The 112,949-nt window shown below is 55.9% G+C and carries 109 protein-coding genes and 1 pseudogene (2 of these 110 running past the window's edge); 61 read left to right on the top strand and 49 right to left on the bottom strand.

Annotated features, from left to right (window positions below; genetic code table 11):
- From srlB to gutQ, 5 genes are all read left to right on the top strand, one after another.
- Positions 1-87: the 3' end of a PTS glucitol/sorbitol transporter subunit IIA gene (gene srlB, locus AWR26_RS05515; protein WP_007370542.1), read on the top strand. It extends 276 nt beyond the left edge of the window; 87 of the gene's 363 nt are visible here — the last part of the coding sequence; its start codon lies off the left edge, out of view; it ends in the stop codon at positions 85-87.
- A 17-nt stretch (positions 88-104) separates the two neighbouring features.
- Positions 105-884: a sorbitol-6-phosphate dehydrogenase gene (srlD, locus tag AWR26_RS05510; RefSeq protein ID WP_043952496.1), complete on the top strand. Its 780-nt coding sequence runs from the start codon at positions 105-107 to the stop codon at positions 882-884.
- A 118-nt stretch (positions 885-1,002) separates the two neighbouring features.
- Positions 1,003-1,359 (top strand): transcriptional regulator GutM, encoded by a 357-nt coding sequence (gene gutM / locus AWR26_RS05505; protein WP_064564190.1) that lies wholly within the window; start codon positions 1,003-1,005, stop codon positions 1,357-1,359.
- A 70-nt stretch (positions 1,360-1,429) separates the two neighbouring features.
- The gene (srlR, locus tag AWR26_RS05500) at positions 1,430-2,203 is read left to right on the top strand and encodes a glucitol operon DNA-binding transcriptional repressor SrlR (protein WP_064564188.1); all 774 of its coding nucleotides are present in this window, start codon (positions 1,430-1,432) and stop codon (positions 2,201-2,203) included.
- Positions 2,196-3,161 (top strand): arabinose-5-phosphate isomerase GutQ, encoded by a 966-nt coding sequence (gutQ, locus tag AWR26_RS05495; protein ID WP_064564186.1) that lies wholly within the window; start codon positions 2,196-2,198, stop codon positions 3,159-3,161. Before srlR ends, gutQ begins: the two co-directional genes overlap by 8 nt.
- On the opposite strand, the gene norR is transcribed toward gutQ, so the two are convergent.
- Positions 3,158-4,672, bottom strand: a complete 1,515-nt coding sequence (gene norR, locus AWR26_RS05490) for a nitric oxide reductase transcriptional regulator NorR (RefSeq protein ID WP_064564184.1) — start codon at positions 4,670-4,672, stop codon at positions 3,158-3,160. The genes gutQ and norR overlap by 4 nt on opposite strands.
- Before the next feature lie 181 nt (positions 4,673-4,853).
- On the opposite strand from norR, the gene norV reads away from it, so the two are divergent.
- Together norV and norW are read left to right on the top strand one after the other, a co-directional pair.
- Complete coding sequence (gene norV / locus AWR26_RS05485; protein WP_064564182.1) at positions 4,854-6,305, top strand: anaerobic nitric oxide reductase flavorubredoxin; 1,452 nt, start codon at positions 4,854-4,856, stop codon at positions 6,303-6,305.
- Complete coding sequence (norW, locus tag AWR26_RS05480; protein ID WP_064564180.1) at positions 6,302-7,435, top strand: NADH:flavorubredoxin reductase NorW; 1,134 nt, start codon at positions 6,302-6,304, stop codon at positions 7,433-7,435. The genes norV and norW overlap by 4 nt, the downstream gene beginning before the upstream one ends.
- Here norW and hypF read toward each other — a convergent pair.
- From hypF to AWR26_RS05460, 4 genes are all read right to left on the bottom strand, one after another.
- Positions 7,416-9,653, bottom strand: coding sequence for a carbamoyltransferase HypF (gene hypF / locus AWR26_RS05475; protein ID WP_064564178.1), 2,238 nt, complete (start codon positions 9,651-9,653; stop codon positions 7,416-7,418). The two genes, norW and hypF, sit on opposite strands and share 20 nt — an antisense overlap.
- A 4-nt stretch (positions 9,654-9,657) precedes the next feature.
- Entirely contained in the window at positions 9,658-11,808 is a 2,151-nt protein-coding gene (gene fdhF / locus AWR26_RS05470) for a formate dehydrogenase subunit alpha (protein ID WP_064564176.1), read from the bottom strand.
- A 36-nt stretch (positions 11,809-11,844) separates the two neighbouring features.
- On the bottom strand, positions 11,845-12,390 hold the full coding sequence (gene hydN / locus AWR26_RS05465) for an electron transport protein HydN (RefSeq protein WP_043952487.1): 546 nt from the start codon (positions 12,388-12,390) through the stop codon (positions 11,845-11,847).
- A gap of 144 nt (positions 12,391-12,534) precedes the next feature.
- Positions 12,535-13,548 carry a LacI family DNA-binding transcriptional regulator gene (locus tag AWR26_RS05460; protein ID WP_064564174.1) on the bottom strand — a complete coding sequence of 338 codons (1,014 nt, stop codon included), beginning with the start codon at positions 13,546-13,548 and terminating at the stop codon, positions 12,535-12,537.
- A 263-nt stretch (positions 13,549-13,811) separates the two neighbouring features.
- Between AWR26_RS05460 and ascF the strand changes: the two genes are divergently transcribed.
- Complete coding sequence (gene ascF / locus AWR26_RS05455; RefSeq protein WP_064564172.1) at positions 13,812-15,254, top strand: PTS cellobiose/arbutin/salicin transporter subunit IIBC; 1,443 nt, start codon at positions 13,812-13,814, stop codon at positions 15,252-15,254.
- Between the two features lie 20 nt (positions 15,255-15,274).
- A complete protein-coding gene (locus tag AWR26_RS05450) occupies positions 15,275-16,699 on the top strand; it encodes a 6-phospho-beta-glucosidase (RefSeq protein ID WP_064564170.1) in 1,425 nt (474 codons plus the stop codon).
- A 45-nt stretch (positions 16,700-16,744) separates the two neighbouring features.
- On the opposite strand, the pseudogene AWR26_RS05445 reads toward AWR26_RS05450, so the two are convergent.
- The 6 genes and pseudogenes from AWR26_RS05445 to AWR26_RS05420 form a co-directional block, all read right to left on the bottom strand.
- Positions 16,745-16,882: pseudogene (locus tag AWR26_RS05445) on the bottom strand (methylated-DNA--[protein]-cysteine S-methyltransferase); the annotation flags it as partial.
- Between the two features lie 53 nt (positions 16,883-16,935).
- Complete coding sequence (locus tag AWR26_RS05440) at positions 16,936-17,643, bottom strand: ArsR/SmtB family transcription factor (protein WP_064564168.1); 708 nt, start codon at positions 17,641-17,643, stop codon at positions 16,936-16,938.
- Positions 17,640-18,029: a hypothetical protein gene (locus tag AWR26_RS05435; protein WP_064564166.1), complete on the bottom strand. Its 390-nt coding sequence runs from the start codon at positions 18,027-18,029 to the stop codon at positions 17,640-17,642. Before AWR26_RS05435 ends, AWR26_RS05440 begins: the two co-directional genes overlap by 4 nt.
- Positions 18,022-18,345: an antibiotic biosynthesis monooxygenase family protein gene (locus AWR26_RS05430; RefSeq protein WP_064564164.1), complete on the bottom strand. Its 324-nt coding sequence runs from the start codon at positions 18,343-18,345 to the stop codon at positions 18,022-18,024. Before AWR26_RS05430 ends, AWR26_RS05435 begins: the two co-directional genes overlap by 8 nt.
- Positions 18,346-18,526: 181 nt before the next feature.
- Complete coding sequence (locus AWR26_RS05425) at positions 18,527-18,826, bottom strand: helix-turn-helix domain-containing protein (RefSeq protein ID WP_064564162.1); 300 nt, start codon at positions 18,824-18,826, stop codon at positions 18,527-18,529.
- Positions 18,814-19,176 (bottom strand): type II toxin-antitoxin system RelE/ParE family toxin, encoded by a 363-nt coding sequence (locus AWR26_RS05420; protein ID WP_064564160.1) that lies wholly within the window; start codon positions 19,174-19,176, stop codon positions 18,814-18,816. The genes AWR26_RS05425 and AWR26_RS05420 overlap by 13 nt, the downstream gene beginning before the upstream one ends.
- 266 nt (positions 19,177-19,442) lie before the next feature.
- On the opposite strand from AWR26_RS05420, the gene AWR26_RS05415 reads away from it, so the two are divergent.
- The gene (locus AWR26_RS05415) at positions 19,443-21,308 is read left to right on the top strand and encodes a beta-glucoside-specific PTS transporter subunit IIABC (protein WP_064564158.1); all 1,866 of its coding nucleotides are present in this window, start codon (positions 19,443-19,445) and stop codon (positions 21,306-21,308) included.
- A gap of 21 nt (positions 21,309-21,329) precedes the next feature.
- Complete coding sequence (locus AWR26_RS05410; RefSeq protein WP_064564156.1) at positions 21,330-22,325, top strand: LacI family DNA-binding transcriptional regulator; 996 nt, start codon at positions 21,330-21,332, stop codon at positions 22,323-22,325.
- A 103-nt stretch (positions 22,326-22,428) separates the two neighbouring features.
- Here the strand turns inward: AWR26_RS05410 and AWR26_RS05405 are convergent, their stop codons facing one another.
- Positions 22,429-23,289, bottom strand: a complete 861-nt coding sequence (locus AWR26_RS05405) for an aldo/keto reductase family oxidoreductase (RefSeq protein ID WP_064564154.1) — start codon at positions 23,287-23,289, stop codon at positions 22,429-22,431.
- Between the two features lie 97 nt (positions 23,290-23,386).
- On the opposite strand from AWR26_RS05405, the gene AWR26_RS05400 reads away from it, so the two are divergent.
- The gene (locus AWR26_RS05400; RefSeq protein ID WP_064564152.1) at positions 23,387-24,301 is read left to right on the top strand and encodes a LysR substrate-binding domain-containing protein; all 915 of its coding nucleotides are present in this window, start codon (positions 23,387-23,389) and stop codon (positions 24,299-24,301) included.
- 58 nt (positions 24,302-24,359) lie between these two features.
- Entirely contained in the window at positions 24,360-25,316 is a 957-nt protein-coding gene (locus tag AWR26_RS05395) for a GGDEF domain-containing protein (RefSeq protein ID WP_064564150.1), read from the top strand.
- Between the two features lie 25 nt (positions 25,317-25,341).
- Here the strand turns inward: AWR26_RS05395 and hycI are convergent, their stop codons facing one another.
- From hycI to hycA, 9 genes are all read right to left on the bottom strand, one after another.
- A complete protein-coding gene (hycI, locus tag AWR26_RS05390; protein WP_064564148.1) occupies positions 25,342-25,797 on the bottom strand; it encodes a hydrogenase maturation peptidase HycI in 456 nt (151 codons plus the stop codon).
- Complete coding sequence (locus AWR26_RS05385; RefSeq protein ID WP_007370516.1) at positions 25,790-26,200, bottom strand: formate hydrogenlyase maturation HycH family protein; 411 nt, start codon at positions 26,198-26,200, stop codon at positions 25,790-25,792. Before AWR26_RS05385 ends, hycI begins: the two co-directional genes overlap by 8 nt.
- Positions 26,200-26,964: an NADH-quinone oxidoreductase subunit B family protein gene (locus AWR26_RS05380; RefSeq protein ID WP_064564146.1), complete on the bottom strand. Its 765-nt coding sequence runs from the start codon at positions 26,962-26,964 to the stop codon at positions 26,200-26,202. The genes AWR26_RS05385 and AWR26_RS05380 overlap by 1 nt, the downstream gene beginning before the upstream one ends.
- The gene (locus tag AWR26_RS05375) at positions 26,964-27,506 is read right to left on the bottom strand and encodes a formate hydrogenlyase complex iron-sulfur subunit (RefSeq protein ID WP_043952472.1); all 543 of its coding nucleotides are present in this window, start codon (positions 27,504-27,506) and stop codon (positions 26,964-26,966) included. Before AWR26_RS05375 ends, AWR26_RS05380 begins: the two co-directional genes overlap by 1 nt.
- 16 nt (positions 27,507-27,522) lie before the next feature.
- Positions 27,523-29,232, bottom strand: coding sequence for a formate hydrogenlyase subunit HycE (gene hycE / locus AWR26_RS05370; RefSeq protein ID WP_064564144.1), 1,710 nt, complete (start codon positions 29,230-29,232; stop codon positions 27,523-27,525).
- Positions 29,233-29,244: 12 nt separating this feature from the next.
- Entirely contained in the window at positions 29,245-30,171 is a 927-nt protein-coding gene (locus tag AWR26_RS05365; protein ID WP_043952470.1) for a respiratory chain complex I subunit 1 family protein, read from the bottom strand.
- Positions 30,172-30,173: 2 nt separating this feature from the next.
- A complete protein-coding gene (gene hycC / locus AWR26_RS05360; protein WP_064564142.1) occupies positions 30,174-31,988 on the bottom strand; it encodes a formate hydrogenlyase subunit 3 in 1,815 nt (604 codons plus the stop codon).
- Positions 31,985-32,593 (bottom strand): 4Fe-4S dicluster domain-containing protein, encoded by a 609-nt coding sequence (locus tag AWR26_RS05355; protein WP_035890220.1) that lies wholly within the window; start codon positions 32,591-32,593, stop codon positions 31,985-31,987. Before AWR26_RS05355 ends, hycC begins: the two co-directional genes overlap by 4 nt.
- A gap of 95 nt (positions 32,594-32,688) precedes the next feature.
- Entirely contained in the window at positions 32,689-33,156 is a 468-nt protein-coding gene (gene hycA, locus AWR26_RS05350) for a formate hydrogenlyase regulator HycA (protein ID WP_064564140.1), read from the bottom strand.
- 198 nt (positions 33,157-33,354) lie between these two features.
- Here hycA and hypA point away from each other — a divergent pair, with 198 nt between their 5' ends.
- From hypA to AWR26_RS05315, 7 genes are read left to right on the top strand one after another with little or no spacing between them, the layout of a single operon-like run.
- Positions 33,355-33,702 (top strand): hydrogenase maturation nickel metallochaperone HypA, encoded by a 348-nt coding sequence (gene hypA / locus AWR26_RS05345; RefSeq protein ID WP_043952466.1) that lies wholly within the window; start codon positions 33,355-33,357, stop codon positions 33,700-33,702.
- Between the two features lie 3 nt (positions 33,703-33,705).
- Positions 33,706-34,578, top strand: a complete 873-nt coding sequence (gene hypB / locus AWR26_RS05340; RefSeq protein WP_007370507.1) for a hydrogenase nickel incorporation protein HypB — start codon at positions 33,706-33,708, stop codon at positions 34,576-34,578.
- Positions 34,569-34,841: a HypC/HybG/HupF family hydrogenase formation chaperone gene (locus AWR26_RS05335; protein WP_007370506.1), complete on the top strand. Its 273-nt coding sequence runs from the start codon at positions 34,569-34,571 to the stop codon at positions 34,839-34,841. The genes hypB and AWR26_RS05335 overlap by 10 nt, the downstream gene beginning before the upstream one ends.
- A complete protein-coding gene (hypD, locus tag AWR26_RS05330) occupies positions 34,841-35,962 on the top strand; it encodes a hydrogenase formation protein HypD (protein WP_007370505.1) in 1,122 nt (373 codons plus the stop codon). The genes AWR26_RS05335 and hypD overlap by 1 nt, the downstream gene beginning before the upstream one ends.
- The gene (hypE, locus tag AWR26_RS05325; protein ID WP_064564138.1) at positions 35,959-36,969 is read left to right on the top strand and encodes a hydrogenase expression/formation protein HypE; all 1,011 of its coding nucleotides are present in this window, start codon (positions 35,959-35,961) and stop codon (positions 36,967-36,969) included. The genes hypD and hypE overlap by 4 nt, the downstream gene beginning before the upstream one ends.
- 56 nt (positions 36,970-37,025) lie before the next feature.
- Complete coding sequence (gene flhA / locus AWR26_RS05320; protein WP_064564136.1) at positions 37,026-39,101, top strand: formate hydrogenlyase transcriptional activator FlhA; 2,076 nt, start codon at positions 37,026-37,028, stop codon at positions 39,099-39,101.
- Between the two features lie 42 nt (positions 39,102-39,143).
- Complete coding sequence (locus tag AWR26_RS05315) at positions 39,144-39,572, top strand: TOBE domain-containing protein (protein WP_064564134.1); 429 nt, start codon at positions 39,144-39,146, stop codon at positions 39,570-39,572.
- A 105-nt stretch (positions 39,573-39,677) separates the two neighbouring features.
- Here AWR26_RS05315 and AWR26_RS05310 read toward each other — a convergent pair whose 3' ends face one another.
- Positions 39,678-40,019 (bottom strand): nitrous oxide-stimulated promoter family protein, encoded by a 342-nt coding sequence (locus AWR26_RS05310; RefSeq protein WP_064564132.1) that lies wholly within the window; start codon positions 40,017-40,019, stop codon positions 39,678-39,680.
- 214 nt (positions 40,020-40,233) lie between these two features.
- Here AWR26_RS05310 and AWR26_RS05305 point away from each other — a divergent pair, with 214 nt between their 5' ends.
- The 8 genes from AWR26_RS05305 to AWR26_RS05270 all read left to right on the top strand — a co-directional run bounded on the left by AWR26_RS05305 (position 40,234) and on the right by AWR26_RS05270 (position 49,305).
- Positions 40,234-41,148 carry a LysR family transcriptional regulator gene (locus AWR26_RS05305; RefSeq protein ID WP_007370499.1) on the top strand — a complete coding sequence of 305 codons (915 nt, stop codon included), beginning with the start codon at positions 40,234-40,236 and terminating at the stop codon, positions 41,146-41,148.
- Positions 41,149-41,284: 136 nt separating this feature from the next.
- The gene (locus AWR26_RS05300) at positions 41,285-42,712 is read left to right on the top strand and encodes a M20 family metallopeptidase (RefSeq protein WP_007370498.1); all 1,428 of its coding nucleotides are present in this window, start codon (positions 41,285-41,287) and stop codon (positions 42,710-42,712) included.
- An 11-nt stretch (positions 42,713-42,723) separates the two neighbouring features.
- Positions 42,724-44,316: an ABC transporter substrate-binding protein gene (locus AWR26_RS05295; protein WP_064564130.1), complete on the top strand. Its 1,593-nt coding sequence runs from the start codon at positions 42,724-42,726 to the stop codon at positions 44,314-44,316.
- A gap of 12 nt (positions 44,317-44,328) precedes the next feature.
- Positions 44,329-45,402, top strand: a complete 1,074-nt coding sequence (locus AWR26_RS05290; RefSeq protein WP_064564128.1) for an ABC transporter permease — start codon at positions 44,329-44,331, stop codon at positions 45,400-45,402.
- Positions 45,399-46,331 (top strand): ABC transporter permease, encoded by a 933-nt coding sequence (locus AWR26_RS05285; protein WP_064564127.1) that lies wholly within the window; start codon positions 45,399-45,401, stop codon positions 46,329-46,331. Before AWR26_RS05290 ends, AWR26_RS05285 begins: the two co-directional genes overlap by 4 nt.
- Positions 46,324-47,190 carry an ABC transporter ATP-binding protein gene (locus AWR26_RS05280; RefSeq protein ID WP_035890205.1) on the top strand — a complete coding sequence of 289 codons (867 nt, stop codon included), beginning with the start codon at positions 46,324-46,326 and terminating at the stop codon, positions 47,188-47,190. Before AWR26_RS05285 ends, AWR26_RS05280 begins: the two co-directional genes overlap by 8 nt.
- On the top strand, positions 47,187-47,951 hold the full coding sequence (locus tag AWR26_RS05275) for an ABC transporter ATP-binding protein (RefSeq protein WP_064564125.1): 765 nt from the start codon (positions 47,187-47,189) through the stop codon (positions 47,949-47,951). Before AWR26_RS05280 ends, AWR26_RS05275 begins: the two co-directional genes overlap by 4 nt.
- A gap of 31 nt (positions 47,952-47,982) precedes the next feature.
- Positions 47,983-49,305: an MmgE/PrpD family protein gene (locus AWR26_RS05270; RefSeq protein WP_064564123.1), complete on the top strand. Its 1,323-nt coding sequence runs from the start codon at positions 47,983-47,985 to the stop codon at positions 49,303-49,305.
- Between the two features lie 79 nt (positions 49,306-49,384).
- Here AWR26_RS05270 and AWR26_RS05265 read toward each other — a convergent pair whose 3' ends face one another.
- From AWR26_RS05265 to AWR26_RS05235, 7 genes are all read right to left on the bottom strand, one after another.
- Entirely contained in the window at positions 49,385-53,125 is a 3,741-nt protein-coding gene (locus AWR26_RS05265) for a bifunctional nitrate reductase/sulfite reductase flavoprotein subunit alpha (protein ID WP_064564121.1), read from the bottom strand.
- 18 nt (positions 53,126-53,143) lie between these two features.
- Positions 53,144-56,056 (bottom strand): nitrite reductase large subunit NirB, encoded by a 2,913-nt coding sequence (gene nirB / locus AWR26_RS05260; RefSeq protein WP_064564119.1) that lies wholly within the window; start codon positions 56,054-56,056, stop codon positions 53,144-53,146.
- Between the two features lie 32 nt (positions 56,057-56,088).
- The gene (locus AWR26_RS05255; RefSeq protein ID WP_064564117.1) at positions 56,089-56,883 is read right to left on the bottom strand and encodes an ABC transporter ATP-binding protein; all 795 of its coding nucleotides are present in this window, start codon (positions 56,881-56,883) and stop codon (positions 56,089-56,091) included.
- Between the two features lie 10 nt (positions 56,884-56,893).
- Positions 56,894-57,778 (bottom strand): nitrate ABC transporter permease, encoded by an 885-nt coding sequence (gene ntrB / locus AWR26_RS05250; RefSeq protein WP_064564115.1) that lies wholly within the window; start codon positions 57,776-57,778, stop codon positions 56,894-56,896.
- 10 nt (positions 57,779-57,788) lie between these two features.
- On the bottom strand, positions 57,789-59,045 hold the full coding sequence (locus tag AWR26_RS05245) for a CmpA/NrtA family ABC transporter substrate-binding protein (RefSeq protein ID WP_064564113.1): 1,257 nt from the start codon (positions 59,043-59,045) through the stop codon (positions 57,789-57,791).
- Between the two features lie 282 nt (positions 59,046-59,327).
- Positions 59,328-60,590 carry a nitrate regulatory protein gene (locus AWR26_RS05240; RefSeq protein WP_043952446.1) on the bottom strand — a complete coding sequence of 421 codons (1,263 nt, stop codon included), beginning with the start codon at positions 60,588-60,590 and terminating at the stop codon, positions 59,328-59,330.
- 64 nt (positions 60,591-60,654) lie between these two features.
- On the bottom strand, positions 60,655-61,242 hold the full coding sequence (locus AWR26_RS05235; RefSeq protein ID WP_007370484.1) for a TetR/AcrR family transcriptional regulator: 588 nt from the start codon (positions 61,240-61,242) through the stop codon (positions 60,655-60,657).
- Positions 61,243-61,355: 113 nt separating this feature from the next.
- On the opposite strand from AWR26_RS05235, the gene AWR26_RS05230 reads away from it, so the two are divergent.
- The 11 genes from AWR26_RS05230 (at position 61,356) to AWR26_RS05180 (ending at position 75,330) form a co-directional block, all read left to right on the top strand.
- Positions 61,356-61,943 (top strand): NAD(P)H-dependent oxidoreductase, encoded by a 588-nt coding sequence (locus AWR26_RS05230; RefSeq protein ID WP_064564111.1) that lies wholly within the window; start codon positions 61,356-61,358, stop codon positions 61,941-61,943.
- Between the two features lie 454 nt (positions 61,944-62,397).
- On the top strand, positions 62,398-63,543 hold the full coding sequence (locus AWR26_RS05225; RefSeq protein WP_064564109.1) for a porin: 1,146 nt from the start codon (positions 62,398-62,400) through the stop codon (positions 63,541-63,543).
- Between the two features lie 317 nt (positions 63,544-63,860).
- Positions 63,861-64,184 (top strand): PTS sugar transporter subunit IIB, encoded by a 324-nt coding sequence (locus AWR26_RS05220; protein WP_064564107.1) that lies wholly within the window; start codon positions 63,861-63,863, stop codon positions 64,182-64,184.
- 73 nt (positions 64,185-64,257) lie between these two features.
- Complete coding sequence (gene chbC / locus AWR26_RS05215) at positions 64,258-65,616, top strand: PTS N,N'-diacetylchitobiose transporter subunit IIC (protein WP_064564105.1); 1,359 nt, start codon at positions 64,258-64,260, stop codon at positions 65,614-65,616.
- Between the two features lie 76 nt (positions 65,617-65,692).
- The gene (gene chbR, locus AWR26_RS05210; RefSeq protein ID WP_064564103.1) at positions 65,693-66,532 is read left to right on the top strand and encodes a transcriptional regulator ChbR; all 840 of its coding nucleotides are present in this window, start codon (positions 65,693-65,695) and stop codon (positions 66,530-66,532) included.
- 59 nt (positions 66,533-66,591) lie between these two features.
- Positions 66,592-67,947, top strand: coding sequence for a 6-phospho-beta-glucosidase (locus AWR26_RS05205; protein ID WP_064564101.1), 1,356 nt, complete (start codon positions 66,592-66,594; stop codon positions 67,945-67,947).
- A gap of 9 nt (positions 67,948-67,956) precedes the next feature.
- Positions 67,957-68,718: a chitin disaccharide deacetylase gene (gene chbG, locus AWR26_RS05200; RefSeq protein WP_064564099.1), complete on the top strand. Its 762-nt coding sequence runs from the start codon at positions 67,957-67,959 to the stop codon at positions 68,716-68,718.
- A gap of 223 nt (positions 68,719-68,941) precedes the next feature.
- Entirely contained in the window at positions 68,942-70,081 is a 1,140-nt protein-coding gene (locus tag AWR26_RS05195) for an efflux RND transporter periplasmic adaptor subunit (protein ID WP_064564097.1), read from the top strand.
- Between the two features lie 2 nt (positions 70,082-70,083).
- Positions 70,084-73,248, top strand: coding sequence for an efflux RND transporter permease subunit (locus AWR26_RS05190; protein WP_064564095.1), 3,165 nt, complete (start codon positions 70,084-70,086; stop codon positions 73,246-73,248).
- A gap of 1 nt (position 73,249) precedes the next feature.
- Positions 73,250-74,689, top strand: coding sequence for an efflux transporter outer membrane subunit (locus AWR26_RS05185; protein WP_064564093.1), 1,440 nt, complete (start codon positions 73,250-73,252; stop codon positions 74,687-74,689).
- A gap of 56 nt (positions 74,690-74,745) precedes the next feature.
- Positions 74,746-75,330 (top strand): TetR/AcrR family transcriptional regulator, encoded by a 585-nt coding sequence (locus AWR26_RS05180; RefSeq protein ID WP_064564091.1) that lies wholly within the window; start codon positions 74,746-74,748, stop codon positions 75,328-75,330.
- Between the two features lie 11 nt (positions 75,331-75,341).
- On the opposite strand, the gene AWR26_RS05175 is transcribed toward AWR26_RS05180, so the two are convergent.
- Both AWR26_RS05175 and hxlB read right to left on the bottom strand, forming a co-directional pair.
- Positions 75,342-75,896 (bottom strand): TetR/AcrR family transcriptional regulator, encoded by a 555-nt coding sequence (locus tag AWR26_RS05175; protein WP_082934076.1) that lies wholly within the window; start codon positions 75,894-75,896, stop codon positions 75,342-75,344.
- A 149-nt stretch (positions 75,897-76,045) separates the two neighbouring features.
- On the bottom strand, positions 76,046-76,606 hold the full coding sequence (gene hxlB / locus AWR26_RS05170) for a 6-phospho-3-hexuloisomerase (protein ID WP_064564087.1): 561 nt from the start codon (positions 76,604-76,606) through the stop codon (positions 76,046-76,048).
- A 493-nt stretch (positions 76,607-77,099) separates the two neighbouring features.
- Here hxlB and AWR26_RS05165 point away from each other — a divergent pair, with 493 nt between their 5' ends.
- The 4 genes from AWR26_RS05165 to AWR26_RS05150 all read left to right on the top strand — a co-directional run bounded on the left by AWR26_RS05165 (position 77,100) and on the right by AWR26_RS05150 (position 83,204).
- A complete protein-coding gene (locus AWR26_RS05165) occupies positions 77,100-79,853 on the top strand; it encodes an inverse autotransporter beta domain-containing protein (protein ID WP_064564085.1) in 2,754 nt (917 codons plus the stop codon).
- Between the two features lie 210 nt (positions 79,854-80,063).
- The gene (locus AWR26_RS05160; RefSeq protein WP_064564083.1) at positions 80,064-80,693 is read left to right on the top strand and encodes a YbhB/YbcL family Raf kinase inhibitor-like protein; all 630 of its coding nucleotides are present in this window, start codon (positions 80,064-80,066) and stop codon (positions 80,691-80,693) included.
- 13 nt (positions 80,694-80,706) lie between these two features.
- Positions 80,707-81,585 (top strand): helix-turn-helix transcriptional regulator, encoded by an 879-nt coding sequence (locus tag AWR26_RS05155; protein ID WP_082934074.1) that lies wholly within the window; start codon positions 80,707-80,709, stop codon positions 81,583-81,585.
- A 347-nt stretch (positions 81,586-81,932) separates the two neighbouring features.
- Positions 81,933-83,204, top strand: a complete 1,272-nt coding sequence (locus AWR26_RS05150; RefSeq protein WP_227122436.1) for a carbohydrate porin — start codon at positions 81,933-81,935, stop codon at positions 83,202-83,204.
- A 47-nt stretch (positions 83,205-83,251) separates the two neighbouring features.
- Here AWR26_RS05150 and AWR26_RS05145 read toward each other — a convergent pair whose 3' ends face one another.
- Positions 83,252-83,695 (bottom strand): ester cyclase, encoded by a 444-nt coding sequence (locus AWR26_RS05145; protein ID WP_064564079.1) that lies wholly within the window; start codon positions 83,693-83,695, stop codon positions 83,252-83,254.
- A 118-nt stretch (positions 83,696-83,813) separates the two neighbouring features.
- On the opposite strand from AWR26_RS05145, the gene AWR26_RS05140 reads away from it, so the two are divergent.
- The 3 genes from AWR26_RS05140 to AWR26_RS05130 all read left to right on the top strand — a co-directional run bounded on the left by AWR26_RS05140 (position 83,814) and on the right by AWR26_RS05130 (position 86,197).
- The gene (locus AWR26_RS05140; protein ID WP_064564077.1) at positions 83,814-84,731 is read left to right on the top strand and encodes a LysR family transcriptional regulator; all 918 of its coding nucleotides are present in this window, start codon (positions 83,814-83,816) and stop codon (positions 84,729-84,731) included.
- 338 nt (positions 84,732-85,069) lie between these two features.
- Positions 85,070-85,267, top strand: coding sequence for a hypothetical protein (locus AWR26_RS05135; protein ID WP_064564075.1), 198 nt, complete (start codon positions 85,070-85,072; stop codon positions 85,265-85,267).
- A 3-nt stretch (positions 85,268-85,270) separates the two neighbouring features.
- Positions 85,271-86,197 (top strand): AEC family transporter, encoded by a 927-nt coding sequence (locus tag AWR26_RS05130; RefSeq protein WP_064564073.1) that lies wholly within the window; start codon positions 85,271-85,273, stop codon positions 86,195-86,197.
- Here AWR26_RS05130 and AWR26_RS05125 read toward each other — a convergent pair.
- Complete coding sequence (locus AWR26_RS05125; protein WP_064564071.1) at positions 86,163-86,783, bottom strand: HD domain-containing protein; 621 nt, start codon at positions 86,781-86,783, stop codon at positions 86,163-86,165. The genes AWR26_RS05130 and AWR26_RS05125 overlap by 35 nt on opposite strands.
- 275 nt (positions 86,784-87,058) lie before the next feature.
- Here AWR26_RS05125 and AWR26_RS05120 point away from each other — a divergent pair, with 275 nt between their 5' ends.
- Positions 87,059-88,315: an MFS transporter gene (locus AWR26_RS05120; RefSeq protein WP_064564069.1), complete on the top strand. Its 1,257-nt coding sequence runs from the start codon at positions 87,059-87,061 to the stop codon at positions 88,313-88,315.
- Positions 88,316-88,383: 68 nt separating this feature from the next.
- Here the strand turns inward: AWR26_RS05120 and AWR26_RS05115 are convergent, their stop codons facing one another.
- The 8 genes from AWR26_RS05115 to AWR26_RS05080 form a co-directional block, all read right to left on the bottom strand.
- A complete protein-coding gene (locus tag AWR26_RS05115; protein WP_064564067.1) occupies positions 88,384-89,214 on the bottom strand; it encodes an MBL fold metallo-hydrolase in 831 nt (276 codons plus the stop codon).
- A gap of 15 nt (positions 89,215-89,229) precedes the next feature.
- The gene (locus tag AWR26_RS05110; protein WP_064564065.1) at positions 89,230-90,021 is read right to left on the bottom strand and encodes an OBAP family protein; all 792 of its coding nucleotides are present in this window, start codon (positions 90,019-90,021) and stop codon (positions 89,230-89,232) included.
- Positions 90,022-90,166: 145 nt separating this feature from the next.
- The gene (locus AWR26_RS05105; RefSeq protein WP_064564063.1) at positions 90,167-90,679 is read right to left on the bottom strand and encodes a GNAT family N-acetyltransferase; all 513 of its coding nucleotides are present in this window, start codon (positions 90,677-90,679) and stop codon (positions 90,167-90,169) included.
- A 214-nt stretch (positions 90,680-90,893) separates the two neighbouring features.
- Positions 90,894-91,205: a hypothetical protein gene (locus tag AWR26_RS05100; protein WP_043952416.1), complete on the bottom strand. Its 312-nt coding sequence runs from the start codon at positions 91,203-91,205 to the stop codon at positions 90,894-90,896.
- Between the two features lie 123 nt (positions 91,206-91,328).
- Positions 91,329-91,871 carry a GNAT family N-acetyltransferase gene (locus AWR26_RS05095; RefSeq protein ID WP_064564061.1) on the bottom strand — a complete coding sequence of 181 codons (543 nt, stop codon included), beginning with the start codon at positions 91,869-91,871 and terminating at the stop codon, positions 91,329-91,331.
- Between the two features lie 152 nt (positions 91,872-92,023).
- On the bottom strand, positions 92,024-92,779 hold the full coding sequence (locus AWR26_RS05090; protein ID WP_064564059.1) for a class I SAM-dependent methyltransferase: 756 nt from the start codon (positions 92,777-92,779) through the stop codon (positions 92,024-92,026).
- Between the two features lie 246 nt (positions 92,780-93,025).
- On the bottom strand, positions 93,026-93,553 hold the full coding sequence (locus AWR26_RS05085; protein ID WP_064564057.1) for a GNAT family N-acetyltransferase: 528 nt from the start codon (positions 93,551-93,553) through the stop codon (positions 93,026-93,028).
- A complete protein-coding gene (locus AWR26_RS05080) occupies positions 93,550-94,113 on the bottom strand; it encodes a helix-turn-helix domain-containing protein (RefSeq protein WP_064564055.1) in 564 nt (187 codons plus the stop codon). Before AWR26_RS05080 ends, AWR26_RS05085 begins: the two co-directional genes overlap by 4 nt.
- Positions 94,114-94,408: 295 nt before the next feature.
- On the opposite strand from AWR26_RS05080, the gene AWR26_RS05075 reads away from it, so the two are divergent.
- From AWR26_RS05075 to AWR26_RS05060, 4 genes are all read left to right on the top strand, one after another.
- Positions 94,409-94,969 (top strand): cupin domain-containing protein, encoded by a 561-nt coding sequence (locus AWR26_RS05075; RefSeq protein WP_206062523.1) that lies wholly within the window; start codon positions 94,409-94,411, stop codon positions 94,967-94,969.
- A 137-nt stretch (positions 94,970-95,106) separates the two neighbouring features.
- Positions 95,107-95,535: a RidA family protein gene (locus tag AWR26_RS05070; protein WP_064564051.1), complete on the top strand. Its 429-nt coding sequence runs from the start codon at positions 95,107-95,109 to the stop codon at positions 95,533-95,535.
- Positions 95,536-95,655: 120 nt separating this feature from the next.
- Entirely contained in the window at positions 95,656-96,144 is a 489-nt protein-coding gene (locus AWR26_RS05065) for a PaaI family thioesterase (RefSeq protein ID WP_244256229.1), read from the top strand.
- Between the two features lie 168 nt (positions 96,145-96,312).
- Complete coding sequence (locus tag AWR26_RS05060) at positions 96,313-96,780, top strand: NUDIX hydrolase (RefSeq protein ID WP_064564049.1); 468 nt, start codon at positions 96,313-96,315, stop codon at positions 96,778-96,780.
- 46 nt (positions 96,781-96,826) lie between these two features.
- Here the strand turns inward: AWR26_RS05060 and AWR26_RS05055 are convergent, their stop codons facing one another.
- Both AWR26_RS05055 and AWR26_RS05050 read right to left on the bottom strand, forming a co-directional pair.
- Complete coding sequence (locus tag AWR26_RS05055) at positions 96,827-97,261, bottom strand: carboxymuconolactone decarboxylase family protein (protein WP_064564047.1); 435 nt, start codon at positions 97,259-97,261, stop codon at positions 96,827-96,829.
- Between the two features lie 27 nt (positions 97,262-97,288).
- Entirely contained in the window at positions 97,289-97,723 is a 435-nt protein-coding gene (locus AWR26_RS05050; RefSeq protein WP_064564045.1) for a GNAT family N-acetyltransferase, read from the bottom strand.
- Between the two features lie 89 nt (positions 97,724-97,812).
- Between AWR26_RS05050 and pdxR the strand changes: the two genes are divergently transcribed.
- Positions 97,813-99,234, top strand: a complete 1,422-nt coding sequence (gene pdxR / locus AWR26_RS05045) for a MocR-like pyridoxine biosynthesis transcription factor PdxR (protein WP_064564043.1) — start codon at positions 97,813-97,815, stop codon at positions 99,232-99,234.
- Between the two features lie 61 nt (positions 99,235-99,295).
- On the opposite strand, the gene AWR26_RS05040 is transcribed toward pdxR, so the two are convergent.
- Positions 99,296-100,171 carry a LysR family transcriptional regulator gene (locus tag AWR26_RS05040; RefSeq protein ID WP_082934073.1) on the bottom strand — a complete coding sequence of 292 codons (876 nt, stop codon included), beginning with the start codon at positions 100,169-100,171 and terminating at the stop codon, positions 99,296-99,298.
- 131 nt (positions 100,172-100,302) lie between these two features.
- On the opposite strand from AWR26_RS05040, the gene gstA reads away from it, so the two are divergent.
- On the top strand, positions 100,303-100,908 hold the full coding sequence (gene gstA, locus AWR26_RS05035) for a glutathione transferase GstA (RefSeq protein ID WP_064564041.1): 606 nt from the start codon (positions 100,303-100,305) through the stop codon (positions 100,906-100,908).
- A gap of 37 nt (positions 100,909-100,945) precedes the next feature.
- Here gstA and AWR26_RS05030 read toward each other — a convergent pair whose 3' ends face one another.
- Together AWR26_RS05030 and AWR26_RS05025 are read right to left on the bottom strand one after the other, a co-directional pair.
- Positions 100,946-101,851 (bottom strand): NADP-dependent oxidoreductase, encoded by a 906-nt coding sequence (locus AWR26_RS05030; protein WP_064568959.1) that lies wholly within the window; start codon positions 101,849-101,851, stop codon positions 100,946-100,948.
- A gap of 707 nt (positions 101,852-102,558) precedes the next feature.
- Positions 102,559-103,425 (bottom strand): NmrA family NAD(P)-binding protein, encoded by an 867-nt coding sequence (locus AWR26_RS05025; RefSeq protein WP_064564039.1) that lies wholly within the window; start codon positions 103,423-103,425, stop codon positions 102,559-102,561.
- 145 nt (positions 103,426-103,570) lie between these two features.
- Here AWR26_RS05025 and AWR26_RS05020 point away from each other — a divergent pair, with 145 nt between their 5' ends.
- On the top strand, positions 103,571-104,479 hold the full coding sequence (locus AWR26_RS05020) for a LysR family transcriptional regulator (RefSeq protein ID WP_064564037.1): 909 nt from the start codon (positions 103,571-103,573) through the stop codon (positions 104,477-104,479).
- A gap of 236 nt (positions 104,480-104,715) precedes the next feature.
- Here the strand turns inward: AWR26_RS05020 and AWR26_RS05015 are convergent, their stop codons facing one another.
- Positions 104,716-105,603, bottom strand: coding sequence for an AraC family transcriptional regulator (locus tag AWR26_RS05015; RefSeq protein ID WP_064564035.1), 888 nt, complete (start codon positions 105,601-105,603; stop codon positions 104,716-104,718).
- Between the two features lie 137 nt (positions 105,604-105,740).
- Here AWR26_RS05015 and AWR26_RS05010 point away from each other — a divergent pair, with 137 nt between their 5' ends.
- The 4 genes from AWR26_RS05010 to AWR26_RS04995 all read left to right on the top strand — a co-directional run bounded on the left by AWR26_RS05010 (position 105,741) and on the right by AWR26_RS04995 (position 108,513).
- A complete protein-coding gene (locus AWR26_RS05010; RefSeq protein WP_017460051.1) occupies positions 105,741-106,484 on the top strand; it encodes an SDR family NAD(P)-dependent oxidoreductase in 744 nt (247 codons plus the stop codon).
- A 13-nt stretch (positions 106,485-106,497) separates the two neighbouring features.
- Entirely contained in the window at positions 106,498-106,899 is a 402-nt protein-coding gene (locus AWR26_RS05005; RefSeq protein WP_017460052.1) for a VOC family protein, read from the top strand.
- Positions 106,900-106,981: 82 nt separating this feature from the next.
- Positions 106,982-107,977: a saccharopine dehydrogenase family protein gene (locus AWR26_RS05000; protein ID WP_064564033.1), complete on the top strand. Its 996-nt coding sequence runs from the start codon at positions 106,982-106,984 to the stop codon at positions 107,975-107,977.
- Positions 107,978-108,117: 140 nt separating this feature from the next.
- Entirely contained in the window at positions 108,118-108,513 is a 396-nt protein-coding gene (locus AWR26_RS04995; RefSeq protein ID WP_017460054.1) for a VOC family protein, read from the top strand.
- Between the two features lie 192 nt (positions 108,514-108,705).
- On the opposite strand, the gene AWR26_RS04990 is transcribed toward AWR26_RS04995, so the two are convergent.
- Positions 108,706-110,130, bottom strand: coding sequence for an MFS transporter (locus AWR26_RS04990; protein WP_244256227.1), 1,425 nt, complete (start codon positions 110,128-110,130; stop codon positions 108,706-108,708).
- Between the two features lie 202 nt (positions 110,131-110,332).
- On the opposite strand from AWR26_RS04990, the gene AWR26_RS04985 reads away from it, so the two are divergent.
- Positions 110,333-110,734 (top strand): MarR family winged helix-turn-helix transcriptional regulator, encoded by a 402-nt coding sequence (locus AWR26_RS04985; RefSeq protein ID WP_064564031.1) that lies wholly within the window; start codon positions 110,333-110,335, stop codon positions 110,732-110,734.
- A gap of 110 nt (positions 110,735-110,844) precedes the next feature.
- Positions 110,845-111,855: an aldo/keto reductase gene (locus AWR26_RS04980; protein WP_064564029.1), complete on the top strand. Its 1,011-nt coding sequence runs from the start codon at positions 110,845-110,847 to the stop codon at positions 111,853-111,855.
- A 99-nt stretch (positions 111,856-111,954) separates the two neighbouring features.
- Here the strand turns inward: AWR26_RS04980 and eamB are convergent, their stop codons facing one another.
- A complete protein-coding gene (eamB, locus tag AWR26_RS04975; protein WP_024906929.1) occupies positions 111,955-112,542 on the bottom strand; it encodes a cysteine/O-acetylserine transporter in 588 nt (195 codons plus the stop codon).
- Between the two features lie 104 nt (positions 112,543-112,646).
- On the opposite strand from eamB, the gene AWR26_RS04970 reads away from it, so the two are divergent.
- On the top strand, positions 112,647-112,949 hold the 5' portion of the coding sequence (locus AWR26_RS04970; RefSeq protein ID WP_064568957.1) for a LysR family transcriptional regulator. Its footprint extends 576 nt past the window's final position; only the first 303 of its 879 coding nucleotides appear in the window; the start codon lies at positions 112,647-112,649; its stop codon lies off the right edge, out of view.

Genomic DNA, 112,949 nt, shown 5'->3' with positions numbered 1-112,949 from the left:
CAGGCGGAATACCCCGGAACGGTACATGTCGCAGGCCCGGTGCCAGACACTATCGCCCCCGGCTGCATTTTGAAATTTGTCGCTTAAGTCGTAAGGAGAAGAGTATGAAACAGGTTGCCGTTGTCATTGGCGGAGGACAAACCCTCGGGGCGTTCCTGTGCCGTGGGCTTGCCGCAGAAGGATACCGCGTGGCGGTAGTGGATATTCAGAGTGATAAAGCGGCGAATGTCGCCCGGGAGATTAACAGCGAGTTTGGCGAAGGGATGGCCTACGGCTTTGGCGCGGATGCCACCAGCGAGCATAGTGTGCTGGCGCTGGCGCGCGGCGTGGACGAAATTTTTGGCCGTGCGGATCTGCTGGTCTACAGCGCCGGCATCGCCAAGGCCGCGTTTATCAGCGATTTTGCGCTGGGGGATTTTGACCGCTCGCTACAGGTCAACCTGGTCGGCTATTTCCTCTGCGCGCGTGAGTTCGCCAAGTTGATGATTCGTGACGGTATTCAGGGGCGCATTATCCAGATCAACTCAAAGTCCGGCAAAGTGGGCAGCAAACACAATTCCGGTTACAGCGCAGCAAAATTCGGCGGCGTCGGCCTGACCCAGTCGCTGGCGCTGGACCTGGCGGAATATGGCATTACGGTGCATTCGCTGATGCTGGGCAACCTGTTGAAATCACCGATGTTCCAGTCACTTATCCCGCAATATGCCAGCAAACTGGGCATTGCGGCTGACGAGGTCGAGCAGTACTACATCGACAAAGTGCCGCTAAAACGCGGCTGCGACTATCAGGACGTGCTGAATGTGCTGATGTTTTACGCCAGCCCAAAAGCCTCTTACTGCACCGGGCAGTCGATTAACGTGACCGGCGGCCAGGTGATGTTCTGATAGTGCATGCGCCATCACCTGATGGCGCTTTGCTTATTGGCCTGAGCGTACTGTCTGAAAGCGGAACGTCACAGGCCGGATAAGGCGTTAGCCTGACGCAACAATAAAGGAGAAGAGGATGGTTTCAGCCCTGATCACCGTCGCCGCCATCGCCTGGCTCAGCCAGCTAGCGCTTGGCGGCTGGCAAATCCGCCAGTTCAACCAGGCGTTCGACGCGCTATGCCAGCGCGGACGCGTCGGCGTTGGCCGCTCCGGCGGGCGTTTTAAACCCCGCGTCGTTCTGGCTGTCGCTTTTGATAAGCAGGACTGTGTTTGCGATACCCTGCTGATGCGCGGCATTACGGTTTTCGCCCGCCCGGCAAAAATCAACCATTTAATCGGTGTGAAAAGAGAGGAATTAGAGCCTGATGTGATCTTTCCCCATGATCCGGCCTGTCAGAATGCTCTATCATTAGCGCTTAAAATGAAACATTGATAATTTCGTTGTGAACGCTATTAGCTTGCGAAATTATCATTTCGCAACGTAACGCAGGATATCAGCGCCTATGAAACCACGTCAGCGTCAGGCGGCTATTCTTGAGCATCTGCAAAAGCAGGGAAAGTGTTCTGTTGAAGAGCTGGCAGCATACTTCGACACCACAGGGACGACCATACGTAAGGATTTGGTCGCGCTGGAGCATTCCGGCGCGGTGATCCGCACCTATGGCGGCGTGGTGCTCAATAAAGACGAAGCCGATCCCCCTATCGATCACAAAACGCTGATCAACACCGTACAAAAGGGGCTGATTGCCGAAAAAGCGGTCACCTATATTCATGACGGCGACTCGATCATCCTCGACGCGGGCAGCACCGTTTTGCAGATGGTGCCGCTGCTCAGCCACTTCAATAACATCACGGTGATGACCAACAGCCTGCACATCGTCAACGCGTTATCGGAACTGGATAACGAGCAGACCATCCTGATGCCCGGCGGCACCTTCCGCAAAAAATCCGCCTCGTTTCACGGCCAACTGGCGGAAAACGCCTTTGACCATTTCAGCTTCGACAAGCTGTTTATGGGCACGGACGGCATCGATCTGAACGCGGGCGTCACCACCTTCAACGAAGTGTTCACCGTCAGCAAAGCGATGTGCAACGCCGCGCGGGAAGTGATTCTGATGGCCGACTCATCGAAGTTTGGCCGCAAAAGCCCGAACGTGGTGTGCAGTCTGGAAAGCGTCAATAAATTGATCACCGACGCCGGGATCCCGGCAGACGTTCGCGCCGCGCTGGAAACCAAAGGCGTCGAGGTGATCATTGCCGGAGAAGATCATGAGTGAGTCGTTAATTAATGCCGGGCGCCAGACCCTGCTACTGGAGCTTCAGGAAGCAAGCCGCCTGCCGGAGCGGCTCGGTGAGGCTTTCGTGCGTGCCGCCGAAACAGTGCTGAAGTGCGAAGGTAAAGTCATTGTTTCCGGCATCGGCAAATCGGGGCATATCGGCAAAAAGATCGCCGCCACCTTTGCCAGTACCGGCACTCCGGCCTTTTTCGTGCATCCGGCGGAAGCGCTGCACGGCGATCTGGGCATGATTGAAAGCCGCGATGTGATGCTGTTTATCTCCTACTCCGGTTCGGCAAAAGAGTTGGATCTGATCCTGCCGCGGCTGGCGGAGAAATCCGTCGCCCTGCTGGCGATGACCGGTAAACCGCGCTCGCCGTTGGCGCTCGCCGCCGACGCAGTACTGGATATCTCCGTTGAACGTGAAGCCTGCCCGATGCACCTTGCGCCGACCTCCAGTACCGTCACGACGCTGATGATGGGCGATGCGCTGGCGATGTCGGTGATGCAGGCGCGCGGCTTTGACGAAGAGGATTTTGCCCGCTCGCATCCGGCAGGCGCGCTCGGCGCGCGGCTGCTGAATAAAGTGCATCATCTGATGCGCAAAGAGGAGCAGATCCCGCAGGTGCAACTGACGACCAGCGTGATGGAGGCGATGCTGGAGCTAAGCCGCACCGGTTTAGGTCTGGTGGCCGTTTGCGATGCGCAGCGTCAGGTTAAAGGCGTCTTTACCGATGGCGATCTGCGCCGCTGGCTGGTGGCAGGCGGCGCGTTAACCACCGCCGTCAGCGAAGCGATGACGCGCGGCGGCATCACCCTGGACGCCAACAGCCGCGCAGTGGATGCCAAAGAGCGCCTGATGCAGCGTAAAATCGCCGCCGCGCCGGTGGTGGATGACGCGGGAATTCTGGTGGGTGCCATCAACCTGCAGGATTTCTATCAGGCCGGTATTCTTTAACGCTTCAGTCCCAGACGTTTCGCCAGCCGGTGCAGGTTGGCGACGTCCAGTTCCAGCGCCCGGGCGCAGGCCGCCCAGTTTCTCCCACACTCTTCCAGTGTTCTGGTAATCAGCGCCCGCTGGAAATCCTCGGTGGCATCACGCAGATTTTGTCCCGCCGGTAACGCCGAAGCGGTTTGTACCACCGGCGTCTGTTCATCGCTGAGGGCAAAATGTCGCGCCTCCAGTACCACATCGTCGCTGTTGCGCGTCCCGCGCGCCAGAATCACCGCGCGGTGAATGGCATGTTCCAGCTCGCGCACATTGCCCGGCCAGCCGTAGCTGAGTAAATGCGCACGCGCGCCGGGGCTGAGCGCCACCCGGCCAAGCCCCAGACGCAGACGGCACTGCTCGCAGAAGTAACCCGCCAGCAGCACCACATCGTCGCCCCGTTCACGCAGCGGCGGTACCGACAACGGAAACACGCTAAGACGATGATAGAGATCGGCGCGAAAACGGCCAGCCAGCACCTCTTCTCGCAGATCGCGGTTCGTCGCCGCCAGCACGCGCACATCCACGCGCAGGCTGCGATCGTCGCCGACACGTTGCAGATCGCCATACTGCAAGACCCGCAGCAGCTTGGCCTGCAATGAGAGGGACAATTCACCGATCTCATCAAGAAACAGCGTGCCATTATCTGCCATCTCAAACTTGCCGCTGCGATTGCTGATGGCTCCGGTAAAAGCCCCTTTCACGTGGCCGAACAGTTCACTCTCGGCCACACTTTCCGGCAGCGCTGCACAGTTGAGATAAACCAGCGGGCTGGCTGCCCGCGCGGAACCTTCATGAATCGCCTTAGCCACCAGCTCTTTCCCGGTGCCGGTTTCGCCGCTGATCAGCACGTTAAGATCGGACGCGGCAACAATATCGATCTCTTTTTTCAGCGCCACCATGCCCGGCGATAGCCCAATCATTTCGCTGCGCGCCACCGGCTCAAACGCAGCGGGCGCGCCGGGCAGTATATTCTGGCTCTCCAGCTGCTCAATCAGCAGCGCATTGTTCAACGCTCCTGCCGCCAGCGCCGCAATCAGCCGCAGCTCTTCGTCGCTGAAGGTGTCGAACTGATCCGGAGACATACCATCCAGCGTCAGCGCGCCAATCAGGTTCTGCCCGGCAAACAGCGGCAGCCCGACGCAAGCGTGCACTTTCAGGCTCTCCTGGCCGGGGATCAGCCCATCATAAGGATCGGGCAAACCGCTGTCGGCCGGAAAACGCACCACATCCCCCGCGCGGGCAATCGCTTCCAGCCTTGGGTGCCCTTCCAGCGTAAAACGCCTGCCGAGCACGTCCTGCGCCAGCCCGTCGATGGCCAGCGGAATAAACTGCCGCGCCTCGTAGCGCAGCAGCGCAGAGGCATCGCAGGCCAGCACCTGGCGCAGCGTGGTAATCAGCCGCTGGAAGCGATCCGCATGGCCGATACCGCTCTGCAATTCAATGGCGATTCCCGCCAGCACATTCAGTGAAAAACTCATGCTTACCTCACTGTCTTTTTGACAATGCATAGTGTCATATTGACTGTAAATATCATAGTCATAATGACAACTATCTTTTCAGTTAACCCATTAAAAAATATAGAAATCAATTAATTAAAAAGTTGGCACAGCCTTTGATATTAGCCATACATCGAACTGAAAAAAGTACAGGACATTTGATATGGCTATTCATGTAAAAAACAACATTCACTGGGTTGGGCAACGTGACTGGGAAGTGCGCGATTTTCACGGTACTGAATACAAAACGCTGAAAGGCAGCAGCTACAACAGCTATTTGATCCGCGAAGGCAAAAACGTGCTGATCGATACCGTCGATCACAAATTCAGCCGCGAGTTTGTGCAGAACCTGAGCGCAGAGATCGATCTGCAACGCATCGACTACATCGTGATTAACCATGCCGAAGAAGATCACGCCGGTGCGCTGACCGAGTTGATGTCGCACATCCCGCATACGCCGATCTACTGCACGGCGAATGCGATCGACTCGATCACCGGTCATCATCATCACCCGGAGTGGAACTTTAACGTGGTGAAAACCGGCGACACGCTGGATATCGGCAACGGCAAACAGTTGATCTTCGTTGAAACGCCGATGCTGCACTGGCCGGACAGCATGATGACCTACCTGACCGGCGACGCCGTACTGTTCAGCAATGACGCTTTCGGCCAGCACTACTGCGACGAACGCCTGTTTAATGATGAAGTGGATCAGGCGGAGCTGTTCGAACAGTGCCAGCGCTATTACGCGAATATTCTGACGCCGTTCAGCCGCCTGGTGACGCCGAAAATCACCGAGATCCTCGGCTTTAACCTGCCGGTAGATATGATTGCTACCTCGCACGGCGTGGTGTGGCGCGATAACCCAACGCAAATTGTCGAGCTGTACCTGAAATGGGCGGCCGATTATCAGGAGGATCGCATCACCCTTTTCTACGACACCATGTCCAACAACACCCGTATGATGGCCGACGCCATTGCGCAGGGTATTAACGAAGTTGACCCGCGCGTGGCGGTGAAAATCTTTAACGTCGCCCGCAGCGATAAAAACGACATCCTGACCAATGTGTTCCGCTCGAAAGGCGTGCTGGTTGGCACCTCGACCATGAATAACGTGATGATGCCGAAAATTGCCGGGCTGGTCGAAGAGATCACCGGCCTGCGTTTTCGCAACAAACGCGCCAGCGCGTTTGGCTCCCACGGCTGGAGCGGCGGCGCGGTAGACCGTCTCTCCACCCGCTTACAGGATGCCGGGTTTGAAATGTCCGTCAGCCTGAAAGCTAAATGGCGGCCGGATATCGACGCGCTGGAAGTGTGCCGCCAGCACGGGCGCGATATCGCTCGCCAGTGGGCACTCTCTCCTTTGCCGGAAGCGGTAAAAGCGGCCTCCACAACAGCTCAGGAAGCCTGCGCCTGTGCCGCAGCCGCCGCTGCGGAACTCGGCCCGCGCATGCAGTGCAGCGTCTGCCAGTGGATCTATGATCCCGTAAAAGGCGAGCCGCTGCAGGATGTTGCGCCAGGTACGCCGTGGAGTGAGGTTCCGGACAATTTCCTCTGCCCGGAATGTTCCTTAGGCAAAGAGGTGTTTGACGAACTGGCAACGGAGGCAAAATGAGCGCCGGTATTGTGATTATCGGATCGGGCTTCGCCGCCCGGTCGCTGGTGAAAAACATCCGAAAACTCGACGGCACCGTACCGCTGACATTGATTGCCGCCGACAGCATCGATGAGTACAACAAACCGGATCTCAGCCATGTCATCAGCAAAGCGCAAAGTGCCGATGATTTGCTGCGCCAACCGGCGGGGGAATTTGCCGAGCAATTTAACCTGCGGCTGTTCCCGCACACGGTTATCACCGCCATTGATGCTGAAGCGCAGGTGGTGAAAAGCGTCGATAAACAGTGGCAGTACGACAAACTGGTGCTGGCGACGGGGGCAAAAGCCTTCGTTCCGCCACTGCCGGGGCGCGAGCACATGCTGACGCTCAACAGCCTGCAAGAGTATCGCGCCTGTGAAAACAGGCTGCGCGATGCCGCCAGCGTGCTGATTGTCGGTGCCGGGTTGATTGGCTGCGAGCTGGCAATGGATTTTCGCCGTACCGGGAAAACCGTCACGCTGCTGGATAACGCCGCCAGTATTCTGCCTTCGCTGATGCCGCCGGAAGTCAGTAGCCGCCTGCAACATAGCCTGACGTCGCTGGGTGTTCGCCTGCTGCTCACCTCCCGTTTGCAACACCTGACGGCGAGCGCGAATGGCATTTGTGCGCAGCTTGATGACGAACGCTGCGTAGAGGCGGATGTGGTGATTGCCGCCACGGGCCTGTCGCCGGAAGTGTCGCTGGCACAAGCCGCCGGGGTGGAAACCCGCCGTGGCATTGTGGTTAATGCGGCGCTGCAAACCAGCAACCCACAGATCTATGCGCTCGGCGACTGCGCCGAGATCAACGGCAAGGTGCTGCCTTTCCTGCAACCCGCCCAGCTCAGCGCCATTACGCTTGCGAAAAACCTGCTCGGCAACAACGCGCAACTGGTGCTGCCTGCCATGCTGGTGAAGGTAAAAACGCCGCTGATGCCGCTGCATCTGGCCGGAGAAACCGCCCGCCGCGATCTGAACTGGCAGATTACAACCCATCCCCAGGGGATGGTGGCGAAAGGGCTTGATGCCGATGAAAAACTGCGCGCTTTCGTGGTCAGCGAAGAGCGCATGAAGGAGGCTTTCGCGCTGCTTAAAGCGCTGGCGCTATAGTCCGCGCAGCGGCAACCAGCCCCTGGCCGAAGGCAATTCCGCCATCGCCGGCCGGGAGCTGGTGCGGGAACAGCAAGGTGAAATCAGAAAGCCAGGCTTGCAGGCGCGCCTTCAGCAGGCGGTTATGCAGTACGCCACCGCTGAATACCAGCGTCTGAATACCGCGTCGCTCGGCCTGTTCGCGGGCAAGGCTTGCCAGCCCTTGCGCCAGCGCGTCGTGAAACGCCCACGCACGCTGCGCGGGTGATGCCTGCCAGCCCAGCCACTGCCGCCAGAAGGTGGCGAGATCAAGCTGGTTTCCGCGTAGCGGCAGCGTGACGGGATGATCAACCGCAGAGACGGACGCTGCCAGCGCTTCAAGCCGGCAGGCGGCTTCGCCTTCATAACTCAGTTGCTGCGGTGCACAGCCCAGCGCGCAGGCCACCGCATCAAATAAACGTCCGCAAGAAGAAGCCAGCGGCGTGTTGATGCCGCGCTCAATGGCGCGTGCCAGCAACGGCCAGTTTTGCTGCCGAAGCACGGCGGTTTCCGGGTAATGTTGCCAATCAGGCACAAACGCCAGCATCTGCGCCAGCAGGTTGCGCCACGGCTGCCGCGCAGCCAGATCGCCGCCCGGTAACGCCACCGCCGGTAAGCCGCCAAGGTGCTCGCATTCGCGATAATTGACGCGTAAACATTCGCCGCCCCACAGTGCGCCGCCCTCACCCATGCCAATCCCATCCAGCGTCAGCGCAATCACATCACCGCCGTCAAGCGGCCAGCCATGTTCGCCGAGACATGCTGCGGCATGCGCATGGTGATGCAGCACCGTTTGCAGTGGCAATCCGCTGCGATGAGCCCACTGGCTGGTGCGATAACCGGGATGCGCATCGATGACCAGTTGCTGCGGAGTGAAATCGTAAATCGTCTGCATCAGGCGCAGCGCATTGCGCCACTGCGTTTCCACACCTTCATCAGTGAGATCGCCAAAGTGCTGACCCGGCACCGCGGCTTCACCGCGCAGCAGGCAAAAAGTGTTTTTCATATCCGCGCCAAGACACAGCAGCGGCGGTATGGCGGTGAACCCTTCCGGCAGGCTCAGCGCATCCGGCACGTAGCCGCGCGAACGGCGCAGCATCTCGCCATTTGCCCGCAGCACGGAGTCATCCATACGTTGCACAATGTCGCGATTGTGCAGTAAAAAACCACCGGCAATTCCCGCCAGATCGACCAGCGCCTGTTCATTCGTGAGGGCGGGCGGTTTGCCGCTGAGGTTGCCGGAGGTCATCACCAGCGGGCGCTGCAACCCCTGCGCCAGCAGATGCTGCAACGGATTGGACGGTAACATAACGCCCACTTCATCCAGGCCCGGCGCCACGGCGTCGCATAAACCGTCAACGGTGGATTTCGCTACCAGCACAATCGGTGCGGCTGGCGTGGCGAGTAAACGCTGCGCATCGGCGGGTAACCCAACCGCATCCGGCAACATCACCGCCAGCGGTTTCGCCGGGCGGCGTTTACAGGCGCGCAGATGCTGCACCGCCGCCTGGTTATGCGCATCGCAGGCGAGGTGAAAACCGCCCACGCCTTTGACAGCCACCACGCCGCCGCTTTTCAGAAGTGAAATCGCGGCCTGTAATGCTGCTTCGCCAGTGGTTTGCCAGACATCGCTGCGCCACTCAAGCTGCGGGCCGCACTGCGGGCAGGCGACGGGCTGCGCGTGGAAACGGCGATCGTAGGGGTTGCGATACTCCGCTTCGCAGGCCGCGCAGAGCGGGAACGCCGCCATCACCGTATAAGGCCGGTCATAAGGCATGGCGTTGATAATGGTAAAGCGCGGCCCGCAATGGGTGCAGTTGATAAACGGGTAACGGTAGCGGCGCTCGCGGGGATCGTTCATCTCCGCAAGGCAGGCGGGGCATGTCGCCGCATCGGGAACAATTTGCGTATTCATGGCACCACCCGCGCTCTGGCGGATGGTGAAATCTTGTGGTGGCGATGGCCAGTGGAACGGAGCGCTGACAACGCGATCGATGCGCGCCAGTGGCGGGCAATGTTGCTGCAACAGGGTGACGAAATCACCGGCATCGCCGAGCAGGCGAACTTCGACACCCTGTGCATCATTACAGACATCACCTTTGCAACGGTGCTGCTGCGCCAGTTGCCAGACAAAGGGGCGAAAACCTACCCCCTGAACTTTACCGTATACGCGTAAGCAAACACCGTTGCTGGTTGTCATCGCATCATTGCATCGCCGCGTTAAGCAAGCGATTCTTCATCTGTTGATAAGAGCTCTGAGTGTACTCCTCGGCCCAGCGCTGATCGTTGATCGCACTCACCCGAACGGCGCAGTATTTAGTTTCCGGCGTTTTGGAAATCGGATCCAGATTATCCTGCGTCAGTTCGTTACAGGCGCCAATCCACCACTGGTACGTCATATAAACGCTGCCGTTGTTGACGCGTTCGTTGACATCCGCGCGGGTGATCACCTTGCCACGGCGTGATTCCACCCACACCAGTTGACGGTCTTTTATACCCAGCGCTTCGGCGTCGGCCGGGTTGATCTGCACAAAGCCCGGTTCATCGGCAAGGGTTTGCAACGCGGCACAGTTGCCGGTCATCGAACGGCAAGAGTAGTGGCCCACCTCACGCACGGTACAGAGCACCAGCGGGAATTCAGCATCCGGGCGCTCTGCGGGCGCGCGCCACGGCGCGGCAAAAAGATGGCCTTTGCCGTCCGGGGTATCAAACTTGTTGTTCTGATACAGGTACGGCGTGCCCGGATGATCGAGGGTCGGGCACGGCCACTGAACGTGTCCCATGTCGCCCATTTTCTCGTAGGTGACGCCGTAGAACAGCGGGCACAACTCGCGCAGTTCGTCCCAGATCTGCTGATTGTTGTCATAGTGCATCGGGTAGCCCATCTCGGTGGCGATCAGGCTGATGATCTCCCAGTCACGTTTGACGTTGTACTTCGGTTCGATGGCTTTTTCGAAACGCTGGAAGCCGCGATCGGCACAGGTAAAGACACCGCCGTGCTCGCCCCAGGACGTGGCGGGCAGCAGCACATCGGCTTGTTCGGCGGTTTTGGTCATAAAGATATCCTGCACCACCACAAAATCGAGCGCTTCGAAGCCTTTACGCACCAGCCCCAGATCCGCTTCAGTCTGCAACGGATCTTCGCCCATGATGTAATAGGCTTTCACCTTGCCTTCCAGCGCCAGATGCGGCACTTCGGTAATGCGTACGCCGACTTTGTCATCCATCACTGCCGGATCGATGCCCCAGGCTTTGGCAAATTTTGCCCGCACCTCCGGGTTCACCACATCCTGATAACCCGGGAACTGGTTGGGGATTACGCCCATATCGCACGCGCCCTGCACGTTGTTCTGGCCGCGCACCGGGCCAACGCCGACATTTTCACGCCCAAGATTCCCGGTCAGCAGCGCCAGGCTGGAGAGCCCTTTCACCACATCCACTGCCTGGCCGAACTGCGTCACGCCCATGCCCCACATAATGGTGGCGGATGGCGCTGCTGCGTAGGTGCGCATCGCCTGGCGAACCTGTTTCGCCGGCACGCCGGTCAGATGCTCCACCGCTTCCGGCGCATAGTCTTTAACCGTTTCACGATAGGCATCCAGCCCGGTAGTAAAGCTGGCGACATAATCTTTGTCGTACAGCTCCTCTTCCAGCAGCACATAGCCGAAAGCGTTGACCAGCGCCATATTGCAACCGTTTTTGAGTTGCAGATGCTGATCGGCAATACGCGCGGTCTCAATGCGCCGCGGATCGCAAACAATGATTTTGGCCCCTTTCTGTTTGGCTTTGATCACCCGGCGCGCGACGATCGGGTGCGAATCGGCGCAGTTATAACCAAATACCAGCAGGCAACTGGAGTTTTCGATATCGCCGATAGAGTTACTCATCGCACCGTTGCCAAGGGTTTCCTGCAAACCGGCCACCGACGGGCCGTGGCAGACGCGGGCGCAACAGTCGACGTTATTGGTGTTAAGCACGCCACGGGCAAATTTCTGCATCACATAGTTGGTTTCATTGCCCGTACCGCGTGATGAACCGGTGGTCATAATGGCGCGCGGGCCATATTTGGCTTTGATTTCGCTGAGGCGTTTCGCGGTATAACGGATCGCTTCATCCCAACTGACGGGGGTGAATTTGCCGCCTTTTTCGTAACGGATCATCGGCTGCGTAAGACGCGGTGTCAGCAGTTTGGTGTCGTTAAGGAAATCCCAGCCGTAGTAGCCTTTCAGGCAGAGTTCATTCTGGTTGGTGTGGCCGTCGGCCGCTTCTGCGCGGATGATTTTTCCATCATCAACAACCAGTTTCAGTTTGCAGCCCGCGCCGCAGTATGGGCATACACTTGTGATTTTTTTCATCAGTAACAGACCTGTTAAAAGTGAAAGTCAGATGGTTTAGAACACCAGGGAAACAGCGCTGTCCAGCGCGGCGCGACGACGTTTCTCCGCGCTCATCTGTTCCAGTAAATTGCGATCGACACAGACCAGCGCTTTCGTCGGACATGCCTGCATACAGGCGGGACCGCTTTCACTGTGGTGGCACAAATCGCATTTGTTGGCTTCGGCTTTTTCTGCGCGAATATTCAGCCCTGCGCCGCTATGGCGAATAACCGGACGCACAACCACTTCCATCGCACCGTACGGGCAGGCCACGACGCAGGTTTTACAGCCAATGCAGCGTTCCTGCATCACATGCACAAACCCTTCGTCACGGCTGATGGCACCGTTCGGGCAGACGTTGGCGCACGGCGCGTCTTCGCACTGACGACAAAGTGTCGCTGTCGAGACGTTGACGCCTTTGACGACATGGATACGCGGTAAAAAGCTCTCAGGGGTGAGCGCCGCGCAGTCCTGGTTTTCCTGATGAGACACCACGCAGGCGACCTCGCAGGTGCGGCAGCCAATGCATTTTGCAGCGTCCGCCATGATAAATCGGTTCATTATCTTCTCCGGCAATGTGCTTTATCCCGCCGGAATATTCATAAACCGTGCCAGTTTTTAATTTGCTGTTATTTAAGGAAATTTAAAGAAGCATTCGGTAAGGATGGCTGTCATCGACACTTCTGTCGATGACAGATGTCGAGGTCAGGCGTGCGGGCCGGAAATCAGTGAGTCACGTAACATTAATTCGCCGGGAAAGGTTTGCTGATAAGTAAAGTCGCCGCCATCGAGCATAAAGATTAAGCGGTTAATGGTCTCTTTGATCATTTCGGTGACCGGTATTTTCACGCTGGAAAGTGCCGGAACGGTAAATGGTGCCATCGCAATATCATCGAAGCCAATCACCGAGACCTGCTGCGGCACCGTTATTTTGCTGTCGTGTAACTGTTTAATTGCGCCAATCGCCATGTCGTCATTACTGGCTACCAGTGCGCTAAATTCAACGTTTCGGGATAAGAGTGTCTGTACGCCCTGTGCGCCGCTGGCTGGTGTCCATTTCCCTTCAACAATCAACTCATTACGCAGCGCAATACCCTGCTGCGCCAGCGCATCTTTATACCCGGATAAACGCTCAATACCGGTAGGAGAATCGAGTGAACCGGTAATAAACGCAATATCACGATGACCGTGAGAAATTAATTGCGACACCGCGCTAAAACTTGAGGCTTTTTGATCGGAATAAACACAATGGCTGCTGTTTTTACGTAAACGGCGGTTCAGTACCATTATTGGCTGTGAATGACTGTCGATAATTTTATCCATTTCATCAACGCTTAAAAAACGCGGATAAATAATGATCGCGTCACAGCGTAAATCGAGCAGATATTGAATCGCCTGGCGTTCTTCTTCCGCGCTGTGTTTTCCGTCGGCCAGCAGTAACTGGCGGCCTTTGTCCTCTGTCATTCGGGCGGCGTGGAACAGCAATTCGCTAAAATAGACACCGTGGTAGAGGGTGTTGGTTACCACCAGCCCCAGCGTCTGGGTTTTACTGCTCGCCAGGCTACGGGCCAGTAAATTCGGGCGATAGCCACTCTCGGCAATGGCCTGAAATACCCGGTCTTTCGTCTCTTCGCTGACATATCCTTTGCCCGTCAGGACACGCGAAACGGTCGCTTTTGACACGCCTGCCCGCTTCGCCACCTCCAGCATTGTCGCCATCTTTTCCCCCTGAAAATGTTATGAGCCGAAGTGTACTTCAGGCGTTGCGTTTAATGGAACTCTTTACGCCGCACAAGGATTTCACACCCCGCAATCTTATAAGTGATCGTTATCACGATTTCAAAAATTGGCGCTTTTTAGGCCTTGTTAACCACAAATAAACTCTTCATGATTTTGTGGAACCGGTTACCTATTTCATGTTTCACAGCCGCCAGGCGCGACTGTGAGCCAGTACCTTATTGATAAAACAGGATAATAACTCCATGGCAAAGAATTATGCGGCGCTGGCCCACTCGGTGGTCGATGCACTGGGCGGCGCGGAAAATATCGCGGCCGTCACGCACTGCATGACGCGCCTGCGTTTTGTGGTGAAAGATGAGACGCGCGTGGACAGCCCGACGCTGAAAAGCATCAGCGGCGTGATGGGCGTGGTGCGTAACGATAAACAGTGCCAGGTGATTATCGGTAATACCGTCTCCCAGGCCTTCCGCGAAGTGGTCAGCCTGCTGCCGCAAAACATGCAGCCGGCTGAAGAACCTTCCACGCAAAAACTGACGCTGAAGCGCATTGGCGCGGGCATTCTCGATGCGCTGATCGGTACTATGTCGCCGCTTATTCCGGCGATCATCGGCGGCTCAATGGTGAAACTGCTGGCCATGGTGCTGGAGATGACCGGCGCACTGCCGAAAGGCTCCTCGACGCTGACCATTTTGACGGTAATCGGCGATGGCGCCTTCTTCTTCCTGCCGCTGATGGTTGCGGCGTCTGCGGCGGTGAAATTCAAAACCAATATGTCGCTGGCGATTGCCATTGCGGGCGTGCTGGTGCATCCGAGCTTTATTGAATTGATGGCGAAAGCCGCGCAGGGCGAGCATGTTGAGTTCGCACTGGTGCCAGTGACAGCGGTGAAATACACCTACACAGTGATCCCGGCGCTGGTGATGACCTGGTGTCTGTCGTATATCGAGCGCTGGGTCGATCGCATCACCCCGGCGGTAACGAAAAACTTCCTTAAACCGATGCTGATTGTGCTGATTGCCGCGCCGCTGGCGATTGTGCTGATTGGCCCGCTGGGCATCTGGATCGGTAGTGCTATCTCCGCGCTGGTATATACCATTCACGGTTACCTCGGCTGGCTCTCCGTCGCCATCATGGGTGCGCTATGGCCGCTGCTGGTGATGACCGGGATGCACCGCGTCTTTACGCCGACCATCATTCAGACCATTGCCGAAACCGGCAAAGAGGGCATGGTCATGCCGTCTGAAATTGGCGCGAACCTGTCGCTTGGCGGCTCTTCGCTCGCCGTGGCGTGGAAAACGAAAAACCCGGAACTGCGCCAGACTGCAATGGCGGCAGCGGCTTCCGCCATTCTGGCGGGGATTTCCGAACCGGCGCTCTACGGTGTGGCTGTTCGCCTGAAACGTCCGCTGATCGCCAGCCTGATTAGCGGCTTTATCTGCGGCGCAGTTGCCGGTATTGCCGGGCTGGCCAGCCACTCGATGGCCGCGCCGGGCTTATTTACCAGCGTGCAGTTCTTCGACCCGGCCAATCCGATGTCCATCGTCTGGGTGTTTGGTGTGATGGCGCTGGCCGTGGTGCTGTCGTTTGTGCTGACGTTACTGTTGGGCTTTGAAGATATTCCGGTGGAAGCCGCGAATACACCGCAGGCAGCACAGCCGGCTAATGTTAAAGAAGCACGCGCCTGATTAACGAAAAGAGGTTACGCATGTCAGTATTTCCGCAAGGATTTTTATGGGGCGGCGCACTTGCCGCCAACCAGTCGGAAGGGGGTTATCTGGAGGGCGGTAAGGGGCTGACTACTGTCGATATGATCCCGCACGGCGTCAACCGCCTGCCAGTGAAACTGGGCCTGGAAAAGCGCTTTGAACTGCGTGACGATGAGTATTACCCGAGCCATCAGGCGATCGATTTTTACCATCGTTATAAAGAAGATATCGCGCTGATGGCGGAGATGGGCTTCACAGTATTCCGCACCTCTATCGCGTGGAGCCGTTTATACCCGAAAGGGGATGAGCTGACGCCAAACCCGGAAGGCATCGCTTTCTATCGCGCGGTGTTTGAAGAGTGCAAAAAGTACAATATCGAGCCACTGGTGACGCTTTGCCACTTTGATGTGCCGATGCATCTGGTGATTGAGTACGGCTCCTGGCGCAACCGTAAAATGGTGGAGTTTTTCGCTCGCTACGCGCGCACCTGTTTTGAGGCGTTCGACGGGCTGGTGAAATACTGGCTGACCTTCAACGAGATCAACATCATGCTGCACAGCCCGTTCTCCGGCGCGGGCCTGGTGTTCGAAGAGGGTGAAAATCAGGATCAGGTGAAGTACCAGGCGGCGCATCATGAGCTGATTGCCAGCGCGCTGGCGACCAAAATTGCTCATGAAGTGAACCCGCAAAACCAGGTGGGCTGCATGCTGGCGGGCGGTAATTTCTACCCTTACTCCTGTAAACCGGCCGATGTGTGGACCGCGCTGGAAAAAGATCGCGAAAACCTGTTCTTTATTGATGTACAGGCGCGCGGCAGCTACCCGGCCTACTCTGCTCGCGTATTCCGCGAAAAAGGCGTCAGCATTGTCAAAGAAGCAGGCGATGACGAAATACTGAAGAATACCGTCGATTTTGTCTCCTTCAGCTACTACGCCTCACGCTGCGCCTCGGCGGATATGAACGCCAACAATACCAGTGCCGCTAATATCGTGAAATCTCTGCGTAACCCGCATATTGAAGTGAGCGAATGGGGTTGGGGCATCGATCCGCTGGGTCTGCGCATCACCATGAATATGATGTACGACCGTTACCAGAAACCGCTGTTCCTGGTGGAAAACGGCCTCGGCGCGAAAGATGAGTTTAATGCCGACGGCGAAATCGCTGACGATTACCGCATCAGCTATCTGCGCGAGCATATCCGCGCAATGGGCGACGCCATTGAAGACGGCATTCCGGTTATCGGTTACACCACCTGGGGCTGTATCGATCTGGTGGCGGCTTCCACCGGCGAGATGAGCAAGCGCTACGGTTTTGTCTATGTCGATCGTGACGATGCAGGCAACGGCACGCTGGCGCGCAGCCGGAAAAAGTCGTTCTGGTGGTATAAAAAAGTGATCGCCAGTAACGGCGAAGATCTCGATTAAGTCTGTCACGCAACCGGCCTGCGGATTCTGCAGGCCGGCTAAACGTCATCTTTCCCGCTTCTCATAGGCGATCAGCCACGCTTTACGCGCAATGCTGCCGCTGTAGCCTGTCATTGAACCATTTTTGCCAATGATCCGGTGACACGGGATCCCAATAGCCACCCGGTTCGCGCCGTTTGCCGCCTCTCCCTCACAACCGAAAATCGAACAACCATTTGTTACAGCCAAAGGCAGCATTACAGCCCGACGGCAAATAAGCGTAAAAACGCCGTCTTGCCTTCCCCGGTAATGGTCACTTCACGGTAACCGGGCGTTCTGCGCAGCCAGCCCTGCTGTTCGAAAGCGATAAGCAGCGCGGCGCCCGCATCGCCGCCAAGATGGAAACGCCTTTCGCTCCAGTCCAGGCATGCGCAACAGGGTTTGCGGCGAGTATGTGGATCGAGCGTCACGCCGATCTTTTCCAGTTGCCGTTTACCGACATTCGTTACCGAGCTGCCATCGTCAGTGATCCAGCCTTCACGCTGCAAAAACGTGTAGATATCCACCGCGATTTCACCGGCAAGATGATCGTAACAGGTACGTGCCTGCCGCAGTTCCGGCGGCGTTCGGCTGGTCAGCGTACGCCCTGTGCGCATCGACACGCCCATCATATTTTCCAGCAGCGCTGCGACATCGCTGCCCGCCAGCCGGTAGTAGCGGTGCCGCCCCTGCGAAACGCAGACCAGCAGGCCATGATTTAACAGCCGGTTAAGGTGAGCGCTGGCGGTCGAAGGGGCAATATCCGCCACGCTGCTTAGCTCCGTCGCCGTCCACGCCCGTCCATCCATCAGCGCGCAAAGCATCCGCGAGCGTGAAGGATCGGCCATGGCACTGGCGATACCGGCAAGCGCCTCTTCCAGCGCCAGCGTGTTGCCGTGTGCCGCAGGTAAACCGGGTAAACTCATGTCGCCCCCTTCCAGGGTTGCGTGACCTCGCGGGTCAGCGAATCGTTGTCGGTCAGCAGAATCAGGCGATTATCATGATCGCTGTACTGCACAAGAATATTGATACCATGTTGCGCGATCGTGCGGGCAATAGCGCCTAACTCACCGGGTTTTTCCTGCTTTAGTTTGCGGATCACCGGCTGCGCTACATTGCACACTGTAAATCCGGCAGCCTCCAGAACCTGACGGGCGTGTTCGCCGTCGGCCACCAGAAAATGGGCATGGCTTTCATTTCCAGTGCTGAAAACACCGCCGCCTTCCAGACCAATGCCGTTTTTACCCAGCACTTCACCCAGTTGCGCCAGCCCGCCGGGCGCGTTATTAAGCATAACGTGAATATCATACATGGTCGGTCTTCCCGGCTGCGGATGAATAGTCGCGCAATACCTGTGCGACACGGATACGGTAATACGAGAAAATCGAGCGCTGCCCTTCCGCCTGCGCTGCCTGGTGCAGGACGTTGCCCTTCCATGCCAGTACCGCCTCTTCATCCCGCCACCAGGATAATGACAAAATCTTCCCCTCCGTGCTCAGGCTCTGAAAGCGTTCAATGGCGATAAAACCCTCGATTTCTGCCAGTTGCGGCTTGAGCTCCGCGGCTAATTGCAGGTAGCGATCCTGCTTGCCAGCGGCGACATCGGCTTCAAACAGTACAGCGATCATAAGCGCTCTCCATCAGTGAATGTGCCGCCAGTTTACGTAGCCCGGCACACCATGCTTCGGCCTGCAACGAAATATGCGTGACGGGAGAGGAACAGATCAGTACGAAAAGACGATGAGCGTGATGATGCCAGCCTGCGGATTTTGCAGACTGGCGCAGCGAAATTGACGAAAGAGGATTTGTTCAGATTTGAAACGCGATCTTTTTACCGCCCGGCAAAGTGACATCAATGCTCAATTCGCCGCCCAAGGCCGCGACATAACGTTTAAGCGTCGATAAGCGCGGATCATTGCCCGGTTGCTCAATTTTGGCCAGCGTAGGTTGCTTCACGCCCATTGCCGCTGCCAGTTCGGTTTGAGAAAGATTCAATGCTTCCCGTAACTGACTTAATACGATATCGCGGCGAAGTTCATCGACACGAGATTCAATGCGCGCAAGGCTCTCCGGGCTTCGTTTGGCTAGCATCTCATCTAAGGTTGCCATGTTAACTCCTTTTTCTTCAGGTGATGACTTAACTCGGTTTCAGCAAGTTTGATCATATCTTGATAAAACCGCTTCTGATTTTTTCCTGTTTTATCGCCTGCGCATAACACAATGGCCTGGCGGGTTGGATCAAAAGCAAAAAATGCACGAACAGGATGGCCAGCAAATTGAATGCGTAATTCCTTCAAATTCAAAAATATTGATCCCTTCACCGTATCCACATACGGCCGACCGAGGTGGGGACCGTATTCACTCAATATTTTGAGGATCGCCAGGACTTCATCCTGTAAAGGTTCAGTTTGTTTATTAAACCATTCATCAAAACGCTCCGTCGTTATTACGTTCCACATTGCCGTTCCCTCATAGCCTAAATGCTATGACATAACTTTATAGCCTTAAGGCTATGGCTGCAAGAACCTATGTTTACTATCCAATGGGCCGCACCTTAATAGTTCTTTTAAATCCCGGCCTGTTAAACCTCCGGCCAAATATTGTGGCGTGATTTCCTTCGCAGTTTTCCATGAAACCGGTTGCACGGCGATCTGACCAGGTTAGCATGAAACCGGTTTCACCTAGATACACCTACTCAGTCACCGATAATAAAAGGTAAACAAAAATGGCCGTTATCAGGGATTACAATAAGTTAGCGAGTGATATCCTGCGCGAGGTGGGTGGCGAAGAGAACATCAACAACTTCTCCCGCTGCGCGACCCGCCTGCGTCTGGTATTAAACGAAACGCCCGCCACGGCGAAAACCAGCATCCAGAGCCTGCCCGGCGTTATCGCCGTGGTGGAGAGCGGCGGTCAGTTCCAGGTGGTTATCGGCACTCATGTCGCTGATGTATTTAACGCCCTGAGCGGCATGGTGAAAGAGAAAGACAGTGGTGCAGCGCAGCCGAAAACACGCTGGCTGGATGCGGTCATCGCCACCATGTCGGCGGTGTTTGCCCCGATTGTCTATATTCTTGCCGCCGCCGGGATTCTGCAGGGGCTGCTGATTCTGTTGGGCCTTGCGGACGCGGATATCAAAACCACTGGCACCTTCGCCATTCTTAACTTTATGTCCTGGACGCCGTTTGCCTTTCTGCCGGTGTTTATCGCCATTACCGCAGCGCGCCATTTTAAATGTAATCCGTTTATTGCCGTGCTCTGCTGCTGTGCGCTGATCAACCCGGAGTGGACGGCTCTGGCCGGAAAAATCGCCGCCGGTAGCGAAGTGAAATTCCTCTTCTTCCCGCTGGCAGAAACGGTCTATACCTCATCGGTGCTGCCGCCGCTGTTCCTGGTCTGGGCGCTCTCCTGGTTTGAACGCCGCGTCGAAAAATGGCTGCCGGAAGTGATAAGCCCGCTGTTTACGCCGCTTCTCTGTTTTGTGGTGATCGTGCCGCTGACGCTGGTGGTGATTGGGCCGATTACCAGTTGGGCCGCGCTGGGCGTTGCTCATGGCTATAACACACTATTCCATGCCGCTCCGGCCGTTGCCGCGGCAATCATTGGCGGCGTATGGCAGGTGATCGTCATTTTTGGCGTTCACTGGGGGATCACACCGGTGATCATGGCGAACTTCGATACCCAGGGTTATGACTCATTCCAGGCTTACCAGACCATCGCGGTGATTGGCCAGATGGCCGCCGTGTTTGGCGTGTTTATCAAAAGCCGCAATAAAGCGCTAAAAGCCACCTCGCTTTCTGCGGGTGTTACCGCCATTTTCGGCATCACTGAACCGGCCATTTACGGCGTGACGCTGCGCTTTAAAAAACCGTTTATCTGCGGCTGTATTGGCGGAGCAATTGGTGCAGTGGTCGCCAGCCTGTTTGGCAGCCTCTACTACGCTTATGCGGCGCTGCCCGGCCTGTTCACGCTGGTGAATGCCATTAGCCCGGATGCGCCAATGTCGTTTATTGGCGAACTGGTTGGCGCAGGCACCGCGATTGTGCTGACTATTGTGATGGTGCAGTTTGTCGGTTTTGAAGATCGGCAGGAAAGCGCTGAACCGGCACCGCTGAAGGTCGGTTCATTACAGATGCTCAGCCCGATTAAAGGCGAAGTGATCGCACTGGAAAACGTGCCCGATGAAGCCTTCGCCGGGAAAGTGCTCGGCGACGGTGTGGCGATCGTTCCTCACGAAGGCAAAGTGGTCGCTCCGTGTGACGCGCAGGTCGCCACATTAATTGACACGCATCACGCTATCGGCCTGATATGTGATAATGGCGCAGAATTACTGATCCATGTTGGTCTGAATACCGTTAACCTTCAGGGTCAATACTTTACGCCGCTGGTGAAAGAGGGCGACAGAGTCACCGCTGGCACGCCGCTGTTGGAGTTCGATAAAGCGCGCATTGAGCAGGCGGGTTACGATCTGACCACGCCGGTGCTGGTGGTGAACAGTGATGAATTTACGCTGACTCGCCATCAGTCGCAGGGCGCCGTCAGCCCCGGCATGCCGCTGATGTCACTGGAGACAGGAGCGCAGCCAGCATAATAACAAGAGTGAGGTCGAAAAATGGTAACGATACTGGATGTCGCCAGGCTGGCTGGCGTGTCGAAAGCGACGGTATCGCGCGCGCTGAATGGCAAAGTTTTTGTCCGTGAGGAAGTGAAGGAACGCATTTTCCAGGCCATTGCCGAAACGGGCTATCGCCCCAACCAGCTGGCGCGCAATCTTGCCAATAATAAGACCAACTCAGTGGGGCTGGTGATCACCAACGGGCTGTATAACGGCCCGTTTTTCGCCAGCCTGACTTACCACGCGGCGACCAACAGTGAAATACATGGCCGACAACTGGTGCTGGCAGACGGTAAACACAGCGCACAGGAAGAGCGCGACGCTATCGATCTGCTGATGTCGCTGCGCTGTGAAGCAATCATGATTTACCCCAAATACCTGACGGTCGATGAGCTGGACGCAATTATCGATAACAGCCAGACGCCCATCGTTGTCATCAACCGTGAACTCTCCCGCCACCTCAACCAGTGCGTGTTTGTCGATCATCAACAAAGCTGTGAAACGATGATGGCTCACCTGTTAGCGCAGGGGCATACGCGTATTGCTTTTGTTGCCGGTGCTGAAGGTTCGCCAACCGGGGAAAAACGCCTGGCGGGCTACCAGCAGGCGCTGCGCCGCGCCGGTATTGAGCCAGACCCGCAACTGCTGGTACATGGCGCATGGTCTACCGACAGCGGTTATGCCGCAGGGCGTGAACTGTTAGCGCGTAAGGTGCCGTTTACCTGCATCCTCGCGGGCAATGACGATATGGCGATTGGCGTGGCGAAAGCCTGTCTGGAAGCGGGGCTGCGCCTGCCGCAGGATGTGTCGCTGGCCGGGTTTGACGATTCGGTGCTCGGCAAGTATTACAACCCGTCACTCACCACCATTCATGTGCCGATGGAGGCGATGATCCGTCACGCCATCGACATTCTGTTGACGCCAGGTGAGCACGCGGCCCGTTCACACGAAGGTGAACTGGTGTGCCGCGAGTCGGTGGCGCCCCCCAAATAATGGCTCTGCGGCGGCTGATTGCCGGATGGCGGCGATGCTTTATCGGGCCGATGAACCGACGCGATCTCACAGGCCCGATCGGGGCAACCATCCGGCGCAGAAGCTACGCGCCAATGCCGTTGAGTTTTTCCAGCGCTTCCGGCGGCAGCACGAGGTTCGCGCTCGCCATGTTCTCCTGTAAATGCTGCGGCGATGACGTGCCTGGGATCAGCAGGATATTCGGCGAACGCTGCAACAGCCACGCCAGCGCCACCTGCATCGGCGTGGCATTAAGCGATTGCGCCACCTCGTTCAGCTCACCAGATTGCAACGGCGTGAAACCGCCCAGCGGGAAGAACGGCACGAAAGCAATGCCCTGCGCATTCAGGCTATCCACCAGCGCATCATCCTGACGGTTAGCGACGTTATACAGGTTCTGTACGCAGACAATCGGCGTCATTTTCTGCGCGTCGGCCACCTGTTTCGCCGTAACGTTGCTCAGCCCGATATGGCGGATCAGCCCGCGCTCTTTCAGTTTGATCAACGCCTCCAGTGGCGCTTCCAGCGGCCCCTCTTCCGGCCCGTGTACGCCAAACATCGAACGCAGATTGACCACCTCTATCGTCTCCAGACCGAGATGACGCAGGTTATCTTCCACCGCACTGGTCAACTCTTCGGCGCTGAAGGCGGGCAGCCAGTTGGCTTTATCATCACGACGCGCGCCGACTTTGGTGACGATGCATAAATCGTCCGGATAGGGGTGCAGCGCCTGTTTAATCAATTTATTGGTGACATGCGGACCATAAAAATCACTGGTGTCGATATGATTCACCCCGGCAGCAACGGCATCGCGCAATACCGCCAGCGCCTTTGCTTCGTCCGCAGGCGGACCAAACACGCCAGGGCCAGCCAGTTGCATCGCACCATAACCCAGACGACCAACCTGACGATCGCCAAGACGATAAGTAAGCGTGGATTGAGACATGGAAAACCTCCTGTGCGTTAAGTAACCCGATTGTAGGAGCTGTATAGCTGTGCAACAATCCAGCAAAATTAATACACACTGTACGGTGAACCGAACAATGAAGCTGGATTTCGCCCTGTTAAATGCCATTGTCGCGGTCGCCAACGCCGGAGGTTTCCGTGAAGCCGCGCGCGTGACCGGTTCCAACCCCTCCCGCCTGAGCGACGCAGTGCGCCGCGCCGAGCAGCAACTCGGCGTACGGCTGTTTAACCGTACCACCCGCACCGTGGCGCTGACCGAGGCAGGCAGAGCGCTGATGGAGCGTCTGCAACCGGCAATGAGCGAAGTGGATGCTGCGCTGGATGCCATCAACCGCTATCGCACCACGCCGAGCGGCACGCTGCGTTTGAATGTCCCGGTCAGTGCGGCGCGGCTGGTTCTGCCCGCCATCATCCCCCCTTTTCTGGCGCAATACCCGGACATTCGGCTGGAGATCGTCGCTGAGAGCAATGTACAGGATGTGTTTCGCGACAATTGCGATGCAGGGATCCGTTACGACGAAAGCCTGGAACAGGATATGGTGGCGCTGCCCATCGGCCCGCGCCGTCAGCGTTTTGCCGCTGCGGCGGCACCGGCCTATTTGCAGCGTTACGGCTTGCCGCAGCACCCGCGCGATCTGATTAGCCACAACTGCATTCGCGGGCGCTACGCCAGCGGCGTAATGCCGGAGTGGGAATTTACCCGCGAGGGTGAAACCCTGCGCATTCAGGTGAATGGTTCACTAGTGGTCAGCGTCGGCAGCGCGGTGGAGCTGGCGGTGCAGGCGGCGATTGCCGGTAGCGGCATCATCTATCTGTTTGAAGAGTGGCTGCGCCCGTCGTTCGAAAGCGGCGCGTTGACGCCGTTGCTGGAACCCTGGTGGCAATCATTTAGCGGCCCGTGGCTCTATTACAATTCGCGGCGCTTAATCCCTGCGCCATTACAGGCATTTATCAATTTTATCCGCGCGCAGGGGCAAGCCACGGATATATAACGCAACGATGGGAAGATCTGTCTACACTTTAAAAAACAAAGAAAATTGAGGATGCCCTATGATCTTCCCGGCCATGCCAGTTAATGAAAGAGAGCGGCTTAAATCTTTGTATATGATGGATCTTTTGGACAAAAAGGATGATGAACGTTTTGACCGGCTCACCCGCACGGCCAAGACCACCTTTGACGTCCCCATCGCGGTGATAAGCCTGCTCGATCGCGATCGTCAGTGGCTGCTGTCACGCAGCGGCGTCGATACCTACGAAACGCCACGCAATCTGTCGTTCTGTGCGCACGCGATCCTCGAAGAGGGCGTGTTTATTGTCAAAGATACCCTTGCCGATCCGCGCTTTGCCGAAAACCCGTTTGTTGTTGGCGAGCCGTGGGTGCGATTTTATGCGGGTTGCCCGGTGCGGCTGCCGGACGGCGCAATTGCCGGAACCATCTGCGTCATCGATACCTATCCGCGCCCGTTTTCCAGTGCGGAAATCAATACTCTGCTCGATTTCGCCGCCATTGTAGAAGATGAGTTTCTGATCCTCAGCATGGCAATGACCGATTTGCTGACCGGCATGCCCAACAGCCGCGGCTTTTACCGCTCCGGCGAGAAACGTTTTGCCTGGCTCAAAGAGCATAAAAAAGATCTCAGCCTGCTCTATTTCAGCATCGACAATCTGAAATCGATCAATGAATTGCTGGGGAATAAAGAGGGTGATGAGGTGGTAAAAACCTTCGCCAGTAATCTAACCAAATGCCTGAAAGATCAGGATATCGCCGCCCGGCTTGGCGGCGGTGAGTTTGCGGTGTTACTGGCGAATACGCCGACTCACAACGCTGATGCGTTTCTCTTCGATCTGCAATCACGCATCGATGCCATCGACCATCTATCCGGCAAGAATTATCACATCAACTACTCGTACGGCATGATTGAAAACGGCGGCGATAAGTACACCACGCTGCGCAGTATGCTGGAAGATTGCGATAAGGTGATGTACTCAGAAAAACGCCGTCGTTAATGCAGCGCCGGAAACCCGGCGCTGTTTATAGCGGCTCGAACCCGCCGTTGCCTTCCCAGCCAGCCAGCCGCTGGTAAATGGTCTCTACCGCCGCTTTCACCGGCGGCGTCATCGGGTAGTAAAAACCGACAATATCGGGCTGAATGCCAAGAAAAATCACTTCGCCAATATCCTCTTTCAACTGATCGATCAGATAGTTGAGCGGCATATTGTGGGTGGTCATCAGGAACATTTCCGCAATGTCATCGGGATCGACAATGCGCGTCTCGCCGGGGTTCAGCCCCATATCGGTGGCATCCACAATCAGCAGCCGCGTTGGTCGCAGCTCGCGGATCGCCACCACGTCATTTTCCGGTGCACTGCCGCCGTCGATCACGCGCCAGTTTCCCTGCGGGTTTTCCGCACACATCTGCGCCAGCAACGGGCCTGCGCCATCGTCGCCCATCATGCTGTTGCCCACGCAAAGTAATACGTCAGTCACGTAATCTCCTTACCATCAAATAGATAGCGCTTTCCTGGTGAATGTCGTGCAGCATCGACAGCAGCGCCCTGCTCCAGGCCTGCTGCTGTTCGTTCTGCCCGGCCAGCGCCCGGTCAAAGGCGTTGGCCAGCATCATTACGTGCGTACTGTCGATAACAATTTCGCCATAACGCGGCACGCCTTCCATTTTTCGCCGCGCTTCACTGCCGCTCTCCAGCGTGCCGATCCACGCCAGATAAGCCTCCCACGGGCAGGAAAGCGCCGTTTCCAGGCAATCGATCACGCCAAGATGGTGACCAATCGCCAGAGAGTAATAGACCACCTGCTGCGCCTGCGGCGGCGTGGCATCGTTCTCATCGACAAATTTCCGCCGCAACTGGCTAAAGGCCACCGTCTCGCTCATCAGATTTTCGCCTCCTGCACCACCTGATTAAGGTGGGTGACAATTTCGGTCAGACGCGGATCGTTCTCCTGCGCTAACCAGCGCACCACTTCATGTTCGCCGATGCTGCGCAAACGCAGGTAATCATCGGCGATCTGGCGGCCATAGCGGTAACCCGCGAGGCGACGCGCAGTGCGATCCACCTTCACCCGCAGCGGCTGCACCATAGTCGAATGCAGGATCTCTGCCGGTTGATCGTCCTGCTCGCCAGGCAGACGGGCATGAATTTTCTGCTCCAGCAGCCCCAGCGCCATGGCAAAACCATACAGCGTGGCGGCAGGCGTCGGCGGGCAGCCGGGAATATAGACATCCACCGGAACGATTTTATCCGTGCCGCCCCAGACACAGTACAGGTCGTGGAAGATACCACCGCTGTTACCGCACGCGCCGTAGGAGATACAGATTTTGGGATCCGGCGCAGATTGCCAGGCGCGCAGCGCCGGTGAACGCATCGCACGGGTGACAGCGCCGGTAAACAGCAGAATGTCGGCGTGGCGCGGCGAAGGCACCACTTTAATGCCGAAGCGTTCTGCATCGAACAGCGGCGAAAGCGTCGCGAAAATCTCGATCTCACAGCCATTGCAGCCGCCGCAATCCACACGGTAAACGTAAGCGGAGCGTTTGATTTTATTCAGCAGCGAGGCTTTCATGCTGGCGATGGATTCCTCCACCGTCATCGGCAGCGGAATACCGTCCGCATCGCGCGGACCTAATAGCTGGCTCATTAGCTGGCCTCTTTCATATGACGGGTCAATTCGATGCGGTCGGACGACACCAGGCATTTCTGGCGTTTGCAATCCGGGCAGGTCTCAAAGCTGGCGCGGTGCTGCTCGGCGCGGGTATCGCCGTTATGCGCCAGCAGCGCAATGGCATAATCGATCTCTTTCTGCACCGCGAAAGGCCGTGCGCATTCGCGGCACTGGCACAGCTCGTAGCGCGACTGTTGCAGAAAATCGGCTTTGCTCCACACCGCCAGTTCGTACTCCTGAGAGAGCGTAATCGCCGCCGTTGGGCACACTTCTTCGCAGCGGGCGCAGAAAATGCAGCGCCCGAGATTAAACTGCCAGGCCAGTTCGCCAGTCGCCAGATCGGTTTCCACCGTCAGCGCGTTTGACGGGCAGGCGTTGACGCACGCCGCGCAGCCGATGCACTGCTGCGGATTGTGCTGCGGTTTGCCGCGGAAGTTTTTATCTACCGGCATCGGCGCAAGCGGATACGCGCTGGTTGCCGTCCCGGTTTTGATCACTTTTTTGATAAAGGTAAACATCGCTAGCGTTCTCCCACTATTTCAACGGCGAGTTTTTACGCTCGATCCCGTAACGCTCCAGCTCTTTGTACGGCACGACCTTGCTTCTCTTCTTGCGCACATCCACCACCGTCATGCGGTCGGTACAGGAGTAGCAAGGATCAAGGCTGCCGATAATCAGCGGCGCATCGGAAACGGTGTTGCCGCGCAGCATATAGCGCAGCGTTGGCCAGTTGGCGTAGGTCGCCGCACGGCAGCGCCAGCGATAGAGCTTCTGGTTGTCGCCGGTCATACTCCAGTGGATATCATCCCCGCGCGGCGCTTCGGCAAAACCAAGGGCAAAGCGGTGCGGAATATAGGTAAAGCCTTCGACCATCAGCGGGCCGCCGGGCAGGTTATCCAGACCGAAATCGATCATGTTCAGCGCGGTCAGCACTTCATTGATACGCACTTTCAGGCGGGAAATCACATCGCAGCCCTGCTCGCTGTGCACAGTCATTGGCAGCAGGCCGTAACCGGCAAATGGATGATCGGCGCGGGTATCGCGAGCGTGGCCGCTGGCGCGCACCATCGGGCCGACGTTACTGAAATCGCGGGCGATTTGCGGATCAAGACGACCAATACCCACGGTGCGCTGCTCGATATTCGGCGTGCTCATCAGCACATCAACCAGCTCCATCACATCGCGGCGCATCTGCTGCGCCAGTGCGCGCGTCTGCACCATATCGTCTTTCAGCATGTCGCGGCGAATACCGCCAATCAGGTTCAGACCGTAGGTTTTACGCGCCCCGGTGAGAATTTCCGCCATCTTCATTGACGTTTCACGCACGCGGAAAAACTGCATAAACCCGGAATCAAAACCAACAAAGTGGCAAGCCAGACCGAGGTTTAACAGGTGTGAGTGCAGACGTTCCACTTCCAGCAGAATGGCGCGGATCATCTGCGCGCGTTCCGGCACCACGATGCCCATCGCGTTCTCTACCGAGGTGGTGTAAGCGGTACTGTGGGCAAAACCACAGATGCCGCACACGCGATCCGAGAGAAAGGTGACTTCGTTGTAACCCATGCGGGTTTCCGCCAGTTTCTCCATCCCGCGATGCACATAGAACATGCGGTAGTCGGCATCGACAATGTTCTCGCCATCCACAAACAGGCGGAAGTGGCCCGGTTCATCCGACGTAACGTGCAGCGGGCCAATCGGCACCACGTTGTTTTTCTTGTCACCCAGCTCGTTGATGAATTCATAAGTTTCCGCGTCGGTGGTCGGCGCGGGACGCTGGCGATAATCCATGCTGTCTTTACGCAACGGATAGAGTTCATCCGGCCAGTCATCCGGCAGCACCAGGCGGCGCTCATCCGGTAAACCGACCGGCACCAGGCCATACATATCGCGCACTTCGCGCTCGCCCCACACGGCCGCAGGCACGCGCGGCGTCACCGACGGATACTCCGGTTTCAGGGCATCGACTTCAACGCGCACCGTTATCCAGCACTTGACGCCCTGCTCCATCGACAGAACGTAGTAAACGGCAAAGTGGCCGTTCAGCTTGCGCTCGTCGTTACCAAACAGCACCGACAGCCAGCCGCCCTGCTGGTAGTAAAGAAACTCCACCACCTCCGGCAGATAGTTCACTTTCACGGTAAGGGTGATTTGGTCTTTGGTCTGCCACGCTTCATCCAGCACTACGCCGGGAAATTTCTCGTGCAGCGCAGCCAGATAGTGTTGACCGATTTTTTCTTCAGACATGCATAAACTCTCTTAATACGTCGCCAGTAAGGAGACGAACGCTAAAAAGGCAACGCCGAACCCGGCCCAGGTGACACGTGACGTGGCAGCAAAACGCAAGCGCGCCATGCTGTTTTCAAACAGGGCAATCACCAGTACGCCAACGATTAATTTCACTACCGCCACCACCAGCGCCAGCAGCAGACCCGCCGCGCTGAAGCTGCTCATCTGCCCCCACGGCAGAAAGACGCCGACAAACATTTGCAGCACCACCAGCTGTTTTAAGCTGATGCCCCACTTCAGCAGCGCAAAGCCGCTGCCGCTGTACTCCGACAGCGGCCCTTCCTGCAACTCCTGCTCCGCTTCCGCAAGGTCAAACGGCAGTTTGCCCATCTCGATAAAGGTGGCGAACGCGCAGGCGCAGAGCGCCAGAAACAGCGGGATTGAAGCCTCGCGCGGCCAGTGGTAAACGGTGTCGGTGATATGGCTGATATGGGTGGAACCCGCGACCAGCGCCGCCACCCACAAACCGAGCAGCAAAATCGGCTCGACCAGCACGCCCAGCATCGCTTCGCGGCTGGCACCGATGCCGGTAAACGGGCTACCGGTATCCAGCCCGGCAATGGCAAAGAAAAAGCGGGCAATGGCGAACAGATAGATCAGGGTGATCAAATCGCCCAGCAAAGGCAGCGGCGAGTTAATGGTGATCACCGGCAAAGCCGTCGCAATGGTCAGCATCACGCCCACCATCACAAACGGCATCAGGCGAAATACCCAGCCGGACGCCGCAGGCGCAATACTCTGGCGGCCCAGCAATTTGAACAGGTCGCGGTACTCTTGCAGCACGCCAGGCCCACGGCGATTGTGCAACCGGGCGCGCGCCACGCGGCTGATACCGGACAGTAGCGGCGCAAAGGCGAACAGCACCAGCGCCTGCAATAACGCATATAGAAAACTCATCATCAGGCTCCTCGGGAAATCACCACAACCACCAGCACCGCCAGCTCAATCAGCGCCAGCCGACGAAACAGCAGCTGCGCCGCGTCGGTACGCCAGCCGGGCAGAATCAGCGTGGGCTCCAGCCATTTGCGCAGCTTCAACACCGGGGCAAATGCGGTTTTTACCGGCATGGCAAAACCGTGGGCGGTGATCACCATTGAGCCTTCATGGTCGTAGCCGCAGACCCAGGCGCTGCCACGGCTGCGGGAAGGAAGACGATCGCCTTTAAACAGCACCATCAACAGCACTGGCAGCAGTGGCATGGCAATCAGCAGCAGCGTGATCATCGGTTGTGACACCACCGTGTTCGCGGTATGCAGCGGCAGCGGTACGGCGGCATACAGACGCGGCAATAGCCACGGCGCAGCAACGCCGCCAATAACGCAGCAGAGCGCCAGCACGGCCACGCTTGCGGTCATCAACCAGGGAATAGATTGCGGGTTTTCCGCCTGCGGGGTGCGCGGCGCGCCAAGGAAGGTGACGCCATAGACTTTCGCCATACACATCACCGCCAGCGCACCGGTTATCGCCAGGCCAACGGCCAGCAGCGGCCCAATCAGTTGCAGAACAAAGTGACCACTACCGCTCAGGCTGAAGAAGGATTGATAAATCACCCACTCACCGGCAAAGCCATTGAGCGGCGGCAGCGCTGCCATCGCCATCAGCCCGACCAGCATCGCCAGCGAGATAAGCGGCATTTTTTTGCCGATACCGCCCAGTTTTTCGATATCGCGATAGCCGGTGCCAAACCACAGCGCGCCTGCGCCAAGAAACAGCGTGCTCTTAAACAGGCTGTGGTTGAAAAGGTGATACAGACCGCCAACCAGCCCCAGCGCCATCAGCGCCGGCTGCTGCAATGCCAGCCCGGTTACGCCCGCGCCAAGGCCGAGCAAAATGATGCCGATGTTTTCCAGCGTGTGATACGCCAGCAGGCGCTGGATATTGTGCTCCATCAGCGCATACAGACCGCCGACAAAGGCGGTGATCATGCCGAACACCAGCAGTACAACGCCCCACCACAGCGGCGGCTGGCCGCCCAGCAAGGAGAAACTGAGAATGCCGAACAGCCCGACTTTCATCACCACGGTAGAAAAGAGCGCGGCGGCCGGTGCTTGCGCGCTGGCGTGCGCCTGCGGCGCCCAGGCGTGCAGCGGAATAATCCCCGCCAGCAGACCAAAACCAATTACCCCCAGCAGCCAGACACCGCTGCTCAGCGGTTGTCCGCTAAGCTGAACAAAATCGAGCGTGTGATAACGCTGCCAGATAAACCAGCAGGCCAGCGCCAGCAGCACCGTGCCAAGACGCCCCATGGCGAACCACAATTTGCCAGAGGCGCTGCACCCGGTAAGAAACACCGCGCTCAGCGCCATGATTTCGCTCATCACGACCAGCTCGCCGAGATTCGCGGAACAGACGGCGCACAGCGCGGCGGCCAGCAGCAAATTGATCAACAACCCGTTGGCTTTCACCGCGTCATGGCGGTGCCAGTGGATGTTATAGAGGCTGATAAGCAGGCCGCAAAGGCCGAAAGTGATCACCCACACGGCACGCAGCGGCGTGACCAGTAACGGATACTGCAACAGCGTCAGGCTGCCAGAAACGGCATCGGCGCCCAGCAGCGACAATAACCCGGCAGCGGTCGCCATGGCACTGCCGATTGCGCCGCCAAGACCGGCCAGCCAGCCGCTGAGAATTTTCGCCCGCGTAAACAGGTACGCCAGCGCAGCAGCGCAGGTAAACACCGCCACCGCGCCGTTGAGCAACGAGAGAATCGTCATTTTGCACTCCGGTTAAGCTGGGTAAATAGCGACAAATCGCCGTAGTCCGTATTCAGGGTCTGCTCGCGTTTGCGACGGCTGGCGCGGGCGATATCGAGGTTATTGACCAGATGCAGCGCCTTGGTCGGGCACATCCGCACGCAGGCCGGGCCTTGATCATCGAAATGGCAAAGATCGCACTTCACGGCGATAGCCCGCACGCCGGGCACCCAGTCCAGCAGCGTGCTGACGCGCGCAGGTGCAGGCGGCGCGGCGGGCGCGAGCGGCGAGTTAACGTTGGCCGGAATATCCAGCGGACGGCTACCGGCAAATTCGATAGCGCCAAACGGGCAGGCAATCGCGCACAGTTTGCAGCTTACGCACAGGCTTTCATTTAACTGCACCGCGCCATCGACGCGATTAATGGCGTTTACCGGACAAACGCCCGCACAGGGCGCGTCTTCGCAGTGGTGGCACTGCTGCGGCGCGGATTCATGTTCATTACGCATCACACGCAGCCGCGGCATCGACTGCAAGCCATACGCGCGGTGCGTCTCCGCGCAGGCCGCCTCGCAGGTGTGGCAGCCGATACAGAGCGCCGGGTCGGCAATTACAAAACGGTTCACCAGCTAATCCTCAGGTGATTCACCCAGTCCGGGCGGTCATTTTTGACGAAATCAGTCGCACGACGTGTCACTTCGACACATCTCGACACCCAAACTCAGGCCAGCGCAGACGCGTGCGCGCTGCTGGCAAGAAGAGAGAGATTGATGGGGGTATCGTTTTCCATCGCCGCGTACAGGCTGTCGTAAACCGTGGCGATTTTTTCCAGATAGTGTTCCAGCACTTTTTCACGATCGTGGGTGCTGATAACGCCGTCCACTTTGCCGTCGCTGGTGAGCTGTGCCTTTGCTATCAAGCGTTTATCGCTGCCATCTTTATTGGCAATCGCATATTCGATGGTATGGCCATTAAAGCCGCCGGTCAGAGAGACGGTGACCGTGAAGTGACCGAACAGCTCAAAACTGAGCTGCTGCTCTGGCGCGCAACCTATGGCATGGTGCAGGCGCGCTTTTGACAGCGTGATCCCCTGAACCAGCGCGTTACAGTAACTGCGCCACTCCTCCTGCAGGAGATGGTGTCGCCCGGCAATGTAATCTGCCTTTTCGCTAATTTCCCAAATCGTCATGTCTGCTTACCTGATTAATTGAAACAACGGCGGTAAAGCATCATCCATGCCAACATTTAATTTGTTGATTATTAAAGGAATAAATAAAAATATTCGCTAATTTCGACGTGTCATCTCGACAGGTTCGACATCGTCACAGTGTCAACATCACTCATGGCACTCTTATTGCATTAACGCGGCAACTCATAAGGAGGGATTATGCATGAGATCACTTTGTGCCAGCGGGCGCTGGAAATTATTGAACAACAGGCCACCGCGAACGGTGCGCGTCGGGTTACCGGCGTCTGGTTAAAAGTGGGCGCATTTTCCTGTGTCGAAACCGAAGCTTTAACGTTTTGTTTTGATCTGGTGTGCCGTGGCAGCCTGGCTGAAGGTTGTACACTGCACATCGAACAACAGCAAGCGGAGTGCTGGTGCGAGTCTTGTCGGCAGTACGTCACGCTGCTCACCCAGCGTGTTCGCCGCTGCCCACAATGCCACAGCGACCAGTTGCAGATCGTTGCCGACGATGGAATGCAAATTCAGCGCCTGGAAATTGAGGAGTAAACAATGTGTACAACATGTGGTTGTCAGGACGGTAACCTTTATATCGAGGGTGACGAACATAACCCGCACTCTGCGTTTCGCAGCGCACCGTTCGCCCCTGCTGCGCGCCCTGCGCTAACTATAACCCGCGTCAATACCCGAGAGTTCACCCCCACCCAATCGGGTAACGGCGATTTGCATTACGGTCACGGCGAAGCCGGCACCCACGCGCCGGGCATGAGCCAGCGCCGGATGCTGGAAGTGGAGATCGACGTACTGGATAAAAATAACCAGATCGCCGCCCGCAACCGCGCCCGCTTTGCCGCCCGCCAGCAACTGGTGTTGAACCTGGTCTCCAGCCCTGGCTCCGGCAAAACGACTCTGCTCACCGAAACCCTGCAGCGCCTGAATGCGCGCGTCCCCTGCGCGGTGATCGAAGGGGATCAGCAAACCGTCAATGACGCCGCGCGTATTCGCGCCACCGGTACCCCGGCGATTCAGGTGAACACCGGCAAGGGTTGCCACCTGGATGCGCAGATGATTGCCGATGCTGCGCCGCGTCTACCGCTCGACGATCGCGGCATTCTGTTTATTGAAAACGTCGGCAACCTGGTATGCCCGGCGGGCTTCGATCTGGGCGAACGCCATAAAGTGGCGGTGCTGTCAGTGACCGAAGGGGAAGACAAGCCACTGAAATATCCACACATGTTCGCCGCCGCCTCACTGATGCTGCTGAATAAAGTGGATCTGCTGCCGTACCTCAATTTTGATGTCGAGCGCTGCATCGCCTACGCCCGTGAAGTGAACCCGCAGATTGAGATCCTGCTGGTTTCCGCCACCAAAGGCGACGGGATGGACGCCTGGCTCGACTGGCTGGAGACGCAACGATGTGCATAGGCGTACCGGGGCAAATTTGCGCCATTGATGGCCTGCAAGCCAAAGTGGACGTCTGCGGCATTCAGCGCGACGTGGATTTAACCCTGGTCGGCAGCCACGATGAACACGGCCAGCCGCGTCTCGGCCAGTGGGTGCTGGTGCACGTCGGTTTTGCCATGAGCGTGATTAACGAAGCGGAGGCGCTGGATACGCTGGCGGCGCTGCAAAACATGTTCGATGTCGAGCCGGATGTCGGCGCGCTGCTCTACGGCGAGGAGAAATAATGCGTTTTGTCGATGAATATCGCGCCCCGGAACAGGTGATGCAACTGATTGCCCATCTGCGCGAACGGGCCTCTCATCTTAGCTATACCGCCGCGCGTCCGCTGCGCATTATGGAAGTATGCGGCGGCCATACGCACGCCATCTTTAAATTCGGCCTCGATCAGCTGCTGCCGGAAAACATCGAGTTTATCCACGGGCCTGGCTGTCCGGTGTGCGTGTTACCAATGGGACGCATCGATACCTGCGTGGAGATCGCCAGCCATCCGGAAGTGATCTTCTGCACTTTCGGCGACGCCATTCGCGTGCCGGGGAAAAAGGGCTCGCTGTTACAGGCAAAAGCGCGCGGTGCCGATGTGCGCATCGTCTATTCACCGATGGATGCGCTGGCGCTGGCGGAAAAAAATCCGCAGCGCAAAGTGGTGTTCTTCGGCCTCGGTTTTGAAACCACCATGCCCGCTACGGCGATCACGCTTCAGCAGGCGAAAGCCCGCAACATCAATAACTTCTGGTTCTTCTGCCAGCATATTACGCTGATCCCAACGCTGCGCAGTCTGCTGGAACAGCCGGATAACGGCATCGACGCATTCCTTGCACCCGGCCATGTCAGCATGGTGATCGGTACCGACGCGTACACCTTTATTGCCGAAGAATTTCGCCGCCCGCTGGTGGTTGCCGGGTTTGAACCACTGGATCTGTTGCAGGGCGTGGTAATGCTGGTGGAACAGAAAATCGCTGCGCAAAGCCGGGTGGAAAACCAGTACCGCCGCGTCGTGCCGGATGAAGGTAACCGGCTGGCGCAGGCTGCGATTGCCGATGTGTTTGCCGTCAGCGGCGACAGCGAGTGGCGCGGGCTGGGGGTGATTGGCGAATCCGGAGTCCATCTGACGCAGGCTTATCAGCAGTTCGATGCCGAAGCGCACTTTCGCCCGGCCGCGCAGCAGGTGTATGACGATCCGCGCGCCCGCTGCGGCGATGTGCTGACCGGCCGCTGCAAACCGCACCAGTGCCCGCTGTTTGGTAACACCTGTAATCCACAAAGCGCCTTTGGCGCGCTGATGGTCTCCTCAGAAGGAGCCTGCGCGGCCTGGTATCAGTATCGCGCTCAGGAGTGTGAAGTATGAATGAAGTCCAACTCGCCCACGGCAGCGGCGGCCAGGCGATGCAGCAGCTTATCAGCCAGCTCTTTATGGAGGCGTTTGCCAACCCGTGGCTGGCCGAGCAGGAAGATCAGGCGCGGCTGGATCTGGCCGCGCTGGCCGCCAGCGGCGACAGGCTGGCGTTCTCCACCGACAGCTATGTGATCGATCCACTGTTCTTTCCCGGCGGCAATATTGGCAAGCTGGCGGTGTGCGGTACCGCCAACGACATCGCCGTCAGCGGCGCGACACCGCGTTATCTCTCCTGCGGGTTTATCCTTGAAGAAGGCCTGCCGATGGCGACGCTGAAAACCGTCGTCGATAGCATGGCCGCCACCGCCCGCGCGGCCGATATCGCAATTGTGACCGGCGATACCAAAGTGGTGCAGCGCGGCGCGGCAGATAAGCTATTTATTAACACTGCCGGGATTGGCGCGATTCCACGTTCAATTCGCTGGGCGGCGCAGTCGCTGCAACCGGGCGATGTACTGCTGGCAAGCGGCACGCTGGGCGATCACGGCGCAACGATTCTTAACTTGCGCGAAGGGCTGGGGCTGGACGGCGAGTTGTCCAGCGATTGCGCAGTGCTGACGCCGTTAATCGCCACCCTGCACGATCTTCCCGGCGTGAAAGCGCTGCGCGATGCCACGCGCGGCGGCGTGAATGCGGTAGTGCATGAGTTTGCCGCAGCCTGCGGCTTCGGTATCGAACTCAACGAAGCCGCGTTACCGGTGAAACCGGCGGTGCGCGGCGTTTGCGAGTTACTGGGGCTGGAAGCGCTGAACTTTGCCAACGAAGGCAAACTGGTGATTGCCGTACAGCGCGAGGCCGCAGAGCAGGCGCTGTCACGTTTACGCGCTCACCCGCTTGGCGCAGAGGCAGCGATTATTGGTGAAGTGGTTGAACGTCAGGGCGTGCGCCTGGCGGGGCTGTACGGCGTTAAACGCCTGTTAGATTTACCCCACGCGGAACCGTTGCCGCGTATTTGCTAATTTTTTGTTTTTTATTATTTTTTTCACACCTGCGAGTGTGTTCCTGGATGAGTAATATGTCGTATACACCGATGAGCGATCTCGGACAACAGGGGTTGTTCGATATCACCCGTGTTTTGTTACAACAGCCGGATATGGCGTCACTCAGCGAAACGTTGGCCCGGCTGACCCGCCAGGCGGCACTCGCGGATAGCGCGGCGATTGTGCTGTGGCATGCAGACAGCCACAGCGCCAGCCGCTACGCCGTCAACGCCCCTGCAAACAATGCAACTTATGAGGATCATTTACTGCTGGCGGGAGGGCCGGTCAGGCACATTCTTTCCCACCCGCAGGCGCTCTATTGCAGCGCAGCCACGTTTGCGGAAACCTGGCCGGCGTTGACGCAGAACCGGCTCTATCCGCCGTTTGCGCACTACTGCCTGCTGCCGCTGGCGGCGGAGGGGCAAATTTTCGGCGGCTGCGAATTTTTTCGCCGCGACGGGCAACCGTGGAGCGACAAAGAGAGCGAACGCCTGCACACCCTGGCGCAAATCGTCGCCGTGGTCGCCGAGCAGCTCCAGAGCCGCGACAACCAGACGCCGGATTACCAATTATTGTGCCAGGAGCGGGACGATTTTCGCATTCTGGTAGCCATCACCAATGCGGTGCTCTCGCGGCTGCATATGGACGAGCTGGTCAGCGAGGTGGCGAAAGAGATCCACTACTATTTCGGCATCGACGCCATCAGCCTGGTGCTGCGCGGCAGCCGCAAAGGCAAGCTGACTATCTATTCGACGCACTACAAAGATGAACTGAATCCGAAGCATGAGATTCAGGAAGCCGACGAAGAGGGAACGCTGACCGAACGGGTGTTCCGCAGCAAAGAGATGCTGCTGCTCAATCTGCACGAGCGCGACAAACTCGCGCCCTACGAGCGAATGCTGTTTGAAACCTGGGGCAACCAGATCCAGACGCTGTGCCTGCTGCCGCTGATGTCTGGCAAAAATCTGCTCGGCGTGCTGAAACTGGCACAGTGCCAAAAAGAGGTGTTTACCCAGGCGAATCTCAAGCTGCTGCGCCAGATCGCCGAACGCATCGCCATCGCCGTGGATAACGCGCTGGCGTACCAGGAAATTCACCGCCTGAAGGAGCGGCTGGTGGATGAAAACCTGGCGCTGACCGAGCAGCTAAATAATGTCGATAGCGAGTTTGGCGAGATCATCGGCCGCAGCCAGGCGATGTTCAGCGTGCTGAAACAGGTTGAGATGGTAGCGCAAAGTAACAGCACGGTGCTGATCCTCGGCGAAACCGGCACCGGCAAGGAGCTGATTGCCCGCGCGATCCATAATCTCAGCGATCGCAACAGCCGCAGAATGGTGAAGATGAACTGCGCCGCCATGCCCGCCGGGCTGCTGGAAAGCGATCTCTTTGGTCATGAGCGCGGCGCGTTTACCGGTGCCAGCACCCAGCGGATTGGCCGCTTCGAGCTGGCGGATAAAAGCTCGCTGTTTCTTGATGAAGTGGGTGACATGCCGCTGGAACTGCAACCGAAACTGCTGCGCGTATTGCAGGAGCAGGAGTTCGAGCGGCTCGGCAGTAATAAGCTAATCCAGACCGATGTGCGGCTGATCGCCGCCACCAACCGCGATCTGAAACAGATGGTCGCCGATCGCGAGTTCCGCAGCGATCTTTACTACCGGCTGAATGTCTTCCCGATTCATCTGCCGCCGCTGCGCGAACGGCCGGAAGACATTCCGCTGCTGGTGAAAGCCTTCACCTTCAAAATTGCCCGCAAAATGGGCCGCAGCATCGACAGTATTCCGGCGGAAACCTTACGCGTGCTGAGCTCCATGGAGTGGCCGGGCAACGTGCGCGAGCTGGAGAATGTCATTGAACGAGCGGTACTGCTGACGCACGGTAATGTGCTGCAACTTTCGCTGCCGGAAATCACCGTTCCACCTCAGCCAGCAGCGGAGCCTGCTGAAGTGGCACGCGAAGGTGAAGATGAGTACCAGTTGATTGTTCGCGTGCTGCGCGAAACCAACGGCGTGGTCGCCGGGCCAAAAGGCGCCGCACAGCGGCTGGGGCTTAAACGCACCACCCTGCTTTCGCGCATGAAACGTTTAGGTATCAATAAAGACGCATTATGTTAAGCTGCAAAAACATTCAGCATATCCATACATAATGGAGGGTCTATGGCAGTTTCAGCGCGTAATCAGTTAACAGGTAAGGTCAGTGCGACTTCTCACGGTGCCGTGAATGATGAAGTGGAACTCACCCTCGACGGTGGCGCAAAACTGGTGGCGATTGTCACCAGCAGCAGCCAGGCGGCGCTGGGGCTGACGCCAGGCAAAGAGGCTATCGCGCTGATCAAAGCGCCATGGGTGACGCTGGCGACCGAAGATAGCGGGCTGAAGTTCTCCGCCCGCAATCAGTTCGCCGGGAAAGTCACCTCGGTGAGCGAAGGCGCGGTCAATGCCACGGTGCATGTGCAGACCGACGCCGGGTTTGAGCTGGTGGCAGTTGTCACCAATGAAAGCGTGCAGGATTTGCAACTGAACAGCGGTAAACGGGTGATTGCGCTGATTAAGGCGTCGGCGATTTTGATCGCTACGCGCGCCTGAGTGCAGCCGCAGTTGCAGGCCGGATAAGGCAAAGCTGCCCTCCGGCCTGCGCCGCTGGTGAATGGAATAATTCATCGATCTGCCAAAAACGCCGGATAGCCAAACCTATTTCCGCCGATACTTCTCCGGCAATTCTGGCACCGGGCGTTTATCGTCAACCAAATGGCGCACCGTCAACAGCGGATGCCGCCATAACATGCGCGGCCCCGCCCAGCGCATGATCTGCTTCATCTCTTCGCGCTTCGCGGGCTGGTAACAGTGCACCGGGCACTGCTTGCAGGCCGGTTTCTCTTCGCCGAACACGCACTTATCCAGCCGTTTTTCCGCATAAGCGTACAGATTCGCATAGTGCGACTCACTGCTAACCGCATCCGGACAGGCACGCTGATAGAGTGCGATCATTTTGCGGATGGTCAGTTTCTCCCGCAGGATCCGTGGACCAGACATACACAATATCCATTAATTAAGATGCATTCATAATACATCTTAATGTTACTCCGTTGCACCTCATTAGTGCACTTTCTGCGCAATCATGGGGGCTTCTTCCCCGACTCTACGCCACAATGCGCGTGAACGCCCGCCTGCAAGAGTGGCGCGTTTCTTGCGTAACTGACTGTTTACCCGAGGAGACGTTTTCCCATTCATTTCACAAGGTATCGCTATGGAATTGAAATGGTTCGAAGATTTTCTCAGTGTCGCCCGCAGTCTTAGCTTCACGCGCGCCGCCGATGAGCGGCACATCACCCAGTCCGCCCTTAGCCGTCGCATCCGCCAACTGGAAGAGTGGCTTGGCGTCCCGCTGTTCGATCGCAAAACCTATCCGGTCACGCTGACGCCGGAGGGCGAAGCCTTTCACGCCACCGCCAGCGAAACCGTGTTCGCCATGACCCATCTGCGTAACGATCTCAACCAGCGCTTTCGTTCCCGCACGGCGGTGTTGCGCTTTGCCATGCTCAATACCCTGTCGCTGACTTTTTTTCCGGACTGGATCCAGCGCCTGAACCTGCAACACCAGCTTGGGTATATCCGCATGTGCAACTCCAAGCCGAGCTTTGTCGAGCACATCGCCACCCTGCACAGCGGCGAAACCGATTTTCTGCTTACCTACGCCCACGACGCAGTGTCGCTGATCCGCCAGCTTGCGCCTTACCCGATGATCCATTTAGGCCGCGAATGGGCGATCCCGGTCTGCCGACCAGACAGCGGCGGGCAGCCACTTTACCCCATCAACCCCAATGGACGCCCGATTCCATGGCTGAGCTACGGCAGCCACTCCTTTTTCGCCCATGCGCTGGCGCAAATGCTGAGCGAACGCCCGTTGCCGCTGGAAGCCGTGTATGAAAACGGCATGTCGGCCAACCTGAAAGCGATGACGCTGGCCGGCGGTGGCGTCGCCTGGCTGCCGCTAAGCCTTGTTCATGAGGAGTTGTCAAACGGCACGCTGGTGCGCGCTGGTAGCAGTGACCAGGAGATCAAACTGGCGATCCGTCTCTATCGCCAGCCGGTGCTGCGCAACCCACAAGCGGAACAACTTTGGCAGTTGATCCAGCAGAGCGAAACCGCCCATGCCGCCTGATGGCGGCAGACTATGCAAGAACGGAATAGCCAGTGTGAATTGCTCATTGGCCTTTTGCGAACAGTTGCCCTCATTCTGGTGGTACAGCGACGTTAACGCGTGCGCATTATGCCGACCAACCAAACTGGGGAGTATCATGGAAAACAAAGCGTTAGTCTGGAAGTGGGTAGAGAACTATCAGCACGATTTCTGCGATCTCAGCGATCGTGTATGGGGTACACCAGAGATCTGCTACACCGAATATCGCTCGGTGGCCGAACATACCGCCATGCTAAAAACGCAAGGTTTCCGCGTCACTGAAAACGTCGCCGGGATTCCGACCGCCGTAATGGGCGAAGCGGGAAGCGGCGGGCCGATCATCGCTTTCCTCGGTGAATACGATGCACTGCCTGGTCTGAGCCAGGCCTCCGGCGTCGCGCACTACTCGCCGCTGCCGGGCAACGGTCATGGACACGGTTGCGGGCATAATCTGCTCGGCTCCGGCGCCATGCTGGCAGCCACCGCGCTGAAAGCCTGGCTGGAAGAGACCGGCACGCCGGGCCGCGTGCGTTACTACGGTTGTCCGGCAGAAGAAGGCGGCGCGGCGAAATCCTTTATGGCGCGCGCCGGAGCTTTCGACGGTGTTGATGTGGCGATCACCTGGCATCCCAGCGCACATCATGAAGTGGCGAAACCGCTGTCGCTGGCCAATACCCGCATGGATTTCTTCTTCACCGGCCGCTCCTCCCACGCCGCCGCCTCCCCACATTTAGGCCGCAGCGCGCTCGACGCCGCAGAATTGATGAACGTGGGCGTCCAGTTTCTGCGTGAGCATGTACCGCAGGATTCCCGCATCCATTACGCGATGCTCGATTCCGGCGGCATTGCGCCAAACGTGGTGCAGGCGAAAGCAGCGGTGCGCTATGCCATTCGCGCGCGCGATGTCCACGCCATGTTTGAACTGAACGAACGAGTAAAACGTGTGGCGCAGGGCGCAGCGCTGATGACCGACACCAAAGTGGAGATCAGCATCATGAGCGCCGTCTCTAACCTGCTCGGCAACCGTCCGCTGGAAGAGGCGATGCAGCGCAATCTGGAAAGCCTTGGTACGGTGCCGTTCGACGATGCCGACATGGCCTTTGCCGCTGAAATCCAGGGCACGCTCTCCGAAGAGGAGATTGCCAGTTGCTACCGCAAAACCGGGATTAAACCCGCAAACCCGAAACCGCTCAGCGACTACATCATCCCGCTGGATACCCACGGCGAAGTAATGATTGGCTCCACCGACGTCGGCGACGTGAGCTGGGTGCTGCCGACCGTGCAGGCGCATATTCCCACCATGGCGATTGGCACGCCGGGCCACTCCTGGCAACTCACCGCCCAAGGCAAGATGCCTGCCGCCCATAAAGGCCTTTCCCATGTGGCGAAAGTGATGGCCGCCACCGCCGTCGATGTGTTGACCGACAAGGTACTCCTGGCGCAAGTGAAAAAAGCGCACTTCGAGCAGGTGAGCGAAAAACCGTATCACTGCCCTATCCCGGAAGAGGTGATGCCGCCCATCCAGCCACGCCCGGCCACGTTATAAGGATATCCGACATGAAATTCACCCCGATTGCCGTAGCCGTGGCGCTGACCAGCGCCGTCAGCCTTCATGCTCAGGCCGCCACGCCGCCGGATTCACTGGTGATGGCATGGAATATCGACGCCATCAGCACCTGGGACCCGGCACAAATTGGCGAAGTGGTGACCAGCGAAATCTACGCCAACACCTGCGATGCGCTGGTCGATTTTGATGTGAAAGATGAGAAGAAGCTGACCCCGGCCATGGCGAAAAGCTGGGATGTCTCGCCGGACCGCAAGACCCTTACGTTCCATTTGCAGGACAACCTGAAGTTCCCGGACGGCACGCCCGCCAGCGCCGGCGATCTGGCGTGGTCCATGCAGCGGGTGGTGAAACTCGGTTACGGTAACGCCGCGCAAATCACCGAATATGGCTTTAACAAAGAGAATGTCGACAGCCGCATTACCGCGCCGGACGACAAAACGCTGGTGATGACGCTGGATAAACCCTACCCCACCAGCCTCGTTTTACAGGCAATCGCCGCCAATAACGTCTCGTCGCTGCTCAACCGCAAAGTGGTGGAAAAAGAGGCCGTGGAGGGCGATTTCGGCCACAAATACCTCACCACGCACACCGCCTGCGTTGGCCCGTATCAACTGGTGCGCTGGAACGCCGGTGAAGGCGTGATGTTGCAGGCCACCGATCACTACTGGGGCAAAGCGCCGGTACTGAAACGTGTACTGATCCGCCACGTTGCCGAAACCGGCACGCAGCGCCTGCTGTTGACGCAGGGTGATGTGGATATTGCCCGCGATCTGTCGGCTGATGATCTGAAAACCCTGGATCAAGGCGGCAAAGTCAGGGTGGACAAGGTTCTGAAACCACAGCTCTTTTTCTGGACCTTCAACAACGAAGATCCAATCTTCAAAAATGAAAAAGTGCGCCTCGCCATGCGCTATCTGATCGACTACGACGGCTTAGGCAAAAGCGTGATGCCTTACCTCGGTGTACCGCGCGCGAGCTTTGTGCAGCTTGGCGCGTTCGGCGCGCTGGACGAAAAGGAGGGCCAGCCGTTCAAACTCGATCTGGCAAAAGCCAAACAGCTACTCACCGAAGCCGGTTACCCGAATGGTTTTAGCGCGTCGGTAATTTTCGGCACCCTTGCCCACTCCGCGCCTATCGCACAAAGCATTCAGCAGAATGCCTCGAAAATCGGCGTCAAGCTGACGCTGGAGCGCATGGCGAACGCTCAGTTGTTTAGCCGGGCGCGCGGGCGCGAATTCCAGAGCGCGATGATGGCCTGGCAAACCTCCGTGCCGGATGCCTACGGCAACGCCTCAAGGTTGGTGTTTAACCCGGATAACCGCAAAGAGGCACGCGCCACGCAGTATCCGAGCTGGCGCGCCGCTTACTACGACGCACAGATGAACCAGAAAGTGGAAGCCGCCCTGCTGGAACCAGATGACGCCAAACGCAGCGAGATGTATGCCGCATTGCAGAAAGAGGTCATGGAAAAAGGACCGATGGCGATCATGTTCCAGATGTACAACAGCGCGGGCATTAGCCCGGCGGTGAAGAACTGGACGTGGAATGGTTTTCGCGTCTGGTACGGTGACGCAAGTAAGTAATGGGGGTTGCTGATGTCTCAGGTTATTGCACCGACCACAACCGATAACGCTCCGCCGCCGTGGATGCGCCTGGCAGGCCGACTCTTCCGGGGAGCCCTTTCCATCTGCTGTACGCTGCTGGGGCTGGCGGCGCTGACCTTCTTTATCGGTCGGCTGCTGCCTATCGACCCGGTAGTGGCGGTGATTGGCGATAACGCCAGCCACGAAGCCTACGAGAAGATGTATGCGCAACTCGGGCTGAATCAGCCGCTGTGGAAACAGTTTGTCGATTATGTCTGGCAGTTGCTGCACCTGGATTTCGGCACCGCGCTGACCACCAGCCAGCCTGTGGCGCAGGATATCGCCCGCGTCTTTCCGGCAACGCTGGAACTGGCTACGGTGGCGGCGATAATTGGCGTCGGCCTCGGCATTCCCGCCGGGGTCTTCGCCGCAATGTACCGCAACTCGTGGTTTGATCACCTGATCCGTTTTGTCGGTTTGCTGAGTTACTCCACGCCGCACTTCTGGCTGGGGTTAATGGGGCTACTGCTGTTTTACGCCACCCTTGGCTGGATCGGTGGTCCGGGGCGCATCGACTTTATCTACGAATTCGAGCTGCACCCGGTCACCGGATTCTGGCTGCTGGATAGCGCCCTGAGCGGCAACTGGGCGGTATTCAAAAACGTCTTCAGCCACATCATTCTGCCCGCCTCGATCCTTGGGCTGAGCGCGCTGGCGTATATCAGCCGCATGACCCGCAGTTTTATGATCGAGCAGCTTTCCCAGGAGTACATCATCACTGCCCGCGTCAAAGGTTTGTCCTGGGCGCGCTGCGTCTGGGTACATGCGTTTCGCAATATTGCCGTGCCGGTGCTGACCGTGGTGGCGCTCTCCTGGGCGTGGCTGCTGGAAGGAGCGGTATTGACGGAAACCGTCTTCGCCTGGCCCGGTTTTGGCCGCTACCTGACCAACGCTCTGCTGGCGGGCGATATGAATGCCGTGGTCGGCTGCACCCTGCTGACCGGCGCGATTTTTGTCGCCCTTAACCTGCTGTGCGATCTGCTGTACCGCATCTTCGATCCGCGCACGCGACGGGAGGACCAATGACCGATTCGACCAAATACCTGCGCGCCCAGCCGCGCCAGGGGCTGCGCGCATGGCTGCGCGATCCAGCGCCGCAAACCCCGTTGCAGGCCAGAGTGCAGCTTAGCTGGATCCAGTGGCGACGTTTTTGCGCCAACCACTCTGCGCTGTTTGGCCTGCTGGTGCTGCTGATCATTGTTGCCGCCGCGCTGTTTGCGCCGTGGCTGGCAAACCATGATATCTACGCGCAGAACCTGGCGCTGCGCCTGCAACCCCCGAGTGCGGAACACTGGCTCGGCACCGATGAGCTGGGGCGCGACATCTTCAGCCGCCTGCTGTATGGCGCGCGCATCACGCTCTATATCACCGGGTTGACAGCGCTGATTATCACCCCGCTCGGGCTGGTGATTGGCGCCACGGCGGGCTATCTCGGCGGGCGCGTCGATACGCTGCTGATGCGGCTGGTGGATATCTTTCTTGCCTTCCCCAGCTTGATCCTCGCACTGGCGTTTGTCGCCGCTCTCGGCCCCGGCATTGAGAACGCGATTATCGCCATTTCCCTCTCCGCCTGGCCGCCGATTGCCCGCCTGGCGCGCGCTGAAACGCTGGCGATCCGCAAGATGGATTACATCGCGGCGGTGCGCTTACAGGGCGCGTCGGCGTGGCACATCATTTTGCGCCACGTGATGCCAATGTGCCTGCCATCGGTGGTGGTGCGCGTCACGCTCAATATGGCGGCGATTATTCTCACCGCCGCCGGGCTTGGCTTTCTTGGCCTTGGCGCGCAGGCACCCAGCCCGGAATGGGGCGCGATGCTGGCCTCCGGGCGCGAATTTATGCTGAACAATGGCTGGATTGCCGCCATTCCCGGTTTAGCGATTTTGTTTACCAGCCTGGCCTTTAACCTGCTCGGCGACGGCCTGCGCGATGTAATGGATATCCGCCATGAATAATCCACTGCTGGAAGTAGAAAACCTCAGCATCCTGTTTAAAGGGGCGCACGAAGATAACCTCGCGGTGCGCGACGTGAGCTTTCAGGTAGGGCGGGAAAAGGTCGCGATTGTCGGCGAATCCGGGTCGGGGAAATCACAAACCTGCCGCGCCCTGCTGAAGCTGACGCCGAAAATCGGCCAGGTGCGGGCCGCTAAAATGCGTTTCGGTGAGTTCGATCTGCTGAACGCCAGCGAACGGCAAATGCGCACTATTCGCGGCAACCGCATTTCGATGATCCTGCAAGACCCGCGCTTTTCGCTGAATCCGTTAATGCGCATTGGCGATCAGGTGGCGGAAGCCTGGCGTTTACACCGTCGCGTCAGCAAAGAGGAAGCCCGCGCCCGCGCGCTGGAGATGCTGGAGTCGGTACATATTCGCGAGGTGGCGAAAGTCGCCCGCCTCTACCCGCACGAAATCTCTGGCGGTATGGGGCAGCGGGTGATGATCGCCATGATGCTAATCCCGGAACCGGATCTGATCATCGCCGACGAACCAACCTCGGCGCTGGATGTCACGGTGCGCCGCCAGGTGCTCAGCATTCTTGATGAGCAACTGCAACGCCGCCAGACCGGGCTGCTGTTTATCACTCACGATTTAAACCTGGTGTCGCGTTTCTGCGACCGGGTGCTGGTGATGTACGCCGGGCGCATTGTCGAAGAGATCCGCGCCAGCGAACTTGACCAGGCCTGCCATCCCTATACTCAGGCGCTGCTCGCCAGCCAGCCCCGGTTGCGCGAACCGGTAGAAACGCTGCGCGTGCCGACGCGCGATCCCGCCTGGCTCAACGGCCCCAGTTACCGCAATGGAGTAGCCCAATGAACCCGATCCCGACGACCGAACGCGCCGTTGAAACGGTCAATCTCGCCATCGCTTTTGGTCAGAGCAACCAGCGCCGCCAGGTGGTGAGCGATGTCAGCCTGATGCTGGCACGCGGTGAAAGTTACGGCCTGATTGGCGAATCCGGCTGTGGAAAATCCACCATTCTGCGCGCGCTGGCCGGGCTGAACCCGGACTATCACGGCCATATTTTGTTTAATAACCGCGAACAGCAGCCGCACCGCGACAAAGCCTTTTACCGCCAGGTGCAGATGGTTTTTCAGGATCCCTATGCCTCGCTGCACCCGCGAAAAATGGTGTGGGCCAGCCTGCGCGAGCCGCTAAAACTGCACGATATGGATCGGCACGAAGCGCGGATCAGCGAGGTGCTGCATGCGGTCGGCCTCTCTGACGCTTTTCGTTACCGCTATCCGCACCAGCTCTCCGGCGGCCAGCGCCAGCGTGTGGCAATTGCCCGTGCGTTGATCCTCGAACCGTCGGTTCTGCTGCTTGATGAGCCTACTTCCGCGCTGGATGTTTCCGTCCAGGCGGAGATCCTCAACTTACTCAGCCGCATGCGCCAGCAGCGCAACCTGACCTACCTTTTGGTCACCCACGATTTGGCGGTGGTGACCCACCTTTGCGAACGCGTTGGCGTGATGTATCAGGGGAAATTGCTGGAAGAGGTCAGCGCGGCGCGTTTAAGAAAGGGCGATGCGCAAGAAACCTATACCCGTGAGTTTCTCGCGGCGAGTGAAGTATAAGCGCCATCTGGCGTCGGAAGGAGTTGTCATCATGACATTGATTGAAACGCTGGCGCGCTGGTGCGCCGCACCGCAGCCCTTTAGCGAGCGGGCAAAAACGCTGGCGCGCGAAGCCATTACCGATACGCTGGCCTGCATGGTCGCCGGGCAGAATGACTTTTCCACCCGCGCGGTGAGCGAGGCGTGGCGCGATTCACCGCGCAGTGCCGCACAGGCGGCGCTGGTGAACGCCACCGCTGCGCACGCCATCGACTATGACGATAATTTTACGCCGGGCATGAGCCACGCTTCCGCCGTGCTGCTTCCGGCTTTGTTACCGGTGGCACTGGCGCAGAACAGCAGCGGCGCGGAGCTGATTGCCGCTTATCTGGTGGGTTTGCAGGCGCAGGCGTTTATTGGTGAAGCGACCGGTTACGGCCATTACACCGCCGGATGGCACGGCACATCCACCATTGGCTGCATCGGTAGCGCCGCAGGCGTGGCAGCACTGATGGGGCAAGATGCGCCAGGCATTGCCCGCACGTTGAGCATTGCGGTCAGCATGGCCAGCGGTGTAAAAGGCCAGTTCGGCACGCCGCTCAAACCGTTTCATGCAGGTATGGCCGCGCGTAACGCCGTTGAAGCTGCAACCCTTGCCCGCACGGGGATGCACGGGAGGTTGGATATTTTTGAATGCCCGCAGGGTTTTGCCGAACTCTATGCCGGAACGCTGAGCCAGCCGGGCTGGCTTAACGACCGCCAACATGTGATTGAGCGCGTCGGCGTCATGCCGAAAAAACACCCCTGTTGCGGCTCGACGCACCGCATTCTGGATGCGATTGCCGATTTGCAGGCGCAACAGCTCTTCCATGCCGATGAAGTTGAACAGGTGCACTGCCAGGTGGGCATTGCCAACTGGCGCAATCTGGCGTACCCGCAACCCGCTGACGAAATGCAGGCGCGGTTTTCCATGCCTTACTGCGTGGCGGTGATGCTGGAAAAAGGGGCGCTCAGTGTTTCGGATTTCACGCCGCAGGCCGTTGCCGCGCAGAGCGATGCGCAGAAACTGGCGCGTATTACCATGAGCCACTGGACAGCAGAGCAGGAAAATGAAAACGCCGCACTGCCGCATACGCTAACGGTAACGCTTAAAGATGGCCGCACGCTTCGCCACTCGCGCTGGCAGGCAAAAGGCGTGCTGGAGGAGCCGTTCAGCGAGGCGGAACGGCAGGCGAAATTCCTCGATTGCTGCGCGTATCTGCCCGCTGCGCAGGCGCTTTACCAGCAATTAGCGGATCTGGAACAAACGCGTGATATCGGTTTTCTGCGCCGGATGATGGTCACCAGCCGCCCTTCGCTACCGGGTGATGCATAAGCCAGCATCGCCCTGCGGTTGCCGGGTTCCGCTGAGCTTTGCCAGACGGCTGGTGATGATAAGCCGCAGCCGTAAACCACTAATAGACATCCCGCAGGTAGCGTTTCTCGCGCGCCAGTGCCGCCACCCAGTCGCTGGCCTCATTAGCGTTCATGCCGCCAAAGGTTTGCACCACCTGTTTTAGCGCCGCATCGACATCTTTCGCCATCTGGCTGGCATCGCCGCAGACATAAAAACAGGCGCCGTCGCACAGCCAGCGCCACAGCTCCGCGCCCTCTTCCACCATGCGGTGCTGCACGTAGATTTTTTCCGCCTGATCGCGGGAAAACGCCGTGCTCAGGCGGTGCAGAACGCCGTCGCGCTGCCAGGCTTCCAGCTCCGCCTGATACCAGAAATCCGTTGCTGCATGCTGCTCGCCAAAGAACAGCCAGTTGCGGCCCGGCGCAGCAGTGGCCTGCCGTTCCTGTAAGAAGCCGCGAAACGGCGCGATACCGGTGCCCGCGCCGACCATAATCACCGGCTTTTGCGGGTTGGCGGGCAGACGGAAGTGCGGCGACGAGTGAATAAATACCGCCGCGCGGGTCGCCCGGTCGGCGATAAACGTTGAGCAGACACCGCCGCGCTGATTCCCTTCGCCATAACGCACCGTCGCGACCGTCAGCGCCACCTGCTGCGGCGAAACCTTTGGGCTGGAAGAAATGGAGTAGAAGCGCGGCTGTAAACAGCGCAGCACCGACAACCACGCCTGCGCCGACGCGCGAACCGGGAACATCTGTAGCAGATCGCTAAGCTGGCGTCCCCACAGCCACTGCGATAATTCCTCGGTGTTATCGAGCCGCTTTTTTAGCGCCGCGTTGCCGGTCTGTTCACAGACAAACTGTACGATTTCCGGGGTGATGCGCGTGATATCCAGCTCGTTGGTCAGCGCTTCACGTAACGTCATTTCGCCCTTATCGCTCAGTTGTACCGGCGTTTGCGCATCCAGTTCCAGCAGGCGCAGTATCTGATCAACCTGCTGCGGGCAGTTGCTCGGCCAGACGCCGAGCGCATCGCCCGCCTCGTAGTGCATGCCGCTGCCTTGCAGATCAAAAACCACCTGGCGGATCTCTTTTTGTGCCAGCGGCGCATTCAACCGTTGGTTCACCACCAGCGGAACGGTTAATGGCTGATGGCGGCTAAAGCCGGGCTTTGGTTGCGTTTCGCCGGTTTCCGCGATGACCTCACCGAGCAACGCGCGCTGTACCGCATTCAGCCACTGCTGCGCTGGCGCATTTTCGCCGGCATCGCATTCATGACGCGCCACCAGCCGCTGCGCGCCCAGCGCTGCCAGCCGGGCATCAAGCTTGCGGCCAAAGCCGCAAAACTGATCGTAGCTGGCGTCGCCAAAGGCGAGCACTGAAAATGCCGTCCCGGTGAGTTCAGGCGCGCTGTCGCTTTCCAGCGCTGTCCACAGCGCCGCGCCATTGTCTGGCGGATCGCCATCGCCAAAGGTACTGGCGACCAGCAGCACGTGCGAGGCGGCGGCAATATCGGCCACGCCGACGCTCTCCATCCCCCGCAGTTTTACCGCCTGCCCGGCATCGAGAAAATGCCCGGCGCAGCGGCGGGCAAAGGCCTGCGCATTGCCGGTCATTGACGCCCACAGCACCAGCAGCACGCCCAGCGTGGCTGGCGCGGTTACGGCGATTTTTTCATTCATCACTGGCTGCTGCGCGCTGCGCGTCAGCGCGACGGCGGCATGTTTCAGTTCCGGTTGCAGTGAAATGGGATCGACGGCGTCGCTGGTCACCGCATTGATTGCCAGCCTGTCGCCAAACAGATCGTTCCAGTGAAATGGCGCGAAACAGGTGCCGGGGCTGACCCGATCGGTGATCACCGCAGGCAGTGTTGCCAGCCCGCGCCGGGAGCGAATATCCACCTGCTGGCCCGCGCAGATGTTAAGCCGTTCGGCATCCTGCGGCGCGATTTCAACAAACGGACCGGGGTTAAGCTGATTGAGCATCGGGATCTTCCCGGTTTTCGTCAGGGTGTGCCACTGGTGCTGGACGCGCCCGGTATTCAGCACCAACGGAAATTCGTCGTCCGGCATCTCCACGGGCGCCAGATCCGGGCGGGCGAAGAATTGCGCCTTGCCACTGGCGGTGGCGAAACGCACCCGCGCCGTAGCGGAGTGCTGAAGATAACGAATCGGGTGACGTTGCTGCGAATCATCCGGTGGACATGGCCATTGCAACGGCATCTCACGCAGCCGCGAATGGCTGGCACCGCGAATGTCATAGCCGGTGTCCGGGTTATACGACTGGCGGATCTCGTCGAAGACTTCGGCGGCGCTGGCGTAGGTAAAACCCTCGGCATAGCCCATTTCGCAGGCCACGCGGGCGATAATTTGCCAGTCGGCCAGCGCCTCGCCCGGCGGCAATACCGCCTGCTGCATCAGCGTCATGGTGCGTTCGGAGTTGATCATCACCCCTTCGGCTTCCGCCCACAGTGCGCCCGGCAGCAGAATATCGGCATAGCGGTTGGTTTCGGTATCAAGGAACGCATCCTGGGTGATCACCAGTTCCGCCTGCTGTAGCGCGGCAATTACCTGCTGGCGATGGGGGACTGTGGCGACCGGGTTGGTGCAGATTATCCAGCAGGCTTTAATTTTTCCGGCACGCATCTCGTCGAACATCGACACCGTGCCGTGGCCGCTATCGCTACGCAGTGAACCCGGCGGTCGCTGCCAGAGTTGCTCGACAAAGGCCCTGTCTTTTTCCACCAGCAGCGAGCGCTGGCCGGGCAATCCGGCGCCCATATAGCCCACTTCGCGCCCGCCCATCGCGTTTGGCTGCCCGGTTAACGAGAACGGGCCGCTGCCGGGGCGGCAAATCGCCCCGGTCGCCAGATGCAGATTGCACAGCGCATTGGTGCTCCAGGTGCCGTGGGTGCTCTGGTTCAGCCCCATTGTCCAGCAGCTCATCCACTCGGTGGCTTCGCCAATCCACTGCGCCGCCTGGCGAATATCGGCTTCCGCCAGCCCGGTACGTTCAGCCACCTGCTGCGGTAAATAGTCCTGCAAGAAATCCGGCATCGCCTGCCAGCCTTCGGTGCAATGTTCAATAAACGCCTCGTCGATCTGGCCGTTCTGCACCAGCAACCCGAGCAGGCCGTTCAGCAGAGCGAGATCGGTGCCGGGTTTGATCTGCAAAAACAGCGAGGCTTTCTCCGCCGTGGCGGTGCGGCGGGGATCGACGACAATCAGCTTGGCGCCTGCTTTGACTCTGTCCATCATGCGCAGGAACAGGATCGGGTGGCAGTCGGCCATATTTGCGCCGATCACCAAAAAGAGATCGGCGTGATCGAAATCATCATAAGATCCTGGCGGCCCGTCAGCCCCCAGCGACAGCTTATAACCGCTGGCGGCGCTGGCCATGCACAAGCGCGAGTTGGACTCGATATGTTGCGTGCCGATAAACCCCTTTGCCAGCTTGTTCGCCAGATACTGCGCTTCCAGCGACATCTGCCCGGACACATACAGCGCCAGCGCATCAGGGCCGTGATGATCGATAATCTCTCGCAGCCGCCGGGCGGTTTGCGTGATGGCGCTGTCGATGCCGACCGGCGCCGGCTCCTGCTGGCGCGAAGTGCGCAGCCATGCGCGATCCAGCCTGCCCGCCGCGGTAATCGCCTGCGCACAGCTTTTGCCTTTGGTGCATAAACGCCCCTGATTGGTGGGGTGCGTTTTATCCCCCACCACATTGATAATGCGCTGGTTTTCCACTTCCATAACCAGCCCGCAGCCTACCCCGCAATAAGGGCATACACTTTTTATATCCATTTTCGCCCCCGTTGCGGCTTATGACGCTTCGGCAATCGCCGGGAAAGTGCTCGCGCTCAGCGGCTGATGATGAACCCAGATATGCCCGTCGATAATGTTGACCGGCCAGACGCGCACCCGCAGCGTAGCATCGTCGAGGCTGACGCCGTCGCACAGCCGGAAACGCTGTTTGTAGAGCGGCGAAATCACGATCGGTTCGCCCTCTTTATCACCCACCAGACCGCGCGCCAGCACATTGGCTTCGCTGCCCGGCTCGCGGTTGTCCAGCGCGAAAATCTGCGCCTCGCTGGCGGGCAGATGGAACAGCGCAATCTGCTGCTGCCCCAGACGCGCGGCAACCCCGCTGTTGGCCGGAATATCCGCCACCGCGCCAACATGCACCCATTCGGCTTCGACGCCAGGCAGCGTTGTCGCCTGCGCGGGTTTTTCCTCGCTTCTGGCCGGGCGGATCTGCCCGCGCTCCGGCACCATCACCACCGCTTCATCCGGGCGATCGCTGTTGAGGAAACCGCGGAACAGCAGACGGTTTTCCGCGCTATCGAGCGTGGTTTTCCACTCGCACTGGTAAGCGTCCACCACCTGCTGCATTTCACGCTCCAGCTCCGCGCCAATCTCCAGGCTGTCGTGCAGGATCACCTGTTGTAAGTACGCAAGCCCGCCTTCCATATTGTCGAGCCAGGTGCTGGTGCGCTGCAGGCGATCGGCAGTGCGGATATAGAACATCAACACGCGATCGATGGTGCGGATCAGCGCTTCGCTGTCGAGATCGCTGGCGAACAGGTCCGCATGGCGCGGCTTCATACCGCCATTGCCGCAGACATAGAGGTTCCAGCCTTTATCGGTGGCGATCACGCCAATGTCTTTGCCCTGCGCTTCGGCGCATTCGCGGGTACAACCGGAAACGGCCATTTTGATTTTGTGCGGCGAGCGCAGCCCCTTGTAGCGGTTCTCAAGGGTAATCGCCATGCCGGTAGAGTCCTGCACACCGTAGCGGCACCAGGTAGAACCGACGCAGGATTTTACCGTGCGCAGGGATTTGCCGTACGCGTGGCCGGTTTCAAACCCGGCGGCGATCAGCCTCTCCCAGATCGCAGGCAGTTGCTCCAGCCGTGCGCCAAACAGATCCACTCGCTGGCCGCCGGTGATTTTGGTGTAGAGGTTGTAGCGCTGCGCCACTTCGCCAATGGCGATCAAACCCTGCGGCGTGATTTCGCCAGCCGGAACGCGTGGTACCACTGAGTACGTGCCATCTTTCTGGATATTGGCGAAAAAGCGGTCGTTGGTATCCTGCAACGGCAGATGCTGCGGTTTGAGCAGGTAATCATTCCAGCAGGAAGCCAGCAAAGAGCCGACCAGCGGTTTGCACACTTCGCAACCGTGGCCTTTGCCGAAGCGGCTAATCAGTTCATCGAAGCTGCGAATTTTATGCAGGCGGATCAGGTGATACAGCTCCTGGCGCGACCAGGCAAAGTGCTCGCAGAGATCTTTTTTCACTTCCACGCCAAGCTGTTGCAGCTCGTGCTCCATCACCTGCTTCAGCAACGGCACGCAGCCGCCGCAGCCAGTTCCGGCTTTGGTGCAGCTTTTTATCGCCCCCAGTTCGCTGCAGCCGCCAGCGACCGCCGCCGCAATGTCGCCTTTGCTGACATTGTGGCAGGAGCAGATTTGCGCGCTGGCCGCCAGCGCCGCCACGCCGAGGCCTTTCGGCGCATCGCCGGAACGGGCGGGTAAAATCAGCGTTTCCGGCTGCGCGGGCAGCGCCATGCCGTTGAGCATCATTTGCAGCAGCATGCTGTAATCGGCGCTATCGCCAATCAATACTGCGCCGAGCAGCCGTTTGCCGTCGGCGGAGACAACGATTTTCTTGTAGATTTCACGCGGGCCATCGGTCCACTGATAACTCTGGCAGCCTTCCGTTTTACCGTGCGCATCGCCGAGCGACGCCACTTCAACGCCGAGCAGCTTCAGTTTGGTGCTCATGTCCGCGCCGGTAAACGGCGTATCGCGCGCGGCCAGTGTGTCCGCCACGCTGCGCGCCATCTGGTAACCGGGCGCCACAAGGCCGAAAATCTGCCCGTTCCACAATGCGCACTCGCCAATGGCGAAAATCGCCGCGTCGGAAGTGCGGCACTGGTCATCAATCACAATGCCGCCGCGCGGCCCTTTTTGTAGTTGCGCACTTTCCGCCAGCTCATCGCGCGGGCGAATACCGGCCGAGAAGAGCAGCAGATCGGTCTCCAGCCAGCTACCGTCGGCAAAGCAGAGGCGATGCAGCGCCTGCTCGCCATCAACGATTTCCCGCGTCTCTTTGCGGGTATGCACCTGCACGCCAAGGGCTTCAATTTTGCGTTGCAGCATCATCGCGCCGCCTTCATCAAGCTGTACCGCCATCAGGCGCGGGGCAAACTCCACCACGTGGGTTTCCAGCCCTAACTGACGCAGCGCGTTGGCCGCTTCCAGCCCCAGCAATCCGCCGCCGATCACCACGCCGCGCTTGGCGTTTTTCGCCTGCGCGGCGACGGCATCCAGATCGTCAAGCGTGCGGTAAACCAGGCAGCCAGGGCGGTTATTGCCGCTGATCGGCGGCACGAAGGCGTAAGAACCGGTGGCGAGCACCAGCGTGTCGTAATGCGTTTCTGCTCCCTGTTCGTCGCGTAAACAGCGATTTTCGCAGTCGATAGCGACAATTTTGCAGCCGCTACGCAGGGTGATGCCGTTGTCGGCAAAAAAACCGTCGCTGACCAGCGAGAGCGATTCGGCGCTGCGTCCGGCGAAGTATTCCGAGAGGTGGACGCGGTCATAAGCGGGCAGGCGCTCTTCGCCGAACACCACGATGTCGTAGTGCTGATGCAGTTCGCGTTCCACCAACTGTTGCAGAAAATAGTGGCTGACCATGCCGTGCCCAATGACGGCTAAAACCGGCTTTTTCATCATCTGAATCCTTATCGAACAAGTGACAGAGATCAGGCCGCTTTCGGCTGCTTCTCGTACAGAAATTGCAGAACCTGCTGGCGATAGCGCTGATACTGCGCATCCTCGGCCAGCGCCACGCGCGAACGCGGACGCTCCAGCGCCACGTCCATGATTTCGCCGACCGTTGCCGCCGGGCCGTTGGTCATCATCATCACCCGATCGGAGAGCAGCACCGCTTCGTCAACGTCATGGGTGATCAGCACAATGGTGGTGCGCAGGCGCTGTTGGATCTCCATTACTGCATCCTGCAAATGGGCGCGGGTTAAGGCGTCCAGCGCGCCAAAGGGTTCATCCATCAGCAATACGGCGGGTTTCATCGCCAGTGCGCGGGCAATGCCGACGCGCTGCTTCATACCACCGGAAATTTCGTGCGGGCGCTTGTTCCAGGCATGGCTCATCTGCACCAGATCGAGGTTGTGCATAATCCACTCGTGCATTTCGGCTTTGCTCATTTCGCCGCGAAAAACCTGGCGAACGGCCAGCGCCACGTTGTCATAGGTGGTGAGCCACGGCAGCAGCGAGTGGTTCTGGAACACCACGCCGCGCTCCGGCCCTGGACCGTCGATTTCGCGGTTATTGCACAGCAGGCCGCCGCTGGTTGGCCGCGTCAGACCGGCAATCAGGTTTAACAGCGTTGATTTGCCGCAGCCGGAGTGGCCAATCAGGCTCAGAGTTTCACCGGCGTGGATATCAAAGCTGACGTTATCCAGCGCGAGAAACTCGCCGCTGCGGGTGTTGAAACGCTGGCTGACCTGCTGAACCTGAATAATCGGATGGGTACGCATCGTGGCCTCCTTAGCGGCTGGTGTAGTTAAAACGGCTGGCAATCCACATCAGCCCCTGCTCCAGCAGCAGGCCGATCACGCCAATCACCACGATGGCGATAATGATGTTTTGCACATTGAGGTTGTTCCATTCATTCCAGATCCAGAAGCCGATACCGATGCCGCCGGTCAGCATTTCTGCCGCCACAATCACCAGCCAGGCAATACCAATGGATAAGCGCATGCCGGTGAGAATGCCGGGCAGCGCGGCGGGCAGCAGGATTTTGCGCATGATGGCGAACTCCGAAAGCTTCAGCACCCGCGCCACGTTCAGGTAATCCTGCGGGATCTGCCGCACGCCTTCGGCGGTGTTGAGGATCATTGGCCAGATCGAGCAGATAAAAATCGTCCAACTGGAGGCCGGTTCAGCGCGCTGAAACAGCAGCAAACCAATCGGCAGCCAGGCCAGCGGGCTAACCGGGCGCAGCAGCGAGATCAGCGGGTTGAGCATATTGGCGACAAACCGGAAGCGGCCAATCAAAAAACCCGCCGGAATGCCGACCAGCGCCGCGAGGCCAAAACCGACCGCTACGCGCTGCAACGAGGCCAGCACGTTCCAGCCAATGCCCTGATCGTTCGGCCCGGCGATATAAAACGGGTCGGCAAAGATCTCCAGCGCTGCTTGCCAGGTTTGCCACGGTGTGGGGAAGTTTTTACTGTTGAGCGCCGCTACCTGCCACAGGCAGATCAGCAGGCCAATTCCGAGCAACCCCGGCAGTATGCGTTCCATCAGCGGGCGTAACAGCGGTGAACGGCGCGCTACCGGTTTGCTGGGCAGCGTCACAATTTCGGCTGCCATACGCGGCTGCGCCGTCTCTTCGCGAGGAAGGGGGATAATCTGCGCCTGGTTTTTCATAAGCGACCTCCTATTTCTTTACGCTAAAGCCGCTGGCATAAGCGGCAGGGTTGCTGCCATCCCAGCGAATGCCATCGATCAAGACGCTGCTGCGCATGTCGCTGCCCGGCAGCGGGACGTTACCGACCGCCGCAGCAGCCTGTTTGTAGATGTCGATGCGGTTAACCTTGCGGGCGACGCCGAGGTAATCCGGATCCTGCGTGAGCAGCCCCCAGCGTTTATGCTGGGTGAGAAACCACATGCCGTCGGAGAGCCACGGATAGTTGACGGAGCCGTCGTGGAAGAAGCGCATCGCGTGCTCATCCTTCCAGCTTTTGCCCAGGCCGTTTTCATACTGGCCGAGCATGCGCCCGAGAATGGTTTCCTCTTTGGTGTTGAGGTAAGCGCGCCCGGCAATGACCTGCGCCGTTTCGCGGCGGTTATCGTCGGAGGCGTCAATCCAGCGTGAAGCCTCAAGAATGGCAGCAGTCAGCGCACGGGCGCTGTTGGGATTTTTGGCTACCCAGTCAGCGCGGGTGCCGAGCACTTTTTCCGGATGATCCGGCCAGATATCCTGAGAGGTGGCGGCGGTAAAACCGATGCCATCGCTGATGGCGCGTTGGTTCCACGGTTCGCCCACGCAGTAGCCGACCATGTTGCCAATCTTCATGTTCATCACCATTTGCGGCGGCGGTACCACCACGCTGCGAATGTCAGTGAGCGGATTGATGCCTGCGCTTGCCAGCCAGTAGTTGAGCCACATGGCGTGCGTGCCGGTGGGAAAGGTCTGGGCGAAGGTATAAGTCCCTGCCGGGCTGGCAGCGATATGTTTTTGCAGCGAGGCTAAGTCATTAACGCCTGCCTCGTGCAACTGGTTCGCCAGCGTGATCCCCTGCCCGTTCTGGTTAATGGTCATCAGCGCCGCCATTTCGGTTTGCGGCCCGGAAAGCCCCATTTGCAGGCCGTAAAGCTGGCCGTAGAGAATGTGCGACGCGTTCAGTTCACCGGAAACCAGCTTGTCGCGCACCGCGGCCCAACTGGCTTCTTTGCTCGGCACAATGGTGATGCCATATTTTTTGTCGAAGCCTTTAACGGCGGCCATCACCACCGAGGCGCAATCTGTCAGCGGGATAAAACCGACGCGGATTTCACTCAATTCCGGCGCATCCGAGCCTGCGGCCCATGCGCGATTGATCACCCCTGGCAGTAGCAGGCTGCTGCCCAGCGCCGCGCTGCCCAGTAAAAACTGCCGACGGGAAACCGTCATACCTTTGTTGCCATCGCTCATTGCCACCCTCTTACTCACCGTTGCGGATGCAAAAAAAAACGGCGTCCATAAGCCTGTGCAAAGCTGCACGCTTATGGACGCCGTTGTCCGGTTGACGCGGCACCGACCGCCGTTGGCCGATAGTGCGTCTTAATGAATTTCTTAATGGATAAAGCAAGGGCTGTGCCAGAATGCGTGATCACGCTGCAACAGGCGGAATTTCACACTTTGCACAAAATTCGTCCGTTTACCGGGCGCGTTTTCGCACTGCCGGAGAGCACATTTCGCACCCCGGATGTGCAGCTACTCCTTAGGGGGTAGAGGAAAAACATCCGCGACCGCCAGCATCGCTCCGGCTATTTCCACCAGCTTTTTGTTCTGATTCATCGCCATGCTGCGCAGGGTTTTATAGGCCTCTTCTTCGCTAAGCTGGCGATGCTGCATCAGCAGACTTTTGGCGCGCTCAATCTGTTTGCGTTCGTTGAGCGTTTCCCGCAGCGCCGCCAGTTCGGTATCCAGCGCCTGTAAGCGGCGCGACTGCTGCTGCACCAGCGTTAACAGTGAACGCCCGAGCTGTGGGCGCACGCCGCCACTCTCCAGCCAGCCGTGATTGTCGATAAACACCGAATAGCGGCTCTCCTCCTCTTCCGGCTGCGGCATCAGGCTTTCGATATCGGCCTGCTGCTGATGGCTGGCCTGTTCTGCGGCGGCAATGCGCGCGCGGCAGTGCGCCATCAGCGTTTGTGCCAGCGCATCCTCCTCAATTTTCATCGCATCAATGCGTTGTGTAGCAAGCGCGAACCAGCGCAAACCACTGTCCGCCGCAAACCCTTCACGCCCGGTACAGGCAATGCGCCGCAAGCGCTCGAACTGGCTGTCGGTCTGCATCTGTTGCCAGCGCAGCCGGTGCGGCTCATCGGCAAAATCGGCAAAGGTAGCGAAACAGCGCTCCTGGCGCTCAATCAGATCGAGCAATTTTTGCCGGGTTTCTTCGCTGAATTGCCCGGCGGCAAAGGCGGCAGCGGCAATGGCCCGCTCCTGCCCGGCAAACTCTTTCCCCTGCATAAAGCTGAACATGGCGATCAGCGCGCGGGAGATGTCCGGTTCGGCGGCGGTATCGGTGAGTTCAAACACCAGCGATAACAAATGGCGAATGATATCGTTAAAGAAGCTCATCGCCTGCGGCAGCGGCAGTTTGCGCTGGCGGATTTGCTGACGCAGCGCGGGCAGCAGGCTGAGCGCGTAGATCACGCTGGCAACGTGGCTGAAGAGGCGGCTGGCCTGCGGGCTGGCGGCAATCTGGCTCTCCAGCGTGTCGAGTTGCGCCAGCAGCGGTGCCTGCGCCCCGGCAACATCGCGCGCGCGTTGGGAAAGCTCATCGGCAAACTGCCCTTCGCCCGCGCAGAGAAACATATTCGAAGTGCCGCGCTCGCGTTGCAGCATATGCACCAGTTGGCTGATTTTGCCTACCAGCTCACCGCGTTGCAGCAGATAACGCAGGCTGTTCAGCTCACACTGGCGTGATGCCAGTAAAAAACGGATGGTGGTTGATGAGTTGGCAATCATGCGCGTGCTCCCCGGTAGTCATGCCGGGTTAATGCAAGCAACGCGCCAGGACGAAAAATCCGCGTTATACGCTGGCCTGCACCATTGCCATAATCACCGCTTTCAGCTCCTCTTTGGCTTGCGCTTCGGTGATGGCGCCCTGCACCGCCGCCCATGACAACCCTTCCGCCGCGCCGAGCATGGCCCACAAGGCAGCATCACGTAACGGTTTTACGCAAAATGGCGCAAACAATGCGCGGCACTTCTCAATGAAATCGGCGGCATACTCCTGGCGGATTTTTTCCAGCTCCGGCGTGCCCGCCAGCGCCGCCAGTACGCTGGGCATTTCACGCCCTTGCAGCAGTACGCATTCGATATAGGCGGTGGCGATCACCGTCGCCCGCGGCGCCAGTTCGGCTTTGGTAGTGCGCAGCGCATCATCCATTTTTTGGTTCTGCCGCTGATCGTATTCACGATACAGCGCCGCCAGCAGACCAGAGCGGCTGGTGAAATGGTCGTAAACCACGGGTTTGGTGACACCGGCGAGTTCAGCAAGATGGCTGAGCGTCAGCGCTTCCGTGCCTTCATCACGAATGATTTGCCAGGCCACCGCCACCAGTTGAGTAAAACGCGCTTCCCGCGTGAGTCGCTGCCGTGTACCTGTTGCGGTCATCCTCTTTCTCCGTTGACAAGGTTATATACTAAAGGTAACTTACTATTGGTAGGTTACCTTTGGTATATAAGATTACGTCCGTTCATCGCGGATGGCAACTGAGGAGGTTTCACATGCACGCTTTGATCGTAGTATCGCACCCGCTGGAGGGTTCATTAACGCACGCTCTGGCGCAGGCGGTCGCGGAAGGTATTCGCCAGCAGGGGCAACACAGCGCGGAAATCGCCGACCTGGCGCGAGAAGGGTTTGACCCGCGCTTTTCAACAGCGGATGTCGCCGCCTTCAATCAAACCGCGCCGCTGCCCGCCGATGTGCTCGCCGAACAGGCGCGTATTGCTAACGCCGATGCGCTGGTGCTGGTATTTCCTATTTACTGGTGGACAATGCCGGGGCTGTTAAAGGGCTGGATCGATCGCGTCTTTAGTAACGGCTGGGCCTATGCCGATAGTGGCGAAGGTAAAGTGATTAAAAAGCTCGGCCATTTGCCGATCCATCTTGTGGCGCTGGGCGGGGCCGATCGCCGCACCTTCGAAAAGCATGGTTATGCGCAATCGTGGAACACGCAAATCGCGCACGGTATTTTTGATTACTGCGGCGCGCCGGTGCTGACCAATGCCACGCTGATGCTGCCGGATCTCGGCAGCGCGGAAGCGGCGTTACAACAGGCCGTTGAAATTGGCCGCAACGTCTTTAACCGCTGAGTTTTAGCCGCCGCTTTCCGGCGGCTAACTATTTATTGGAAGATTTAACAGATCGCTGCGGAATAACTATTTAACTCGCCCCACCGCGAAACATTTCAGGCAAAAAAAAACCGAACATGACTGTTCGGTAAGATATTTCAAGCGCGTTAGTACTACCGGATCTCGTTATTGTCCGCACGTTTTACTCTCAGTCAGTAACAAAACGCTTAACAATCTGTGCCTTTTTTATGGGCGCATATCATTATTAGCAAAACGAGCTTTTTTGCTCTAAAGCGCGAAAAATTACCGCCAGACACGTATTCAGACAAATATAAAAAACAGAAACCAGGCGTTACGTTTACATACATTTAAATAAATTAAGCGCACAAATCTCTAATTCTGAAAACAGAACTGTAATATTCGGAAATTACTATTCCCGCGCTAGTAGTGAGTAGCGTTCCCGAGGAAAAAATAAATGAATACTAAATTAAAAATGCTGACAGCCTCGATCGGTGCAGCAGTGGCATTGATGTCTTTCGCAGCGCAGGCAGAAATTACTTTGTTGAAACAGGATCCACAGGCCGGCGACCCGCTGAGCCGTCTGAACTTTACCGTCGGGGGGTCTATCCGTCCGCAGTTCGATAACGCCATGGGTAACAGCGATAAAGGCTCGTACAAACGTAACGGCTATGATGGCGGTACCCGTTTTCGTTTCGCCTCCGACTACTATCTGTTTGATGATATTAGCTGGATTAACTATTACGAACTCGGCGTGAACATTCCGGCGCTTTTTGACTGGGATGATCACTATGCCGAAGGCGCACGAAATACCACCCGCCGTATGCTCTACACCGGGCTGAAAAGTAAAACCTGGGGTACGCTCACCTACGGTCAGCAGAACAGCATTTATTACGATGTTGTGGGTGTGAAAACCGATATCTGGGATTACGACATGAAAGCCCAAGCGCCGGGCAACGGTATTAACGGCGACTACGACGGCTCTTATCGCGCACGTAATATGCTCAAATATAAGAAAACCGTTGGCGACGCGGATATTTATGCCGCTTACCTGTTCAATGATTCCGACTATCTGCCGGGCAATGGCACGCGTTACAAACGTAAAGGCGGCGGTTCGCTGGGTGTCGATTATCACCTGACCGACACCCTGACGTGGGGTACGGCGTGGAACTATACCCGTGCGGAAATGCGCCTGCCATCAACGGACGACAGCAAAACCTACGATCAGAACATCCTCGGTACCGCGCTGAGCTGGACGCCGGATAACTGGACCTTCTCCTTCGGCGGCGGCTGGTATCAGAACTTCCTGCTGACCAAAAAATCCGACGTGCAGAACTACTTCGCGGGCGATGCGTGGGGGATTGAATACTTTGCCGGTTATAAAATCCCGGTGGGCCAGTACGCGCTTAAATATATACAACCGTATGTGATGGGCGACCGTCTGCAATACACCACTGGCCGCGATTATCAGCGTATTGATAACGGCGTCGGTGTGACTTTCCAGCTGGATTACGGTTTCCGTGTCGATTACGAACACGTGTTTACCTCCAGCAGCGACAACCTGAGCGACATGAATATTGTGCGTCTGCGCTACGACTTCTGATCCTCGCCCCCGCGCGCCAGTGCGGGGGTTTTTCCCCGATTAACATTTTCCCGCAAGCATTGAATTTCTTGCCTGCACTTCCCCTGGCGCAAATTTCCCGCCCGTTAATTCCTCAAACTGTGAAGATGAACATAGCGCCAGGTCAACCACAGACAATTTTGGTAAGTTGAGAAATATCCTAAGCCAGAAGCGTGCCGTATACTTGTTTTGGACACAGAAAAAAGTCCTCCCGCTTCGCGGGGCAGCCATTGCAGGAAGCCCTAACGCAGCCTGCATCAGATCTGGCCGACAGAAAATCGCATATTGAGGGACGCATAATGGAAAAAAAACGTATTTATCTGTTTTGTTCAGCGGGTATGTCAACGTCGCTGCTGGTGTCAAAGATGCGTGCGCAGGCGGAAAAATATGAAGTACCGGTCATTATTGAAGCATTTTCTGAGTCTCTGGCCGCAGAAAAGGGGCCGCAGGCGGATGTGGTATTGCTCGGCCCGCAAATTGCGTGGAAGTTAGCGGACATTCAACAATTGCTGCCGAATAAACCGGTCGAAGTGATCGACTCGCTGCTGTACGGCAAAGTCGATGGTCTGGGCGTACTGAAAGCAGCCGTCGCTGCCATTAAACAAGCCGCTACCAATAATTAACGTCTCTTATTACTGAGTTATTCCCTCACACTGCGCCGCAATAATCTATTGCGGTATTTAAGGGTATTTTTCTATGAGTAATGCGATTGCTTCACTTGAAAAGATACTTCTGCCTTTTGCGGTTAAATTAGGAAAACAGCCTCACGTTAATGCGATTAAAAATGGCTTTATTCGTTTAATGCCATTAACGCTTGCGGGCGCGATGTTTGTATTAATTAATAACGTATTTTTAAGCTTTGGCGAAGGATCGTTTTTCTATTCGTTAGGCATCCGCCTCGATGCCTCGACCATTGAAACGCTCAACGGTTTAAAAGGCATTGGCGGTAATGTCTATAACGGCACGCTGGGCATTATGTCGTTAATGGCACCGTTCTTTATTGGTATGGCGCTGGCGGAAGAGCGCAAAGTTGATGCGCTGGCCGCCGGATTATTATCCATTGCCGCTTTTATGACCGTCACACCTTATAGCGTCGGCGAAGCTTATGCCGTTGGCGCAAACTGGCTAGGCGGGGCGAATATTATTTCCGGGATGATTATTGGCCTGGTAGTCGCCGAATTGTTTACCTTTATTGTGCGGCGCAACTGGATCATTACCTTGCCGGAGAGCGTCCCCGCTTCGGTAGCGCGTTCGTTTTCCGCGCTGATCCCCGGCTTTATTATTCTGTCGCTGATGGGCATTATCGCCTGGGCGCTGACGCATTTCGGCACCAACTTCCACCAGCTAATTATGGATACCATCTCCACGCCGCTGGCGTCGCTCGGCAGTATTGTTGGCTGGGTGTACGTGCTGTTTGTGCCGCTGCTGTGGTTCTTTGGTATTCACGGTTCGCTGGCGCTGACCGCGCTGGACAGCGGCATTATGACGCCGTGGGCGCTGGAAAATATCGCCGTTTATCAGCAGTATGGCTCCGTCGATGCGGCGCTGGCCGCTGGCAAAACGTTCCATGTCTGGGCCAAGCCGATGCTGGATTCGTACATTTTTCTGGGCGGTAGCGGCGCGACGCTCGGGCTGATTATCGCCATCTTCTTCGCCTCCCGGCGGGCGGATTATCGCCAGGTGGCGAAACTGGCGCTGCCTTCCGGCCTGTTCCAGATTAACGAACCGATTCTGTTCGGCCTGCCGATTATCATGAACCCGGTAATGTTTATCCCGTTTATTCTGGTGCAGCCAATCCTCGCCGCCATCACCCTGCTGGCCTATTACAGCGGCATTATTCCACCGATCACCAACATCGCACCCTGGACAATGCCAACCGGGCTGGGCGCTTTCTTTAATACCAATGGCAGTATCGCCGCGCTACTGCTCGCACTCTTCAACTTAGTGATTGCCACGCTGGTGTACCTGCCTTTTGTGGTGGTCGCCAACAAAGCACAGAACGTGATTGATCAGGAAGAGAGCGAAGAAGATATCGCTGCGGCGCTGAAGTTCTGAAGCCTGCGGGGAGCCTTAAGGAAAGTGCGCTTATGCTTAAGGCTCCGCCCGATATAAAACGCGTAAGGAGTTAACAATGCAGCCACAGATCAACACGCAGGGAATTAAAACGGTTCGCGAGCAGCAGCTCTTCAACGGTAAAAATTTCCACGTGTTTATCTACAACAAAACCGAGAGCGCGAGCGGGTTGCATCAGCATGATTACTATGAATTTACGCTGGTTCTCACCGGCCGTTACTATCAGGTGATCAACGGGAAACGCGTGCTGCTGGAGCGCGGCGATTTTGTGTTTATCCCGCTCGGCTCGCACCATCAGAGTTTTTACGCGTTCGGCGCGACGCGCATTCTGAATGTCGGTATCAGCAAGCCGTTCTTTGAACAGCACTATCTGGCGCTGCTGCCCTTCTGCTTTGTCGCTTCGCAGGCCTATCGCACCAGCAATGCTTTTATGGCCTATGTCGAAACGGTTATCGCCTCGCTGAATTTTCGCGAAAACGGGCTGGATGAGTTTATCGAAACCGTCACGTTCTACGTGATTAACCGGCTGCGCCACTACCGGGAAGAGCCGGTCATGGATGACGTTCCGCAATGGCTGAAAAGCGCCGTCGAAACGATGCACGATAAAACGCAGTTTGGCGAAAATGCGCTGGAAAACATGATCCAGTTGGCGGGCAAATCCCAGGAATATTTAACCCGCGCCACCCGCCGCTATTACCGCAAAACACCGATGCAGATTATTAATGAAATCCGCATCGATTTTGCGAAAAAGCAGTTGGAAATGACCAACTATTCGGTGACGGATATTGCCTGGGAAGCCGGCTACAGCAGCCCCAGCTTATTTATTAAAACGTTCAAAAAAATGACCTCATTTACGCCCAATAACTATCGCAAGCGATTAACGGAAATCAATCAATAACGGTGACGGGCGCGTTTCACTGCCCGCCGTCATTCATGACCGAATTCAAGGGAGAATTTATGAGCCAGAAATTAAAAGTCGTCACCATTGGCGGCGGGAGCAGCTACACCCCGGAATTACTGGAAGGTTTTATTAAGCGCTACCATGAATTACCGGTTTCTGAATTATGGCTGGTCGATGTTGAAGAGGGGCAAGAGAAGCTGGATATTATTTTTGCGCTCTGCCAGCGCATGGTGGAAAAAGCGGGTGTACCGCTGAAAGTCTATAAAACGCTGAACCGCCGGGAAGCATTGCAGGGCGCGGATTTTGTCACCACGCAACTGCGCGTCGGCCAGTTGAAAGCGCGCGAACTCGATGAGCGGATTCCGCTCAGCCACGGTTATCTGGGGCAGGAGACCAACGGCGCGGGCGGTTTGTTTAAAGGGCTGCGCACCATTCCGGTGATTTTCGACATTATTAAAGATGTGGAAGCGATTTGCCCGAACGCGTGGGTTATCAATTTCACCAATCCGGCCGGAATGGTTACCGAAGCCGTTTATCGCCATACCGGTTTTAAGCGTTTTATTGGCGTCTGCAATATTCCCATCGGCATGAAAATGTTTATCCGCGATGTGCTGAACCTTGCCGACAGCGACGAACTGGCGATCGATCTGTTTGGCCTCAACCATATGGTGTTTATCAAAGATGTGCTGGTCAACGGCACGTCGCGCTTTGCCGAACTGCTTGACGGCGTCGCGTCCGGCAGGCTGAAAGCCTCGACGGTGAAGAACATTTTCGACCTGCCGTTTAGCGAAGGGTTAATTCGCGCGCTCAACCTGCTGCCCTGCTCTTACCTGCTCTACTACTTCAAGCAGAAAGAGATGCTGGCAATTGAAATGGGTGAATATTACAAAGGCGGCGCGCGGGCGCAGGTGGTGCAGCAGGTTGAGAAGCAACTGTTTGAGCTTTATAAAGATCCGGCGCTCAAAGAGAAGCCGAAGGAGCTGGAACAGCGCGGCGGTGCGTACTACTCCGATGCCGCCTGTGAAGTGATCAACGCCATCTATAACGATAAGCAGGCCGAACACTATGTGAACATCCCGCATCACGGGCACATAAAAAATATCCCGCCGGAGTGGGCGGTCGAGATGACCTGCATTCTTGGGCGCAACGGCGCGACGCCCCATCCGCGCGTGACGCAGTTTGACGAAAAAGTGCTTGGGCTGATTCACACCATTAAAGGTTTCGAGGTGGCAGCCAGCAAGGCGGCACTGAGCGGTGAGTTTAACGATGTGCTGCTGGCGCTCAATCTCAGCCCGCTGGTGCATTCAGATAGCGATGCGGAACGGCTGGCGCGAGAAATGCTGCTGGCGCATGAAAAGTGGCTGCCCAACTTTGCTGACTGCATCGGCAAGCTGAAAGCGTCGCAGCAGTAAGGGACGGCTATGGAACGCTTATTGATTGTTAACGCCGATGATTTTGGTCTCAGCAAAGGGCAAAACTACGGCATTGTCGAGAGCTTTCGTCACGGCGTGGTGACCTCCACGACTGCGCTGGTCAACGGCGCGGCGATTGCGCATGCGGCGCAGTTGAGCCGTGAATTGCCCACTCTTGCGGTAGGTATGCACTTTGTACTGACGCTGGGCCAGCCTTTAACGTCCATGCCCGGCCTTGCCCGCCAGGGCGAATTGGGGAAATGGATCTGGCAGATGGCCGCAGCCGATACGCTACCGCACGCAGAAATCGCCGAAGAACTGGAGAGCCAGTACCAGCGCTTTGTTGCGCTTTTTGGCCGCGAACCGACGCATCTGGACAGCCATCATCATGTGCATATGATCCCGCAGATCTTGCCGATTGTGGCGCAGTTTGCCGCCGCACGCGGGCTGCCACTGCGACTCGATCGCCCGGCACTCTTACCCGCCCGCGATTTGCCGGCTGGGCTTCGCAGTACCGCGGGTTTCAGCAGCGGCTTTTATGGCGAAGCGATTTCTGACGCGCTCTTTTTACAGGAGCTGGATGCCTCAGCCGCACGCGGTGAGGATTCGCTGGAGATGATGTGTCACCCGGCGTTTATCGATAACACCATCCGCCAGAGCAGCTATTGCTACCCGCGTTTAACCGAGCTGGAGGTGTTGACCTCGCTGTCGCTGAAATACGCGATCGCCGAACGTGGCTACCGGCTTGGCAACTTCTGCGATCTGATATAACACTCTTTGCGGCGCGCGCTGCGCCGCATTTTCTCGCTGGCCGCTGACCGCGACTCAGCTTTTCATTCGAAATTTCCCACACTCTTTTCAGGGTCTTAGCGTCTTAAACGTATCCGCTTGTAAGCAAATATCCTTTATATCTTCACTTTTCCTCGTATATTTTTTCGCCTTCATTTTGCTATCCTCCCGAATGAGAATGAACGTTCATTACTGAGGTTTGCAAATGGCATTGAAAAGAATAATGGTGGCCGTGCTGGCATGTCTGATTGTCGCCTGCGACCAAAAACCGGAAACGAATGCAGGTGCGATGACAACGCAGGTTGGTGTGGTCACGCTGAAGGCCGAACCGGTGACGCTCTTCAGTGACCTGACAGGGCGCGTCACTGGCACCATGGTTTCTGATGTTCGCCCGCAAGTTGAAGGCATCATCAAGAAACGGTTATTTAAAGAAGGAGACGACGTTGTCGCGGGCCAGGTGTTATACGAGATTGACCCGGCAACCTACCAGGCAAGCTACGATGAAGCCGTCGCCCAGTTGCAGAATGCAGTGGCGATTGTTAACAGCAGCAAACTGAAAGCCGAGCGTTATGCCGCGCTGGTGAAAGAGAATGGCGTATCACGTCAGGATGCGGACGACGCCATGGCCACCTACAAGCAAAACGTGGCTTCCGTCGCGCAGTATCGCGCCGCCGTGGAGAGCGCCAAAATCAACCTCGGTTACACCAAAGTCAGAGCGCCGATTTCCGGCCGCATTGGTATTTCCTCCGTTACGCCAGGCGCGCTGGTCACCGCCAGCCAGACCACGGCGCTGGCAACCATCCGCACGCTCGATCCGATTTACGTCGATTTGACGCAATCGAGCACGCAACTGCTGAAACTGAAAAAACAGCAGTTGCAGAACAGCGATAACACGGTTCCCGTTACCGTGACGCTGGATGACGGCAGCCAGTATCAGCATCCTGGTAAACTGGAGCTGACCGAAGTCTCTGTTGATGAATCCACTGGCAGCGTGACGCTGCGCGCCGTCTTCCCGAACCCGGAACACGATTTGCTGCCGGGCATGTTTGTGCGCGCTACCGTCAGCAACGGCGTGCGCAGCGAAGCGATCCTTGCGCCGCAGCAAGGGATCACGCGTGATGCCAAAGGCAACGGCACTGCGCTGGTGGTGAATAAAGAGAATAAAGTGGAAAGCCGCGAGGTGGTTACCGACCGGGTGATCGGCAATAAATGGCTGATAATTCAAGGGCTACAGAGCGGCGATCGGTTAATTACCGAAGGCACCAGCAAAGTGCAGGCGGGGATGACAGTGAAAGCGGTGGAAGTCGGCGCTACCGAATCCAGTGATGGAAACGGAGGGAAGTAATTATGCTGGCTCAGTTTTTCATCCGTCGCCCGGTCTTTGCCTGGGTTATCTCGATTGTCATTATGCTGCTTGGCATTATCAGCATTAATAATCTGCCGATTGCGCAGTATCCCGATGTTGCGCCACCGCAGATCAGGATCTCGGCCACCTATACCGGTGCGTCTGCGGAAACCCTGGAAAACAGCGTCACGCAGGTGATTGAACAGCAGTTGACCGGTCTGGACGGCATGCTCTATTTCTCCTCCTCCAGTACTGCGTCCACGGGCCAGGTCAAAATCACCGTTACCTTCCAGCAGGGTACCGACCCGGATATTGCGCAGGTGCAGGTGCAGAACAAAGTCCAGCAGGCGGAAAGCCGCTTACCGGAGGCGGTCACCTCGCAAGGCGTGACCGTGGAGAAAGCGCAAAGCGACTTCCTGCTGGTGATGGCGCTGTATGACAAGACCAACAAAAGTACCTCTTCGGATGTCTCTGACTACCTGGTCAGTAACATGGAAGATGTACTGGCGCGCGTTAATGGCGTGGGCCGCGTGCAGGTATTTGGTTCGGAATATGCGATGCGTATCTGGATGGACCCGAACAAACTGGCTGCTTACTCGCTGATGCCTTCCGATGTGGAAAGCGCGCTGGAAAACCAGAACACCCAGGTCTCATCCGGGCAGTTAGGCGCACAACCGGCCAGCGGCGAGCAGCAACTGGTCGCCACCGTGCGTTCGCGTTCGCGTCTGCAAACGCCGGAACAGTTCCGCAATATTGTGCTGAAAACCAAAACCGATGGCTCCGTTGTCCGCTTAAGCGATGTCGCCCGGGTTGAAATGGGCAGCGAAGATTACAGCGCCAACGTGCTGGCCAACGGCCATCCGGCAGCGGGTATCGCCATTCAGTTGGCTTCCGGCGCGAACGCCTTATCCACCGCAGAACGGGTTAAAAACACCATCAATGAGTTCCGCAGTACTATGCCTGCCGGTTACGCCATTGACTACCCGCTCGACAGCACCGACTTCGTCAAAATTTCCATTGAGGAAGTGGTGAAAACCCTCGCCGAAGCGATCGCCCTGGTGGTGGTGGTGATGTTCCTGTTCCTGCAAAACCTGCGCACCACCTTGATCCCGACGATTGCCGTGCCGGTGGTATTGCTGGGAACCTTCGGCGTACTGGCGGCCTTCGGCTACTCCATCAACACCCTGACGATGTTCGGGATAGTGCTCGCCATCGGCTTGTTGGTCGATGACGCCATCGTGGTGGTGGAAAACGTCGAGCGAGTGATGCGGGAAGAAGGTCTGCCGCCACGGCAAGCGACAGAAAAATCGATGAAGGAGATCACCGCAGCGCTGATCGGTATTGCCATGGTGCTTTCCGCCGTGTTCTTGCCGATGACCTTCTTCAGCGGTTCCACGGGAGTGATTTACCGCCAGTTCTCCATCACCATCGTCTCGTCAATGGTGCTGTCGGTGATCATCGCGTTAACGCTCACCCCTGCCCTGTGCGCCACGCTGCTGAAACCGCACGATCATGAAAATGCCGGTAAAGGTTTCTTCGGCTGGTTCAACCGCAGTTACGAGAAGATACAGGAGCGTTACCACCAGCGCGTGGCGAAAGTCCTGCATGGTCCGGGCCGTTATCTGGTGCTGTATAGCGTGCTGTTAATCGGCTGCGCAGTGATGTATATGCGTCTGCCGACCGGCTTCCTGCCGACCGAAGACCAGGGTTACATCATGGTGCAGTACACGCTGGCGCCAGGTGCTACGGAAAACCGCACCCTCGAAGTGCGTAAGCAGATCCAGAACTACTTCCAGACCAAAGAGAAAGATAACGTCAACGTCAGCATGCTGGTCGATGGCTTCAGCTTTGCGGGCAGTGGGCAGAACGCCGGGGTGGGCTTTATCTCATTGAAAAACTGGGATCTGCGTAAAGGATCAGAGAACAGCGCCGATGCGATCGCGATGCGGGCAATGATGAACCTCTCTTCGATCCGCGATGCGCAGATCTTCGTGCTGACGCCGCCATCGGTAAGCGGCCTCGGCCAGTCGAACGGCTTTACCTTTGAGTTGCAGGCGCGCGGCGGCACCGACCGCGATACGCTGCTGAAACTGCGTAACCAGTTGCTGGCCGAAGCGGCGAAGGATCCGACGCTCTCCAGCGTGCGCCCGAACTCACTGCCGGACTTACCGCAACTGCAGGTCGATGTGGATGACGTGAAAGCAAACTCGTTGGGGGTCTCCATCAGCGATGTCAACGATACCCTCAGTTCGGCCATCGGCGGAACCTATGTGAATGACTTCTCGGATCGTGGACGGGTGAAAAAAGTCTACATCCAGGGGGATTCCGCCTTCCGCAGTAAACCGGAGGATATCAATAGCTGGTTCGTTCGCGGCACCGACAGCGATGGCAACAGCACCATGGTGCCGTTCTCGTCGTTTGCTTCTGCGCACTGGATTTATGGCGCGGATGCGCTCTCCCGCTATAACGGCCTCTCTTCCTACGAGATTCAGGGGCAATCCGCGCCCGGCAGCAGTTCCGGGGAAGCGATGAACACGATGGAAAAACTGGCAAAAGCCCTGCCAGCCGGTGCCACCACCTATGCGTGGAGCGACCTCTCCTACCAGGAACGGCTGTCCGGGAATCAGGCGATGTCGCTGTATGGCATTTCGCTGATTGTTGTCTTCCTCTGCCTGGCGGCGCTGTATGAAAGCTGGTCAGTGCCCTTCTCGGTGATGATGGTGGTTCCGCTCGGGGTATTTGGTTCCCTGTTAGCCATCACGCTGCGCGGGCTGGAGAACGATGTCTACTTCCAGGTGGCGCTGCTGACCATCATCGGCCTGTCGGCGAAGAACGCGATCCTGATCGTGGAATTCGCCGAGGATAACTACCGGCGAGGCGAAACCCTGGTGGCGGCGGCGATTCACGCGGCCAGCACGCGTTTACGCCCGATCATCATGACATCGCTGGCGTTCACCGCCGGTGTACTGCCGCTGGCTATCTCAACCGGGGCGGGCGCTAACAGCCGAATCGCCATCGGGACGGGGATTATCGGGGGGACAATCGCCGCCACCTTGTTGGCCATTTTCCTTGTTCCTCTGTTCTTCGTGCTGGTCAGACGCGTATTCCCTTCCATACCGGAGGATTACAACGCAGTGCGCGAAACGACAGAAAAATCAGGAGAATAAGATGTCAGCAAGACTTTTGGCAGCATGTGTACCGTTTCTGTTAGCGGGCTGTATTTCGCTGGATCCCCACTATGACAGGCCAACCGCGCCGGTCAGCGGCCAGCTTCCTGCCGGGGAGGCTTATGCCTCTCTGAAAGGCACCCAGGGGAATAACTATCGCGATATCGACTGGCAGCAGTACATTCTCGATGCCCGTCTGCGCCAGGTGGTGGCGATGGCGCTCGACAGCAGCCGCGACCTGCGGGAAGCGGTTGCCAGCGTGAAATCCGCGCGGGCACAGTATGGCGAAGAGCGTTCTTATCTCTTCCCGACCATTAATGCCGGGCTGAGCGGTACCCGTTCCCGCTCGCTCAGCAGCAACGGCAGCGGGAATCAGACCGCTCTCACTTCCAGCTATGAAGGCGATGCCAGCACCAGCTCGTTCGAGCTGGATCTGTTTGGCAAAAACCAGAGCCTGACGCGCGAGCAGTATGAAACCTGGCTGGGTACCGTCGAAGGGGCGCGCAGCACGCGCCTGACGGTGCTCTACAACACGGTGGATTACTGGCTGACGCTGGCGGCGGACAAAAGCAATCTGGTGATTGCCAAAGAGACCGCCGAAAGCGCGCGGCAATCGATGGAAGTCACCCAGACACAGCTTCGTCATGGCACTGCGTCAATGGTGGATGTCTCTTCCGCCGCCACGACCTACCATTCGGCACTCGCCGATGTGGCGAAATACCAGACCAGCGTGGCGCAGGATAAAAACGCCCTCGATCTGGTGGTTGGGCGAGCCGTGCCGGATAACCTGATCCCGGAAAACATCGATGCAGTGGCAAATGCGTTCAAAGAGATCCCGGCGGGCATCTCGTCCGACGTGCTGCTGAATCGTCCGGATGTGCTGGAAGCCGAGCATAATCTGAAATCGGCCAATGCCAGCATTGGCGCGGCGCGGGCGAATTTCTTCCCGAGTATTTCGCTGACTGCCAGCGGCGGCGCGGCAAGCAGCGATCTGTCGTCGCTGTTTAAACACGGTGCCGGGGTGTGGTCCTTCTCGCCGAGTATTTCGCTGCCCATTTTTACCGGCGGCTATAACATTTCGCAGTTGAACTACACCAAAGCGCAGAAGGAGTACTACGTAGCCGCCTATGAGAAATCGGTGCAGACGGCCTTCCAGGAAGTGGCCGATGCGCTGGCGCGCCGCGGTACGATTAACGATCAACTCACCGCGCAGAAAAATAATACCAAAGCGTCTGAAGAGTATTATCGGCTGGCGGATCTGCGCTACCGCAATGGCGTGGACACCTGGTTGAACGTACTTGATGCCCAGCGCACGTTATACACGGCCAGAACCTCGCTGGTCAGCGTACAGCAGGAGTATTACAACAACCTGATTACACTGTATAAAGTGATGGGCGGCGGCACAGCGCTGAAAGAGAAAACGGCGGAACTGCAACAGTAAAAGCCTCCCCCGCCAGGCTAAACTGTCGGGGGCATTTTCTTAACCGGAGCAGGAAGATGAATCAGGAGACGAATCCACAACGCAACTGCACGCGTAAACAGCAGATCATTGAAGCGGCAAAAGCATGTTTCAGCGAGCACGGCTTTCACGGGTGCAGTATGGCTGAGTTGTTCAGCCGCTCAGGTTATGGTGCCGGCCAGCTTTATCGTGATTTTCACAGTAAAGAGGCGCTGATTAATGAGGTGGTGAAAAGTGTCGCCGCCGAATGGCGGGCATTTTTATTTCGCCAGCTACGGCCTGATACGACGCTGAGCGATCTTCTTAATATCGAATCCGCTTTCTGGTCCGGCTGGAGTCAGCGCGAACATGCGTTATTGCTGGAGAGTTATTCGGAAGCATCCAGAAATGAACAGGTGCGAAAAATATTAACTGACGAAGAAGAACAGACCATTAATTATCTGGCCGGAAACAGCGAGATCCTGAATGGCGAAACGCAGCAACCCTTTAGCCGGGCGCAAATTCGTCTGCTGCTGACTATTATCGATGGCTTTATTTGTCGGGTGGTTTACGATCAACAACTCAATGAAAATGAGCTGGTGCGTCTTAATACGCTGATTTTTGGCAATCAGCCGAATGCCTGAAAGAAACGGATTTATTTCGCGTGTAGCAGCTTATTTACAATTGCATTAATCATCTGGCGTAATTCGTCATCGACGACATAACCTTTTCTGCCGCACTGCACAATGACGCCATCCAGCAGCAGGGTGGTGACATAATGGCGGGTACGAAAAATCGACTCATTCATCGCCGGATGTTGCTGCTTTTCGCGCCGGACAATATCATCCTGCAGGGCGTTGTGCGCCTCCGCCACCAGCTTTTTGTAGCGCGTATTACGGGTCGCAGCGGAGGCGATATCCATCAACATAAAGATATTATCCTGTAAATCAGCAAAAAAATCCGACCTCTGGAATATATCCAGCGGCTGATTCTCATCACGCGCGGGTTTGTCATCGAGGTGACTTTTCATATTATTAACAATATCGCGTACCAGCGCTTCAATGATGCTTTCCTTATTTTCAAAATAGCGGTAGATAAGCCCGGTACTGACATTAGCGCAGGCCGCGATATTTTTAATGGAGGCATTATGGAAGCCTTTTTCTATCATGCAGGTTCTGGCGGCGTGGAGTATAAGATCGTGACGATTCATTGTCTGGCTCCGAAAATAAGCACCATCATATAATGAAATGTTAATAACACCAAGCCAGCGCAAAACAGAACAAAGAAATTACGACCGTCATCACGCAAATAATCAGCAACGAGAAAATAAATTAACGAAGCGCAACGCGCTCCGTGTCATTATTCAAAATCCGCGTGCCGGTTAAACATACTATTGCTGGACTCGCCAAGCTGCGCCATTAGTTCAAGAATAATCGCGTCACAGGTAATGAAACAGAGCTGCTCGAAAGCGGAACCCATCGGCTGGGAAAAAGCGCCTTCAACGCGCGCATGCTCTGTTTTTGCCGTGCCCGGTAAGACCAGTACGCAGTTTGCCAGGCGGCCAATGGAAGAGTCGGCGTTCAGGGTAATCAGCGCCACATCCACCCCGCTGTCCACCGCTTTTTGCGCCAGACTTTTCAGGCTGCCGGTTTCGCCGCTGCCGGAACCGATAATCAATAAATCCCCCGGTTTGCTGTGCGGCGAAGAAATTTCCCCCACCACGCTGACGGAAAAACCAAGGTGTAAAAGTCGGTTGGCGAAACCACGGATAGCAATGCCGCTTCGCCCGGCACCCTGCAAAAAGATATGGCCCGCTTTTCTGATATGCGCGATAAGCTGCCCGGCCTGCGCGTCATCAATACTCTGCGCGTTTTGCGCCAGCTCATTTAAAATACTGCGGATGTTTTGCTGCACGCCCATTTTCTTTTCTCCTGAAGCCGTTGCTATACCTCAACCCGAGACAAGAGCATACCGGGATCTGCGCAGAAGATAAGCAGCAGAGCGTAAAATATTCCGCTGCCGTGATGCCGCTGCGGTTATTTGTCTGCCTCAGCATACTGCAACAGAAAGGGAAATATCTTAATTAAAAATAGAAAATACACTTAATCTTTAAAAAAAGACGCAGACACAAATACAAAAATCCTCTTCAAAAAAAGCCACAACCTATATTTACGGCACCAGACAAGAAACACATACAATAATTCATGGTGATAACACCATCTTATTTTTCACCGATCCATACCCTTTTTCGGATTCTATGTTCTTAATTCAATCCAGAGATCGTGTAAATTCCAGAGTCGTTAGAAAAATAACCGGGAATAGCGTGCAAACTGAATGATTACTGCGCCTGTTACTACCGGGATGAATAATTATTTCTTAGGGACACCTGCCGAAAGGAATGGAAGCATTATTGATGGATATTAAAAAAACTACCTCGGGATTATTGATACTGACGCAGCTATTACCCGTCTGGCATCCGCTGGCACACGCTGCTCTGCCAACGCCCTCTTTAACCACTGACAGCCAAAACAACACAGAAAACCGTTTTTCTGCTGCAACGATGGCCACCGGCACAGCACTGCAAGCGGATGACCAGTCAGAAGCATTGAAAAACCTGGCGCTGGGCCATGTTTCTGGCGCAGCCAACAGTGAAGTGCAGGCCTGGCTCTCGCAGTTCGGTACCGCTCGCGTGCAACTGAACGTTGATACCAAAGGGAACTGGGGCGATAGCGCGTTAGATTTTTTGCTGCCGCTCTATGACGGCCCGAAGAATATTCTGTTTGCGCAGCTCGGATATCGTGCGCCGGAGGGGCGGCAAACCGGCAACCTGGGGCTCGGATGGCGAACGCTTCACGGCAGTTGGATGTACGGCGCTAACCTGTTTCTGGATAACGACTTCACCGGCAGCAACCGCCGCGTGGGTTTCGGGGCTGAAGCCTGGACCGACTATCTGCGGCTGAGCGCGAACACCTATTTCGGCCTCACCGGCTGGCATCAGTCCCGCGATTTCGCTAATTACGATGAACGCCCGGCGGATGGCTGGGACATTCGCGCCGAAGCCTGGCTGCCTGATTATCCGCAGTTGGGCGGCCGTCTGGTGTATGAGCAGTATCGTGGGAGCAACGTGGCGCTGGTTGATAAGAACAACCGGCAAAATAACCCGCGCGCGATTACGGCAGGGCTGAACTGGACGCCCGTGCCACTGCTGACGGCAGGGGTGGATTATCAGACAGGCAGCGGCATCAACGATACCCGCTTCTCGCTGATGTTACGTTATCGACCGGGCGTTTCGCTGCGCGAGCAGCTTAACCCGGATGCAGTGGGTATCATGCGTAGCCTGGCCGGAAGCCGTCACGATCTGGTCGAGCGTAACAATGCAATTGTGCTTGATTACCGTAAGCGGGAGATGATTACGCTGGCGCTACCGGCCAGACAAAGCGGCAACGCCGGTGACACGATCGCACTGGACGCCATCGTCACCGCAAAACACGGGGTGAAACGCGTCGAGTGGGATGCGCCGGAACTGCTGGCCGCTGGCGGTAAAATTAACGTGACGGGCACGACCACGGCCACCGTTGTTCTCCCACCGTGGCAGAGCGGCAACAACACCTGGCCCATTCGCGCCGTGGCCTGGGATAACCAGGGCAACAAATCAAACCGTGCCAGCACAGAGGTAACGGTGAACCCGCCTGTCGCCACCATCCAGGGCAGCGATCTTATCGTTACCCGCGATAATGCGCTGGCCGATGGCATCGCCACCAACGCCGTGAAGGCAAAAGTGACCGATGGTAACGGTAACCCGCTCGCCGGGCAGACCGTCACGTTTAGCGCCGATAATGGGGCGAAAATCATCACGCTCAGCGCAACAACTGACGCCGACGGGGTTGTAGAGACAACGCTGACCAGCACCCAGCCGGGAAGCGCCATCGTCACCGCTTCACTGGCCAGTGGCGCGGCAACGTCTGTCAAAACCACCTTCACGTCGTCGACCAGCGCGATGCTGAACAACATGACGGTCACGCGCAATAATGCACTGGCCGATGGTAACTCAGCCAACGCTGTGCAGGTGGAAGTGACAGATGGTAACGGCAATCCTCTTGCCGGAGAAAGCGTGACCTTCACTGCCAACAATGGCGCGCAGGTCACGACGATGACCGGAACAACGGGGGCTGACGGGCTGGCCAGGGCCACGCTGACCAATATCACCGCAGGAACCACGACGGTGACGGCGGCGTTAAGCAATGGCACCACAACATCGGTGGATACCCATTTTACGCCGGTGATCAGCTTTATCCTGAGCGACATGACCGTAACGCGTAATAATGCGCTGGCCGATGGCAGCGACAAAAACAGCGTGCGGATAGTGGTCACCGACAACAACGGTAAGCCGCAGGCTGGCCAGAAGGTTACCCTCACGGCAAATAATGGCGCAGTGGTTTCAACATCAACCGCGACCACCGACAGCAATGGCATCGTCACTGTCGATCTGACCAGCCTGCAGGACGGCACCAGTACGGTGACGGCAACGCTGGACAACGGCACCAGCCGCCAGATCGATGTGGAGTTCGAATCCCGTATAACGCGGGCGCAGGTTAACCTGATGACCACCAAAGACAATGCATTGCGAGATGGCATGGATAAGGACGAAGTGGAAGCCACCGTGCTGGATATCAAAGGAAATCCAATCGCTGGCGTTAACATCACTTTTAAAACCCAGGATACGCTCAGCCAGGTGTTGAGCACTCAGGCGACGACCGATGCCAATGGTAAAGCCAGAACAGAAGTGGTCTCGCTTGCGGCGATAAAAAATACGGTTATCGCTTCTCTGGATAATGGTAACGAAGCGACAAGCACGGTGAATTTCCTCATGCTGCAAAGCATGTTCAGGATGGTCACGGATTATTCCCCGGCTAACGGCGTGGATCAGAACGTCTTTACGGTGAGGCTGATTCGCCCCGATAACGGGCAACCTGTCGCCGGTCAGACGCTAACCCTGAGCACCACGGATCCGATGACCTTGTCGACAACCCAGACCATGACGGATGCTAACGGAACGGCAACCATCAGCGCGACCAGTACCGTTGCTTCCGGTACAGCGGGCTTCAGCGTTCGGGTCAGCAATGTTGCCTGTTGCAGCATCACTTATGATGGTATTCACTTCAACTAACCGCAGCGCATCCGGTAAGAGTGGAAAACGCCTTACCGGTTAACGCTCCCCCAGGTGACGGACAACATGGCGTTGGTCCGTCACTTTTTTTTGCCCCTGACACTGTCATTTTGACCGGATATGAACGCCAATTGACTGGATATGTTGCGGCCTGAAATCCGCCACGGGTTAACATATCGCTTTCCCGCGACGTGAAATGAGGATGCAGAGATGAAACTGTTCAGCCACAACTTCAGTAATGGTGATGTTATTCCCGGAAAAAACGCCTTCGCCGTGCCCGCCAGCGAGGGGCATATTACGCTGTCGCAGAATGCCAGCCCGCATCTTGCCTGGGATCAGGTCCCGGTGGGAACGAAATCACTGGCGCTGTTATGCCACGATCCGGATGTTCCTTCCCGCGGCGATGACGTTAATCAGGAGGGGCGCGTGGTTTCCAGCACGCTGCCACGCATCGATTTTTATCACTGGATTTTGCTGGATATTCCCGTCACGCAGCAGGAACTGGCAGAATCAGCTTTCTCTTCCGGCGTGACGCCAAAAGGAAAAACGCTCGCCAGCTTGCCAGCAGGTTATCGCCACGGCATAAACGACTATTCTCTGTGGTTTGCCAGCGATGCGCAGATGAGCGGCGACTATCATGGCTACGACGGCCCGTGCCCGCCGTGGAATGATGAAATCGTCCATCGTTACGTGTTTACGCTGTATGCGCTGGATGTGGCCAGCCTGCCGGTGGATGGCGCATTGACAGGACAAAATGTCCGTAAAGCCATAGAATCGGTGAATGTCCTGGCGCAAGCTGAATTGACCGGACTCTACTCGCTTAACCCGACGGTTCGTTAATCAAGGTTCCGCTATGCTTCAGCCCCCGATGGTAGAAATAGAATCGCATGAACTGCTGAATATTCAGCCCGTCGGGGATCTCCCCTTTTTTGCCCCCCGTTTAATTAATCGGGATAACCTCTGTTCACTCTCCCGGCCGCTGCTGCGCAATCGCCAGAGCACCAGCGATTTTTATTTTCCGCAGGCTACCCTGATTATTATTTTGTCGGGTTCGCTGGTTCTGCATACAGCTCATTCAACGCAAATTCTGACGCCGTCAACGAGTGCCTGTCTTATTGCACAAGATACCTGTATTGATATTGAAAAATATCCTGACAGTGACGGCCAGCCTTTCCAGTCATTATTTCTGACAATCTCGGCAAACGTCATTCGCGAGTTTGCCAGACGCTATACCGATGTTATTTCTCGCGTCAGTTCCGTTACTGAAATCGCCATTATTCCGTTGAAGAAAGCACTTATCGATTCGCTTTTTACTTTACAGACAAGCCTTAACCGGCCGGAACTTGATGATAATCGCCTGGCGTTACGGCTACTGGATCTGCTGTTGGTGCTGGCGGAGCACGGCCACTGTTTTTTACCGCTGGCAAAACGATCTGTCACCCTGCAACTGCGGGAATTATTGCAAAAAGCGCCGGAGCAACACTGGACGGCGAAAGAGGCGGGAAAACGGCTGGCGATGAGTGAATCAACATTAAGACGCCGACTGTCGAGTGAAAATTCTCGTTTCGAGACATTGCTGCTGGAAACACGAATGATGCATGCGATGTTTCTGCTGCAAACCACCGCCTTCACCCTGCAAGAGGTCGCAGAACAGTGCGGCTATCTCTCTTATGCAAGATTTGCGGAGCAGTTTAAAAAACGCTTTTCGATGCCGCCTTCCCGGGTGCGCTAACGTTTTTTCTTCCTGATCATATTATTTTTAAATGATATATCGGGCAAAAAGACGCGTTATTCCTCTTTTTTCGTTACCAGGCTGGGGGCTATTTCGGCAAGGTTTTTACGAAGTCATTCACTAAAAATCACAATTGAAAATAACGTGAAGCTAATTTTGTGCTGATGATCATATTTTTTAGACAAGATAATTTTTCTCGCACAAATTTATAAAATTAAAAATACACAGTTATTACACTCAAAATTCCGAATAACCCCCCTTGCCTAAGAATAAACATTATGAAACATATAAAAACAGTGGTGAAACAACCTGTAATATCTGCTTTATCCGGAGCCTTATTCCTTTGTATGCAGCCAAGCCTTGCCCATGCGGCGGACGCCTTTAGCGCCGATTCCCCGTGGATGTTTGGTGACTGGGGCGGAACCCGCACCGAGCTACAGAAGGAGGGTGTCGATTTCCAGGTGAATTACACCATGGAAGCCGCATCAAATCTGGCTGGCGGCTATAACACCTCAACGACAGCGCGCTACAGCGATCAGCAGGCGTTCGGCGTTAATCTCGATCTGCAAAAACTGCTTAACTGGCAGGATGCCGAGTTCCAGTTAACCATCACCAACCGTGACGGGCAGAATATTGCCGATCAGGTAGCCGATCCGCGCACCGGCATGCTCTCTTCCCCGCAGGAGGTGTATGGCCGCGGGCAGACCTGGCGTCTGACACAGTTCTGGCTACGTAAAGGTTTCTTTGATGATGTACTGGATGTGAAAGCCGGGCGCGTGACCGTTGGCGAAGATTTCGATAACTTCGACAGCAAGTTCCAGAACCTGGCGTTCGGCAGCGGCCAGGCGGGTAACTGGCGCGGCGATCACTGGTACAACTGGCCGGTTTCCCAGTGGGGCGGTCGCGTGCGCATTAACTTCACGCCGGAAGTCTTTATGCAGGTCGGTTTCTACAACCAGAACCCGTATAACTACGATCGCGGCGACGGTTTCCGTTTTGAATTCAACCCGACAGAAGGCAACCTGGTTCCGGTAGAACTGGGCTGGAAACCGCTGCTCGGCGCGGACAAACTGCCGGGGAACTACCGTCTTGGTTACTACTACTCCTCGACCAATGACAATGTTTATGGCTCATGGCGCGATGGCAGTTATCAGGATACCGCCCACTCTTACGGCGGCTATATCCTCGCCCAGCAACAACTGACCGCGCAGGGCGGCTCCAGCGATCGTGGTATTACGCTGACCGTTCAGGCGGTGATGAACGACCACAAAACGTCAAAAACCGACAATTATCAGTCGATTGCGCTGACGTGGAAAGGGCCGTTTGATGCACGTCCGCAGGATGAAATTGGTATCGGCGCAGGCCGTATCCATATCAACTCCTCCTATACCCGCCTGCTGGGCGACGAGAACCGCTTCAACGGCGAGACGGACTATAACAGCCTGGCCTATCTGCCGATTCAGGACGGCTCCGAGTACAACTACGAAATCTATTACAACATTCAGGCGACGAAATGGCTGCAAATTCGCCCGAACCTGCAATACATTTCCGCACCGGGCGCGGTCAGCCAGGTTGATGACGCCTTTGTTGGCGGCCTGACAGCGAACATCAGCTTCTGATCCCCCAAAAAGCAAAAATCCACGCTACGGCGTGGATTTTTTTGCGCTTAAGACAGAGAAGGCAATTTGCCCAACTGCATAAACAGCCCGAACCAGTCTTCCATATGCCAGGTTTTTGTCACGCGCTCACCGTTAAGTTCGTGCATCTCATGCAAACGGATGCGCACAAATTTCCCCGTCGCTTCCATGCCCATAAACGTCCCCTGATGCGTCCCGGTAATCTCCGCGCGAACGGCAATCTTACCGGGAAGCTGCATCAGATCCTGAACGACAATCTGCACATCGGGAAAAGCCGCGATAAAGCTTCTGATGATCGGTTTTAGCCCTTGCGGCCCGGCAGCCTGGCCGGGAGCCAGCGGAATGTCCTGCCAGTCTGGCGTCACCGCTTCATCGAGCAGATCGGGGTTTTGCAGGCTAAACGCCTGATAGATTTTTTCTACCGCCTCGCGCTCGCGCACAAGACGATTCGCCGTTTCATTATGGTCTGACATCACTACCTACCTCGCAGGCTGACGGTTTTGCATTGGCTTATTTGCCGTACGCCGCTAGTATCACATTCGCGATATCAATAAATAAAACAAATATAAGATATAGAGGAGTATTCGTTTTATGGATTTTAGAGGGCTTGATCTGAATCTTCTCGTCGCCTTTAACGCGTTGATGGAGGAGCAGAATGTCACCCGTGCCGCCGGTAAAGCGTCGGTCAGCCAGCCGGCAATGAGCGCCGCGCTTGCGCGTCTGCGCACCCATTTTGCCGATCCGCTGTTTATTCGTAGCGCCAGCGGATTACTGCCCACGGCAAGAGCCAAAGAGATCCATCTGCATGTCGGCCGCGCGCTGGACGAAATAGCCCATCTGCTGACGCCGGAAGAGGCGTTCAGTCCGCATAATCGAAGTGTGGCCTTCACGTTGGGTATGTCGGAATATCCGCTGATGGTGCTAATGCCGACGATTATGCGCACGCTCAGCCAGCAGGCGCCGGATGTCACGATCCATGTGCGCACTTTTGTCGATCGCGATCAGTCCGTGGCGATGCTTGATAGCGGCGAGGTCGATCTGGTCATCGGTATCGTGCCAACCCGGACGGAAAAACGCATTCTGTCGCAGCCATTGATCCGCGATGAGTTTGTCACCCTCGTTCGTCGCGACAGTGACGCCGCGCGTCACGGCATGACGCTGGAACGCTATCTCGCCATGAAGCACATTCTGGTCTCGCCCGAAGGCAATCACTACGGGCTGGTGGATGAGCAGCTCCGCAAGCAGGGGCTCAGCAGAATGGTGCGCCTGACGCTGCCCACGATGTCGGCCGTCTCGCGGATTATTGCGCGGACCAATTATGTCGCGACGGTACTTCGCCGCAGCGTGCTGGTGGATGAAGCCCATGACGATATTGTGCTGCTCAAGCCGCCGCTGGCACTGCCGGAGATTGCGTTTCATCTGCTGTGGCACCGCCGCTCGGATGGCGGTAATGCGCACCAATGGCTGCGGAAATTAATCCATGCGCAATTCAGCACGTGCGCTGAATGAATTGCCGCCGGTCACAACAAATCGCCCGACGGCTGGCGCAGAAGAGATTCTCTGCGCAGCAACCTCGATCTGACATATTGATAAACAGAAATAAAAACGCTCGCCCGAGAAAATGACTCCCTGTCGCCATAAGACAAAACGCATTATTTATATTTATCGCGATAAAAACTTATATTTATTTTTGAGATATTGATTGTTGATATTTAGCAAAGCAGTCATCGCGGGGCTGGCAAGCAATAATATAAGATATACTCTGATAAATAATTAAAAGATATATAAATGTAAAAATTATCATTTAAAAGCATGTCAAAGAACTGTCATAAAAAATACACATTCAATTGCTCGCAACTCTGGCGCTGCTTCGCCCCACAGCATTAAGTATTGAAGGCTTTATCGCCGCTCCCGTGGCCTTATTTATCTACTGGGCGCCAGGAAATTTTCTCTTCCGCCGGGCAAGCGCGCCGCTTTATGAACGTCTGCTGACAGGTTTTATTGCCGTTTACGGTCTGGTGGTACTGACGAAAGGATACATTTGAGAAATGATGACGACGTTGTATTCGCTTGCGCCGGTGATGTTCCTGATTGTTATGGGATTTGTATTGCGGGCCAAAAACCTGCTTGATCATCAGTTCTGGCTGCCCTGCGAAAAACTCAATTATTTCTGGCTGTTTCCGGCGCTGATGTTTTCTCAGGTGGCAACGGCAAGTCTGAATGATTTCCCGGTCAGGCCAATCGCATGGTCGATTCTGGGTGCCGTGGTGATTGCCGCGGTGTCACTCTGGTTGTGGCGGATATGGCGAAGCCAGCCGAGAACGGTGTTTTCTTCCGTTATTCAGGGCGCGCTGCGCCCTAACACCTATATTGGCGTTGCGGCGGCGGCGGCCACTTACGGCACTACCGGCTTGACGGTCACGTCTATCAGTATCGCCGTGGCTATTCCCCTGCTGAATGTTGCGTCTATCATCATCCTGATGCATTACGGGCAGGGGAAACGGCCAGGCGTATGGCAGATAATCAGGGCACTGGTACGTAATCCGGTGATTATCTCGGTGGTCGCGGGGCTGGCGTTTAATGTCAGTACGCTCAAACTCCCGGATGTGGTCGGCAATATTCTGCATATTCTCGGCGGCGCATCGCTGCCGCTGGGCTTACTGGCGGTGGGTGCAGGGCTCGATCTTAAAGCTGCGCGCTCGGCGCACGGGCCGGTATTACAGTCGTCGTTTGTGAAACTATTACTGGTACCGCTTATCACGCTGTTTATTGGCGTTGAATTGGGCATTTCCGGGCCGGTACTGGCCACCGTCGTCCTGTTTAATGCCCTGCCCTGTACGCCTTCCGCCTATATCATGACCAAACTTCTCGGCGGCGATCATCGGCTTTCTGCCGGAATTATTTCCGTGCAAACGGTGCTGGCGGCGGCGACCATTCCCTTTATTCTGATGCTGACCCAACTGTCACCGAACTGAGGGATAAATCCGCTTCATATCTGGCCCAGCGCTCTTCCAGCCACCGGGCGGCTTCCGGCTGCTTACGCAGCGCGGCCAGCCCACTTTCGCAAAGCGCGCTCGCCTGCTGATAAAGCTGCGGATGCCCGGCGGTTAATACGCTCAATAATCGCTTCATTTCCAGCAGATATTTGCGTGCAAACAGCGGATCGCGCTCGACTACCAAAGAGGCATTATCAATTAAATCGCAAAGTTTAATCGTCTGCGCCTCCGGGCACGCCCTGGCGCTGTGCAGCAAATTGGCGTTCTTACGCGCGATGCGTTCCCCGCCCGTACGGCGCGTGCGCACATCCGTCAGCATTTCAACATACTGTGCGACGAGTGGGCCAAACTCAGCCTCGATAACCTGCGGCGAAATATCCGTATCTTCCACCACATCATGCAGCCAGGCGGCAGCAATCATCTCCGCGGAAGGGGCAACGGACATTAATATCTGTACGACGGACGCCGGATGCACAATGTAAGGTTCACCGGTGAATTTCCGTGTCTGGCCCGCGCGTTCATGCGCCTGGGTAGCAAAGAGTTGTGCTTTACGCGTTAATTCCATTATTCCTCCTGAGCGAGGATCCATTATTGAGGATTTAACGCGCTGCGCCAGCTTAAAACGTTATAAGGTAGAATTAAAACACGCACAGACTCTGCCGGTTTTACCTCTGCAGTTATTCCACAATAAAGAGAATGAAATTAACGGCTGAATCACTATCAACAAATAACAACACCCATTAAAAAATCTGCATTGCTTATGCAAAACAAACATAACAACACGCTGTTTTCCCTGCCCGGTTTAGTGTGAATATAGCCATTAATAGTGCAGGAGGAAGAATGAGCGTGGATTCAGGTTCCATTGAGAAAGATAATTCATCGACCATCGAGAAACCGCAGAGCCGCAAAGTGCTGGGTGCAACCGGCCTTGCTCACCTTTTTCATGATGGCGCGACGGACATGCACTATGTGCTTTTTGCCCTCTGGCAGCAGCAATTTGGGCTTTCAATGGCGCAGATCGGTTTACTGAAGATGCTATTTTCTGGCGCGATGTCGGCGTTTCAGATCCCATCGGGAGAACTGGGCAGAAAATACGGCGAGCGGAAAGTGTTAATCGGCGGCACGCTGCTTTTAACCGTCGCGCTGCTGCTGTATGGAACGTCAGAAACGCTGATACAGCTCATGATCTTGATTGTGATTGGCGGCCTTGGTGCCAGCGTTCAGCATCCGCTCTCCTCCAGCTTTATTACGCGGTTTTATCCCCCTCAGCGCGCCCGTATCGCGCTCAGCACCTACAACTTTTTCGGCGATGTAGGTAAAGGGATCATCCCCAGTACGCTTTCTGCCTGCCTGTTGATTATTACGTGGGGAACCGCACTGCAGTTGATTGCGCTTTTGGGTTTCCTCGTCACTCTCGGTCTTTATGTGTTACTGCCTGCGGATGGCAAAAAAGCGCCCCAGGTGGCTACGCTGGCGGGCAAAGAAGCGACACAGCAGAAGCAGCAGGTTGCCGCCAGCGCAAAACTCCCTGAGCCGCTTCGCAAACGCGCTTTCACTGCGCTGTGCGTGATTGGCAGTATCGACAACGCCACGCGTACCGGCACGCTGACATTTCTTCCCTTTTTAATGGCCGCAAGGGGCGCTTCTGCAACGCAAATCGGCTTTGCGCTGACCTTAATTTTTATTGGCGGAGCATTTGGCAAACTGGTTTGCGGGGTGCTGGCGACAAAACTCGGTGTTATCAAAACCGTCGCGGCCAGTGAGATCATTACCTCGGCCATTGTGCTGGGAATGACGGTTGCCCCTTTGCAGGTAAGCTGGCTGCTGTTGGTTCCGCTGGGTGTCGCGCTGAACGGAACCTCGTCCATTCTGTATGGCAGCGTAGCCGAACTCGCCAGACCGCATCAGCAAACCCGCGCATTTGCTATTTTCTATACCGCGTCGCTGGGATGTGGCGCACTTATGCCGCTTATTTATGGCCTGGCAGGCGATGCGATTGGGGTAAAACAGACATTAGTCGTTGTCGCGCTGCTGGTACTTTGCATATTGCCTTTGCTCATTCCCATCAGAAGCGCGACGAAAATTGCCGCGCAATAAGGCTATTCACTGCCCTTTTTGACACAGCAGAGAATCGCGGCAGAACGACCGGGAAAGCCCACGGAGTGTTACCGTTGTGCCATTAATGCGTGTAGTTCGCACGCGTCGTGGCTGCAAAAGGCGGTGATCTCATCAGCGTGATGAGTTAAGAGTTCCCGCAACCGTTGCTGGTTATGGCGTCTGGCACCGTTATCCATTGCCATCATCCATTGATAAAAGCGCAGGCCGGGCGTACAGCGCGATTTTTGCGGGTGCATTTCGTCGCGAAAGAACCAGGCATCGCCGCCATGAAGCAGCCAGCCGTGCGTCTGTTTTATCGCAATACCCGCATGGCCCAGCGTATGCCCTGCCAGCGGCAGCAGCAGGATTTCTGGCGGCAGCCCATGCAAGGCCGTCACCGCTTCAAAGCCGTACCATTTTTCACCTTGCGGTTGATAGCATTTCCAGCCGGAGATGCCGCTCCACTGGGCGGGACGGTAACGCTCGCGCGCCAGCCAACGATGACGCTGCTGCGCGGTATCGAACTCCCGCTGCAATAGATGCACCTGTGCATGAGGGAAGTCGCTTAGCCCGCCGGCATGGTCAAAATCAAGATGCGTGAGGATGATGTGCCGCACATCCTCCGCGCGAAAGCCCAGCGCCTCAATACGCGAGCGTGCAGTTAACGCTTCGCGCCGCTGAATGTTATTCAGCAGACGAAAAAAGCCGGAAAGCCGCTGCGAAGGCTGGCGTATATCCTCGCGCCCGAAACCGGTATCCACCAGCACCAGCCCGTCCCGCTCGGTTTCAATCAGCAGGCAATGGCAGACCAGATGCGCGTGGAGCCCTTTGCTGAAACCATCGTATAACGCGCCGCCAAACGGGCACATACAACCACAATTAAGATGATGAATCCGCATGTTTTCTCCCGTAGGTTAGTTATTCGCCTTGCGGGTTTGCTCCGCCTGCCCGAAACCGGTATCGCCATGAGCATGCTCACCTGCGCCCGGCACCCGTTTGAGCTGAATCACCTCGCCCTGCTCCCATGCGTTGGCCCCTTTGATCACAGGGTGCGCGATAATATTCTGGCGCGCTCGTTTGATGTCCTGAGTATTGACATCAAGCCGACGGTCCCGGTCCGCCAGCAGTGCCGGATCAAGCTGCCCTTCGCCGGTAAAGCCCATCATTAGCGCCGGAATACCCAGCGGCAGCGTCTTATCGCGATCGGTATGCCAGGTGTGCCAGGTTTTGCCGTAGGTATTAACGATCTTGCTCATCAACGCCTTATCAGCCATCGCCGGCAGACCGGGCGCCACCAGGCTACCGGATTTCACTTCGTACTGATGGCTGTGCCACAGTTTTTTTTCCTCCGGCGGCAGCGTTTTAAACAGGCGTTCGCTGATGATGTACTCAACCCCCATCAGCCGGGCATCTTTGGTATTGCTGTCATAGATGACGGCCTGCATCACATCTTCATTAAGCACGGTTACATAATGGTGGGCTTCCATCTGGCCGTTTTTATCGCCGTTGTAAAAATGAAAGCCGTCAAGGTAAGCGCTAATGGCATCGACAGGCGGGCGGGATTGAATAAGCTGCGCCCCGGTTTCCAGGGTACGCATTTTGGCAGAGGTTTTTTCCCCCGGAATCGGCGTTTGCGGCGGTGAATTATTCGCACCACAGCCGGTTAATACGAGGCTTGTTAAGACCAAAAGTGTAGGTGATTTCATCCGTTCTCCACGCACAATGACTGTACTGAATTTAGTACACCCAGGGCGATTCGACGAACTAAATGTCAAAACTACATCGATTTACAAAACAATCCGCTACGCTTTGCCCGGTCAAAGCTCGACAATCAGGCGTTGAGAAGATGGCTCAATACATCAGTTGCATCGCAACCCGGCGCTGCGGTGCCAGCCCGGAGATCGTCTCTGCTGCCAGTAACGCTTTTAACCGTGGCGAAAGCGACTCTTCTTGCAGAATTTCGAACCCCAGCGAGGCATAAAAAGGCGCGTTAAAGGGAGCATAACGATCGGTTGTCAACGAGGCGCCGGTTAAACCGCGAGCCTTACCTTCAGCCAGAAGCGCATTTATCAGCCGCCGACCAATTCCCTGCCGCTGCCAGTCTGGATGCACATCTGCTTCGGCGATATGCAGCCAGTTCTCCGTAATATAAGCCCCGGCGAAACCAACGGGGATATCCTCTGCTGCGAATGCCGCAAACAGGATTCCTTCCTCGCTCAGCCTGCTGAAATCGTCCAGGCTGCCCGCAACGGCAGCGCCAGTCACCGCGCCGGTGCCACGCAATGTTTCAAATGAGGCGAGTTCAATCGCCCTTAATGCCGCCAGATGCTCGCTCTGTGCCGGTTTGATAGTGATATCTGTCATCGGGTTATCCTTATGAACATGGCCGGTAATATTCCCCTCTCCTTTTAGCGACGTGGCCTTAAGCGCCGCAACACAGGATCTTTCCCCCTTTCCTGACTTACCGGCAGACGAGCGATAAAAATAAGTCGCGCAGCGGGATGCGCTGTGTTCCGGATGCGGAGCCATTCGGATTTTATAGCAAATGGGTAACTGACCAATGGGCCCGCAAGCAAGGTTAAAGCGGTGAAATGGCTTCCACGTCATGCTGGAAAACGTAAGGGTCGGAAAGCAGCCCAAATTCTTCATCATCCGGGTAAGTTACCGCCACATGATAGTTTTCTCCGGCAAACTCCCGCACCGATTGCAGATCCTGCCAGTAAGTGGCCAGAAAGAAATGCGCCCACTCCCCCTGCGCTTCCATGCGCACGAACGCGCCTCGATTACCCTCGATGCCCCTTGCGTGCTCGACACCGGTTTTCTCAAGGTGTTTCGCGAAACCTTCCGCATGTTTAAGTGGAACACAGCCGTGCCAGGTTCTTACAATCATGAGCTTTCCTCTTTTTATGCTAAAAATATAACGCGAAGATCGGTTAGTTCCGCAGAACAGTTATTTAACGTGATCGCCAGCAGGTCATTTGGTAAGCGACATGAGTGTATATTGTTGGGGCAATCACTCAGGAAATACATATGAGTTCAGGACATGATCCTGCCAGGCACCGTTTATTTTCAAATAGGATTCGGCATATCCCTCTTTTACAAACCCCAAACGTCTTAGGGTATTGCTACTGCGTTCGTTCTCCGGGAGATGATTGGCCATTATCCTGTGCATGCCATAGTTTTCACGCACATAACGAAGAGACCCCTCAAGGGATTCATGCATTAAGCCTCTACCCTGGCAATCGTGATCCAGTGAAAAACCTAAGTAACATGCCTGAAAAACACCAAAGATGAAATTAGTGAAGTTAATACTGGCGATAATGCGATCTTCATTTTTTAACGTCACTACAAGGTTCAGACACTTTCTATTCTCGTAATCGTTCAGTGAGTTTATTATTCTTTGCGATATATTTTCGAGCATAAAATAGTCTTCATCACGTAATGGTTCAAACGGCGCTAAATGGGACCTGTTATTAAGCAGATAACGCTGAAAACTTTCTGCAAGATCGGTGACAAGCAAATGCACATCAGTTCGCTCGGTAGAAAATAACTTCATAATTTATCCATACACGAAAATGTCGGGGGAATAGTATTAACAAAAATAACGGAATACTGACAGCCCCTGGCGATCGGATATCTTCCATTTTCGATCGTGCATGCTTGCTGTGGTGGCAAACAAAAAAGGCCGCTGTTACGGCCTGCGATAATTCAGTTTGCCGGAAGATACGTGGCGCTGAATGCATGAATATCAAAATTCACGGCTATCGGTTCGGAGCCACCGATGGACATCACTTTTTCCACAAAATTGTTGCGGTAAGTTTCGCCTCCCTCCAGTTCAATAAAACGGCTGGCATAGCTTGTTGAGAGGAAAAACAGCGCCACTTCTTCAGCGCTCAGGAACAGGATATTTGCAAACGCTTCACGCCTTGCATCCTGCAAATGCGGGCAATCACGCATCAACTCAAGCGTATCATCGTATTGTATTAAACGGGGATCGCGATGGGCAGCCCAGTGTGTTACCAGCTCTTTTTCAATGTAGTCCCGTAACGGGCCATAAATTATCGGGACATCATATCGGTAAGCGCAAAAAAGCCCCTCCGGGCGCAACCAGCTTTTCAGGTTGGTCAGCACCGCTTTACGATCCATCCAGTAAAAAGAGGTGGCGCTGGTAATCAGGTCAAAGGTCCGCCCGGGAGAAAACGTTTCTGCCGGGGAAACGGTGAAGCTCAGTTCCGGATAGTTAACCCGCGCCCGTTCAATTAACGCCTCCCCTAAATCGCATCCTTCCACATAACTGAAATAGTCTTTAAGGCGAATGCTGGAAACCCCATTACCACAGCCAATATCCAGTGCGGCACTGGTCGCGGGAGCCCGTTCGGCAAGATAACGATACAGGGTCTGTGGATAGGTTATCTTGCTTCTGATTTTATCGTAAGCCTTTGCATTCTTGTTGAACTGTTCCATGCGATATTCTCCAGTTACTCTCTTCACACCGCCCTGCCAGTATATTCAGTGCAGGGGAGATAACACTCCCCATATTATAACTGGCAAAAGACCACACTATTGACGATATAACGCTTCCGACAGGCTGCTCGCTTCACATTTGAGGTGAATGTACGACACGGTTATTTTTTCAGTTTATTTCTGTGCACCGGTAATTTTTTTTCGCATGACGATCAGTATTAACGCGAAAAGTGCCGATGAATATCATCAGCCAGCGGAATCATTAATTTTGTACATAAAGGTTGTGCCGTGTAAGGTATTTTCTATCGACTTCGCATAGCAAGGTATTACCCCGGCTATCTGCCACCCAAGGGAAAGATATAAGTCGCTGGCCACATCTCCGGTTCGTGTATCAAGTACGAGTAAAGAGATACCTTTTTTCCAGGCCATATCTTCTGCCCGACGCATTAATTCTCTGGCAATTCCCTGACGACGAGCCTGTGGATGAACGAGGAGTTTGGATATTTCAGCACGATGGCGGCCATTCGGAATGCCACAATAGTTAATGATGACGGTTGCGGCTAAAAAACCCTTATCGCGGGCGATTAATAACTCGCAATCGTGGCTGGCAAGACTATAAATTTTATCTTTCCAGAAACGGTCAATAGCCTGCCGATCGTCGGGATCGGTAAAACCGACGCTGGCTCCATCTTTTACACAAGACTGCAACACGTCACCTAATTCTGGTAAGCATTGATGCGCCTGTGTAGCGCTGAGAAGTTCATATTCGATCATGATTTACATATCACCAAAATATAATGTGCACCGAGGCTCTGATGAGCGCTGAATGATGAAGAACCTGATAAATGGAAACGCAAACTGTCGCCTTCTTGCAAACTCCATTTTTCAGTATTCATCGTAATCGTTAATTCACCTGCATATAACCATAGATATTGTTCAAGCCCCTGAACGGGAGGGCTTGAATATTCAATAAAAGCGCCAGGGCGCAATTTTCCCTCGATCATCTCGCAGCGGAATTGAGTAGAAGGCGGTAATAACATGCGTCGCTCAAAGCCATTCAGCTCATCCTGCCACAGGGGTTGTTGCTCTGCCCTGAACAGATTATCTGCGGCCTGTTCAATCTCGCTTAGCAGCCGGGACATTGTCATCCCGTACACAATACAGAGCTGGTTGAGAACCTCAGCAGTCGGGCTGACCTCACCCCGTTCAATGCGTGATAAGGATGCCCTGCTGATGCCTGACGCAGAGGAAAGATCGTCAAGTGACCAAGTGTGTTGTAAGCGCAGCGCAGCCAGACGTGCGGCTAATCTTGCTCTGTAATCCTGGTTGTTCATGCCATTTCTCTTATTTGAGATATTATTCCCACAAAAGAGAGATTACTGATTACTGAAACCCTGTCAAGCGCTATTGCAGGGGCATGTCATGCAGCGGTATTGATGTTAACTGCGTTCATCAAAGGCAAATGTCCTGGTATTTCTGTTAATTCTTGACCCTATGGGGTGGGTCATTATGGCGATATATTGCAGCCTTAACACCGCCGGACAAATTGATGGCGCCCGGTTGAAGGCGATCAACACTCTGTGATTTCCGTCTGTAACGCTAGTTACGGCATTTCGTCATGAGGTTCCCGTGTTTACACAGCCTGATTCATCCTTCTCGCAGAGAAAGACACTTTTGCATTTCAGCCCTTTCAGGCGGCTTATCATCATCGCCGCTGCAGGTGCGGCATTGCTCTTCGCGGGTGATATTGCATGGGTATATCATCCGGGCGCTTCAGCGCCAGCCATGCATCATGATGACCAACATGCTTTGACGGGTTTACAGATGTCCGGTATGTCCGGTGTCATGGATACCACGCGCCCTGAAACGAGCATCAGGCCCGTTTCCTGTGAGTCTTTGCCGGACATTCCCGGCAAATCCATCACCGTAGCGGTGGTTGACTTTCCGCCAGACGCTTATACACCGCGGCATCGTCATCCGGGTTCGGTTTTGGCGTTTGTCCTGAAAGGCACGTTGCGCTCGCAAATGGAAGGAGGAGCGGCTGAAACTTATACAACAGGGCAAACCTGGTTCGAGCCGCCCGGCGCATTACACCTTTTTGCCGAAAACGTCAGTAAAACGGAACCTGCCGAATTACTGGCTACCTTCATTACCGACAGTGATTGTGGTGCGCTGGTGATACCTGACTGAATATTTCCATAATCAGCAACATCCCAGTCTGGAATATAAAAATAATTCCCGCTCGCAGGTGGTTGTCAGGCGTGTATTCTGACCCATGTGTGAATACGTTATCCCGAATGCAGGAACGGTAAAATACAGGTGATATTATGACTGAACATATAACAAATCAGCCGGGTGGAAATTATGTTCCCGTCATCATCCATGACGGGCTGGCTTATGTGAGCGGGCAACTTCCGCGCAAAGGTGAAACGCTACTTTATTCAGGAAAAGTGGGACAGGAGATTGATCTTCCCGCTGCTCAACAGGCCGCAGCTTTTTGTGCAGACCTCTGTATTGCAGCAGTGAGTGAGGCCGTAGGCGGCGAGGCTAATATTATCCAGGTGATTAAAGTCGTCGGGTATATTGCTTCTGCCCCCGGTTTTATCCAGCAAAGCCAGGTAATGAATGGAGCATCCGATCGGCTCGTCGCGAGGCTTGGAGCAAGGGGCACGCATGCCCGCACTTCGGTAGGCGTTGCTGAATTACCGCGCGGCGCGCCTGTTGAGCTGGAAATGATAGTCGCAGTGCGAAAGTGAGAAAGGCCTGCCGGAAAAGTCTCACCTGCAACTTTTATATCGCAAAGACATTTCTGATTGGGGGCAGATAATCGCGCTGCCCCGCTCTATTTCCGTCGCGACAGTATTTATATGAAGGTGATGATGAAAGAAAAGTCCGTTTATATACCCGTCCTCGAATTTTTACAGCACCAGTTGCAGGGTACGCTGGACGATACGATGACAACACATATGAATTATCCCACAGCCATCTCAGGGCTGCTGGGTTTCAGCATTGTGGATATTGGCGAAGCAAAGGCGACGCTGATGCTTGATGCCGATTCGGCACGTCATGGAAATCAGCAGGGCACTGTCCATGGCGGCTTATTATGCGAACTGGCAGACGCTGCAATAGGAACCGCGCACTCGACCTTAATGCAGAAAAATGAAAGTTTTACAACGATAGACCTTAATGCCACTTTTCTTCGTCCTGTCTGGCGTTCGCGTTTGTTAGCTACCGCACATGCTGAGCATCGTGGCAAAACGATCAGTCATTACCGATGTGAAATATCTCGCGAAGATGGTAAGGCCGTCGCCATTATAACCAGTACGGTATTAACGCTAACGGGTGAAAAAGCCCGGGGAAGATAAATTCTCCGTTATGACAGATAAAAGATGAGACGCTGTGTCGTTAATAATTAACGTACAAGTGTTTATATTTTGAAAAATTGGCGAAAAGTGGATACAGGGGTTATTACCAGCGATCTTCACGCGGTTGGGGCATCTTCACCGCCGATATTTCTTTCAAAGGAGAACCACATGTATCCGATACCGTCGGCCAGGCCCATTGCCGCTGTCCTGGCTGTGGTGGTGCGTGAAAAACACGTTCTGCTGGTAAAACGGAATAACCCGCCGGACGCCGGTATGTGGGGCTTTCCCGGTGGGAAAACGGAGATCGGCGAAACATCATTCGCCGCCGCTCAACGTGAGCTCTATGAAGAAACGGGTATCGTGGCAGACCCGGAGCGGATACTCACGGTGGTGGATGCGATTGCTAAAGATGATAACGGCGATGTGAGCACGCACTACGTTATGGTTGCAATACAATGCCGGTATGTGAGTGGCGAACCCGCTGCAGCCGATGACGTAAGTGAAGCCCGCTGGGTGAATATTCAACATCTTCTGCAGGACAACTACATAATGAGTGAAGGCGTGTCGGAACTGGCCGTACTCGCCTCTGGGGAGCAGCCTGATTCCTGCGAACAGGCGCCAGGGCGCAAGCAATAGGCTGAATATTCACCGTTCCGGCGCATCCCTGAGCCGGACGTCATGATTACTGACGCATGCCGATCGCCAGACGGTTGAAGGCGCTCATCAGCGCAATCGCAAAGGTCAGGTCGGAAATTTCAGCTTCGCTGAAATGTGCCTGCAGAGGAAGATAATCATCATCAGGCGCATGCGTTTTATCTACGTGCGTCAGCGACTCCGCCCACGCAAGAGCCACACGTTCACGTTCGCTGAATAATTCGCTGACGCGCCATCCCGCCAGACTATCCAGTCGCGCAGCGCTTTCACCGTCGGCGCGCAGGGCTTTGGCGTGCATTTCAAGACAAAATGCGCAGCCGTTAATCTGCGAGATCCGCAGCCAGACTAACTCTATCAGCGCTTTCCCGAGGCTGCTTTTACTCAGCGCCTTTTTGGTCGCAGCAAACCCGTTATAGGCTTCCGGGGAAAGGGTGAAATAGGGTAAACGTTGTGGGGTGCTCATCAGTTTATCTCCGGTTATTAAAAAACGTCATGCTAAGGTCTGACGAAAGTGCATGCCTGCCGCCAGCAATCCTTGTCGATAGTAAAAACGTTGTCCCAGCGCATTGCTTAAAGCGGTATCCAGCACCAGGTGAGTACAATTCTGCTCGTGCGCCTCTGCGCGCAGGGCATCGATTAATTTCGCCCCCAGTCCGTGGCTGCGGGCACAGGGGGCAGTCACAAGGTCATCGACGTACAGAAAGCGCCCGTACAGCAGATTTTCCGAAATCCGATAGCCCGCCAGGGCCAGTAGCTGTTGATCCTGCCAGACACCTTGCAAGCAATACCCTTGTTGAGCCTGACGATGGACGCGCGCGATAAAGTTCGCGGCATCGGTCAGGTGCGGTCGCAACTCCCGCATTAGTGTGTACGCAGCATGGAGCGCCAGCTCGCTTTCAACCTTGTATAGTTCAAATGTCGCCATTCGTTCCCCCTGTCTGATGGCTGCAATATATCGCCGACATGACCCATGCTACAGTGACAAGAATTATCTAAATCACCAGGACAAATGACATGAAAGCACAGATGCTGAAATCCAGCTGGCAGCCTGACACACCACTCTATTTGCAGCTTTATCAGCGCTATCGCGACGCGATCGCTACCGGCCGGCTGAGCCCGGGGGAGCGTGTTCCATCAATACGCAATCTCGCCAGCGAGCTTCACGTCGCGCGGGGAACGGTGGAAATGGCTTATCAGATGTTGGTTAGTGAGGGCTACCTGGTGACGAAAGGCGCGGCGGGCACCCGGGTCTCGCCCCAACTGGCGACGCTGCCGAAGGCCGGAAATCCGCTGCCGCAGCACAGAACCTCAGGTGTGCAACCTTATCAGGTGCGCCAGACGGGGAATATTTTACCGTTTCAGCCTGGTGTACCGGCGCTTGATGCGTTCCCGCGTAAAATATGGTCTCGACTGTCGGGGCAAACGCTGCGGATGATTGAGGCCACGATGATGAATTATCCCGATCCTGCCGGATACACACCGCTACGGGAGGCCATCGCTACCTATCTGGGCATTTCGCGTGGTATCGCCTGCACGCCGGAACAGGTCTTTATTACCATCGGCTATCAGGGAGCGCTGGAACTGCTGTGTCGTACCGTTTTACGGACAGGCGACGACGGTTGGTATGAAAATCCCGGTTATTTTCCTGGTAGATACGCTCTGCAGCAAATGGGCATGACGCTAACCCCGGTTCCGGTGGATGAAGAGGGGCTACAGGTCGCCGTCGGGCAACAGATGGCACCCAATGCACGGTTTGCGGTCGTCACACCTTCACACCAAAGCCCCACAGGCGTCGCATTATCCCTCCCCCGACGTTTGGCGTTGCTGGCGTGGGCGAACCAGAAAGATGCCTGGATCATTGAGGATGACTACGACAGTGAATTCCGTTACCACGGGCATCCACTACCGGCCCTGAAAAGTCTCGATCATGAGCAGCGTGTGCTTTATACCGGAACCTTCAGTAAGGTCCTGTTTCCCGGCTTGCGTCTGGCCTATCTGGTGGTACCTCCCGCTTTGCAACGGACCTTTCACGAGGCGGTTAACCACGGGCCAGGACCTGGATCAATTCTGCCGCAAGCGATGGTGGCGGCCTTCATGCAACAGGGGCATTTTGCCCGCCATTTGCGCAAAATGCGCCAGTTGTACGCCGTCAGACGCGGTTATCTTGTGGAGGCACTTGAACGCATTATCGGCTCCTCTCTGCACATCCAGCCGCAGGCCGGGGGAATCCAGGTTCTGGCCTGGCTGAACGAGCATCAGTGCGATAAAACGCTGGCGACAGCGGCTCAGGCCGCAGGGCTTGGTGTCAGGGCGCTCAGTGAATGGGAGGCAGGTACCCGGCAGCAGAACGGGCTATTGATGGGATTTACCAATTTTACCCGCGCGGAAGAAGCACAAGCTGCAGTGAAACGTTTGGCAGCATTATTAGCGCCATAAGGTCGCCTGCTGGCACGCCTGCACGTGCATAAATCACATTACGCATTAACCTTGCCGCCGATCATCCCCCTCTGCGCAGCCCTTTCAGTAACGCCTGTGTCGCAGCAGACGATTTTCCGCATGGCGAACAAACCAGACCAAATTCACGCTGTACAGTAGGTGTCACCGGCACCACGCACAAGCCGCGTAATTCAACCGGCAGGGCAGATTCAGGGACCAGCGCGACACCCATCCCTTCCCGCACCAGCAGGCAGGCACTGCTCCAGTCGCGCACTTTCACGCGTATGTCAGAAAGCTGCAAACCTGCCTGTTCCATCAGACTTTTTCCATTGACGATACATCCGCCTGTGGCGAGAACAAAGGGTTGGTCTGCCAGTTTTTCCAGCGTTATGCCGCTCGTACCGGCATGACGTCCCAGCGGATGACTGGCTGGCATTACTGCAACCCATACATCCTGCCCAACGATAAAGTCGGCTCGTCCCGGTAGCGGGTTCATTACCACGCCCAGCTCCACGGTGTCTGCAGCAAGCCACTCCTCGACTTCCTCGTCCGTACCTTCCAGTACCACCACTTCCATGCCCGGGTGCAGGCGCTTAAAGTCGCGCAGCAGTCCAGGCAACAATGTGGATGTCACGGAAGGGAAACTGGCAAGTCGAATGCGCCCACCCTGTAAACCCCGGTTCTCATCCGCCAACATGCGAATCGCGTTAAGCCGCTCCAGCATGCTCCTTGCATGCCCGACAACCTGCTCACCCAGCGCGGTGACACCGATATGCCGACGCTCACGCGTAAATACCGCGAAACCAAGTGAAGATTCTAACTGGGCGATAGCCTGGCTGGCACCGGACTGAGTCATTCCTACTTCCTCAGCGGCACGCGAGATATTGCTGGCATCTGCCACTGCGACCAGTAAGCGCCAGTGCAAAAGATTCATCATAAGTATCAGTAGCTCAGCTAATAGCTAATTCATGAAACATTAATTTTACAGCGCAAGACGCTTTAATCACAGTGTATTGAGGATCGCCCTGAATGTTAGGCAACAACTTTTCACTTTATCGGAGAGAGAGCATGAAATTGTATTACGCCCCGAACACCTGTTCGCTTTCACCACACATTGTGCTACGTGAACTCGGGCTGGAATTTGAACTGATCAAAGTGGATAACAGGAGCAAACTCACTGCGGACGGACGCGATTTCCGGACCATTAACCCTAAAGGCTATGTCGCTGCACTGGAACTGGATAATGGGCAGATCCTCACCGAAGGCCCGGCCATTGTGCAGTACCTCGCCGACATGAAACCGGAAAGCGGGCTGGCGCCGCGAGCGGACAGCTGGGCGCGGGTACGTCTGCAGGAGTGGCTGAACTTTATCACCAGTGAAATACACGCAGGCTCGGCACCGCTGTTCAACGCCACGCTGCCGGAAGAGGTCAGAGCGTTTTTTCGTGAGAAACTCTTCCGGCGCTTCGATTTCCTCGAGGATGCACTCAACGATAAAACCTATCTGACCGGTTCGTCGTTCAGCGTCGCTGATGCCTACCTTTTCACCGTGCTGGGCTGGTGTGAATTCTTCTCCTTCGAACTGAATCGCTGGCCCGCCCTGTTAGCGTATAAGAGAAGGATCAATGCGCGTCCTGCTGTACAGGCGGCCTTACTTGCAGAGGCGTCACAATAACTTCCAGCGGCTTATGACGGGCGCGTGCGTTGCCTTCTCAGCGAACCTTGATGATCAGTTTGCCGGTGACGTGCCCTTCTGCGCTCACCCGATGTGCTTCTGCCGTCTGCTGCAGGGGGTATACGCCCTGAACAGGAAGTTGAAAAAGGCCATGTGCACAGAGACGGGCAACTTCTGCGAAGACAATTTCCGGTTGTTCCGGCGGGCCATGGGAAAACTTCGCGCCATATTGCTCTGCTGAAAAATCAGCAACGGAAAGCACATGGGCAGGATCGCCCACGATGGCAATCAACTCAGCGATAATTCCGCCTCCCGCAACGTCAATAGCGGCATCGACGCCCATGGGAGCCAACTGAGTTATTCGCGCCTTTAAGCCGGGAGCGTAAGTCGTAGGCACTGCGCCTAATGAAGCGAGATAAACATGCTTAGGAGAGCTTGCGGTTCCAATAACGTTAATGCCGCGCAGACGTGCCAACTGGACTATCGCAGTGCCTACGCCCCCTGCCGCCCCGCTAACCAGCAGAGTCTGCCCTGCTTCGACGTTCACTTCATCCAGTGCCCGGGTGGCAGTATCAACAATAACGGGCAAGCCGGCGGCCACTTCAAAAGAGACGGCAGCGGGTTTGAGCGCCCAGTGGGTAAGAATGGCTTTCTTCGCGACGGTGCCATCGCCAAAGCCAAATACCGCAGTGCCAATGGCGACGTCAGAAACGCCATCGCCAACCTCATCCACAATGCCGCTGGCTTCCACACCGACCGTGAGCGGAAACGTAATCTCTTCGAATGCTTGATACTGGCCTTCTCTTCGTTTCCAGTCTGAGGGATTCACACCCGCACAATGCACCGTAATACGGATCTCCCCGGGGCCAGGATGTGGAACCGTTATTTCCTCGACTTGCAATTCGTCAGGCCCGCCGAAAGCGTGATAACGGATTGCCTTCATCTTGTTACTGTCGCCGGAGCGCAAAGGATGGGAAAAAAGCGGAAGTGAACCGACGGATAAAGCGGGTTTAGAACTTGAGTTTGACATAGATGCGCTCCGTTTATCGTATCGCTACGCAAGAGTAACGATAAGTGCTCCCGCCATTTCATGGCAGTAAAGCCGTTGATTTCGAAGACGCTGGTCAAACTGTGAGGACACAGACTCGACGTATGCGCGATCACTGCAGCAACAAAAATGATCGTTTTTCGCGACGTTGCGTAAGCCTATGCAGGCCAAAGTTTGCTGTCAAGTGTGGCGCTTTTCTATCGTCAATCGGGGTTATTGTTGATAAGTCCGCACTTCGCTCAGAGCAAACATCCGCCTGTTTGTGTGCTGGTTCTGACAACTGCCTGCGGTCCAGCGACCAGCCGGAGAAACAGGCCGGCCGCCGCTGGAAGGAACCATCAGCACAAAGAAACGGGGTTTAATCCGGGCAAAATACAGGTAAAGCAGATTTTCTGAATACGCTCTGTCAGGAATATCAGTCCGGCGCAAACGGTGGCCTCACAAAACGCTGCGTTTTATCAAAACGGGCGAGTACTTTGTGGGTGATATTCCGCCTGGCTGCTGTCGCCAGGCATGCGAAAAGAACCCAAACCACTATGAGGGAGACTCAAGCCCTGAGACTTGATGCGCTTCAGAGTGCCTGCTTTGGAAGGTGAGAAATATTAATTTCCCGCTTTCAGTAAACTGCGAAGCACCTCTTCCAGCCGCGTGTCGCCGATAGCCCGCTCATCTTCAGCCCCTTCGAAGCAAATCCAGCCTTCGTTAAAGCCATCGATCATCTGCATACGAGGCGAAGGAAATTGGTGTCCCTGCTCACGGAATAACGTTTCCCAGGCGCGACGCGCAACGGCTTCGGCAACAACCGGGCGGCCTAAAATTTGCGAGAAAGTGCTGGCAATATCATTTGGCGAGACGCGACATGGCCCCTCCAACTCAACGACGCGTTTTCCAGCCCAGCTCTGCTGCAATAACGAGGCAGCTAACTTACCAACATCGGCGGTGGCGACCATCGGAACGGCTTTATCCAGAGGTTGTAAAAAACTTTGAATGACGCCTTTCTCGCTGGCAGAGACAACATCCAGGGCACAGTTCTCCATAAACCATCCTGGACGAAGAAACGTGACCGGTAACGCCAGGCCATTCAGCGCCTTTTCCATCAACGTGCGCTGAGTTAGCAGGTTAATCTGTGATGCCTGCGCGCCAATGGTAGAAAGGCAGACGACCTTCTCGGGTTCAGCGCTACGAATAGCCCGGACAAGAGCATCGATGATTCGACATGCAACCGGGAACCCCGGCGCCGGGTCAAAATCTGAAGGAGGAAGGATAAACACTCCTTTCGCACCTTTAAATGCTTCAGCCAGAGCGCCAGCATCGTCCATCTCTGCAATCGCAACTTCACACCCAAGCGCCCGCCATTCCCCGGCTTTGGCGGCGTTACGCATGACGCCGCGAACGGGAAGATTTTTGCTCAGTAGAGTGCGTGCAACAACGCCGCCAACTTTGCCGGTAATGCCAGTGATAACATACATTTATTAATTTCCTTTTCTGAAAGAACATGGATCAACCGTTTGTCAGTGAGCGCGAGTATAAGGAAGATAAGTTGTTGACAGAATGCTCAAACACTCACCACATTAGTGACATAAAGTCATCTATTAACAATCAGGAGAAATGATCATGAGCGTTGACGGGCGGCAATTGTCGAATATCAGCGTGCTGGCGGCGATTGTGCACAGCGGCAGCTTTGCCCGGGCAGCAGAATCTCTCAACATGTCTGCTTCAGGCGTAAGCAGGGCCGTAACCCGGCTGGAAAGCAGTATTGGTGTAAGGCTTTTTGACAGAACCACTCGTGCAGTGAAGCTGACTGATGAAGGCAGAAGGCTGTATGAAGAGATAAGCCCGCTGCTGGAGGGTATCAGTGATGCTATCAGTCTGACTTCCGGAGCGTCCACCGCCGTTACCGGGCGCCTGCGTGTGAATGTTGATCCTTTTTTTTCACGGCACACTCTGGCTCCAACTATCAATGCATTTATGAAATCCTATCCGGGTATTTCAGTGGAAATTGTGGCGCGCGATCAGCTCGGGGATCTGGTCTCAGAAGGATTTGATATTGCTGTACGGTTTGGTAACCCGCCTGCGTCTTCTTTGATCGCCCGCAGGTTGCTTGAAGTGCCCACGAAAACTGTGGCGTCTCCGGAATATATCCAACTGCATGGCAAGCCTGAAACGCCGGCGGATTTAATTCACCATTCCTGCATTCAGGTCAGAAGTTCAATGACCGGGCAGCCATTAGAATGGGAATATGCATTAAATGGAAACGTTATTCCTGCCAAAATATCCAGTCGCCTGATGGTGAATGACTCCGGAACGCTAATCGCAGCCTGTGTAGCGGGCGCAGGAATAGCACGAATTAAAGCCAGCGGCATTGAAGATCTGCTGGCCGAGGGGCGTCTGGTCGAGTTGCTTACTGGCTGGGAAGGAGAAAGATTTCCGCTTTATGTGTTATATCCATCCCGGCGGCTGCCCCCCGCGAAAGTGAGAGCGTTTGTAGATTTTGTAAGTAGAGTCTTAGAGCGCGATGTATAAGCTCAGGAGCGACCGCGACGCGCTACTCTCCATTCAGCTTCAGGATGGTATGTGGCACCGGCGCCATACAGAGGGCTGGCTTGCGCACCGCTCGCCAGCCTTTTAAAACCATACTCAGATGAACGGCAGCTTTGTGCCAGAAGCGGACGTTACCGCCAATTGAGTTGACTTGCACACAGAGTGCTATGGAAGTCTGGTGCTTTTCATTTCATAAAATGTCCCGGGTACCGGCAGGTCTATATGTTTCTGAGCAGTATTATTTTTTTCTGATCTGATGAAGGCGAAAGGCCGAAATGGCGTCCATATTCCCGACTGAATTGCGTATGGCTTTGGTAGCCGACAGCATGTGCTATGGCTGTGATGCTGTCGCCAGTTGTGGCTAACTTCAAACGAGCCTGCATCAGGCGAAGACGTTTTTGGTACTGGACAGGGCTGAGCGCGGTGACCGCCTGAAAGTGGCGATGAAATGCGGAAACGCTTAATGCCGCCATGGCGGCCAGCTCTTCTACCCGCACGGCTTGCATATAGTGTTGTTTCAGCCAGTTAATCACCTTATAGATGCGGGCAAGATGCGATTCCGGCGTGGCAATATCACGCAACATCCAGCCCTGCGGCCCCTGAAGAACCCGGAATAAAATCTCTCGTTCATACGCAGGAGCTAAAGCAGAAATTTCCTCTGGCTTGTTGAGCAGTCGCAGCATTCTCAGCCAGGCATCAAGCAATTCGGAAGTAACCGGGGCGACAGAAAATCCGGCGTTATAAAGATGCGTTTTACCTGAACCCGGCATTCCATCCAGTAATTCAGCAATAATCTCAGGCTTCGGTGTCAGACTCACCGCAAGATAGGGCGCCCCGGTTCGCTCATCGGCAAAGACTTTGCCAACGGCGGGCAGATCCACCGACATCACAAAGTAAGTGGCAGGATTGTATTGCCAGGTTTTATCTCCCACCGTCATGCTCTTCGAGCCCGTGAGTATCAGATTAATCATCGGCTCATAGACAGCAGTAAGCCGGTGCTCAGGAATTTCCCCCTGTACCATCGCGACACGCGGTATAGCGGTTGCGGTGATTTTATTCCCGGCTTTTGAAGCCAGCAGGCGCAGTTCAGCTAATTTTTTTTCCATCCTGTTTAAATAACACGGCATGGGATCGGCAACAAGATTAAAGCAGGATTAGGCAAATATCAGAGAGGATTACAGGAGTCACCGTCCGACGCAGGGCGTAACCTTATATACGTCATCCTTTTCTTTCAGGAGCTTTCATGAAAAATGTTCTGATTACCGGCGGAAGCCGCGGCATTGGGGCCAGCACGGCGATTGAGTGTGCGCGTCGTGGCTTTGGCGTCATCCTGACCTGGAACAGCAAGCCGCAAGCCGCCAGCCAGGTGGTTGAGCATATTCAGGCCGCCGGAGGGCATGCACTAGCGTTGCAGTTAAACGTAGAAGATACCAGCAGTTTTAGTCAGTTTCGTTCAAACCTCGAAGACATAATGGAATCACACTGGGAAGCCAGAGGACTTCACGGGCTGGTCAACAATGCAGGATATGGTCTTTATAATCCCATAGAGACAGTCACTGAAACGCAGTTCGACAGCCTAATGAACGTCCATTTGAAAGGGCCTTTCTTCCTTACCCAGACGCTGCTACCACTTCTAGAACCGAATGCTGCAATTGTTAATCTCACCAGCGCCACCACCCGCGTGGCAACCGCCGGTGTAGCGCCGTATGCAACATTCAAGGGGGGCCTTGAGGTACTGACACGCTATATGGCGAAGGAGTTTGGTGAAAGAAAGATCCGGGTCAATGCCGTGTCACCCGGTCCAATTCGTACTGAGCTTGGTGGCGGTTTAAGTGATGAATTCGAAGCATTGCTGGCCGGACAAACAGCCCTTGGCCGAATTGGCGAGCCTGACGAAGTTGCCCGTGTTATCGCCGGTTTACTGTCTGCCGACTGTGGCTGGATTAATGCCCAGACGATAGAAGTCACGGGCGGTTATAACATCTGATTGCGGAGCTTTTATGCTTGACCATATCTTTATTACCGTAAGTGATACTGAGCGTTCAATCGTTTTTTATGAGCGTGTTCTGCATCTTCTCGGCATCACCAACCGTCACGATTATGACGGTAGCAATGGTCCATCAGGCCATCCTGACCTCAAGGGATTTGGTGCCAATGGACGCGTGTTTTTCTGGCTAAGATCGGGTACGCCTTCTCCTCAGGCCGTTCATGTCGGGTTTGTGGCAGATTCCGAAATAATGGTTAACCAGGCTTATGCTGAGGCCATCGCCGCAGGTGCCACGGAGATTCACTCGCCAGGTGCGCAACTGCATTATGACCCGCGCTATTACGCCGCTCAGGTCAGAGACCCGGATGGATACAGTCTGGAGTTTGTCTATAAAAGCTGGCAGCACGGACGCTGAAAACATCATGCTGCAAGGTAAGCACAGGGGTGTGATACTGGCAATGCCCAATCTGATTCCTCTTTAAAGATGGGATATCTTAATGAAAAAACTAATGATTTACGGTGCGTCAGGCTATACCGGGGCGATGATTGCACGACACGCGCAGGAAGCTGGCCTGCAGATAATCGTTGCCGGTCGCGATGGGGAAAAACTGGCAGCGATGGCTTTGAAAATGGATATCGCGTTTCGGGCTTTCAGCCTGGATGATCCTGACACAATTGATAGTGCCCTGGAGGATATTGACGTACTCATAAATTGTGCCGGTCCGTTTATGTATACCGCAAAGCCGCTAATCACTGCGGCAATCCGCCAGAAGGTCCATTACCTTGATGTGGCCGCTGAACTGGACAGTTACCAGTTTGCTGAAATCTTCGATGACGTCGCTGTTTCAGCAGGTGTGATGTTACTGCCTGGCTGCGGCGGAAGCGTGGCAATGCTGGGATGTCTGGCAGCCCACGCTGCCGCGAAGATCAAAAATCCGGCCCGTATCTCGCTGGCACTGCATGTCACCGGAACAATGTCGCGTGGCTCAGCGGTAAGCGCAAGTGAGAATTTATCAACTGAATGTCTGCTGCGCCGTAACGGTCAGTTGATGCAGCGCGAGTCAACCGAGTTGCAAAACTTTGATTTTGGCAAAGGGCCGCAAGCCTGTTTTCCCGTAACGCTTCCCGATGTCATTACCATCTGGAAAGCAACGGAGATACCTGATATCGAGACTTTTGTATATCTTTCCGGCGAAGGGTTTCCGCAGGGCAATTTGGCTGATTTGCCCGATGGGCCGACAGCTCAGGAGCGTAAAGGCAGTCGTTATCAGGCCGTTGCGGAAGTCATGAATGCAGATGGCGATACCCTGCGTATGTTGCTGGATACGGTGAATGGATACAGCTTCACTGCTCTGGCGGCTGCCGAAGCAGGTCGTAGAGTACTGGCGGGAGAGTGTCGTCCGGGATTCCATACTCCTGCCGGGTTATTCGGTAAACATTTTGCCGAGACCATAGCCGATACCCGGATTGTGGCATTTGACGATCTACACTGAACAAAAGGAAATATTCTGATGTTTCTGAATTGATGATAAAAGCATTCAATATTCATCCGCCTGTTAAAAATGGCTCGCATCAACGGGGCATACTTTTGCTGCGTTGCTTAGTCTGACTCTGAAACAGAACAGGAGTTTTTATGTCTGTCATCGACCATATTGAAATTTCAGTGAAAAATGGACCTTTATCACTACGTTTCTATCAGCAGGCACTTGAACCATTAGGCTTCAGGCTGGTGATTACCCAGGGGCCGGCCCAAACGCGAACTGGTGGATTTCGGTATGGGCTTGGTCCGCAAGGTTATCCCCGGTTGTGGTTGCATGACAATGAGGAAATCGGTGCGCCGCTGCACCTGGCTTTTTCTGCTGATGAGCGCAGCACAGTGGATCAGTTCTGGGAACGGGCACTTCTGGCGGGCGGGAAAGATAACGGAGCACCGGGGATCCGTAAGCACTATCATTCACAATATTATGCAGCTTACGTTTTTGATCCTGACGGTAATAATCTGGAAGTCGTCTGTCAGCAAAGCATGTAAAATAATCAAGTTGTCCATGCCCAGCATGACCTCCTCCCGGTTGATTATTACACGCTACTGTTAGTCCTACATCGCTGCGGTTATGACAAATGCGAACTTCCGCTCCACGCTCACAGCGGACCTTTAGCTCAATTATCTTGTCCGCTCCGTGCCAGGAGCGGACATTGACTTGCTCCCGTGTTGCTGAGGCATTTACTTTTTCGGGGAAATTTTGCGGCGCAGGTAATTCGCCGACAGCGCCGCAATAAGGCCACACAGGCTCATCAGCAGCCAGGCTGCATGGAAGGATTCGGGTGCAGCAGCTTTACCGCTTAGAGCAACAAAAAGCGCAACGCCGATCGCCGCACCAATCTGGCGTGAAGTGTTGATCAGCCCTGTTCCTGTCGAATACATATGGGCCGGAAGCCCGGAAACCGCACCTGCCATAAAGCCCGTCTGCGCGATACCCGCACCGAGTCCGGTCATAATCAGTCCGGGCAAATAGTCCAGTAACCAGGCATTATCGGTATGGTCGCTGAGCGTTAAAAACCACCAGAGTCCACTCAGGAAGTACAGTACGGAGCCTGCGACAGCAAGGTTCTGTGGAGTGGCCTTTACCCTCCCGATAAGCAGCGAGGCGACAACGGCGGTGCCGGGTCCCGCAGCAAAAGCAAGACCTGCCTGTGCGGAGGTCAGGTGCCATGCCTGGGTCAGAAACATCGTGCCGCCAAGTAACATAACGGCAAAACTCATATAAAAACATCCCATGCCTATTGTTGCCGTTGTGAAAGCCCGGGAATGGAACAGACTCAGGTCGAGAAGAGGACGGGAGGATTTCAGGCAGTGGTACACAAATACCGTCAGAACGACGATGGCTCCCATACTTCCCGCGAAAATAGCGGCTTTGTGGGTGGCCCATTCCGAAGTATGAGCTATGGTGGCGGTGAGGAGAGCTATTCCTGACGTCAGGAGTACGCTTCCAGCAATATCGGGGGCAGGCCCGGTATGCGGTGCACTTTCTTTCAGGTATCGGGTACAGATGAGAGCCCCAATCACGATGGGCACGTTGATGAAGAAAATCAGATGCCAGTCCGCCTGAACCAGAAAGCCACCCAGGACAGGGCCCGCCGCGGCCGCAACCGAGCCGGTGGCTGCCCAGAACCCGATCATCTGCTTATGCTTCTCCTGAGGATATGCACCCAGTAGTAGCCCAAGGCTTGTCGGGATGAGCATGGCCGCAGCAACCCCCTGTATTGCCCGCGCGGCGATGAGTATCCAGAGCGTGGGCGCCAGCCCGCAGAGCAGGCTCGACAGTCCAAACAGGGCCAGACCTACCGAGAAAATAGTCCGTCGGCCGTACCGGTCAGCAAAACGGCCGCTCAGCACCAGAGTGGAGGCAAAACAGACTGAGAAGATCGTCAGAATCAGTGACAGTGTGGCCTCGGGGTGTTCGGGAAAACTTCGGCTGATCGACGGGAAGGCAAGATTGACGACAAATAAGTCCAGGGAGCTCAGGATGCTGCCCAGCCCGATTGAAAGCAGGCCTGCCGGGTGAATACGTGATGGCGAACTCGCTGTTATGGTTGATGAATTAAGGGTCATTGTTCCTCTCTGAATAAAGTGCTGTTCGCTGGCCATGGCATAATAATACGTGTATATACCCGCATATTACTCCGAGCGTCAACGCTTTCCAGCCCGCAGGTTAATAAACCTATGGTTTCAGGCAGAGAGTCACTGCAACAGATGATTATCTCCCGGCGTCGCGTTCTGGACTCAGATATAATGCGGGTATATGCTCGTAAACCCCTTTTGTTCTCTGAGCTTGATACGGGCACTTGATATGAGTTCTCCCTGTTACTGTAAAAATCTGCGCGACTTCACTCGTAAGGTGACCGCTATTTATGACGCCGAGCTGGATGCCTATGGCATCAATATTGCGCAGTATTCGTTGATGAAGCTGGTGATAAATAATAATCCCGTAAGCCTTACCCGGCTCGGTGATATCGCCGGGCTGGATCGTTCCACGGTAGGACGAAACGTCACCATTCTGGTGCGTCAGGGGTGGTTGCAGGTTGACCGTGATGGCATGGACAAAAGGCAGCAGCAGGTTTCCATCACCCCTGAAGGTGAAGCGCTCATCAGAGAAGCCTTTCCGGCCTGGCAGCGCTGCCAGCACGTCATTGAAAAACATCTTGGACCTGATAACGTCAGGGCGCTGCAGCACATTTTTCACCAAATCTGAATTGCAGGTTGCCAGTTTAAAAGAATAAGATGATATGCGGGTATATACCCGTATGCCTGTATCTCTTTTAAAGACCAGGAAAATCATAAACATAAGCAACAGGTGACAACGTGAAATATCAGATCCTTGGAAATACGGGCGTTAAAGTCTCTTCAGTGGCCCTGGGAACGGCAAATTTTGGCATGCGGTGGGGGCACGGCGCATCGTTAGACGAAAGTCGGGCGATTTTAGATGCCTTTGAAGCGGATGGCGGTAACTTTATCGATACCGCTGACGTGTATCAGTTCGGTGAATCGGAAGAGTTCCTGGGGACCCTCCTTCAGGGGCGCAGAGATGATTTCTTTCTCGCGACAAAATATTCGAGCGGCGCAGCTAAAACGGCTGGCGGGCTGGTTACAGGCAACAGCCGCCGGGCGATGGTGTCCTCGGTGGAGTCGAGCCTGAAGCGGCTCAAAACCGATCGTATTGATTTATACTGGGTTCATCATCCTGACGATATCACGCCTTCAGAAGAGCTGGTCCGGGGACTTGAAGATCTGTCCAGAGCCGGAAAAATTCTTTACGCCGGTTTGTCCAATTTTTCGGCCTGGCGGCTGGCACGCGCAGCAACGCTTGCCGAGCTGTCTCGCGCGGTGCCGATTGTCGCCTCTCAGTTCCAGTACAGTCTGGTTTCACGTCAGCCCGAACGTGACATGCTGAAAGCCTGTCAGGCGCTGCAGATAACACCCATAACCTGGTCCCCGCTGGGCGGTGGAATGCTCACAGGCAAATACCGTGCCGGTGAAAAAGGCAGGGCAGAAGGGATGGGCGGAAAGGTATTCCAGGCGGAAAACAACGAACAGCGGAGCGCCATTCTTGACGAGGTTCTGGCTATAGCCACTGAAAACGGGGCAAGCCCGGACCAGGTAGCTATTGCCTGGGTTGCTGCACAGGAATGTATCCCTATTATTGGCCCCCGGACCCAGGCGCAGTACGTCAGTAATGTGGGGTTTTCAGGGGCGAATCTCACAGAGGCACAAATCGACAGGCTGAACAGCGTCAGCCAGTTTGACAATGACATTAAAACTGCCCCCGTGCAGGCATTACTGGAGCATGTTATACCGGGTAAACCCGTGGCATAACATTAGGGCTATAGCCCTGGGGGATAAACTGACATCAGAACTGTTGTCAGTTTATCCGACTGAAATGACGGGAACAGGATCAAGCGAACTGTATGTGTTTCACAACAACATATCCACTGCGACCAGTACCAGTGCCCCTGCAAGGATCCTATTGACCAGGCGACCGTGCTGGCGAAGAAGCGCCTGAAAAAGGTGTCCTGCTGCCGCCCAGCAGAGGTTGCCAAAAACACCGATCAAAGCCAGCAGAACGCTGATCAGAATAATCCAGACCTGACTGCTGGTATAGGGAATGACGAAAGTAGAGAGCGCCGTTACTCCATAAAGGATGATTTTTACATTCGCAAACTGCAGTAAAAAACTGGTTCTGAAGCTCAGAGGGACGTCAGAACGGGTGTTATTTGCAGGCTGGCTTCGGGCTATTTTCAGTGCCAGCCAGAGAATATAAATCACGCCTAACCAGGTCAGCCAGTGGGTTACGGAAGGCAGTGTCCGGGTTATCGCCACGGTAAATAAGGCGCACAGGAGCATAATAATGAGAAATCCAGCCCCCATGCCAGCCAGTGGACGTAGGCTTTTATGAAACCCGTGAGTATGCACGCAGCTCAGAGCCAGAATGTTATTAGGACCTGGGGTAAGTGCAGTGATGAAAGTATAAGCCAGAAAAGCGCCAGCAATTGAAAGTGACATAATAACTCCTCTTTTTTTTTAATTTAGAGGATGCCAATAAGAAAAAATATTGAATGTTTTCGCATTCATGATTCAACATTATGAATACTTCACAGGAGACAATCTTGGACTTACGTCGTTTGTTAACCCTCAGGACCATTCTGGAAGAAGGATCGTTTGCCAAAGCAGCCAGTAAACTTTGCTGTACGCAGTCAACGGTTACATTTCAGATCAGACAACTTGAGGCCGAATACGGCGTTCAGCTGTTTGAAAAAATTGGTCGCCGCATGGTGCCAACGGATGCCGCCAGGAATATGATGCCCCATATTCATGAAATGATGGTCGTTATAAATAGCATTAAGCAGGCTGTCCAGCGAAACGATGAACCGGAAGGTGAATTGCGCCTTGCCGTGGGCGAGACGCTGCTC

Source organism: Kosakonia oryzae (assembly GCF_001658025.2).
GTDB lineage: Bacteria > Pseudomonadota > Gammaproteobacteria > Enterobacterales > Enterobacteriaceae > Kosakonia > Kosakonia oryzae.
This window is presented reverse-complemented; position numbering and strand designations above follow the sequence as displayed.

What these genes read in the sequence shown, in the direction of transcription:
- srlD (WP_043952496.1), top strand. Translation starts at nt 105, where the DNA reads ATGAAACAGGTTGCCGTTGTCATTGGCGGAGGACAAACCCTCGGGGCG.
- gutM (WP_064564190.1), top strand. Translation starts at nt 1,003, where the DNA reads ATGGTTTCAGCCCTGATCACCGTCGCCGCCATCGCCTGGCTCAGCCAG.
- srlR (WP_064564188.1), top strand. Translation starts at nt 1,430, where the DNA reads ATGAAACCACGTCAGCGTCAGGCGGCTATTCTTGAGCATCTGCAAAAG.
- gutQ (WP_064564186.1), top strand. Translation starts at nt 2,196, where the DNA reads ATGAGTGAGTCGTTAATTAATGCCGGGCGCCAGACCCTGCTACTGGAG.
- norR (WP_064564184.1), bottom strand. Translation starts at nt 4,672, where the DNA reads ATGAGTTTTTCACTGAATGTGCTGGCGGGAATCGCCATTGAATTGCAG.
- norV (WP_064564182.1), top strand. Translation starts at nt 4,854, where the DNA reads ATGGCTATTCATGTAAAAAACAACATTCACTGGGTTGGGCAACGTGAC.
- norW (WP_064564180.1), top strand. Translation starts at nt 6,302, where the DNA reads ATGAGCGCCGGTATTGTGATTATCGGATCGGGCTTCGCCGCCCGGTCG.
- hypF (WP_064564178.1), bottom strand. Translation starts at nt 9,653, where the DNA reads ATGACAACCAGCAACGGTGTTTGCTTACGCGTATACGGTAAAGTTCAG.
- fdhF (WP_064564176.1), bottom strand. Translation starts at nt 11,808, where the DNA reads ATGAAAAAAATCACAAGTGTATGCCCATACTGCGGCGCGGGCTGCAAA.
- hydN (WP_043952487.1), bottom strand. Translation starts at nt 12,390, where the DNA reads ATGAACCGATTTATCATGGCGGACGCTGCAAAATGCATTGGCTGCCGC.
- AWR26_RS05460 (WP_064564174.1), bottom strand. Translation starts at nt 13,548, where the DNA reads ATGGCGACAATGCTGGAGGTGGCGAAGCGGGCAGGCGTGTCAAAAGCG.
- ascF (WP_064564172.1), top strand. Translation starts at nt 13,812, where the DNA reads ATGGCAAAGAATTATGCGGCGCTGGCCCACTCGGTGGTCGATGCACTG.
- AWR26_RS05450 (WP_064564170.1), top strand. Translation starts at nt 15,275, where the DNA reads ATGTCAGTATTTCCGCAAGGATTTTTATGGGGCGGCGCACTTGCCGCC.
- AWR26_RS05440 (WP_064564168.1), bottom strand. Translation starts at nt 17,643, where the DNA reads ATGAGTTTACCCGGTTTACCTGCGGCACACGGCAACACGCTGGCGCTG.
- AWR26_RS05435 (WP_064564166.1), bottom strand. Translation starts at nt 18,029, where the DNA reads ATGTATGATATTCACGTTATGCTTAATAACGCGCCCGGCGGGCTGGCG.
- AWR26_RS05430 (WP_064564164.1), bottom strand. Translation starts at nt 18,345, where the DNA reads ATGATCGCTGTACTGTTTGAAGCCGATGTCGCCGCTGGCAAGCAGGAT.
- AWR26_RS05425 (WP_064564162.1), bottom strand. Translation starts at nt 18,826, where the DNA reads ATGGCAACCTTAGATGAGATGCTAGCCAAACGAAGCCCGGAGAGCCTT.
- AWR26_RS05420 (WP_064564160.1), bottom strand. Translation starts at nt 19,176, where the DNA reads ATGTGGAACGTAATAACGACGGAGCGTTTTGATGAATGGTTTAATAAA.
- AWR26_RS05415 (WP_064564158.1), top strand. Translation starts at nt 19,443, where the DNA reads ATGGCCGTTATCAGGGATTACAATAAGTTAGCGAGTGATATCCTGCGC.
- AWR26_RS05410 (WP_064564156.1), top strand. Translation starts at nt 21,330, where the DNA reads ATGGTAACGATACTGGATGTCGCCAGGCTGGCTGGCGTGTCGAAAGCG.
- AWR26_RS05405 (WP_064564154.1), bottom strand. Translation starts at nt 23,289, where the DNA reads ATGTCTCAATCCACGCTTACTTATCGTCTTGGCGATCGTCAGGTTGGT.
- AWR26_RS05400 (WP_064564152.1), top strand. Translation starts at nt 23,387, where the DNA reads ATGAAGCTGGATTTCGCCCTGTTAAATGCCATTGTCGCGGTCGCCAAC.
- AWR26_RS05395 (WP_064564150.1), top strand. Translation starts at nt 24,360, where the DNA reads ATGATCTTCCCGGCCATGCCAGTTAATGAAAGAGAGCGGCTTAAATCT.
- AWR26_RS05385 (WP_007370516.1), bottom strand. Translation starts at nt 26,200, where the DNA reads ATGAGCGAGACGGTGGCCTTTAGCCAGTTGCGGCGGAAATTTGTCGAT.
- AWR26_RS05380 (WP_064564146.1), bottom strand. Translation starts at nt 26,964, where the DNA reads ATGAGCCAGCTATTAGGTCCGCGCGATGCGGACGGTATTCCGCTGCCG.
- AWR26_RS05375 (WP_043952472.1), bottom strand. Translation starts at nt 27,506, where the DNA reads ATGTTTACCTTTATCAAAAAAGTGATCAAAACCGGGACGGCAACCAGC.
- hycE (WP_064564144.1), bottom strand. Translation starts at nt 29,232, where the DNA reads ATGTCTGAAGAAAAAATCGGTCAACACTATCTGGCTGCGCTGCACGAG.
- AWR26_RS05365 (WP_043952470.1), bottom strand. Translation starts at nt 30,171, where the DNA reads ATGAGTTTTCTATATGCGTTATTGCAGGCGCTGGTGCTGTTCGCCTTT.
- hycC (WP_064564142.1), bottom strand. Translation starts at nt 31,988, where the DNA reads ATGACGATTCTCTCGTTGCTCAACGGCGCGGTGGCGGTGTTTACCTGC.
- hycA (WP_064564140.1), bottom strand. Translation starts at nt 33,156, where the DNA reads ATGACGATTTGGGAAATTAGCGAAAAGGCAGATTACATTGCCGGGCGA.
- hypA (WP_043952466.1), top strand. Translation starts at nt 33,355, where the DNA reads ATGCATGAGATCACTTTGTGCCAGCGGGCGCTGGAAATTATTGAACAA.
- hypB (WP_007370507.1), top strand. Translation starts at nt 33,706, where the DNA reads ATGTGTACAACATGTGGTTGTCAGGACGGTAACCTTTATATCGAGGGT.
- AWR26_RS05335 (WP_007370506.1), top strand. Translation starts at nt 34,569, where the DNA reads ATGTGCATAGGCGTACCGGGGCAAATTTGCGCCATTGATGGCCTGCAA.
- hypD (WP_007370505.1), top strand. Translation starts at nt 34,841, where the DNA reads ATGCGTTTTGTCGATGAATATCGCGCCCCGGAACAGGTGATGCAACTG.
- hypE (WP_064564138.1), top strand. Translation starts at nt 35,959, where the DNA reads ATGAATGAAGTCCAACTCGCCCACGGCAGCGGCGGCCAGGCGATGCAG.
- flhA (WP_064564136.1), top strand. Translation starts at nt 37,026, where the DNA reads ATGTCGTATACACCGATGAGCGATCTCGGACAACAGGGGTTGTTCGAT.
- AWR26_RS05315 (WP_064564134.1), top strand. Translation starts at nt 39,144, where the DNA reads ATGGCAGTTTCAGCGCGTAATCAGTTAACAGGTAAGGTCAGTGCGACT.
- AWR26_RS05310 (WP_064564132.1), bottom strand. Translation starts at nt 40,019, where the DNA reads ATGTCTGGTCCACGGATCCTGCGGGAGAAACTGACCATCCGCAAAATG.
- AWR26_RS05305 (WP_007370499.1), top strand. Translation starts at nt 40,234, where the DNA reads ATGGAATTGAAATGGTTCGAAGATTTTCTCAGTGTCGCCCGCAGTCTT.
- AWR26_RS05300 (WP_007370498.1), top strand. Translation starts at nt 41,285, where the DNA reads ATGGAAAACAAAGCGTTAGTCTGGAAGTGGGTAGAGAACTATCAGCAC.
- AWR26_RS05295 (WP_064564130.1), top strand. Translation starts at nt 42,724, where the DNA reads ATGAAATTCACCCCGATTGCCGTAGCCGTGGCGCTGACCAGCGCCGTC.
- AWR26_RS05290 (WP_064564128.1), top strand. Translation starts at nt 44,329, where the DNA reads ATGTCTCAGGTTATTGCACCGACCACAACCGATAACGCTCCGCCGCCG.
- AWR26_RS05285 (WP_064564127.1), top strand. Translation starts at nt 45,399, where the DNA reads ATGACCGATTCGACCAAATACCTGCGCGCCCAGCCGCGCCAGGGGCTG.
- AWR26_RS05280 (WP_035890205.1), top strand. Translation starts at nt 46,324, where the DNA reads ATGAATAATCCACTGCTGGAAGTAGAAAACCTCAGCATCCTGTTTAAA.
- AWR26_RS05275 (WP_064564125.1), top strand. Translation starts at nt 47,187, where the DNA reads ATGAACCCGATCCCGACGACCGAACGCGCCGTTGAAACGGTCAATCTC.
- AWR26_RS05270 (WP_064564123.1), top strand. Translation starts at nt 47,983, where the DNA reads ATGACATTGATTGAAACGCTGGCGCGCTGGTGCGCCGCACCGCAGCCC.
- AWR26_RS05265 (WP_064564121.1), bottom strand. Translation starts at nt 53,125, where the DNA reads ATGGATATAAAAAGTGTATGCCCTTATTGCGGGGTAGGCTGCGGGCTG.
- nirB (WP_064564119.1), bottom strand. Translation starts at nt 56,056, where the DNA reads ATGAAAAAGCCGGTTTTAGCCGTCATTGGGCACGGCATGGTCAGCCAC.
- AWR26_RS05255 (WP_064564117.1), bottom strand. Translation starts at nt 56,883, where the DNA reads ATGCGTACCCATCCGATTATTCAGGTTCAGCAGGTCAGCCAGCGTTTC.
- ntrB (WP_064564115.1), bottom strand. Translation starts at nt 57,778, where the DNA reads ATGAAAAACCAGGCGCAGATTATCCCCCTTCCTCGCGAAGAGACGGCG.
- AWR26_RS05245 (WP_064564113.1), bottom strand. Translation starts at nt 59,045, where the DNA reads ATGAGCGATGGCAACAAAGGTATGACGGTTTCCCGTCGGCAGTTTTTA.
- AWR26_RS05240 (WP_043952446.1), bottom strand. Translation starts at nt 60,590, where the DNA reads ATGATTGCCAACTCATCAACCACCATCCGTTTTTTACTGGCATCACGC.
- AWR26_RS05235 (WP_007370484.1), bottom strand. Translation starts at nt 61,242, where the DNA reads ATGACCGCAACAGGTACACGGCAGCGACTCACGCGGGAAGCGCGTTTT.
- AWR26_RS05230 (WP_064564111.1), top strand. Translation starts at nt 61,356, where the DNA reads ATGCACGCTTTGATCGTAGTATCGCACCCGCTGGAGGGTTCATTAACG.
- AWR26_RS05225 (WP_064564109.1), top strand. Translation starts at nt 62,398, where the DNA reads ATGAATACTAAATTAAAAATGCTGACAGCCTCGATCGGTGCAGCAGTG.
- AWR26_RS05220 (WP_064564107.1), top strand. Translation starts at nt 63,861, where the DNA reads ATGGAAAAAAAACGTATTTATCTGTTTTGTTCAGCGGGTATGTCAACG.
- chbC (WP_064564105.1), top strand. Translation starts at nt 64,258, where the DNA reads ATGAGTAATGCGATTGCTTCACTTGAAAAGATACTTCTGCCTTTTGCG.
- chbR (WP_064564103.1), top strand. Translation starts at nt 65,693, where the DNA reads ATGCAGCCACAGATCAACACGCAGGGAATTAAAACGGTTCGCGAGCAG.
- AWR26_RS05205 (WP_064564101.1), top strand. Translation starts at nt 66,592, where the DNA reads ATGAGCCAGAAATTAAAAGTCGTCACCATTGGCGGCGGGAGCAGCTAC.
- chbG (WP_064564099.1), top strand. Translation starts at nt 67,957, where the DNA reads ATGGAACGCTTATTGATTGTTAACGCCGATGATTTTGGTCTCAGCAAA.
- AWR26_RS05195 (WP_064564097.1), top strand. Translation starts at nt 68,942, where the DNA reads ATGGCATTGAAAAGAATAATGGTGGCCGTGCTGGCATGTCTGATTGTC.
- AWR26_RS05190 (WP_064564095.1), top strand. Translation starts at nt 70,084, where the DNA reads ATGCTGGCTCAGTTTTTCATCCGTCGCCCGGTCTTTGCCTGGGTTATC.
- AWR26_RS05185 (WP_064564093.1), top strand. Translation starts at nt 73,250, where the DNA reads ATGTCAGCAAGACTTTTGGCAGCATGTGTACCGTTTCTGTTAGCGGGC.
- AWR26_RS05180 (WP_064564091.1), top strand. Translation starts at nt 74,746, where the DNA reads ATGAATCAGGAGACGAATCCACAACGCAACTGCACGCGTAAACAGCAG.
- AWR26_RS05175 (WP_082934076.1), bottom strand. Translation starts at nt 75,896, where the DNA reads ATGAATCGTCACGATCTTATACTCCACGCCGCCAGAACCTGCATGATA.
- hxlB (WP_064564087.1), bottom strand. Translation starts at nt 76,606, where the DNA reads ATGGGCGTGCAGCAAAACATCCGCAGTATTTTAAATGAGCTGGCGCAA.
- AWR26_RS05165 (WP_064564085.1), top strand. Translation starts at nt 77,100, where the DNA reads ATGGATATTAAAAAAACTACCTCGGGATTATTGATACTGACGCAGCTA.
- AWR26_RS05160 (WP_064564083.1), top strand. Translation starts at nt 80,064, where the DNA reads ATGAAACTGTTCAGCCACAACTTCAGTAATGGTGATGTTATTCCCGGA.
- AWR26_RS05155 (WP_082934074.1), top strand. Translation starts at nt 80,707, where the DNA reads ATGCTTCAGCCCCCGATGGTAGAAATAGAATCGCATGAACTGCTGAAT.
- AWR26_RS05150 (WP_227122436.1), top strand. Translation starts at nt 81,933, where the DNA reads ATGCAGCCAAGCCTTGCCCATGCGGCGGACGCCTTTAGCGCCGATTCC.
- AWR26_RS05145 (WP_064564079.1), bottom strand. Translation starts at nt 83,695, where the DNA reads ATGTCAGACCATAATGAAACGGCGAATCGTCTTGTGCGCGAGCGCGAG.
- AWR26_RS05140 (WP_064564077.1), top strand. Translation starts at nt 83,814, where the DNA reads ATGGATTTTAGAGGGCTTGATCTGAATCTTCTCGTCGCCTTTAACGCG.
- AWR26_RS05130 (WP_064564073.1), top strand. Translation starts at nt 85,271, where the DNA reads ATGATGACGACGTTGTATTCGCTTGCGCCGGTGATGTTCCTGATTGTT.
- AWR26_RS05125 (WP_064564071.1), bottom strand. Translation starts at nt 86,783, where the DNA reads ATGGAATTAACGCGTAAAGCACAACTCTTTGCTACCCAGGCGCATGAA.
- AWR26_RS05120 (WP_064564069.1), top strand. Translation starts at nt 87,059, where the DNA reads ATGAGCGTGGATTCAGGTTCCATTGAGAAAGATAATTCATCGACCATC.
- AWR26_RS05115 (WP_064564067.1), bottom strand. Translation starts at nt 89,214, where the DNA reads ATGCGGATTCATCATCTTAATTGTGGTTGTATGTGCCCGTTTGGCGGC.
- AWR26_RS05110 (WP_064564065.1), bottom strand. Translation starts at nt 90,021, where the DNA reads ATGAAATCACCTACACTTTTGGTCTTAACAAGCCTCGTATTAACCGGC.
- AWR26_RS05105 (WP_064564063.1), bottom strand. Translation starts at nt 90,679, where the DNA reads ATGACAGATATCACTATCAAACCGGCACAGAGCGAGCATCTGGCGGCA.
- AWR26_RS05100 (WP_043952416.1), bottom strand. Translation starts at nt 91,205, where the DNA reads ATGATTGTAAGAACCTGGCACGGCTGTGTTCCACTTAAACATGCGGAA.
- AWR26_RS05095 (WP_064564061.1), bottom strand. Translation starts at nt 91,871, where the DNA reads ATGAAGTTATTTTCTACCGAGCGAACTGATGTGCATTTGCTTGTCACC.
- AWR26_RS05090 (WP_064564059.1), bottom strand. Translation starts at nt 92,779, where the DNA reads ATGGAACAGTTCAACAAGAATGCAAAGGCTTACGATAAAATCAGAAGC.
- AWR26_RS05085 (WP_064564057.1), bottom strand. Translation starts at nt 93,553, where the DNA reads ATGATCGAATATGAACTTCTCAGCGCTACACAGGCGCATCAATGCTTA.
- AWR26_RS05080 (WP_064564055.1), bottom strand. Translation starts at nt 94,113, where the DNA reads ATGAACAACCAGGATTACAGAGCAAGATTAGCCGCACGTCTGGCTGCG.
- AWR26_RS05070 (WP_064564051.1), top strand. Translation starts at nt 95,107, where the DNA reads ATGACTGAACATATAACAAATCAGCCGGGTGGAAATTATGTTCCCGTC.
- AWR26_RS05065 (WP_244256229.1), top strand. Translation starts at nt 95,656, where the DNA reads ATGATGAAAGAAAAGTCCGTTTATATACCCGTCCTCGAATTTTTACAG.
- AWR26_RS05060 (WP_064564049.1), top strand. Translation starts at nt 96,313, where the DNA reads ATGTATCCGATACCGTCGGCCAGGCCCATTGCCGCTGTCCTGGCTGTG.
- AWR26_RS05055 (WP_064564047.1), bottom strand. Translation starts at nt 97,261, where the DNA reads ATGAGCACCCCACAACGTTTACCCTATTTCACCCTTTCCCCGGAAGCC.
- AWR26_RS05050 (WP_064564045.1), bottom strand. Translation starts at nt 97,723, where the DNA reads ATGGCGACATTTGAACTATACAAGGTTGAAAGCGAGCTGGCGCTCCAT.
- pdxR (WP_064564043.1), top strand. Translation starts at nt 97,813, where the DNA reads ATGAAAGCACAGATGCTGAAATCCAGCTGGCAGCCTGACACACCACTC.
- AWR26_RS05040 (WP_082934073.1), bottom strand. Translation starts at nt 100,171, where the DNA reads ATGATGAATCTTTTGCACTGGCGCTTACTGGTCGCAGTGGCAGATGCC.
- gstA (WP_064564041.1), top strand. Translation starts at nt 100,303, where the DNA reads ATGAAATTGTATTACGCCCCGAACACCTGTTCGCTTTCACCACACATT.
- AWR26_RS05030 (WP_064568959.1), bottom strand. Translation starts at nt 101,851, where the DNA reads ATGAAGGCAATCCGTTATCACGCTTTCGGCGGGCCTGACGAATTGCAA.
- AWR26_RS05025 (WP_064564039.1), bottom strand. Translation starts at nt 103,425, where the DNA reads ATGTATGTTATCACTGGCATTACCGGCAAAGTTGGCGGCGTTGTTGCA.
- AWR26_RS05020 (WP_064564037.1), top strand. Translation starts at nt 103,571, where the DNA reads ATGAGCGTTGACGGGCGGCAATTGTCGAATATCAGCGTGCTGGCGGCG.
- AWR26_RS05015 (WP_064564035.1), bottom strand. Translation starts at nt 105,603, where the DNA reads ATGGAAAAAAAATTAGCTGAACTGCGCCTGCTGGCTTCAAAAGCCGGG.
- AWR26_RS05010 (WP_017460051.1), top strand. Translation starts at nt 105,741, where the DNA reads ATGAAAAATGTTCTGATTACCGGCGGAAGCCGCGGCATTGGGGCCAGC.
- AWR26_RS05005 (WP_017460052.1), top strand. Translation starts at nt 106,498, where the DNA reads ATGCTTGACCATATCTTTATTACCGTAAGTGATACTGAGCGTTCAATC.
- AWR26_RS05000 (WP_064564033.1), top strand. Translation starts at nt 106,982, where the DNA reads ATGAAAAAACTAATGATTTACGGTGCGTCAGGCTATACCGGGGCGATG.
- AWR26_RS04995 (WP_017460054.1), top strand. Translation starts at nt 108,118, where the DNA reads ATGTCTGTCATCGACCATATTGAAATTTCAGTGAAAAATGGACCTTTA.
- AWR26_RS04990 (WP_244256227.1), bottom strand. Translation starts at nt 110,130, where the DNA reads ATGGCCAGCGAACAGCACTTTATTCAGAGAGGAACAATGACCCTTAAT.
- AWR26_RS04985 (WP_064564031.1), top strand. Translation starts at nt 110,333, where the DNA reads ATGAGTTCTCCCTGTTACTGTAAAAATCTGCGCGACTTCACTCGTAAG.
- eamB (WP_024906929.1), bottom strand. Translation starts at nt 112,542, where the DNA reads ATGTCACTTTCAATTGCTGGCGCTTTTCTGGCTTATACTTTCATCACT.